The organism is Caballeronia udeis, from assembly GCF_044909315.1.
GTDB lineage: Bacteria > Pseudomonadota > Gammaproteobacteria > Burkholderiales > Burkholderiaceae > Caballeronia > Caballeronia udeis_A.
The window spans coordinates 1-115,343 of the sequence record NZ_JBIYEB010000005.1; the positions used below are offsets into that span (position 1 = coordinate 1).

General features: G+C 58.8%; 108 protein-coding genes and 2 pseudogenes (1 of these 110 running past the window's edge). 38 read left to right on the forward strand and 72 right to left on the reverse strand.

Annotation, left to right across the window (positions count from 1 at the left end):
• Positions 1–547 precede the first annotated feature (547 nt).
• Positions 548–2,122 (forward strand): ATP-binding response regulator, encoded by a 1,575-nt coding sequence (locus ABH944_RS09540; RefSeq protein ID WP_404606493.1) that lies wholly within the window; start codon positions 548–550, stop codon positions 2,120–2,122.
• Between the two features lie 54 nt (positions 2,123–2,176).
• Here the strand turns inward: ABH944_RS09540 and ABH944_RS09545 are convergent, their stop codons facing one another.
• On the reverse strand, positions 2,177–2,866 hold the full coding sequence (locus tag ABH944_RS09545) for a LuxR C-terminal-related transcriptional regulator (protein WP_404606494.1): 690 nt from the start codon (positions 2,864–2,866) through the stop codon (positions 2,177–2,179).
• A 1,114-nt stretch (positions 2,867–3,980) separates the two neighbouring features.
• On the opposite strand from ABH944_RS09545, the gene ABH944_RS09550 reads away from it, so the two are divergent.
• From ABH944_RS09550 to ABH944_RS09565, 4 genes are all read left to right on the forward strand, one after another.
• Entirely contained in the window at positions 3,981–5,915 is a 1,935-nt protein-coding gene (locus tag ABH944_RS09550; RefSeq protein WP_404606495.1) for an SMP-30/gluconolactonase/LRE family protein, read from the forward strand.
• A gap of 511 nt (positions 5,916–6,426) precedes the next feature.
• A complete protein-coding gene (katG, locus tag ABH944_RS09555) occupies positions 6,427–8,682 on the forward strand; it encodes a catalase/peroxidase HPI (protein WP_404606496.1) in 2,256 nt (751 codons plus the stop codon).
• Positions 8,683–8,981: 299 nt separating this feature from the next.
• Positions 8,982–9,788: a DeoR/GlpR family DNA-binding transcription regulator gene (locus ABH944_RS09560; protein WP_404606498.1), complete on the forward strand. Its 807-nt coding sequence runs from the start codon at positions 8,982–8,984 to the stop codon at positions 9,786–9,788.
• Positions 9,785–10,936 carry an MFS transporter gene (locus ABH944_RS09565; protein WP_404606499.1) on the forward strand — a complete coding sequence of 384 codons (1,152 nt, stop codon included), beginning with the start codon at positions 9,785–9,787 and terminating at the stop codon, positions 10,934–10,936. Before ABH944_RS09560 ends, ABH944_RS09565 begins: the two co-directional genes overlap by 4 nt.
• 54 nt (positions 10,937–10,990) lie before the next feature.
• On the opposite strand, the gene ABH944_RS09570 is transcribed toward ABH944_RS09565, so the two are convergent.
• Both ABH944_RS09570 and ABH944_RS09575 read right to left on the reverse strand, forming a co-directional pair.
• Complete coding sequence (locus tag ABH944_RS09570) at positions 10,991–11,716, reverse strand: DUF2968 domain-containing protein (protein ID WP_404606501.1); 726 nt, start codon at positions 11,714–11,716, stop codon at positions 10,991–10,993.
• A gap of 181 nt (positions 11,717–11,897) precedes the next feature.
• On the reverse strand, positions 11,898–12,770 hold the full coding sequence (locus tag ABH944_RS09575; RefSeq protein ID WP_062091362.1) for a LysR family transcriptional regulator: 873 nt from the start codon (positions 12,768–12,770) through the stop codon (positions 11,898–11,900).
• A gap of 290 nt (positions 12,771–13,060) precedes the next feature.
• On the opposite strand from ABH944_RS09575, the gene ABH944_RS09580 reads away from it, so the two are divergent.
• From ABH944_RS09580 to rbsK, 4 genes are all read left to right on the forward strand, one after another.
• Positions 13,061–14,026 (forward strand): sugar ABC transporter substrate-binding protein, encoded by a 966-nt coding sequence (locus tag ABH944_RS09580; RefSeq protein ID WP_404606503.1) that lies wholly within the window; start codon positions 13,061–13,063, stop codon positions 14,024–14,026.
• Positions 14,027–14,228: 202 nt separating this feature from the next.
• Positions 14,229–15,842 carry a sugar ABC transporter ATP-binding protein gene (locus ABH944_RS09585; protein ID WP_404606505.1) on the forward strand — a complete coding sequence of 538 codons (1,614 nt, stop codon included), beginning with the start codon at positions 14,229–14,231 and terminating at the stop codon, positions 15,840–15,842.
• Positions 15,839–16,840 (forward strand): ABC transporter permease, encoded by a 1,002-nt coding sequence (locus ABH944_RS09590; protein ID WP_404606507.1) that lies wholly within the window; start codon positions 15,839–15,841, stop codon positions 16,838–16,840. The genes ABH944_RS09585 and ABH944_RS09590 overlap by 4 nt, the downstream gene beginning before the upstream one ends.
• A 212-nt stretch (positions 16,841–17,052) precedes the next feature.
• Entirely contained in the window at positions 17,053–17,988 is a 936-nt protein-coding gene (rbsK, locus tag ABH944_RS09595; protein ID WP_097274094.1) for a ribokinase, read from the forward strand.
• A gap of 40 nt (positions 17,989–18,028) precedes the next feature.
• On the opposite strand, the gene ABH944_RS09600 is transcribed toward rbsK, so the two are convergent.
• From ABH944_RS09600 to ABH944_RS09665, 14 genes and pseudogenes are all read right to left on the reverse strand, one after another.
• Positions 18,029–18,607: a DUF4865 family protein gene (locus ABH944_RS09600; RefSeq protein WP_404606508.1), complete on the reverse strand. Its 579-nt coding sequence runs from the start codon at positions 18,605–18,607 to the stop codon at positions 18,029–18,031.
• A gap of 152 nt (positions 18,608–18,759) precedes the next feature.
• Positions 18,760–19,206 (reverse strand): GNAT family N-acetyltransferase, encoded by a 447-nt coding sequence (locus ABH944_RS09605; RefSeq protein WP_404606510.1) that lies wholly within the window; start codon positions 19,204–19,206, stop codon positions 18,760–18,762.
• Between the two features lie 57 nt (positions 19,207–19,263).
• Complete coding sequence (locus ABH944_RS09610) at positions 19,264–19,719, reverse strand: bleomycin resistance protein (RefSeq protein WP_404606511.1); 456 nt, start codon at positions 19,717–19,719, stop codon at positions 19,264–19,266.
• A gap of 10 nt (positions 19,720–19,729) precedes the next feature.
• Positions 19,730–20,605, reverse strand: coding sequence for an ornithine carbamoyltransferase (locus tag ABH944_RS09615; protein ID WP_404606512.1), 876 nt, complete (start codon positions 20,603–20,605; stop codon positions 19,730–19,732).
• A gap of 109 nt (positions 20,606–20,714) precedes the next feature.
• A complete protein-coding gene (locus ABH944_RS09620; protein ID WP_404606514.1) occupies positions 20,715–21,056 on the reverse strand; it encodes a hypothetical protein in 342 nt (113 codons plus the stop codon).
• A gap of 139 nt (positions 21,057–21,195) precedes the next feature.
• The gene (locus tag ABH944_RS09625) at positions 21,196–21,852 is read right to left on the reverse strand and encodes a methionine ABC transporter permease (protein ID WP_404606516.1); all 657 of its coding nucleotides are present in this window, start codon (positions 21,850–21,852) and stop codon (positions 21,196–21,198) included.
• Positions 21,833–23,008 (reverse strand): methionine ABC transporter ATP-binding protein, encoded by a 1,176-nt coding sequence (locus ABH944_RS09630; protein WP_404606518.1) that lies wholly within the window; start codon positions 23,006–23,008, stop codon positions 21,833–21,835. The genes ABH944_RS09625 and ABH944_RS09630 overlap by 20 nt, the downstream gene beginning before the upstream one ends.
• A 64-nt stretch (positions 23,009–23,072) precedes the next feature.
• A complete protein-coding gene (locus ABH944_RS09635) occupies positions 23,073–23,885 on the reverse strand; it encodes a MetQ/NlpA family ABC transporter substrate-binding protein (protein WP_404606520.1) in 813 nt (270 codons plus the stop codon).
• Positions 23,886–24,477: 592 nt separating this feature from the next.
• Positions 24,478–25,053 carry a phasin family protein gene (locus ABH944_RS09640; RefSeq protein WP_404606521.1) on the reverse strand — a complete coding sequence of 192 codons (576 nt, stop codon included), beginning with the start codon at positions 25,051–25,053 and terminating at the stop codon, positions 24,478–24,480.
• A 251-nt stretch (positions 25,054–25,304) separates the two neighbouring features.
• Entirely contained in the window at positions 25,305–25,862 is a 558-nt protein-coding gene (locus ABH944_RS09645; RefSeq protein WP_404606942.1) for an STAS domain-containing protein, read from the reverse strand.
• 114 nt (positions 25,863–25,976) lie between these two features.
• Positions 25,977–27,115 (reverse strand): annotated as a pseudogene (locus ABH944_RS09650) (SulP family inorganic anion transporter); the annotation flags it as partial.
• The gene (locus ABH944_RS09655) at positions 27,105–28,178 is read right to left on the reverse strand and encodes a sulfate ABC transporter substrate-binding protein (RefSeq protein WP_404606523.1); all 1,074 of its coding nucleotides are present in this window, start codon (positions 28,176–28,178) and stop codon (positions 27,105–27,107) included. The pseudogene ABH944_RS09650 and the gene ABH944_RS09655, both read right to left, overlap by 11 nt.
• Positions 28,179–28,329: 151 nt before the next feature.
• Positions 28,330–28,722 carry a hypothetical protein gene (locus ABH944_RS09660; protein WP_404606525.1) on the reverse strand — a complete coding sequence of 131 codons (393 nt, stop codon included), beginning with the start codon at positions 28,720–28,722 and terminating at the stop codon, positions 28,330–28,332.
• A gap of 440 nt (positions 28,723–29,162) precedes the next feature.
• Positions 29,163–30,227 (reverse strand): LLM class flavin-dependent oxidoreductase, encoded by a 1,065-nt coding sequence (locus ABH944_RS09665; protein WP_404606526.1) that lies wholly within the window; start codon positions 30,225–30,227, stop codon positions 29,163–29,165.
• A gap of 386 nt (positions 30,228–30,613) precedes the next feature.
• Here ABH944_RS09665 and ABH944_RS09670 point away from each other — a divergent pair, with 386 nt between their 5' ends.
• From ABH944_RS09670 to ABH944_RS09680, 3 genes are all read left to right on the forward strand, one after another.
• Positions 30,614–31,210: a nitroreductase family protein gene (locus ABH944_RS09670; RefSeq protein WP_404606527.1), complete on the forward strand. Its 597-nt coding sequence runs from the start codon at positions 30,614–30,616 to the stop codon at positions 31,208–31,210.
• Positions 31,211–31,231: 21 nt separating this feature from the next.
• Positions 31,232–31,441, forward strand: a complete 210-nt coding sequence (locus ABH944_RS09675; RefSeq protein WP_404606528.1) for a dodecin — start codon at positions 31,232–31,234, stop codon at positions 31,439–31,441.
• Positions 31,442–31,613: 172 nt separating this feature from the next.
• Positions 31,614–32,402, forward strand: coding sequence for a MetQ/NlpA family ABC transporter substrate-binding protein (locus tag ABH944_RS09680; RefSeq protein WP_404606943.1), 789 nt, complete (start codon positions 31,614–31,616; stop codon positions 32,400–32,402).
• 50 nt (positions 32,403–32,452) lie between these two features.
• On the opposite strand, the gene ABH944_RS09685 is transcribed toward ABH944_RS09680, so the two are convergent.
• Both ABH944_RS09685 and ABH944_RS09690 read right to left on the reverse strand, forming a co-directional pair.
• Positions 32,453–32,779 carry a 4Fe-4S binding protein gene (locus tag ABH944_RS09685; RefSeq protein ID WP_404606530.1) on the reverse strand — a complete coding sequence of 109 codons (327 nt, stop codon included), beginning with the start codon at positions 32,777–32,779 and terminating at the stop codon, positions 32,453–32,455.
• The gene (locus ABH944_RS09690) at positions 32,776–34,422 is read right to left on the reverse strand and encodes an FAD-dependent oxidoreductase (RefSeq protein WP_404606532.1); all 1,647 of its coding nucleotides are present in this window, start codon (positions 34,420–34,422) and stop codon (positions 32,776–32,778) included. The genes ABH944_RS09685 and ABH944_RS09690 overlap by 4 nt, the downstream gene beginning before the upstream one ends.
• 362 nt (positions 34,423–34,784) lie before the next feature.
• Between ABH944_RS09690 and ABH944_RS09695 the strand changes: the two genes are divergently transcribed.
• Positions 34,785–36,143, forward strand: coding sequence for an LLM class flavin-dependent oxidoreductase (locus ABH944_RS09695; RefSeq protein WP_404606534.1), 1,359 nt, complete (start codon positions 34,785–34,787; stop codon positions 36,141–36,143).
• Between the two features lie 50 nt (positions 36,144–36,193).
• On the opposite strand, the gene ABH944_RS09700 is transcribed toward ABH944_RS09695, so the two are convergent.
• From ABH944_RS09700 to ABH944_RS09820, 25 genes are all read right to left on the reverse strand, one after another.
• The gene (locus ABH944_RS09700) at positions 36,194–36,475 is read right to left on the reverse strand and encodes a gamma-butyrobetaine hydroxylase-like domain-containing protein (RefSeq protein ID WP_404606535.1); all 282 of its coding nucleotides are present in this window, start codon (positions 36,473–36,475) and stop codon (positions 36,194–36,196) included.
• On the reverse strand, positions 36,472–37,467 hold the full coding sequence (locus ABH944_RS09705; RefSeq protein ID WP_404606536.1) for a HEAT repeat domain-containing protein: 996 nt from the start codon (positions 37,465–37,467) through the stop codon (positions 36,472–36,474). Before ABH944_RS09705 ends, ABH944_RS09700 begins: the two co-directional genes overlap by 4 nt.
• A 56-nt stretch (positions 37,468–37,523) precedes the next feature.
• Positions 37,524–38,321, reverse strand: a complete 798-nt coding sequence (locus ABH944_RS09710; protein WP_404606537.1) for an ABC transporter ATP-binding protein — start codon at positions 38,319–38,321, stop codon at positions 37,524–37,526.
• The gene (locus ABH944_RS09715) at positions 38,318–39,178 is read right to left on the reverse strand and encodes an ABC transporter permease (RefSeq protein WP_404606539.1); all 861 of its coding nucleotides are present in this window, start codon (positions 39,176–39,178) and stop codon (positions 38,318–38,320) included. The genes ABH944_RS09710 and ABH944_RS09715 overlap by 4 nt, the downstream gene beginning before the upstream one ends.
• A 38-nt stretch (positions 39,179–39,216) precedes the next feature.
• Complete coding sequence (locus ABH944_RS09720) at positions 39,217–40,644, reverse strand: ABC transporter substrate-binding protein (RefSeq protein ID WP_404606540.1); 1,428 nt, start codon at positions 40,642–40,644, stop codon at positions 39,217–39,219.
• A 49-nt stretch (positions 40,645–40,693) separates the two neighbouring features.
• The gene (locus ABH944_RS09725; protein WP_404606542.1) at positions 40,694–40,939 is read right to left on the reverse strand and encodes a 4Fe-4S dicluster domain-containing protein; all 246 of its coding nucleotides are present in this window, start codon (positions 40,937–40,939) and stop codon (positions 40,694–40,696) included.
• A 10-nt stretch (positions 40,940–40,949) separates the two neighbouring features.
• Positions 40,950–42,701 (reverse strand): fumarate reductase/succinate dehydrogenase flavoprotein subunit, encoded by a 1,752-nt coding sequence (locus ABH944_RS09730; RefSeq protein ID WP_404606543.1) that lies wholly within the window; start codon positions 42,699–42,701, stop codon positions 40,950–40,952.
• Complete coding sequence (locus tag ABH944_RS09735; RefSeq protein WP_404606545.1) at positions 42,698–43,474, reverse strand: GntR family transcriptional regulator; 777 nt, start codon at positions 43,472–43,474, stop codon at positions 42,698–42,700. Before ABH944_RS09735 ends, ABH944_RS09730 begins: the two co-directional genes overlap by 4 nt.
• A 528-nt stretch (positions 43,475–44,002) precedes the next feature.
• Positions 44,003–45,139 carry an acyltransferase family protein gene (locus ABH944_RS09740; protein WP_404606547.1) on the reverse strand — a complete coding sequence of 379 codons (1,137 nt, stop codon included), beginning with the start codon at positions 45,137–45,139 and terminating at the stop codon, positions 44,003–44,005.
• Between the two features lie 223 nt (positions 45,140–45,362).
• Complete coding sequence (locus tag ABH944_RS09745) at positions 45,363–46,502, reverse strand: porin (RefSeq protein WP_404606548.1); 1,140 nt, start codon at positions 46,500–46,502, stop codon at positions 45,363–45,365.
• 261 nt (positions 46,503–46,763) lie between these two features.
• On the reverse strand, positions 46,764–48,104 hold the full coding sequence (locus ABH944_RS09750; protein ID WP_404606945.1) for an MFS transporter: 1,341 nt from the start codon (positions 48,102–48,104) through the stop codon (positions 46,764–46,766).
• 282 nt (positions 48,105–48,386) lie between these two features.
• Positions 48,387–49,838 (reverse strand): aldehyde dehydrogenase, encoded by a 1,452-nt coding sequence (locus ABH944_RS09755; protein ID WP_404606549.1) that lies wholly within the window; start codon positions 49,836–49,838, stop codon positions 48,387–48,389.
• A gap of 51 nt (positions 49,839–49,889) precedes the next feature.
• Positions 49,890–51,509, reverse strand: coding sequence for a benzoylformate decarboxylase (gene mdlC / locus ABH944_RS09760; RefSeq protein ID WP_404606551.1), 1,620 nt, complete (start codon positions 51,507–51,509; stop codon positions 49,890–49,892).
• A 499-nt stretch (positions 51,510–52,008) separates the two neighbouring features.
• The gene (locus tag ABH944_RS09765) at positions 52,009–52,278 is read right to left on the reverse strand and encodes a hypothetical protein (protein ID WP_404606552.1); all 270 of its coding nucleotides are present in this window, start codon (positions 52,276–52,278) and stop codon (positions 52,009–52,011) included.
• Between the two features lie 194 nt (positions 52,279–52,472).
• Entirely contained in the window at positions 52,473–53,393 is a 921-nt protein-coding gene (rfbD, locus tag ABH944_RS09770; RefSeq protein ID WP_404606554.1) for a dTDP-4-dehydrorhamnose reductase, read from the reverse strand.
• 10 nt (positions 53,394–53,403) lie between these two features.
• Entirely contained in the window at positions 53,404–53,955 is a 552-nt protein-coding gene (gene rfbC, locus ABH944_RS09775) for a dTDP-4-dehydrorhamnose 3,5-epimerase (RefSeq protein WP_404606556.1), read from the reverse strand.
• The gene (rfbA, locus tag ABH944_RS09780) at positions 53,940–54,833 is read right to left on the reverse strand and encodes a glucose-1-phosphate thymidylyltransferase RfbA (RefSeq protein ID WP_404606558.1); all 894 of its coding nucleotides are present in this window, start codon (positions 54,831–54,833) and stop codon (positions 53,940–53,942) included. The genes rfbC and rfbA overlap by 16 nt, the downstream gene beginning before the upstream one ends.
• Positions 54,834–54,851: 18 nt before the next feature.
• The gene (rfbB, locus tag ABH944_RS09785) at positions 54,852–55,913 is read right to left on the reverse strand and encodes a dTDP-glucose 4,6-dehydratase (protein ID WP_404606559.1); all 1,062 of its coding nucleotides are present in this window, start codon (positions 55,911–55,913) and stop codon (positions 54,852–54,854) included.
• 98 nt (positions 55,914–56,011) lie between these two features.
• Positions 56,012–57,040 (reverse strand): glycosyltransferase, encoded by a 1,029-nt coding sequence (locus tag ABH944_RS09790; RefSeq protein WP_404606560.1) that lies wholly within the window; start codon positions 57,038–57,040, stop codon positions 56,012–56,014.
• Between the two features lie 37 nt (positions 57,041–57,077).
• Entirely contained in the window at positions 57,078–59,987 is a 2,910-nt protein-coding gene (locus ABH944_RS09795; RefSeq protein WP_404606562.1) for a DUF4838 domain-containing protein, read from the reverse strand.
• A gap of 4 nt (positions 59,988–59,991) precedes the next feature.
• Positions 59,992–60,819 carry a glycosyltransferase family 2 protein gene (locus ABH944_RS09800; protein ID WP_404606564.1) on the reverse strand — a complete coding sequence of 276 codons (828 nt, stop codon included), beginning with the start codon at positions 60,817–60,819 and terminating at the stop codon, positions 59,992–59,994.
• A gap of 41 nt (positions 60,820–60,860) precedes the next feature.
• Positions 60,861–61,907, reverse strand: coding sequence for a glycosyltransferase family 4 protein (locus ABH944_RS09805; protein WP_404606566.1), 1,047 nt, complete (start codon positions 61,905–61,907; stop codon positions 60,861–60,863).
• A 2-nt stretch (positions 61,908–61,909) separates the two neighbouring features.
• The gene (locus ABH944_RS09810) at positions 61,910–62,752 is read right to left on the reverse strand and encodes a glycosyltransferase family 2 protein (protein WP_404606568.1); all 843 of its coding nucleotides are present in this window, start codon (positions 62,750–62,752) and stop codon (positions 61,910–61,912) included.
• A complete protein-coding gene (locus ABH944_RS09815; protein WP_404606570.1) occupies positions 62,749–64,026 on the reverse strand; it encodes a hypothetical protein in 1,278 nt (425 codons plus the stop codon). The genes ABH944_RS09810 and ABH944_RS09815 overlap by 4 nt, the downstream gene beginning before the upstream one ends.
• A gap of 5 nt (positions 64,027–64,031) precedes the next feature.
• Complete coding sequence (locus ABH944_RS09820; protein ID WP_404606571.1) at positions 64,032–66,227, reverse strand: polysaccharide biosynthesis tyrosine autokinase; 2,196 nt, start codon at positions 66,225–66,227, stop codon at positions 64,032–64,034.
• A 1,298-nt stretch (positions 66,228–67,525) separates the two neighbouring features.
• Between ABH944_RS09820 and ABH944_RS09825 the strand changes: the two genes are divergently transcribed.
• Complete coding sequence (locus tag ABH944_RS09825) at positions 67,526–68,128, forward strand: serine O-acetyltransferase (protein WP_404606572.1); 603 nt, start codon at positions 67,526–67,528, stop codon at positions 68,126–68,128.
• A gap of 32 nt (positions 68,129–68,160) precedes the next feature.
• On the opposite strand, the gene ABH944_RS09830 is transcribed toward ABH944_RS09825, so the two are convergent.
• On the reverse strand, positions 68,161–69,417 hold the full coding sequence (locus ABH944_RS09830) for a flippase (RefSeq protein ID WP_404606574.1): 1,257 nt from the start codon (positions 69,415–69,417) through the stop codon (positions 68,161–68,163).
• A 64-nt stretch (positions 69,418–69,481) separates the two neighbouring features.
• Positions 69,482–70,321: a hypothetical protein gene (locus tag ABH944_RS09835; protein WP_404606576.1), complete on the reverse strand. Its 840-nt coding sequence runs from the start codon at positions 70,319–70,321 to the stop codon at positions 69,482–69,484.
• A gap of 1,477 nt (positions 70,322–71,798) precedes the next feature.
• Here ABH944_RS09835 and ABH944_RS09840 point away from each other — a divergent pair.
• The gene (locus tag ABH944_RS09840; RefSeq protein ID WP_404606577.1) at positions 71,799–72,062 is read left to right on the forward strand and encodes a hypothetical protein; all 264 of its coding nucleotides are present in this window, start codon (positions 71,799–71,801) and stop codon (positions 72,060–72,062) included.
• Between the two features lie 87 nt (positions 72,063–72,149).
• Here ABH944_RS09840 and ABH944_RS09845 read toward each other — a convergent pair whose 3' ends face one another.
• Positions 72,150–72,740 carry a hypothetical protein gene (locus tag ABH944_RS09845; protein WP_404606579.1) on the reverse strand — a complete coding sequence of 197 codons (591 nt, stop codon included), beginning with the start codon at positions 72,738–72,740 and terminating at the stop codon, positions 72,150–72,152.
• Positions 72,741–72,890: 150 nt separating this feature from the next.
• Between ABH944_RS09845 and ABH944_RS09850 the strand changes: the two genes are divergently transcribed.
• Both ABH944_RS09850 and ABH944_RS09855 read left to right on the forward strand, forming a co-directional pair.
• Positions 72,891–73,544: a TetR/AcrR family transcriptional regulator gene (locus tag ABH944_RS09850; RefSeq protein ID WP_404606580.1), complete on the forward strand. Its 654-nt coding sequence runs from the start codon at positions 72,891–72,893 to the stop codon at positions 73,542–73,544.
• A gap of 304 nt (positions 73,545–73,848) precedes the next feature.
• Positions 73,849–74,262, forward strand: a complete 414-nt coding sequence (locus tag ABH944_RS09855; RefSeq protein ID WP_404606582.1) for a VOC family protein — start codon at positions 73,849–73,851, stop codon at positions 74,260–74,262.
• 89 nt (positions 74,263–74,351) lie between these two features.
• Here the strand turns inward: ABH944_RS09855 and ABH944_RS09860 are convergent, their stop codons facing one another.
• Positions 74,352–75,032 carry a TetR/AcrR family transcriptional regulator gene (locus ABH944_RS09860; protein ID WP_404606583.1) on the reverse strand — a complete coding sequence of 227 codons (681 nt, stop codon included), beginning with the start codon at positions 75,030–75,032 and terminating at the stop codon, positions 74,352–74,354.
• A 109-nt stretch (positions 75,033–75,141) separates the two neighbouring features.
• Between ABH944_RS09860 and ABH944_RS09865 the strand changes: the two genes are divergently transcribed.
• On the forward strand, positions 75,142–76,275 hold the full coding sequence (locus ABH944_RS09865) for an FAD-dependent oxidoreductase (RefSeq protein WP_404606584.1): 1,134 nt from the start codon (positions 75,142–75,144) through the stop codon (positions 76,273–76,275).
• A gap of 218 nt (positions 76,276–76,493) precedes the next feature.
• On the opposite strand, the gene ABH944_RS09870 is transcribed toward ABH944_RS09865, so the two are convergent.
• Positions 76,494–77,513: a MerR family transcriptional regulator gene (locus tag ABH944_RS09870; RefSeq protein WP_404606585.1), complete on the reverse strand. Its 1,020-nt coding sequence runs from the start codon at positions 77,511–77,513 to the stop codon at positions 76,494–76,496.
• A 109-nt stretch (positions 77,514–77,622) separates the two neighbouring features.
• On the opposite strand from ABH944_RS09870, the gene ABH944_RS09875 reads away from it, so the two are divergent.
• Positions 77,623–78,231, forward strand: coding sequence for a TetR/AcrR family transcriptional regulator (locus tag ABH944_RS09875; RefSeq protein WP_404606587.1), 609 nt, complete (start codon positions 77,623–77,625; stop codon positions 78,229–78,231).
• A 279-nt stretch (positions 78,232–78,510) separates the two neighbouring features.
• Complete coding sequence (locus tag ABH944_RS09880) at positions 78,511–79,512, forward strand: NADP-dependent oxidoreductase (RefSeq protein ID WP_404606589.1); 1,002 nt, start codon at positions 78,511–78,513, stop codon at positions 79,510–79,512.
• Between the two features lie 77 nt (positions 79,513–79,589).
• Here the strand turns inward: ABH944_RS09880 and ABH944_RS09885 are convergent, their stop codons facing one another.
• On the reverse strand, positions 79,590–80,549 hold the full coding sequence (locus ABH944_RS09885; protein ID WP_404606590.1) for a GlxA family transcriptional regulator: 960 nt from the start codon (positions 80,547–80,549) through the stop codon (positions 79,590–79,592).
• Between the two features lie 109 nt (positions 80,550–80,658).
• Here ABH944_RS09885 and ABH944_RS09890 point away from each other — a divergent pair, with 109 nt between their 5' ends.
• Both ABH944_RS09890 and ABH944_RS09895 read left to right on the forward strand, forming a co-directional pair.
• Entirely contained in the window at positions 80,659–80,964 is a 306-nt protein-coding gene (locus ABH944_RS09890) for a putative quinol monooxygenase (RefSeq protein WP_404606591.1), read from the forward strand.
• Between the two features lie 137 nt (positions 80,965–81,101).
• Positions 81,102–81,716: a hypothetical protein gene (locus ABH944_RS09895; protein WP_404606592.1), complete on the forward strand. Its 615-nt coding sequence runs from the start codon at positions 81,102–81,104 to the stop codon at positions 81,714–81,716.
• A 243-nt stretch (positions 81,717–81,959) separates the two neighbouring features.
• On the opposite strand, the gene ABH944_RS09900 is transcribed toward ABH944_RS09895, so the two are convergent.
• Positions 81,960–82,688 carry a TSUP family transporter gene (locus ABH944_RS09900; protein WP_404606947.1) on the reverse strand — a complete coding sequence of 243 codons (729 nt, stop codon included), beginning with the start codon at positions 82,686–82,688 and terminating at the stop codon, positions 81,960–81,962.
• Here ABH944_RS09900 and ABH944_RS09905 point away from each other — a divergent pair.
• Entirely contained in the window at positions 82,593–82,793 is a 201-nt protein-coding gene (locus tag ABH944_RS09905) for a hypothetical protein (protein WP_404606594.1), read from the forward strand. The genes ABH944_RS09900 and ABH944_RS09905 overlap by 96 nt on opposite strands.
• 124 nt (positions 82,794–82,917) lie before the next feature.
• Here ABH944_RS09905 and ABH944_RS09910 read toward each other — a convergent pair whose 3' ends face one another.
• Complete coding sequence (locus tag ABH944_RS09910) at positions 82,918–83,427, reverse strand: hypothetical protein (protein ID WP_404606596.1); 510 nt, start codon at positions 83,425–83,427, stop codon at positions 82,918–82,920.
• Between the two features lie 315 nt (positions 83,428–83,742).
• On the opposite strand from ABH944_RS09910, the gene ABH944_RS09915 reads away from it, so the two are divergent.
• The 4 genes and pseudogenes from ABH944_RS09915 (at position 83,743) to ABH944_RS09930 (ending at position 88,302) form a co-directional block, all read left to right on the forward strand.
• Complete coding sequence (locus ABH944_RS09915) at positions 83,743–84,651, forward strand: LysR family transcriptional regulator (RefSeq protein ID WP_097273984.1); 909 nt, start codon at positions 83,743–83,745, stop codon at positions 84,649–84,651.
• Between the two features lie 126 nt (positions 84,652–84,777).
• On the forward strand, positions 84,778–85,143 hold the full coding sequence (locus ABH944_RS09920) for a VOC family protein (protein ID WP_404606598.1): 366 nt from the start codon (positions 84,778–84,780) through the stop codon (positions 85,141–85,143).
• A 294-nt stretch (positions 85,144–85,437) separates the two neighbouring features.
• Positions 85,438–87,496: pseudogene (locus ABH944_RS09925) on the forward strand (bifunctional 2',3'-cyclic-nucleotide 2'-phosphodiesterase/3'-nucleotidase).
• Between the two features lie 5 nt (positions 87,497–87,501).
• Positions 87,502–88,302, forward strand: a complete 801-nt coding sequence (locus tag ABH944_RS09930; RefSeq protein ID WP_404606600.1) for a tetratricopeptide repeat protein — start codon at positions 87,502–87,504, stop codon at positions 88,300–88,302.
• On the opposite strand, the gene ABH944_RS09935 is transcribed toward ABH944_RS09930, so the two are convergent.
• From ABH944_RS09935 to ABH944_RS09955, 5 genes are all read right to left on the reverse strand, one after another.
• Positions 88,299–89,063, reverse strand: a complete 765-nt coding sequence (locus ABH944_RS09935; protein ID WP_404606601.1) for a DUF4410 domain-containing protein — start codon at positions 89,061–89,063, stop codon at positions 88,299–88,301. The two genes, ABH944_RS09930 and ABH944_RS09935, sit on opposite strands and share 4 nt — an antisense overlap.
• A gap of 312 nt (positions 89,064–89,375) precedes the next feature.
• Complete coding sequence (locus ABH944_RS09940; protein WP_404606602.1) at positions 89,376–89,687, reverse strand: non-heme iron oxygenase ferredoxin subunit; 312 nt, start codon at positions 89,685–89,687, stop codon at positions 89,376–89,378.
• 8 nt (positions 89,688–89,695) lie between these two features.
• Positions 89,696–90,169 carry an aromatic-ring-hydroxylating dioxygenase subunit beta gene (locus ABH944_RS09945; RefSeq protein WP_404606604.1) on the reverse strand — a complete coding sequence of 158 codons (474 nt, stop codon included), beginning with the start codon at positions 90,167–90,169 and terminating at the stop codon, positions 89,696–89,698.
• Between the two features lies 1 nt (position 90,170).
• The gene (locus ABH944_RS09950) at positions 90,171–91,427 is read right to left on the reverse strand and encodes an aromatic ring-hydroxylating dioxygenase subunit alpha (RefSeq protein ID WP_404606606.1); all 1,257 of its coding nucleotides are present in this window, start codon (positions 91,425–91,427) and stop codon (positions 90,171–90,173) included.
• A 43-nt stretch (positions 91,428–91,470) separates the two neighbouring features.
• Complete coding sequence (locus ABH944_RS09955) at positions 91,471–92,457, reverse strand: 2Fe-2S iron-sulfur cluster-binding protein (RefSeq protein ID WP_404606607.1); 987 nt, start codon at positions 92,455–92,457, stop codon at positions 91,471–91,473.
• A gap of 134 nt (positions 92,458–92,591) precedes the next feature.
• Here ABH944_RS09955 and ABH944_RS09960 point away from each other — a divergent pair, with 134 nt between their 5' ends.
• A complete protein-coding gene (locus ABH944_RS09960) occupies positions 92,592–93,494 on the forward strand; it encodes a LysR family transcriptional regulator (RefSeq protein ID WP_404606609.1) in 903 nt (300 codons plus the stop codon).
• 94 nt (positions 93,495–93,588) lie between these two features.
• Here the strand turns inward: ABH944_RS09960 and ABH944_RS09965 are convergent, their stop codons facing one another.
• Complete coding sequence (locus tag ABH944_RS09965; RefSeq protein WP_404606611.1) at positions 93,589–94,053, reverse strand: MarR family winged helix-turn-helix transcriptional regulator; 465 nt, start codon at positions 94,051–94,053, stop codon at positions 93,589–93,591.
• 154 nt (positions 94,054–94,207) lie between these two features.
• Between ABH944_RS09965 and ABH944_RS09970 the strand changes: the two genes are divergently transcribed.
• The 4 genes from ABH944_RS09970 (at position 94,208) to ABH944_RS09985 (ending at position 98,518) form a co-directional block, all read left to right on the forward strand.
• Entirely contained in the window at positions 94,208–94,699 is a 492-nt protein-coding gene (locus ABH944_RS09970) for a flavin reductase family protein (protein WP_404606613.1), read from the forward strand.
• 84 nt (positions 94,700–94,783) lie between these two features.
• On the forward strand, positions 94,784–96,019 hold the full coding sequence (locus tag ABH944_RS09975; RefSeq protein ID WP_404606614.1) for an acyl-CoA dehydrogenase family protein: 1,236 nt from the start codon (positions 94,784–94,786) through the stop codon (positions 96,017–96,019).
• 17 nt (positions 96,020–96,036) lie between these two features.
• A complete protein-coding gene (locus tag ABH944_RS09980; RefSeq protein ID WP_404606616.1) occupies positions 96,037–97,029 on the forward strand; it encodes an amidohydrolase family protein in 993 nt (330 codons plus the stop codon).
• A 115-nt stretch (positions 97,030–97,144) separates the two neighbouring features.
• Positions 97,145–98,518 (forward strand): MFS transporter, encoded by a 1,374-nt coding sequence (locus tag ABH944_RS09985; RefSeq protein WP_404606618.1) that lies wholly within the window; start codon positions 97,145–97,147, stop codon positions 98,516–98,518.
• Positions 98,519–98,707: 189 nt separating this feature from the next.
• Here ABH944_RS09985 and ABH944_RS09990 read toward each other — a convergent pair whose 3' ends face one another.
• The 6 genes from ABH944_RS09990 to ABH944_RS10015 form a co-directional block, all read right to left on the reverse strand.
• A complete protein-coding gene (locus ABH944_RS09990; RefSeq protein WP_404606619.1) occupies positions 98,708–100,294 on the reverse strand; it encodes a carboxylesterase/lipase family protein in 1,587 nt (528 codons plus the stop codon).
• Positions 100,295–100,532: 238 nt separating this feature from the next.
• Positions 100,533–101,657: a hypothetical protein gene (locus tag ABH944_RS09995; RefSeq protein WP_404606620.1), complete on the reverse strand. Its 1,125-nt coding sequence runs from the start codon at positions 101,655–101,657 to the stop codon at positions 100,533–100,535.
• A complete protein-coding gene (locus tag ABH944_RS10000; protein ID WP_404606621.1) occupies positions 101,644–102,966 on the reverse strand; it encodes an MFS transporter in 1,323 nt (440 codons plus the stop codon). Before ABH944_RS10000 ends, ABH944_RS09995 begins: the two co-directional genes overlap by 14 nt.
• Before the next feature lie 94 nt (positions 102,967–103,060).
• On the reverse strand, positions 103,061–104,212 hold the full coding sequence (locus ABH944_RS10005) for a DUF5624 domain-containing protein (RefSeq protein WP_404606623.1): 1,152 nt from the start codon (positions 104,210–104,212) through the stop codon (positions 103,061–103,063).
• 24 nt (positions 104,213–104,236) lie between these two features.
• Positions 104,237–105,115: an amidohydrolase family protein gene (locus ABH944_RS10010; RefSeq protein ID WP_404606625.1), complete on the reverse strand. Its 879-nt coding sequence runs from the start codon at positions 105,113–105,115 to the stop codon at positions 104,237–104,239.
• Positions 105,116–105,150: 35 nt separating this feature from the next.
• A complete protein-coding gene (locus ABH944_RS10015) occupies positions 105,151–105,933 on the reverse strand; it encodes an HpcH/HpaI aldolase family protein (RefSeq protein WP_404606627.1) in 783 nt (260 codons plus the stop codon).
• Between the two features lie 97 nt (positions 105,934–106,030).
• Here ABH944_RS10015 and ABH944_RS10020 point away from each other — a divergent pair, with 97 nt between their 5' ends.
• From ABH944_RS10020 to ABH944_RS10035, 4 genes are all read left to right on the forward strand, one after another.
• Entirely contained in the window at positions 106,031–106,918 is an 888-nt protein-coding gene (locus ABH944_RS10020; RefSeq protein WP_404606629.1) for a LysR substrate-binding domain-containing protein, read from the forward strand.
• A gap of 46 nt (positions 106,919–106,964) precedes the next feature.
• Positions 106,965–107,477 carry a nuclear transport factor 2 family protein gene (locus ABH944_RS10025; RefSeq protein ID WP_404606631.1) on the forward strand — a complete coding sequence of 171 codons (513 nt, stop codon included), beginning with the start codon at positions 106,965–106,967 and terminating at the stop codon, positions 107,475–107,477.
• Between the two features lie 422 nt (positions 107,478–107,899).
• Positions 107,900–108,622 (forward strand): hypothetical protein, encoded by a 723-nt coding sequence (locus ABH944_RS10030; protein WP_404606633.1) that lies wholly within the window; start codon positions 107,900–107,902, stop codon positions 108,620–108,622.
• A gap of 391 nt (positions 108,623–109,013) precedes the next feature.
• Positions 109,014–109,592: a hypothetical protein gene (locus ABH944_RS10035; RefSeq protein ID WP_404606634.1), complete on the forward strand. Its 579-nt coding sequence runs from the start codon at positions 109,014–109,016 to the stop codon at positions 109,590–109,592.
• Between the two features lie 91 nt (positions 109,593–109,683).
• On the opposite strand, the gene flhC is transcribed toward ABH944_RS10035, so the two are convergent.
• Both flhC and ABH944_RS10045 read right to left on the reverse strand, forming a co-directional pair.
• A complete protein-coding gene (gene flhC / locus ABH944_RS10040; RefSeq protein ID WP_404606636.1) occupies positions 109,684–110,340 on the reverse strand; it encodes a flagellar transcriptional regulator FlhC in 657 nt (218 codons plus the stop codon).
• 72 nt (positions 110,341–110,412) lie between these two features.
• On the reverse strand, positions 110,413–110,598 hold the full coding sequence (locus ABH944_RS10045) for a hypothetical protein (protein ID WP_404606637.1): 186 nt from the start codon (positions 110,596–110,598) through the stop codon (positions 110,413–110,415).
• Positions 110,599–111,147: 549 nt separating this feature from the next.
• Here ABH944_RS10045 and ABH944_RS10050 point away from each other — a divergent pair.
• The gene (locus ABH944_RS10050; protein WP_404606639.1) at positions 111,148–111,528 is read left to right on the forward strand and encodes a hypothetical protein; all 381 of its coding nucleotides are present in this window, start codon (positions 111,148–111,150) and stop codon (positions 111,526–111,528) included.
• A 181-nt stretch (positions 111,529–111,709) separates the two neighbouring features.
• Here ABH944_RS10050 and ABH944_RS10055 read toward each other — a convergent pair whose 3' ends face one another.
• The 4 genes from ABH944_RS10055 to ABH944_RS10070 all read right to left on the reverse strand — a co-directional run bounded on the left by ABH944_RS10055 (position 111,710) and on the right by ABH944_RS10070 (position 113,851).
• Positions 111,710–112,345: a flagellar basal body L-ring protein FlgH gene (locus tag ABH944_RS10055; protein WP_404606641.1), complete on the reverse strand. Its 636-nt coding sequence runs from the start codon at positions 112,343–112,345 to the stop codon at positions 111,710–111,712.
• Positions 112,346–112,537: 192 nt separating this feature from the next.
• Positions 112,538–112,735 carry a DUF6726 family protein gene (locus ABH944_RS10060; protein WP_404606643.1) on the reverse strand — a complete coding sequence of 66 codons (198 nt, stop codon included), beginning with the start codon at positions 112,733–112,735 and terminating at the stop codon, positions 112,538–112,540.
• A gap of 18 nt (positions 112,736–112,753) precedes the next feature.
• Positions 112,754–112,945 carry a hypothetical protein gene (locus ABH944_RS10065; RefSeq protein ID WP_404606644.1) on the reverse strand — a complete coding sequence of 64 codons (192 nt, stop codon included), beginning with the start codon at positions 112,943–112,945 and terminating at the stop codon, positions 112,754–112,756.
• Positions 112,946–113,149: 204 nt separating this feature from the next.
• Positions 113,150–113,851 (reverse strand): hypothetical protein, encoded by a 702-nt coding sequence (locus tag ABH944_RS10070; RefSeq protein ID WP_404659363.1) that lies wholly within the window; start codon positions 113,849–113,851, stop codon positions 113,150–113,152.
• Between the two features lie 475 nt (positions 113,852–114,326).
• Between ABH944_RS10070 and ABH944_RS10075 the strand changes: the two genes are divergently transcribed.
• The gene (locus ABH944_RS10075) at positions 114,327–114,587 is read left to right on the forward strand and encodes a hypothetical protein (RefSeq protein ID WP_404606647.1); all 261 of its coding nucleotides are present in this window, start codon (positions 114,327–114,329) and stop codon (positions 114,585–114,587) included.
• A 47-nt stretch (positions 114,588–114,634) separates the two neighbouring features.
• Here the strand turns inward: ABH944_RS10075 and ABH944_RS10080 are convergent, their stop codons facing one another.
• Both ABH944_RS10080 and ABH944_RS10085 read right to left on the reverse strand, forming a co-directional pair.
• Entirely contained in the window at positions 114,635–114,862 is a 228-nt protein-coding gene (locus tag ABH944_RS10080) for a hypothetical protein (RefSeq protein ID WP_404606648.1), read from the reverse strand.
• Between the two features lie 288 nt (positions 114,863–115,150).
• On the reverse strand, positions 115,151–115,343 hold the 3' portion of the coding sequence (locus tag ABH944_RS10085) for a hypothetical protein (RefSeq protein ID WP_404606651.1). The gene runs 47 nt beyond the window's last position; only the last 193 of its 240 coding nucleotides appear in the window; the start codon falls outside the window, past its right edge — the gene reads right to left on this strand; its stop codon occupies positions 115,151–115,153.

The following is a 115,343-nucleotide window of genomic DNA, read 5'->3' on the forward strand; positions in this document are numbered from 1 at the left end:
CGGAAGCAAACTACTACCGGCAACTCTCTAATCAAACTGTCCCAATGACAGCGTAACTTAAACCCAACAGCCTCCACGGAACCCGGGGCGGTTCAAAGGCGGGTGAAAGTGATGGCAGGAGAACACAAAGCTAGTACAACGGAGCGTAGCTGCACTTGATTCCCGGAGGCCTGCTATGGCATCCCGTATTCAAACACGACGTGATTCTGACGCGGGCGAAAAGCCCGGGACCGGCTCATCACTGTGCGCGGGTGAAACGGCTCACAAAATTGGGCGCCGCAGATTCGCTGAATGTGTGAATCCTTTTCTGGGACCGGTTGCAGCACTCAGTGCTGAGCAGAATCTCTTTGTCAAACGTGAGTTATTGCAATCGCTGTCCCGTCGAGCGGTATGTTGGACCGCGCTAGTGTCGGTCGGAGCCTCGCTGTTGTGCGTATATGGATCGTGGATCAAAACGTCAGATAGCTATCTTTGGTTCCGTGTCGTCTGGATCCTGGGACTGTGGGGGATAGCCACTCCCATGGCGGCATACTTACTGAAAAGGACCATGGCGCTCCCGAAGCACGCCGGCGCCAACGCAGTCGAGCAGATGCACTGGGCATGGGCTGCAGCCGTCACACTGACATCGTTCTGGTGGGCGGCGGGTAGCTTTGGGCTAATCCCACCCGATTTCTCGGACCATGCTCCCTACATCAAATTGGCCAGTTCCGGCTTCCTTGAGTACACGCTAATCAGCCACACATTTACCTTGCTGCTGCTCGCACCCAGTCTTCGTGCGAATTTAGGTTCATTCGTACTCGGCGCTATCCCGTTCGGATTTAGCTTGGGACCACCCCTATATATTTACCGGCCGGCAATGCTAGGCTTTTACACGGCTCAACTAATTGGTTATTGTTTCCTCGCGTGGTTTATTTTTTACAGTCAGAAACGCGCCTATGTTAAAGAAATCATTCTCGATGAGGCGCGAGGGCGGGCTGAAGCGGCAAAGGCGGAGAAAAACCTGCTTATCGCTGCAATAAGCCATGACTTGCGCCAACCGCTCACGACGCTCGGTTTGAAGTTAAATTTCATCGAACGGAGCATTAAATCGGCCAATCTGGCCGAAGACGTCTCGATTGCGCAAAGGCAAGTGGATGCAATGGAAGGCATGATCAACGGGGCGCTGGATATCTGCCGCCTCGAGTCCGGCACCTGGAATGTAGAAATTCAGGAGGTGGCGCTGCCTTCCCTTTTACGCGGCATAGTCGTGGATATGCAGCCGCTGGCCGCAGCGAAGGGGCTGAAGTTAAGACTCCATAGCCGACCCTATCTGGTCCGTACGGATCGATATGCGTTGGACAGGATCGTCCGGAATATGGTGATCAATGCGGTCCGTTACACGCCTTCCGAACAGGGAGGAAAGAGCGGACATATTCTGGTGAGTTGCCAGAGGCGTAGCGACCGCGTAAAGATAAGCGTCTGGGACAACGGGATCGGTATTCCTGAAGGGAGACAGGCGGATATCTTCAAAAGCTATGTACAGGTCAATAATCCCGAGAGGAATCGCGAAAAAGGGTTCGGCCTGGGTCTGTCCATTGTCCAGGGTCTCGCGAACCTTCTTGGTCACACACTGGACGTGGACTCCACACCAGGACGGGGATCGCATTTTTCGCTGACGGTCCCCTTCATAGGACTCATACCGCCAGAGTTGCTCGGGGTTCAAACGGTTGAAAACGGCGACCCGGACTTGACCAATATGGTCGTGGCGATCATCGAGGACAATAGCGACCTGAGAATCGAAATATCGATGCGCCTGATCGAGCATGGATGCTACGTCGTGGCGGGAGAATCATCATCCGACGTCATCGAGCAGTTGCGCATTGAGGCTTTGGCAGATGGTCCACACTTCATCCTCTCTGACTACCGGCTGGAAAACGAGGACGGTGTGGCTGCGATTGCGGCGGTCCGCGCTGCTACCGGCACTTCGATCCCTGCGATCCTGTGGTCGGGGGACACCTCGTCAGCTGTGCTCAAAAAAGTCGCCGTCAGTGGCATGAAGCTTTTGTCGAAACCCGTTTCGGAACAGACCTTATTGACCGTACTTGCAAAACATAAGCCAACAGCAGTGATCAAAGGCGGGTGAAAGTGATGGCAGCGGACATAAAGAGTGGGTAGCAGAGATCTTCATGACACGCCCCTATCTGCCCCCCCTTCCAAGGGCCAGTTCGGCATTGACTCTAAGTGCAGCTTCAACGCGGTTTCTGACTTGAAGTTTGTCGTAAATAACACATGAAACCTGTCTGACATGTCCCTCGGAGACGTTAAGCTCTCTTGCGATCTGTTTCCCTGAGAGGCCACGTGCAATGCAACGCGCCAAGTCCCACTCCCGCGGAGAAAGTCCAAGATGATGCTGATTCCGGCTAGCTGAAGGCGTTTGTGTCGAGCAGGCAAAGCGCAGCAAGACTTCTTCCGGAATCCAGAGTTCACCTCCTAAAATCCTGCTCAATCCAATGAACATTTTTTTGTGCGCGCCGCCTTTCAAAAGGATTCCTCGAGCGGAGTAGTCACGCATGCACATTCGCAAAATTTCAACTTCATGATCGTTTCCCGGAGCGAGTCCCGTGCAGATGACCACCGGAACATTGGATGGATTGCCTGCCTGGAAATGTTCAAGCGTAGTGGCGCCACGGTTCTCACCATCCAGATTAAGATCCAGAAATACCAGGTCCGGGGGAGGTGTCTTGTTTACTTCTTCAAGCGCGCTGGCAAGCGTAAATACGGGCGTGATGTCGATTGGGGTTGCGCTCAACTCCGACGCGTGTGTTTGGACATATTCGGAAAGCGCAACGCAAAGAATTTCGTGGTCATCGACCCATAGGATTTTCATGGTCGCTTCCCCTCTTTAATCTTCCGAGAAAAGAAATCGATCGCGCGTTACGTTTGTGCGCAGCACTGCTTAACAGCTTAGCATATCGGGCGAGCCGCAGAACCTTGAAAGATGGACAGGGCGCTTTCCGCTTGGGGGCAGTCTGAGCTACCCCACCGCCTTCGTTATCGCCCAACGGAGGCATGTTATTCGTCGAATCGAAGGAGATCCATATGAACTCTGTGTGTTAAGTGCCCCGGCGCATTTCTCACGCTACCTGGTCGGGATAAGCATGTCGTTACTACGCGATTGTCTGGTGGAATTTATATAAACGAACCGGAAAGATTGTGGGTGATCCAGGAATATGCGTCGAGTCCGTCAGCGAGTGAACGAGCGCTTTGGAGCGGGTCGAACGTCCTACCTTGGACCCAATTCAGGCAACTTCGACCGTTCTCCCACGCGGTCACTCCCCCTTCGTCCAGGCAGCGGTTATCGAAGGCGCCCTGCTTCGACGGGTCCTCGGCCCAAACATTCATACATCGATCCAATGCCTGGCCCAACCGCACCGGGTTCATGAACAGATTGTCGACGTGAAATTGACCCCGGTCGATTCGCCGCGTTTGCGCAAACTGCGATATTGGGGTTCCCGGCGACCACGACTCATTCATTCACGCCGATGACATCGGATTAAGGCCAGCCATTTATTTTCATTTTTTGTTGACAACTTTTCGACTATTTTAGATTTGCAATCAGTTATCGCGGTATGTCCTTAGCGGGAGGCTATAAAGTTGTTACCGGACGGTTTTTTCGAGAATTTAGCCCTTTGTAAAATACAAAGGGCACATGGCCTATGCGCTTCAGAACTGCGTTGACGCTAAGCAATAAAAACGGTCGCTGGACGCTAGCGCCAAGTTCATTTTCTTTATCCGGCCGCCGTTCTGATTAATCCGCATGCGCTCGCCGCTGGGGCTTCAGCGATTGGCATCATTGCAATCACTGCTCGCGGCAGCCCGCATAACGCTTGCATAACGCTTGCGTCCCCGGTATCCGCGCGGCCTCGAACCACACGCTGCTTAGTGCCCGCGTCAAAGGCAATCAAGCGCCCACACCTTCGATCATCAGGCGAACATTCCTCATGTTAAAAAAATGCATCCGTGCCGTATTGACTGCCGCTGTGCTGATCGCGGCAATTACATCGGAATCTCAGGCGCAGTACACCACGGACTGGGTAGCGAACACATATGGAACGAGTTCCACCTATGTTGGTAATGGTGCCCGTTCAATGTGGGTAGCGCCTGAAGGAATCATTTATACGGCATCCCTGTGGGACGAAAACGAAGGCGGGGTCGCCATATACGGCAATCGCCAAAACATGGGTTCCATCGGTTTGCACAACGAGTTCCAGGGCAGCGCCATTACGGGCAATGCAACCTCAATCTTTGCTGCCTTGCAATATGACAGGACGAATGGCAGCGGCTGGGTTGGGCGATATAACCGGACCACTAAAACACGCGACCTCGCCATCTCCGTCAGCGCAACCACGACGCAGACGCGTGGTGATGTCATCACCGGGCTCGCGACATCAGGTTCCCTCCTCTATGCAAGCGACTTTCCTGGAAATCGCGTGCGGGTGTACAGCACCGACGGTGTCTGGCAAACCGATATCAACGTTGCAGGTCCTGGGGCGCTCGCCCTGGACAGCGCCGGCAACGTCTGGGTCGCGCAAGAGAATGCCGGCACGATCGTCGAATTCAGTCCTTCGGGCGCCGCATTGAATACGATCCAGATGCCCGCCACATCCCGCCCGTCCGCGCTGTATTTCGACTCAACGGCCGGACAGCTTCTGGTCGGCGACGAAGGGCCCGACATGAACATCAAGATCTACCAGATCGCCGGTGTATCAACTCAGCCAACCCAGGTCGGCACATTCGGCATTCAAGGCGGATATCTCGACACAACGACTGGAATCAAAGGCCAGGTCGGGGACAAGCGTTTCACCCGCGTTGCGGGCATTGGCAAGGACTTCGCCGGCAACCTCTATGTACTCAACAATCCGTGGGGCGGAACCTGGGACCTCGGCCGCAACGGCAATACCGACATCCATGCCTACGACAGCTTGGGCATCCTGCGATGGAAACTTCAGGCGCTGAACTTTGAAGGCAACGGCGCACCTGACCCCGCCACAGACGGCGCGTACTTCTATGGCGGCTTCAACGTCTACACCGGCACCGCCGGCGGAACGTTCGTGGCAAACACCGTTGACCCGATCGACTATCCGTCCGACCCGCGAATCGACATGAACGACACGCAGCGCGGTCAGCACTTCGCGCAAATTGCCACCGTCGGCGCCAACCGGATCCTTGTGGCAGCCGGCCAGAATCCGGGCATCTTCTACTTCTTCCACTTCAACGCGGCCAATGGCTACATCGCCATACCGGACGGATCCCTGCCGGGCACGGCATTCAATTCGACTACATTGATCACGGGTGGATTCTGCCTCGACAGCAACGGCAACGTCTGGGCCGGCCCGGACAGGACGAACATGATCTACTACTACCCGTTGACCGGCTTTGACGCCAATGGCAAGCCAAGCTGGGGAGCAGGCATTGCATACGCCACGCCAAGGTCCATCCTGCCGTTGACCGGGATCATCTACCTCCCGGAAAGCGACACCATGATCCTCGCGCAAGGCATAGTCGGCAGCACGGACTGGACGTCGATAGGAACAAGGGTCGAGGTGTATCACGGCTGGCTCGCAGGAAACCAGAGCTCGCCGAATCCGGTGATCAACCTCACCAGCGCCAATCCGAAATCGATCACGGCAGCCGGCAACTATCTGTTCGTCGGATATGTGCATACCGTGCCCAACATCGACGCTTTCAATCTCTCTACGGGCAACCTCGACACCACCTTGATCAATGCCAATCCGACGACGGTGGATGTAGGCAGTGACGTCGATTCCATGTATGGCCTGAGGTCATATCTGCGATCGACCGGTGAGTACGTGGTCACGAAGGACAACTACAACGAGTCCAGCATTATTGTTCATCGCTGGACTCCCGGGTCATAGGCGGACTCGTTGTGAGCAGTTGAGGCGTCGGACCAGATCTTGTGTATTTGAAGCGTTGCCTGATGCTGCATCGAAAGTTGCTGCACCGTGTCAGACAGCCGGATGCAATCCGTCACCGTAAATGTGTGAGACGCCTGGCTTCACGAAGCTGTTGCAGAAGCCGCCCTTGTTGCGCCTATAGTTATCAAGAATCGATACAAAAAAGCGCTCGCGACGAGTCACGATATAGCGGCGACCTATCAACGGCATTGCACGAATCTAATTCTGTTGATGGTCACACAAGCTTATATTTAACTGGAGTAGGCTCGCCAGCGCGAGCAGTGCTCTTTAAATGTACGCTACAACATCACTTGCGGGAATTTTGGATTGCGCCTCGGGTGATCAACAGCAAGAGCCCACCACGGGATTTCCCGGCAGACCCGCGGGCGCGGGGTTATCGATGCAATGCACCATGAAAGCCTGACACCCCTAAAAAATAAGTAGTGGGTATGTCCTCTCAAGGAGATAACGCATGTCAAATGAAGCAAAGTGCCCGTTCAATCACGCCGCCGGCGGCGGCACGACGAACCGCGACTGGTGGCCGAAACAACTGCGGGTGGACCTGCTCAGCCAGCACTCCAGCAAGTCGAACCCCCTGGACAACAGCTTCAACTACGCCGAGGCTTTCAAGAGCCTCGACCTAGCCGCGGTGAAGAAGGATCTTGCGGCACTCATGACCGACTCTCAGGATTGGTGGCCGGCGGACTTCGGTCACTACGGTCCGCTATTCATCCGCATGGCCTGGCACAGTGCCGGCACGTACCGCATCGGCGACGGCCGCGGTGGTGCCGGGCGCGGCCAGCAGCGTTTTGCTCCGCTCAACAGCTGGCCGGACAATGTCAGCCTGGACAAGGCCCGGCGCCTGCTCTGGCCGATCAAGCAGAAGTACGGCCAGAAACTCTCGTGGGCGGACCTGCTGATCCTCACCGGCAATGTCGCGCTCGAGACCATGGGCTTCAAGACCTTTGGTTTCGGCGGCGGTCGTGAGGACACGTGGGAGCCGGATCAGGACGTTTACTGGGGCAATGAAAAGACCTGGCTGGGCGGCGACGTCCGCTATGGCAAGGGCGCCGCAGGCAGCGACGACGAAGGCGTGATCGTGGCCGACTCAGAGCTGCACGGCAGCGAAACCAGCCGCACCGACAGCGGACGCAACCTCGAGAATCCGTTGGGCGCCGTGCAGATGGGCCTGATCTATGTCAACCCGGAAGGTCCCGACGGCAATCCTGATCCGCTCGCCGCGGCGCACGATATCCGCGAAACCTTCGCGCGCATGGCCATGAACGACGAGGAAACCGTCGCGCTGATTGCCGGTGGCCACACATTCGGCAAAACGCACGGTGCGGGTCCTGCGGACAACGTGGGTCCCGAACCCGAGTCCGCCGATCTTGAGAACCAGGGGCTGGGCTGGAAAAGCAGCTTCGGCAGCGGCAAGGGTGGCGATGCGATCACCAGCGGTCTGGAGGTCACCTGGACCAGCACGCCGACGCAGTGGAGCAACGGCTTCTTCCAGAACCTGTTCGGCCACGAATGGGAACTGACCAAGAGCCCCGCCGGCGCCAATCAGTGGGTCGCGAAGGATGGCGGCGCAACCATCCCGCATGCTCACGATCCGTCGAAGAAACAACTGCCGACGATGCTCACCACCGACCTCTCGCTACGCTTCGACCCCATCTACGAGAAGATCTCGCGGCGCTTCCTGGAGCATCCTGAACAGTTGGCGGACGCCTTCGCCCGCGCCTGGTTCAAGCTGACCCATCGCGACATGGGACCGCGCGTGCGCTACCTTGGACCGGAAGTGCCGGCCGAAGAGCTGTTGTGGCAGGACCCCATTCCGGCGGTCAACCATCCGCTGGCCGGAGAGCATGACATCGCGTCGCTCAAGCAGAAGATCCTGGCGTCGGGGCTGTCTGTGCCGGAGCTGGTGTCGACCGCCTGGGCGTCGGCATCCACCTTCCGTGGTTCCGACAAGCGTGGCGGCGCCAATGGCGCGCGTATTCGCCTCGCACCGCAGAAGGACTGGCAGGTCAACGAGCCCGAGCAGTTGTCGAAGGTGCTGAAGGTCCTCGAAGGCATCCAGGGCGAGTTCAACGGCGCACAGTCCGGCGGCAAGAAGGTCTCGCTGGCCGACCTGATTGTGCTGGCTGGGAACGCAGGCATCGAGCAGGCAGCGAAAAACGCCGGGCATCAGGTAACCGTGCCTTTCTCGCCGGGCCGCATGGACGCCTCGCAGGAACAGACCGACGTGGAATCCGCCGCGGCGCTCGAGCCGGCCGCCGATGGTTTCCGCAATTACCTTGGGGGCAAATACAAGGTACCGGCCGAGGCTTTGCTGATCGACAAGGCGCAATTGCTGACGCTGAGCGCGCCTGAGATGACGGTGCTCATCGGCGGCTTGCGCGCGCTGAACGTCGGCGGGAAGAACTCGCATGGCGTATTCACGGACCGGCCGGGAACGCTGACCAACGACTTCTTCCGCAACCTGCTCGACATGGGTACGGAATGGCTGCCGGTCTCGTCGGCGCGAGACGTGTTCGAGGGGCGTGACCGCAAGACCGGCGCGAAAAAGTGGACCGGCAGCCGTGTCGATCTGATCTTCGGATCGCACTCTCAGCTCCGGGCCCTGAGTGAAGTCTATGCAACCGAGGACGCGCAGGAAAAATTCGTCCACGACTTCGTCGCCGCCTGGGTCAAGGTCATGAACCTCGACCGGTTTGACCTCGCCTGAAGGTGGCGTCGCCCCGTCAGGATTCTCGTCCTGACGGGGCTGCCCAGCCACCACACAAACGCATTTATCCATGCCCGGTGCGGTTCCTTTACATGGGACCCGCACCGTTTCTTTGCGCCCTGAATAATCGATGACGGCTCCCTGGACTGCCAGTTCTGCTGAGCGCAGTGGGGTCGAGCACGTCCACCACGAAATACGCCCGTCAAAATAGTTGCCTCCATTCGCTCGTTTACGTTAAATTATGCTCGATTGTGCTCGATTCAACGATGAACGGATATTTCCCGGCGGAGACCGACAGCATGCAAAGAACCCGGCGTGACGCCGTAGACGGGTTGCTTCCCGACGAACGCGCAAACCTGATTCTCGAGAGGCTGCGAACGCACGGCCGCGTGCTGGCGGCCGAACTTGCGCTTGAATTCAACACGTCCGAACACACGGTTCGCCGCCATCTGCGTGACCTGGTGGACGCGGGTCATTGCAAACGGGTGTACGGCGGGGCGCTGCTGATCTCGCCTTCCGCACCGGCCGGGTCTACCCGCCTGCGCGAAGCCGCCGACCGGAAGGCCCAACTGGCCGCTGCGGCGGCGTCCATTGTCCGGCCGCGGCAGATCATCCTGCTCGATGCAGGGTCGACCAACGTCGCTATCGCGGCGGCGCTCCCGGATAACGCGGGCTTGACAGTCGTGACGAATTCGCCCGATGCCTGCTCGCGTTTGCTCGATCGCCCCGGTTTCGATGTCATTCTGATCGGCGGCCGGATGAGTGCGCGTGGCGCGGGGTCGATCGGTTCCACCGCGCTTTTGCAGGTTCAGCAGATCAAGGCCGACCTGTGTTTCCTCGGCGCGTGCGCCATCGACCCGGACGAGGGTGTGGGTGCGTTCGAGGCGGAGGAAGCCGAGCTTAAACGTGCGATGGTCAAGTCAAGCGGCCAGGTCGCCATCGCAATGACCTCCGAGAAGTTGATGACCGCGGCGCCCTTCTTCGTGGTGGGGGCGTCCGGCGTTGAGCATCTGATCGTGGAGCCGGATGTCCCCGCGCAGCGGCTAAGCGAGTTCGAAAAAATCTGCGGCAGCGTGATCGTGGCTCACGCGGGGGCTCGACCATGAAACCGGTTGCCGAACGTATTGCCACCACGGCTGTGTTTCTCGCTAACGGGCTGGGCATAGGCGCGTGGGCCGTCGAAGTCCCGCGGATCAAGGAGTCGCTGTCGCTTAGCGATGCATCGCTGGGGATTGCACTGTTCTGTTTTGCGTTGGGCGCGATTGTCGCCATGCCGCTTGCCGGCCGGCTCGCGTCGCGCTCTGGAAGCGGCCGCGTCACCGCACTCCTCGGCATTGCATTTGTTGTTGCCCTGCCCTTGCCTGCGCTGGTACCTGACTTCGCTTTGTTATGCGTCGTGCTGTTCACGTTAGGCGCCGCGAACGGGGCGCTGGATGTATCGATGAACGGACACGCCAGCGCAATCGAAGGGGAATGGCGGGCACCGATCATGTCGTCTTTTCATGCGGCCTGGAGCATGGGTGGTTTGTTGGGGGCGGCGGGAGGCGCGGCGCTTCAGGCTAACGGCATCGGCATGATGGGCGGATTGCTGCTCCCCGACCTCGTGATCGGCGCGCTCATCGTGACAAGCGCTTTAGTGGCGCTGCGGGATATCGGCCCGCGAGTATTGGCTTCTGCCAGCGGTTTTGTATTGCCTAGCGCGGGCGTGATGAAACTCGCTGCCCTTGCCTTTCTCTGCATGCTGATGGAAGGCGCGGTGGCGGACTGGAGCGCGGTGTTCCTGCGCTCGGCACTCGACACGCAGGCAAGTGCGGCGGCGCTCGGTTATTCGTCGTTTGCCTTTGCGATGGCGGCATGCCGCGTGGTTGGCGATGTATCGGTTCGACGCCTGGGCTCCAGCGTCGTGGTTGCGTCGGGAGGGCTGATTGCGGCCCTTGGTCTGGCGCTGGTGCTCGGTTATCCAAACGTAGTGACGGCTTGCGTGGGGTTTGCGCTCGTGGGCATTGGCCTTTCCAACATCGTGCCGGTGATCTTCAGTGCGGCGGGCCGTTCGACGAAAACGCCGGCGGTGGGCGTTTCGATGGCTGCCACGGCGGGTTATGCCGGCTTTCTGATAGGACCGCCGCTGATCGGGCTGGGCGCGGGTTTCCTGGGTCTTCGGCTGGCGTTGTGTGCGCTCTTGCTAGCCGCCCTGATTGTGTGTCTGGTGGGCGGCAAGGCGGTGAGCCGGGCGAATGTCGAACAGGCGATTTAAACGCCGGCTAGCGGACGGGGTTGCTGTGCATCAACTCCGACCGCTCCCCCAAAATCACTGCGATGCGGGCATCAAATCCGCATCCGCCTGACGCTGAAGATCCTGCACCCTGGTCTGCAACACGCGCAATTCAGCTTGCGCCGCGTCCTGCTGCGCCCGCAACGTCCGAATAGCTTCCTGCTGCTGTGCCTGACGATCAACAACCTGGCTTTGCTGCGCGCGCGCCACATCGACATCGGCTTGCAAGCGGTTCGCGCGGTTCTGCTGCAATGCAATCAGCCGGTCCGAGAAGGCGTTCTCAGCCTGCAACTTCTCGCGGCGGATTTCCGAATCGGCGAGCTGGGCCGTGGTCTTCGCGAAGTCCGCATACACCGCTTCTGCGCGGGTATCGGTCTGCGTCTTGATCACGCGCCAGAATTTCTTTTGCTGGAACAGCGCGACGTAATATGTCATCTGGTCGGGATAGAACAACATGCTCGCACCATAGCTGCCGTTATAAGTGGTGCGCATTTCTATTACCTTGCCGTCGCGAATCATCTGCTGCAGCTCTGTAATACTTCCATTCCCGGGAGCTTGCGGTTCGTCAGCCGCGCCATTACTAAGCAAGCTGCGCCGCGCACTTGCGTCGCCAAGCGCATTCCCCGATACCGACGACGAATCCTGCCCGGCAGGCCCTGCCGCTATCGCATTGGTTGCAGTGGTGACCGCACAAGCCGCCGTGCAGACCACCGCGCCTGCCAATAGAACTACCCCGTACCGCCATTTATTATTGGGTTTCATGGAATTTCCGAGTTCTTTGAACAAAGCGAAACCGACCGGATTATGGCAGATGGAATGCCCCGATATTTATCAGCCGCGTTCAAAAACCGTGTCCTTTAAATGGACACATCGAAGCAACCGATAATCTCCATGCCCACTGACCGGTCGCGGCAACTGCCGAACCGCCGGGCCACGCCCTGAGTCACCTGAAAATATCGGCGACAAGGTTGGACACCGCCCGGATGCGCTCGCTCCCGCGCAGCGCCGGGTGCAAGACCATCCAGACATCCTGGTCCAGTTCCCTGATATGCGGTTCGATGCAGACAAGATCGCTGGTCGTGTCACCCGCCAGTTGCGCGAGCACACCCAGCCCCGAGCCGCCCAGCACGCCGTCGAACACGCCCAGCACATAGCTGCTCCGAAGGCTCGGCGCAGGCGCACCCGGCAATGTCCTGAGCCAGCGCGCCGCGGGATGATCGCCCCGGCGCTCGTCATAACCGACGAAGGACAGCTTGCTCCATTCCTTCTTCTTGATGGCCACCTTGTGGCGAAGGTAATAGTCTCGCGACGCATATAAACCAAAGCGGACCTTGCCGATCCGGCGTACATACAGGTCGCCCTCGTCCGGGCATTCCGACCAGATGGCAATGTCCGCTTCGCGCCGGGCGAGGTTATACGGTTGCTGCGAGGTCAGCACTTCAATGGCCAGTCCCGGAAACCTTTCCTGGAAGGAACCCAGCAGCTTCATCAGGATGTAGGACATCCACTCGACCGCATTGATCCTGACCGTGCCTTCAAGACCATGAGAACCCGTGACATCCCCTGCCCGCTCAATCTGGTGCGCCAGCGCCTCCATCTGCTCGGCCCATGCAAGCACACGCTGCCCGAACGCCGTGACTGCGCAGCCGGAAGGCACGCGGTCAATCAGGGGTTCACCTAATCTTCGTTCAAGCTCGGTCAAGCGGCGCGACAGCGTGGCCGCGCTAAGATCGCACGCGGCAGCGGCGGATCTCATGGTTCCCTCGCGGGCGATGGCGAGTAAAAGCCGCAGGTCGTCCCAGTCAACGTGTTCCATTTTTGAAACGCTCGCTTTCGATTTTAGAGGTAGATTATCGCGAATCGCGAGGATAGCATTAGACCCCGATGGGCCGGTTTGCCGCTCGTGGTCGCCGTTCGCAGATTGCGGCTCGCAGTTTGCGGCCGATACACGCCACGGCTCATGCATCGGGTTTTCGCGTTTCAGCGTTAAAGCAAGGCGGCAACAAGAAGGTCCTTTCAAATTGATTACCCGGCTAACTGCCTGACCGACCAAACGACTCGCCGGCTACTCCTCAGTAGACCGAAGAGCAAACTCATGGAGACTTTATGACCCGCAAGGCCAACCCAGCACGGCGCCGTGTACTCGCTGCAACCGCGGTATTTGCCGCATTCTCGTTGTTGCCGGTGTCGTCGGCATTCGCTCAGGCGGCGAAAAAGCCCGTCGTCGCCCTTGTGATGAAGTCACTCGCCAATGAGTTCTTCCTCACCATGGAAACCGGCGCGAAGGACTATCAGGCACATAACGCGAGCAAGTTCACGCTCATTTCCAACGGCATCAAGGACGAAACCGATACCGCGAACCAGATTCGCATTGTCGAGCAGATGATCGTCTCGAAGGTCGACGCGCTCGTGATCGCCCCCGCTGACTCCAAGGCGCTCGTCCCGGTCATCAAGAAGGCCGTGGATGCCGGGATCATCGTGGTGAACATCGATAACCAGCTTGATCCGGACGTGCTCAAGTCGAAGGACCTGAACGTGCCCTTCGTTGGCCCGGACAACCGCAAGGGTGCGCGGCTCGTCGGCGATTACCTGGCCAAGCGGCTGAAGTCCGGCGATGAAGTCGGCATTATCGAAGGCGTGTCGACCACGACCAACGCGCAACAACGCACCGCAGGCTTCAAGGACGCAATGCAAGCAGGCGGCATGAAGGTTGTTGCACTGCAATCCGGCGACTGGGAAATCGACAAGGGCAATGCGGTGGCATCGCAGATCCTGAACGCGAACCCGAACGTCAAAGCGCTGCTGTGCGGCAACGACAACATGGCGATCGGCGCGGTTGCTGCAGTGCGGGCAGCCGGCAAGGCGGGCAAGGTGCAGGTCGTCGGTTACGACAACATCAACGCCATCAAGCCCATGCTCGCTGACGGCCGGGTTCTTGCCACCGCCGATCAATACGCTGCAAAGCAGGCGGTATTTGGTATCGACACGGCTTTGAAGGCGCTCTCCGGGCACCAGAAGCAGTCGGAACTGTCGAGCGTGGTGGAAACGCCGGTCAACCTGGTCACCAAGTAAGCGCATCAAGTCATCGGGTAGGCGCTATCGGGTGTGCGTCGTCGCGCTTGGCTGCGGCGGCGCATACCTGAACGCCGCATGAGCGTAGAGTGTTCCGGCGCGCCCGGCTTTGGTTTTACCTGTTCAAACGTGTAGTACGCCCCGGCTCTTTGCGGCCGGGGCGGTACTCGCATTCAAGTACCCGTCCCAGCCCCTCATATTGATGCCAAGTCATAAAGCCCCTCCCGCCGACATAGCGCCGGTGCTGACCATTCACGGGATCGGCAAGACCTACGTCGAACCGGTGCTCGCGGACGTCTCGCTCCATTTGCGTCCCGGTGAAGTGCTCGCGCTGACAGGTGAAAACGGCGCCGGCAAGAGCACGCTCTCGAAGATCGTGGGCGGTCTCGTTACGCCCACGACCGGCTCCATGCAGCTTGGCGGTATGCCGTATGCACCGGCAAGCCGCAGTGACGCCGAAGCACTCGGCGTGCGCATGGTGATGCAGGAACTGAACCTGCTGCCTACGTTGTCCGTTGCTGAAAACCTCTTCCTGAATCGTCTGCCCAAACGTGGTTTCGGCTGGATCGACCGCACGGTGCTGCGCGAAGATGCGCGTCAGGCGATGGCCCAGGTCGGGCTCGACGGCATCGACCCGGATACGCTCGTGGGTGAACTCGGCATTGGTCATCAGCAGATGGTCGAGATTGCGCGCAACCTGATTGGCGATTGCCACGTGCTGATCCTCGATGAACCCACCGCCATGCTCACGACGCGTGAAGTCGACCTGCTGTTCGAGCAAGTCGAGCGCCTGAAAGCGCGCGGCGTGGCGCTGGTCTATATCTCGCATCGGCTGGAAGAACTGGCGCGGATTGCCGAACGCGCGGCCGTGCTGCGCGACGGCCGGCTCGTCCACGTCGACGCCATGCGCAACCTCACCAGCGACAAGCTCGTGACGCTGATGGTCGGACGCGATATTGGCGAGCGCATCGATCTCGGCGAACGCCGGATTGGCGCGACCGCATTCAAGGTGCGAGGCATGACGCGCGGCAACGCCGTGCGCGACGTATCGTTTGAAGTAAAGGCCGGCGAGATCTTCGGCATCAGCGGGCTGATCGGCGCGGGCCGGACCGAACTCATGCGGCTGATCTACGGCGCGGACCGGGCGGATAGCGGCAGCATTGAAGTCGCGCATCGCGGTGCGGCGCTCAAGACGGTCAGCATCAAGTCTCCCTCCGACGCGGTGAGCCAGGGTATCGCGCTCATCACCGAAGACCGCAAGGGCGAAGGTTTGCTGCTGCCCCAGCCGATTGCCGCGAATATTTCGCTGGGCAATATCGGTGCGGTATCGAAGCACGGTTTTATCGATACCCGCCGCGAGACCGCTCTCGCGCAGAGGCAGATCGACGCCATGCGGATCCGCACGTCGAGCGCCGCGCAACCGGTGTCCGAACTCTCGGGCGGCAATCAGCAGAAGGTGGTGATCGGCCGCTGGCTCGCCCGCGATTGCACGGTGCTGCTCTTCGATGAACCCACGCGCGGCATCGACGTCGGCGCGAAGTTCGACATCTATGCGCTGATGGGCGCCCAGGCGCGCGAAGGCCGTGCGCTGGTGGTCGTGTCCAGCGACCTGCGCGAGCTGATGCTGATCTGCGACCGGATCGGCGTGATGTCGGCGGGACGGTTGACCGGCATCTTCGAACGCGATAACTGGTCGCAGGACGCGCTGCTGGCCGCGGCGTTCGCGGGTTACGCAGGCCGCGATAAAATCCTCGGCGAATCCATTGAACCGGGCGCCGAGACGCCGGACACCCCTATCACGGAGCACCAGTCATGACTGTACAAACAACGACGCCGAAATTGCAGACGGAGCCGCCCAAAAGCGCGAAACCGATCGGCACACGGCTGGGTTTCTCGAACTACCTGGGCCTGATGGGTGCGCTGATCGCGATGATCGCGCTGTTCTCCGTGCTGAGTTCGCACTTCCTGACCTACGACACCTTCAGCACGATCGCGAACCAGATTCCCGATCTGGTAGTGATGTCAGTGGGCATGACGTTCGTGCTGATCATTGCGGGTATCGACCTCTCGGTGGGGTCGGTGCTGGCGCTGGGGGCTGCGGTGACCAGCGTGGCTGCTTTGCAATGGCACTGGGGGGCACTGCCGGCCGCGTTGCTCGGCATGGCCGGTGCGACGCTCACCGGCTGCGTGACGGGCGCTGTGACGGTGGGTTGGCGCATCCCTTCGTTCATCGTCTCGCTGGGTGTGCTGGAAGCGGCACGCGGCCTTGCATACCAGATGACGAACTCGCGCACGGCGTACATAGGCGACGCCTTCGACTTTCTCTCGAATCCCATCGCGTTCGGCATTTCCCCTTCGTTCCTGATTGCCATCGCCGTGATGGTTGTGGCGCAGCTCGTGCTCACCCGAACGGTGTTTGGCCGCTATCTGGTCGGCATTGGCACCAACGAGGAAGCCGTGCGGCTGGCCGGCGTGAATCCGCGGCCGTACAAGGTCATCGTGTTTGCGCTGATGGGCCTGCTCTCCGGTCTTGCCGCCCTGTTCCAGATCTCGCGGCTTGAGGCGGCCGACCCGAACGCCGGATCGGGGATCGAACTGCAGGTCATTGCGGCGGTCGTGATCGGTGGTACCAGCCTGATGGGTGGACGTGGTTCTGTCATCAGCACCTTCTTTGGGGTCCTGATCATTTCGGTGCTGGCAGCGGGCCTTGCGCAAATCGGCGCGAACGAGCCGACCAAGCGGATCATCACCGGTGCGGTAATTGTGGTGGCGGTCGTGCTGGATACGTACCGCAGCAAACGGCGCATCATGTAAGCGTTGGCATCGCCCGGTTCCAAGCGCTCGTGCAGCCGCGCTCTGGATAGTTGATTCGCCCCTGGCAGGGGTGAATCGCGGGTGGTCGATGCAACACATCCCTATTTTCGGCGATGCCGGTAGTGTCTCAGCTTGGCTTGGCGCGCTTGTTGGCGCCCTTAACAAAAGCCCAAGCCCAACGACCTACCGGCTCGCCAGCAGGAGAAGTTAAAATGTCCAAAGAAACAAAGCAAGGCTCCGTCCTCATCATGGGGAGTATCAATACCGACCTGGTCGCGCGATCACCCCACCTGCCCCGTCCGGGCGAAACGATCAGCGGCCATGAGTTCTCGCAGATCTCCGGCGGCAAGGGCGCCAACCAGGCGGTTGCGGCTGCACGTATCGGCGGCCGCGTGGCCATGGCGGGATGCGTGGGCGGCGACGCCAACGGCGCATTGCGGCTGGCAGGGCTCGAAGCGGAAGGGATCGATTGCAGCGCGGTCGAAACCGACCCGTCGGTGCCGACCGGCGTAGCGATCGTCACCGTAGCGGACGACGGCCAGAACACGATCGTGGTAGTGCCTGGCAGCAACGGCCAGGTCACCCCCGAGATGGTCAAGCGCCATGAGGCCGTGATCAAGGCCGCTGACGTGGTGGTGTGCCAGCTCGAAACCCCCTGGGATTCGGTGTATGCCACGCTCGTCACCGCCCGGCGGTTCGGCAAGCTGACCGTATTGAATCCTGCGCCGGCTACCGGTCCGCTGCCGCCTGAATGGCTTCCGTTGATCGACTATCTGGTTCCGAACGAGGTCGAGGCCGCGATCCTTGCGGGGTTGCCGGTTGAATCGCAAAGCGGTGCGCGCCGGGCAGCGAAAGAACTTCAGAGAGAGGGCGCGCGCAACGTGATCGTGACGCTCGGATCGCAAGGCGCGTATCTGTTGCCCGAAGCGGGCGGAGAAGGCACACACTACCCTGCGCCGAAGGTAAGCGCGGTCGACACCACCGCGGCGGGCGATACATTCATTGGCGTCTTTGCCGCGCAGCTGGCGTCACGGCAACCCATTGAGGCTGCAATCAGCCTCGCCCAGCGAGCGGCCGCCATTTCCGTCACGCGCGCAGGCGCACAACCCTCGATCCCGACTCGCCAGGAAGTCGATAGCGCACCCTAGCCGCGCTGCTCCGGGACGCTTGGGTTCCGCCCTCCTGGCTCTATGCAGCGTTCCGTGGGAGCGTATCCAGAAGCGGCGCGGCGAGGTGCAGGATCTCGTAGCTTGTGCCAGAGTCGCTTGCCGCCGGTTCACGCTCGGACAGCACGATGCGCGTGAATTTCCAGCTCTGAGCGTCCACACCCACGGCGGCTGCGACCGTTGTGGATCGCTCGGCGACTTCCCGGTTCCGTTCTATCTCGCTCGCGAACACAGCCGTCAGGTCGGCGTCCAGAGGAATGTCCAGGTCCTCCTTGACGACGAATCGAGCCTGGTGCGCAGGGCCCCTGCGCGCGTCGAGCGCAAACCGAGTCTTGATCTCCGCCCGCCCGAAGGCGTCCGTCACAACCTTGTAGCGACCGCTCACCAGGAAATCACGAAATGCCTCGTCCTGACGCCACAAATACAGCGAGGAATAATCATTCGCGATGGCGCCGTAGCGCCCGCTTTCCCGCAGCAGAAAACCTTTAAAGTAAAGCTCCGGAACGTCATCCCAAAGCGGACCACGTTCCTTCGCCCGGGACCTGATCAGTCCCACATCGTAATTGGCCGGCAGGCGATGTGAATAGTGCGCAATGATCATGGCTAAACCTCGTTGTGGTGGGTCGGACTTAGGTTCTTCATCAATTGCCGCGCATCGATCTTGCTGATGCTCAGACCCTGACGCGTATTCAGTCTGCGATCGCCAGGTTTATCAAGTTTGCCAAGTCTGTTAATACAGCCGGTCGCCAGGCGTCAGCGGCCTGGCTTCGCGATGAATGCGAGTTTTTCCTGCCCGTCAAAACCCGCTGACTCGTAAAACTGCACGGTCGCTTTATCCTTTCTTCCCGTAAGCAGCATCACCTTATAACAACCGGCCGACCAGCTCGATGCCAGAGCCTCCTTGAGCACTGCCTTGCCATAGCCATTCCCGCGATGAGCGCTATGAGTCACGACGTTCTCCAGCAGCCCATAAGGCCTGCAACCACGTGTGAGATTCGGTATGACAGTCAGAGTACAGCTCGAAACCAGCTCGCCATCCCTGTATCCGCCGAACACGGTATGGCGAGGGTCCGCCATGAGCTCGTTCCAGACCGAGCGGATGACCGATGCATCCGGAAGCGGCTCATCTGATGTGTGCAAGTGACCATAGAGAAGCGACAGTTGATTGAGCTCGGCCGGGGAAATGGGGCGTACCTGCAATTGAATACTCTCCTGTTCTTGCGTAGCGACTTTCCGTAGTAGTAGAAGTAGAACGCGTTACCGAAGGTCCCGAACCCGCCCCTGGCCCAGGCTGGCCGAGAATCGCACAAGATAGCCGTCCGGGTCTTGAACCAGGAACTGGTGCACCCCCACTTCTATTTCCCCCGTGCGATACCACTTTTGCTCGGGCGCCAGGAACAAAGGCCAGTCGACGCTTCCCAACGCTTCGAGTATGGGCGCAAGCGTCTTTACGCTGACCTGGAAGTTCGTCCCGCGCCCGAGTGGCGCCTCAAGCACAGCCGTTATCCAGTTACGCCCGCGGCCCCTTTCCTCCAGCATGACTTGCGCGCCATCGCAATCCAGATAGACAAAGCCCTCATCCAGACGGTGATAAACGACCGTAAAACCGCAGAGATCACGCCAGAACCGCAAGCTTGCGTTTATATCCGTAACCAGCAATTCGGGCACTAGCTTCGCCGGTATGAAGGATGCTTGCAAAGTGCTCTGTTCCATTTCCGTTCCTTCAAACCGCTGCAAACATCTGCTCCAGAACAGCATTCTGGGCATGGAGCAAAAACGCTTTGGCCTCGACCACACGACAGCTAACGTGCTTCATCGCGCCCGCCGAAACCTCCTTGCCACGAGAGACTGGCGGGCACGGCAAGAACTCGGCACCGGGTCTTCGTTGCTCCAATAGATCAGTCGTTATCTGATAGCGCGACAGTTCCTCCGGGTTAGCTTCCTCAGGCCAGCAGTCCGTCACCAGAATATCCGCATCCGAGATTTCATTGAGGTCCGTGCTTGTGTAAAAACGAGGCGTGTCAGCCGGCGATGCCGGCGCGTGCCACCTCTCCGGATATACCTGAACCACCGTGATCGGAAGCGCCGCGGCGGCCTCGATCCAGGAGCCCAGGATATTCGATTCGGGGGATACCACGGCCACTTTTATTCCATCGATCGTGCCATGCCGATGGAAGTAAAAGGCGAGATCACCAAGCGTTTCGCACGGATGGTTGTGTCGAGTGCGTGCATTGATTACCGGTCCTCGCGACAAGTCGGCAAGCCTGCGCAGCACAGCCAGGTCGGGAGCACGCGTGACAATACCGTCAAACCAGTTGTCGAGGTAGGCGGCAAGGTCCTCCAGATCTTCACGCGTATCCCAGCGCAGCGGCGCATGCACGCATAGGCCACCCATTGACTGGATGCCAAGATCGAACGCCGTTGTATTTCGCCAGCCGGTATCGTTGACTACGAGTCCGATGCATTTGCCCGTCAAGCTTTGCGGCATGCGGCGCTCTTTCCAGAAACCCGCTAACTCCTGAGACCGCTCGAGCAATCTCCTAAGCGTTGGCCGATCGACATCATTCAGCGCAAGAAAATCACGTTTGGTTCGAACCATGGCGTTGTATAGAGCGATGACCCGACGCCCGCACCACGCGAGAGTTGCTCCGGCCGATCAATGTCTCCGAGGTAAATACTTTACTACGGGATCGAGCCTATTTGAACAACTAAGCCCTTCGCGTTAATAGCGCGAGGTCCCGAACGCTTGCCAATGAGGCGCCATAGCCGCTGAGCATACCCGTCACGTGACGTGTAACTGGAAAAGTTGCGGTACTCAACATTTGTTCAATGCGATCATCAGCTCGTCCGGGAAGTTCGTTTTTTACACGGCGAAATGCTATTTTTCCATCCGCCCTATTGATCATTTTTACGAACCCCTCCTGGGCAAGTGCACATAGCGTGTCGCGCAAGATCGCGGTGGTAACGTCAAATTGTTGCGCCAGATACGTTGGATTGTAGTCGCGGCCAATCCGCATGCGTCCAAGAAGGGTAACCCGCGTGAGCCTCATTGATTATCCTGTAATTAAGCCGGAATCCTAAGAATATTAGTTGCTCGTCAAACCCCTTCCAAACGACTTATCGACCTATCGATTCCCAGATTTATTCAATGCAAGCTCGCCTGCGGTCGTATCTCGCGCACCAAGCCCCTCAGCGCTTGTGGTCAGTGCGCCGGGCAAGCCATTCGCCTGCAAACTGCACGATAGACACCAGGGCGATAAGAATCACGATAACCATGAACATCACTTGCGTCTCGTATCGTTCATAGCCGTATCGAATTGCCATGTCGCCCAGGCCTCCTCCACCCACGGCTCCGGCCATTGCGGAAGTATCGATCATGGCGATGGCAGTCACGGTCATCCCACCCAGAATGCTGGGAAGCGCTTCCGGCAGCAACACATGCCGCACGATATGCCAACGCCGGCATCCCATTGCCCGTGCGGCTTCAATCAAACCCGGCTCGACGCTGTTGAGGCTGACTTGCGCGATTCGCGCGAAAAACGGTATGAGATTCGCACTAAGCGGCACGATAGCCGCCCAGGTGCCAAGCGTCGTTCCCACGATGAAACGTGTCACAGGCAACAGCGCGACCAGCAAGATGATAAAGGGGATCGCACGAAACATATTAATGATGATCGACAACGTCTTGTTCAGACGGGGCTTCGGATACAGGCCATCAACAGCGGTTGCATTCAGGACAACGGCAATGATCAGACCCGTCACTATCGCGATCGCCATCGACACACTCACCATGAGCAGCGTCTGGAGGAGCGCATGAATGTATCGGTCAAGTATCGGCGTGGACATAACCTAACACCTCTATGTGAGCAGCCGGCAGCGTCTTGCGTGCCTGTTCTTCATTCCACCCTTGCGCAGGCAGCGAAATCAGGAGATTTCCCTGCGCATGCCCGCGAAGACGATCCAATCCACCGTGCAACAGGTTCGCGCCCTGACCCAGCGCAGCCAAGGCGGCAAATGGGACACCACCGGGAAGCCCGTTCCCCGGGAACCTGACTTTGAGAATGGCATCCCCGTGACGTCCGTTCAGGTCCGCTACGAGCCTGTCCGCCAGATCCAGTGGAATATCGTGAAGCAGGGGCCGCAACAGGGCCCGGGTTGCATCAGCTTGTGGATTGCCGAAGACTTCCCAGACCTCTCCCCGCTCCACGACTTGCCCGTGGTCCAGGACCAGCACCTTATGGCAAATCTCGCGAATGACCGACATATCATGCGTGATCAGCACAATGGTCAGGCCAAGCTTGCGATTGATGTTCCGTAGAAGATCGAGAATGGACTGCGTTGTTTCCGGGTCGAGCGCCGACGTGGCCTCGTCGCACAGCAGGATTTCCGGGTTGTGGACAAGCGCCCTGGCAATGCCCACTCGCTGTTTCTGGCCGCCCGATAACCTGGCCGGGTAAATGTCCGCCTTGTCACGCAGTCCGACAAGTTCGAGCAAAGCGTCGACTCGCTCATGCACGAGTTTCGGCTTTACCCCGGCAACCCGTAACGGCAAGCCCACGTTCTCCCTGACCGTCTTCGCGGAGAGCAGGTTGAAATGCTGGAAGATCATGCCAATGCGCCGGCGCAGCGCAACGAGTGAATCCTCATCGAGCGTACCGACGTCGATATCGTCCACGCGAACCCGCCCCGCGCTCGGTGACTCGAGCATATTGATCGCACGCAGCAGGGTCGACTTACCTGCCCCGCTGCGCCCGATAATCCCGAAGATCTCGCCGCGTTCTACGTTGAACGAGACGTCCCTGAGCGCAACGACCGTCCCTTTGCGTCCTGAATATTGTTTCTGCAAACCCTCGAACGCAATATGAACATCCGGCGGTTTCGTGCTTGGCAGCGGGCCACGAACCACGCGAAGAACAGAGTCATGAACATCGTTGATAGACAGACCTCGAACAGGAATTTTTTTAAAGCCGGGCGCATACGGCGCTGCGGGTTCTAAAGACATGCACGATGCTCAGGCGGAGTGGAAAACGTACAGCGTCAGTCGATAGACGAAAGGCATGGCTCTATCAGAATGCGGGGATGACAGAGCCGTTGAAATGCGTCTCGATGAATGTCCGTACTTCCGGCGACTGATAGGCCTTGACGAGGTTCTTGACCCACGGAGCGTTCTTGTCCTGTTCGCGGACCGCGATAACGTTGACGTACGGATTGTGTTCCTTCCTCTCGACCGCAATGCCATCGCGTGTCGCGAAGAGACCGGCTTCAGAGGCGAAGTTGTTCACGATCGCTGCGGCGTCGACGTCCGGGAGCGAACGCACTTGCACAATATCCGCGGCCTCGACAAACTTCAGGTTCCTGGGGTTCGAGGTTACATCCTGCAGCGTCGCCGTTCCGGTGAATGGATCGAATCCGTCGCGCAACGTAATCAGTTTGTGATCGCGCAGAATGACCAGTGCACGCGTTTGATTGCTGGGGTCGCTTGGAATGCTGACCGTCGCGCCAGGGGGCAGTGCCTCCAGTGATTTGTACTTCTTCGAGTAAAAGGCGATTGGCGAGATGTAGGTGTTACCGACGGCCACGATCTTGTAGCCTCGCTGCTTTACCTGATCCCGCAAGAATGGAATGTGCTGGAACGAATTCGCGTTCAGGTCGCCGTTGTTAAGTGCTTCGTTAGGGCTGGCCGTTCCTGTAATCACGATGGACTCCACAGGCAGGTTATTCTTCCTGGCCACCTGCGTCACGATTTCCCATATCTGTTCATCGACACCGCCACGCACGCCCACTTTCAAAGGTGCGGAATCGGCTGCGAATGCCCCGCCATGCAACATAGTGAAGGTAGCAGCAACAACAGCCATAAAGCGTAGGGCACGGCGAACCATAGCGACTCTCTCTTTTAACAGTGAATTAGTGTTGGCCGATTATAGGGACGCGGTTTTCAAAGGTCCAAGAATTGTTCGTTGGATGCTAATCACCGTTTAGCGTGTGCTTTTTAGACCCAGCAAGCAGCACTTGAAGCATTCGATACCTTCGGTCCCAGTGCAGATCGAGCGCATTCTCACGCGCATCAGTTGACAACTTCCAATCTTGGTCGCCCGATCAGTAATAGATTTGTATACCTAAATAATTATCTCGATAAAACCGTGAATCAACCCTAGCAGGTCAGCGTACATGCACAGTTAGTCGCATCTGACCTTTAATCCTGACAACCAGGAGCGCGAGAACGAACCGATCAATGCTGATATGCAATACACGACAGCGCTGACAACGGGTGGCGCTACGCATATGCATCGTGCGATGGCTTGGTTGTGGCTGAGAACGTGGTGGGATTTCTTGCGGATTTCGGCTGTCCTGCTTTCGTCAGGAAGCTGGCGATGCAGGGCATGACAATCATTCAAGCCCTTCCCGACCGGAACGAACGTCCGGCCGGTGCAGCACGGCGCGGGGTATGCCCCCTCACCCTGCGTTGCTGCGTCAGGCGGTCGTCGTCTTGGAGGCTCGCGACGCTTGTGCGGTGGTTTCCTTCGCGGCCTTCGACGCGGCAGTGGTCGCGGCGTCGAAACTGCTTTCAGCAAGTTCGACGGCCTGCTTCGTTGCCTTGTGGACCGTGTCGTACGTGGTATTGGCGGCGGTGATCGTCGACTTCAGCAGTGCCACCGCAGTTTCCGCGCCGGCCGGCGCGTTCTTCGTCAGATTGTCGATGAAGGACTGCGTGCTCTGGCTGTATTCGGCAAACTGCGCTTCAGCGACCTTGAGGAATTCCGCCTGGGTGCCCGTCAGGATCTCATACACATGACGGCTGTAGGCCTGCGCCTTTTCGGCGGCCGGCTGCGCCAGGGCATTTTGAAGCTTGGCGAGATCCTGCGGATCTTTCCCGGACAGCGCCTTCTGCGTGGTTTCCTGCGTTTCGGCAAATATCGACTTCGTGGCCTGCAGGTTCAGGTTGGTCAGCTTTTCGACGCCCTCAAACACCTTGTTTGTCAGGTTGAAGAATGTTTCGACATGGCTTTTTTGTGTTGCGGCGAACTGTTCCGGAGAAAACTGGGTCATCTCTATGCTCCTGGGTAGACGAACACTGGCGGGCACTGGCGGTTACTTCAAAAAAACATGATGCGAACGTGATGCGTCGCAACATGAAGCCCATTCTTTGTGCCACGGGCAAGGATGTCAAATGACATATTCGTGATAGCAAATAAGGCGGGCGTCCCTGACTCAATCGGTACCGCGGGTGGGACCGGCGACCGTGTGGCGCCAGCTCGTGCCGCTGTCAGATGGAATCGATTTCATCGCCGGCATACGAGTCAGACGAGGTAATACAAGCGGTCATCCTCGCGCACGGGAATCGGCTCAACGCTGTGCTGCGCGCAGTGGGCACACGTATTCGCATTCGCAATCAGGCTGTATGCATAACGTACGGCACGAAGCGTCGCCGAATAGCGCTCGTCCTCTTCAGGGAAGAAACGCTCCGGTGGGTACCAGTCGGAGAACTGGAGTTTGACGAGCGCTGCAAGCAACTCAGGGCGCAGCCCCGCGAGCAGAATAATCCGGCCATTGCTTTGACTTTCGCGCAGGAAATGCTCGAGCTTTTCTATACACACCACGTCTGGATTGCGCACGCGTTTAAGCCGCAAGACGACATGGCGGATCCCGCGAGCTTCGACCTGCGCGTTGATCGTTTCAAAGTGACGATCCAACTCCAGTGCAGCGCCGAAGAACAATTCGCCCTCCAGGTCATACACCGCGACAGACGTACATTCCGGGTCGCTCGGCAAGCGTTCGCGTACTACCCGCTCCGGGCTCACGAACAATTCGGTCGCTTTCAATTTCGCCGCACGCGGCACGAACAGCACGATCGACACGGCTACGCCGACGAGAATGGCGAACTCGACCCCAATGACAAGCGCCGACAATGCCGTAATCAATACAAGCCCCGCGTCGTAACGAGACGCCCGAAGCGCGTAGCGGATCCGTTCGAAGTCGATCAGGCGAAAGGCTGTAACGAGCAACAGGCCGGCAAGCGACGCCTTGGGAATATAGCGTGTCAACGGAGCGAGAAGCAGCACTGCCACAGCGACGATCACTGCCGTGACCACGCCTGAGAACCGTGTGACCGCGCCCGCCTGGTAATTGATGGCTGAACGCGAAAGAGAACCGGAGCCCGGCAAACACCGGAAAAACCGCCTGCCAGGTTGGCGAGTCCTTCAGCCATGCACTGACGGTTATAGTCCAGCGGCTGGCCGGTCCTGTGTGCGATCGATTTGGCGATCGAGAGCGCTTCGAGCAAACCGAGGAACGCGATTGCAACCGCCGACGACGAGAGCTGCCCAAGCCAGGACCACTTGATCTCAGGGATATGCGGTTCGGGCAGGCTGGCCTTCAACGCGCCGATCACCGAAACCGCCGTCTTGCCTCCTGCCCCTGGCGTGGACCATCCCAGGGCAAAAGCCGCGAGGCTCATCACAAGCAGCACCAGGAACATCTCGAACTGCGGCAACTTGTAGCGGCGCACGGCTTTTCGCAACGAGATAGCCAGTGCGACTGTGACAGCACTGATCGCGAGGGCTTTAAGGTTCACCGGATCACCATGAACAACAGTCAGCCACAACCGGTAGAGCACATGCTGGTGGCCCGAGCCTTTCTCACGCACGCCAAGCACATTGCCGATCTGCCCGACTACCAGAAGCACAGCCGCGCCAGCCATGAAACCCAGGATCACGGATTCCGAAATGTACCGTGTGAGGTCGCCCAGACGGAACACCGCTATGGCAATTTGAATGATGCCGACCATCACGCCGAGCAGGAACATGGCTTCGTAGATGTCGGCGCTTGCGTTCGGATCCAGAAAGGCGAGCGCGCTGAATACCACGAGCGAAATGGCGCTGGTCGGTCCATTGATCAGGTGCGACGACGATCCGAAGATTGACGCTACCAGTGTCACTATTACTGCGGAGTACAAACCAAAGCGCGGATCGACACCGGCAATCAATGCGTAAGCCATGCCTTGCGGCAAGGATATGGCGGCGACTGTCAGCCCAGCCACCAGGTCACGTCGACCCTTTTTCGCAGTGTAGTTGAGTCGATTTATAAGTTTCATGCTGGTCTCATGCCCCATCTTTCTGGATTGCGACGGCGGCGTGTTCGGCAGCAGCCGCGCCGGCAGGACCGAGAACCGTATCGAGGACCCCGTTCTCGTCGAAGAACTTGTGATTGGCGTCGTCCCAACTTTTAGCGATGTCGGTCACATTGAAAAGCTTGATAGGTCTTAACCGGTCGGCGTATTTTCTGGCGATCGCAGCGTTGACCGGACGATACCCCGCTTGCGCCGCGATCTCCTGTGCGGAATCCGTGAAGAGGTAGTCGAGATAGGCCCGTGCGTAGCGCTCGCTATGGTGCCGGGCGACATTGCGGTCGACCCACGCAACGTAGGGCTCGGCAAGAATGCTGACCGGTGGATACACGATCTCGAGTTCACCGGGCGTGTCGGCAAGCTCGCGTATTGCTTCGTTTTCCCAGGTCAGTTGAACGTCTCCCAGCTTCTCGACAACGAAGGTTGCCGCTGCGCCGCGAGCACCGCTATCGAGGCGCGTGGTATGCCGGTACAGGGCCTCCAGATAAGCGTGTGCGGCAGCGTCGGTGCCACCGCGCGTTGTCGTGGCGCCCCACGCAGCCAGTGCGCTGAGCTTGCCGTTGCCTGACGTTCGCGGGTCCGGGGTGATGATCTCCACGCCAGGTTTCACCAGGTCAGGCCAATCATGAATGCCTTTGGGATTGCCTCTGCGAACCACGAAGACAATGGTCGAGTAGTAAGGCTGGGAATGATGCGGCAATCGGTCCTGCCAGCCATCGGCAATCAGGCCGCGCTTGCGCAGCGCATCGATATCCGTGAACAATCCCAGCGTCACCACGTCCGCATCTTGTTCGCCGTCAATCACCGAGCGTGCTTGCCGCGAAGAGCCTCCGTGTGATTGTTTCACCTGCAGGCGAACGCCATTGTCACGCTGATAGTTGGCGACGAACTGCTGATCGAGTCGAAGATATAGCTCGCGAGTTGGATCGTACGAAACATTCAGTATCTGACGATTGACGTCGCCCTGAACATTTTTCACACCGATCAGCGTGACCGCAACCGCGACGGCCGCTACCGCGCCAACGCTCAACCAGGGGATGGGCTTCATGCGTAGTTCTCAAAGCGGTGAAAGGACGTCGCCACGCAAAACGCAAAATCGTGGGAGCCCGGGGCGCATTCGGTAACAGCAAAGAACGATTGATACAGAGAATATGGATAGGCGTGATCCGCGTTCGGGAAAGATAGACGCAAGCGCCGCATCAACGCGCCTGTCCGGTTGCACCAGGAGGTTCACTACGCGTCAGGAGGTTCAGCGATGTCCATCCAGCCCCGCGAGCAGGACAGAACACCGGGACGAGCGCTGTGCCGGCGTTGCCGGCCCGACTTACGCTGTCCGCATTGTCTATGTAGACGCAATCGTCTCCGGCCTTCAGGCTGAAGGAGACGGTGCGATCATCGACCGCGCGGTACACCACGTAATCGGGCGCCCTCGCGTTATTCGGAATAGCGACATGGCGCGCAGCGGCTGCAACGCTCTCTTTTGTCGATTGGGTCTTCCAGCTTGCCTCGACGCAAACCAGAAGAATGGCGATGCCAACCACCCAAAGTGATTTCTGCGACAGGCTCTCGGGGGACGACGATACGTGGGACATCGGACAGCGCTCCAGACCAGATTCACTTCAAAGCAGCGCCCGGTAACCAGGGAATCCCGATCGAAAGACCGAAAGCCGCCGGGATTGGCTGTTCAATGCCGGCGCGGTAGCGCAGGTTATTCGCATGATGATTTCGGCGGAACGCAGTGCCTGATCGAGACTATGAGAGCGGGGCCTCAAAAGCAGAAATAATTTAATTTCATTTGAAATTCACAAAGTGACGCGAATCGATAACCGGCCGCGCCACTGCCGGGGTTGCCGCCAAGCACCCGTTCTTTTTAAGTCCACGCAAAAGCGCAAGGACGTGAGTGCAATCACTTTGGAAGCAACGAGCAAGGATGGACCGTACTAAGCGCTCGCTAGCAGGATTTCGGAAGCGGGCCTTATTCCGCTCCTCATAATCTCACCGTAAGTCTTGGCCCGATCGAGCTTTGTAACCCCTACTCATCGTCGCGAGCTGTCAGTTCACGGACGAGCGGTATGACCTCTTGCGCGAAGCGTTTCATGTCCGCTTCGAACGGCTGAAACTGCAGCATGAACAATTCGATTCCCGCCCGATGAAACTCGACAATACGCCGCGCCACCGTTTCGTAGCTGCCGACCAACCCCGCCGCGGTTCCGCCATTGCTCCCCACCCGCGCTGACTTGGCGAAGGTCTGGTGCATGACCGCTTTCGGGTCGGTGTTCTCCTTCTGCGACGCACGCAACGCAGCATCTTTCGCGGCAAGCGCGAACAGATGATCGAGATGCTCCTGCGCCTGCCCTTCCGCTGACCGTGCAATCACGAAGGCGGAAAGCCCGAAGCGCAATGGCGGGCCGGTACGCGCACGCCCTCCCACGTCGTCGATCAATCGGCGCACATCGGGCAACGGTTGCCCGTTGATGAACCAGAAATCCCCGCGGTCAGCCACCAGCGCTCTCGCCGGCTCCGACTCGCCGCCGACATAGATGCGAGGTCTCTCCCGGAAGCGGTCGGCTGGACGCAAGACGTAGTCTTCCACGTCGAAGAAGCGCCCCTTGAAATTGGTGCGTTTTCCAAGCATCAGGTCATTCACAACCGTGATCCATTCACGGCCGTACGCGTATCGTTCGTCATGCTCGGCAAAACCTATACCGGCCTTGGCCAGCTCAGGGCGATTCCATGCGTTGACCAGATTGATGGCGAATCTCCCGCCGCTGATGTCTTCAATCTGCATGGCCATCTTGGCCAGGGTGACGGGATGATAGAGATAGGGCTTGATCGCCGTGATGATCTCGATGCGCGTGGTGAGCGCAGCCAACGCTGCCGAAGCAGTCCAGGCCTCCAGTTGATCAAGCGTTTCGTCATGAGGATTGATCGTGTGCTGCGCAACCAGCGTTGAGTCGAAACCGAGCCGCTCGGCTTCCAGGACGAGGTCGCGGTTGCGGGACCATGACGCATCGTAGGGTTCATCAGGATCCTGAAGCGCGGCACGGCTACCGTGCACGAGTGCCCAAATGCCAAAGCGGGGAGTTGACGAAGGCATCAGTCGACCTAACGTGGATTGAGAAAGACAGGAATCAGAACCTGCAAGCATGCGTCGGCCATGCTGCACCGGTCAATGCCGTCCTTCCAGTTTGTTCGCATATCGATAGAAGGAAAACCGGAATGACAATCCGCTTTCCTACGCTTTGCATGCGGCCATTGCGGGTGAAAGTCTCCCTTCTTCCCCCTTACATCCGAACACGGAAAACGCGTTGCCGCGCTATCGCGATAAGGTTCAGCCAATTTCTTGTTAGATCAAATCGTTCCCCGTTCTTATACTGGCTCAGGCGCGTGCTTGATTCGAACCAAGCCACTCGACCCCTTCACCGTGACGTTTCCTTCGCAGCTCCTTTGTGAGCGCGAGCAACCAGTGAGTGACTACCCATCATGACAACGCCGAACCCTCGCAGCCCGGACCACCCTATCGATCCGCAATTCGTCAATCGCTGGTCGCCCCGCGCCTTCAGCCCGGAAACTATCGACAATGCGACGCTGCTGACGTTTTTCGAGGCCGCCCGCTGGGCGCCGTCTTCGTACAACTCACAGCCGTGGCGGTTCGTGTATGCAACGCGCGACAGCGAGCACTGGAAGCAGTTCCTGGGTTTCCTGAACGACTTCAACCGGAGCTGGGCACGTGAGGCAGCGGCCTTGGTCATCGTCCTTTCAAAGAGTACGTTTGTCCCGCAGGGCGCAACGGACGAAGTGACATCAATCAGTCATTCGTTCGACAGCGGCGCCGCGTGGGGCTATTTTTCGCTGCAGGCCAGTCTGGCCGGATGGCATACGCACGGGCTGGCCGGAATCGAGCGGGACAAAATCCGCACGGAGTTGAAGATCCCGGACACCTACTCGATTGAAGCGGGAATCGCGATAGGCCGCCTCGGCGACAAGGCTTCACTGCCGGAGGCGCTGCAGGCGCGGGAAACGCCCAGCCCGCGCAAACCGATTGGCGAAATCGCCACCGAAGGTCAATTCACAGCCTGACTTCTTCAAGGAAACCATCCAATGTCCGATCACGTCTACAAGCAAATTGAATTGACCGGTTCGTCAACGCAATCGAGTGACGACGCGGTGTCGGTTGCTCTGGCACGAGCCAACAAGACCTTGCATAACATTGACTGGTTTCAGGTCATTGAAACGCGTGGTCATGTGGAGGGCGGCAAGGTTGCGCACTGGCAAGTGACGCTAAAGGTCGGCATTCGTCTGGACGACTAGTTGCGGCGGTCGCGCCGGCATAAGCCATGGCGATCGCCTCACGAGGACAGTGCTTTGTATAGCCGAAATACTTGGTTTGCGTGCGTGCCGGGATGCGTTAAATTGCGCGCTCAATAATCAGGTCAAGGAATATAAAGTGTCTCCTTTGCTGAGCTTCTCCCGGCGCGCCGTCCTGTTTGCACTCGCCTGTCTCGTCCTGACAGGCGGCTCGAATGCAAACGCAGAAGAACAAGTTCTGAAGATCGGTGTGACGACGGGACCCCACGAGGAGATTTTCGAAGCCGTCAAAAAGGTGGCGCAACGAGACTATGGCCTGCATATCCGGATTGTGGCCTTCAGCGACTACATACAGCCGGACGCCGCGCTCGACGCGGGCGACATTGACGCCAACAGCTATCAGCATCGTCCGTTTCTCGCGTCCCAGATTCGCGCACGCGGCTATAAGCTGGTAGGCATCGGCCGTACGTGGATCGGCCCTATTGGCATCTACTCCAAAAAATACAAGCAATTCCCGGCGCTTCCCGACGGTGCCGGCATCGGCATTCCGAACGATCCGGCGAATGAGAGCCGGACGCTGTTGCTATTGCAGAAAGCGGGGGCGATCAAGCTGCGCTCCGGGATCGACCCGGTAACGGGTATCAACGCGACACCTCGCGATATCATCAGTAACCCGAAGCATTTCAAGTTCACCGAGATCGACGCGGCGCAACTGCCGCGCACGCTCGACGATTTCGATGCAACCACGATAAACGCCGACTATGCAATAAAGGCCGGTCTGAATCCTGGCCGGGACACCATCCTGGTAGAGGATGCGAATGGGCCGTACGCCTGCCTGATCGCAGTTCGGGAACAGGATGCCGGCAAGCCGTGGGTGCAGCAGATCGTCAAGGCATATCAATCCGACGAAGTGCGCAATTTCATTCTGACGCGCTATAAAGGCGCGATCATACCGGCGTTTTGATACCTGGCGAAACAGGCCGTGAACACACCGGCCCTGCGACGCCCGGCGTATCAGCGAGCCCTGATCAGCAACTCGTAGCTCGCGTCCTGATCCGCAGTGGACCGTTCTCCGCGTGCCCAGCCCACCGCACTGCGATAGGCGCCCATTGTCACGGGTTCGCCAAGGACACTTTCCTTCGACCGGACCCGGTCGACGAACGGCGCGACAAAGAGCGCGTCTTCGGGACAATACAGTTCGCACATGAAGCAGGTCTGGCAATCGTCCTGCCGGGCAATCACCGGAACTCCGTTCGGCACCGCGTCGAATACGTTGGTCGGGCACGCGGTCACGCAGATATTGCATCCGGTACAGCGCGCGGCACTGACGATTTCGATCATGCGGCCGCCGCGACAGAAAAGTCCCTCTGCTCCCGATACGGCACTGCAAGCCGCCGCACCCACACCTCATCCAGCCCGCCGCTCACGAGCCGATGGTGTTGACGCGGGTCAAGCGCCCCATGCTCGCGCCTGCGGTGCATGCCACGCGTCTCGGTGCGCTGCAGGGCGCTCCGATACATCCAGCGCGACGTAGCAAGCATGGCGGCCGCTTCACGGGCACGCACGGCCTCCTGAGCGGTCTGCGCCGGTGCGCACTGTCTCAGCCCCTCCCATAGGCCATCCAGGCGCTGCAACGAGTCTTCGAGCAGGTCGCCGCTTCGCGTCCAGTTACGCTCATAGGGAAAAACCTCGGCCTGCACGGCGCGAATAACATCGGCGCTATCGTACGGGGCGTTTGCGCTGCCTGTGCGCAGGCCTACTCCGCCGGCACGCCTCAGCACACGCCGGGACGCGGCGCGGGCGTCCCTCGAACGATCCGCGGCACCCGCGCCCGCCCAGAATCCCGACGACATCGCCCAGGCCGCATTGTGACTGCCTCCACCCGTGAAGCCTCCGCATATCAGTTCGCGGGTGGCTGCGTCGCCCGCGGCATAGAGTCCCTCGACCGACGTTGCACAGCTTTCATCGACGACATGCAAGCCACCCGTGCCGCGCACGGTGCCTTCAAGGCGCAAGGTCACGGGGAAGCGCTGTTCAAAAGGATCAATGCCATGACGGTCGAACGGCAGGAAGAAATTGGGCTGGGCTGTACGCATCCATTGGCGAACGTCGCTGTCGGCACGATCGAGGCGCGCGTACACCGGCCGCGTCTGCAATGTATGAGCGATGATGCCCCTGCCGCGCGCCGAACCGGCGCCTTCAATCACCGAGCCATCCTCATGGTAAAACGTTGCCCAGTTATAGAAGAGCGACTTCGTCACCGAGGAGAATGCGGGGCCCAATCCATACGCGTTCGAAAACTCCATGCCGGACAGTTCCGCGCCCGCTTCAGCAGCCATCAACTGGCCATCGCCAGTGAGCACGTTGCAGCCGAGCGCGCGGCTGAGGAACGCGCATCCGCCTGTCGCGATCACGACAGCTTGCGAACGCACGAGCCACGTGTCGCCTGTCTGCCGGTGCACGCCGGCAGCGCCGGCAACCACGCCATGTTCATCGGTCAGCAACTCCAGGGCGGGGCTGTGATCGAGGATCCGGGCGCCGGATTGCTTGACCCGCTTGCGCATGAGCCGCATGTACTCGGGGCCCTGCAGCGAGTCGCGATGCTCGGTGCCATTGGCATCGACCGGAAACGGATAACCCCATTCCGCCAGCCGCTCGGCATTGATCCAGGTCTGTTCGAGAACACGGTCCATCCACGTGTGCTCGGCCAGCTCGCCGCCGAGGGCGAACCGGCTCGACTTGGCTTTCTCGCGCGACTGGGTGTCCGGAGGAACGTGCCATAGCGCCGTGCCGGCGGGCGCCGTCGCCCCCGACGTTCCGCAAAAGCCCTTGTCCACCAGCAACACCTTCGCGCCCTTGGCCGAGGCGCTGATCGCTGCCCACGCACCCGCCGGGCCGCCGCCTATGACCAGCACGTCCACCTCATGCTGGGCGGCCCCTTCCGCACTCGATACGACTTGTCCGCCCGAATTGCCGTTACTCATTGCGTCTCCCGCTTCTGTACGGCGCTCACGATTCCTGCTCCCTCGGGCTCGTTGAAATACCCTCTATGAGAGCAACCATGCGGGTGCTGGCGCAACTATCTTGTTTTCCTATCGATACAGCGAAAATAGACATATGCATATCGCAGAACATGCACTCGTCGCGACGACGAAACTGTCGTCGCGACGGATCATCCATGCGTTGACGCACCCGCCTTCGGGCTTTTAACGCGATCCATTGCCCATTGCGCAGAATATGCAAAGCAAAAATGGTTGATTGTTGAAACTGTCTCCACGGCGAAGAATGGATATCCACCCTTCCGAACGACTCAACGACCCAACGACTCTATGAAGCGGAGCACGCAATGAGCAAGGCCAAGCGGCAAATCAAGCTGGGTGCATTCCTGATGGAGACAGGGCACCATATTGCTGCCTGGCGTCATCCCGATACGCATCTCGCCGGCGGACTCGATTTCTCGCACTATGCCCAGCTCGCGCAGATTGCCGAGCGTTCGAAATTCGACGCGGTGTTTTTCGCCGACAGTGTCGGTATTAGTGACACGAATCTCGCATCGCTTTCGCGCACGGCACGCGCCGACCACTTCGAACCGCTGACCTTGCTGGCCGCCCTGTCGGTGGTCACGAAAAACATCGGCCTGATCGCGACGGTCTCCACCACGTTCAATGAACCGTTCAACGTCGCCCGCAAGTTCGCCTCTCTCGATCACTTGAGCGGCGGCCGCTCGGGCTGGAACCTGGTTACATCGAGCAGCGAAACGGAAGCGCTCAACTTCGGCTTCGAGCAACACCCGGCTCACGCGGTTCGCTATGAACGCGCACGCGAGTTCCATGACGTCGTCACGGGCCTCTGGGACAGTTGGGAAGACGACTCTTTCATTCGCGACCGTGAAAGCGGAATCTATTTCGATCCTGACAAGCTGCATACACTGAACCATCGCGGCAAGCACTTCAAGGTGCGCGGCCCGCTCAACGTCGCCCGTTCGCCGCAGGGCTGGCCAGTGGTCGTGCAGGCCGGGGCATCGGATGCTGGCCGCGAGCTTGCCGCACAGACCGCCGAGGTGATCTTCGTCGCACACCAGACGCTCGATGAAGCGAAGGTCTTCTATCAGGACGTAAAGGGGCGGCTCGTCAAATACGGCCGGCAGCCTGATGACCTCAAGATCATGCCGGGCATCTTCCCGGTGATCGGCAGGACCCACGACGAGGCTCGCGCCAAGTTCAACGCACTGCAGGACCTCATTCATCCCGATGTCGGCCTGGCATTGCTGTCGAAAATGACCGGCGGTGTCGACTTATCGAAGTATGCCGTGGACGGGCCATTGCCCGACCTGCCCGAAACGAACGGCGGCAAAAGCCGGCAGCAATTGCTGTTTGACCTGGCGCGGCGGGAAAACCTGAGCATTCGGGACCTGTACCTGCGCATAGCCGGCGCTCGCGGACACCAGCAGGTCGTTGGTACTCCAGAGAGTATTGCAGACCAATTGCAGCAATGGTTTGAGGAAGAAGGCGCGGACGGCTTCAACATCATGTCGCCATGGTTGCCGGGCGGACTGACCGAGTTTGCCGAGCTGGTAGTGCCGGAATTGCAGCGGCGCGGACTGTTTCGCACCGGGTATGAAGGCACGACACTACGCGAGAACCTGGGACTGCCACGTCCGGGGAATCGTCACGCGCAGGCTGTACGGCAACGCGCCGCGGGCTGAGGGGGGTCTGCGAAAAGTCCTGGAAGGGCTGAGTCAGTTGATCTCGCAGGTCAATCCCCGAGCGTCTCAAGAAACGTCCAGGGGAAGATCCCCTGTGCGTGGCCGTCGCTGAAGCTGAACTGCACGCCATACGCCATCGATTGAATGTCTGTCACGGCGACTTCCTCGGCTGCCTGCACGACACCCCCGGCGAGGCGAATGCGACGGCATCCGGCGCATGGGCATGCACGGCGCAAGGCCGCGTGACTGACATGCTGCGCCCGCGCGCCCGGCCAATGCAGCGTCAGGGTATGCGCGCGCGAATCGAGGTCAATACGCTCGGGCACATTCACAGAGGAAGTCCTTCTATCTGTTGCAGCGCGATGCGAATGGCCTTGCGTACTTCCGGATCCGGGTCGCCAAGCGCTGCTTGCAGCACCGGCAGCAAACCACGGTCGCCGAGCTCGCCGAGCGCAAGCGCTGCTTCCTTGCGCAGATTGCTGATGGAATGCGACAGCAGCCCGCCAAGCGCCGCTCCCGCACCCGGGTCGCGCAACCGTCCGAGCGCGCGTGCGGACTTCAGCCTGACCTGCCAATAGGGATCGTCCAGCGACGCAATCAACGCATCGCGGGACTGCCCCGCACGCAGCTTGCCCAGCGTCGCGGCCGCTTCCTCGCGTACTTGCCAGGCGTTGTCACGCAAGCCGCTGAGCAGCGCATCGACAATAGCTTCCGCCGGCTCCGAGCCGAGCCCCAACGACCCCACTGCAGCCCGCCGAACATCGGGATCAGTGTCCCCGGCGGCCACCCGTGCGAGCTGCGCGAGCCCGCGCTCGTCCTTGAGCCAGCCCGCGACGCCGACAGCCTCCAGACGCACCGCGGCAAGCGGATGTGACAATCCCCGCATGGCGGGGTCGAAAGCATCGGTCAGGCGCAATTCACGCAATGCACGCAGTATCGCGACCTGCACGAACGGATCGGGATTGGCGACCCATTCCAGCAGTACATGGCCGGACGTCACCTCCTTGAGTTCCGAGAGGCTTTGAGCCGCTGCAACGCGCACCGCTTCATCGGGATCGAGAAGGGAACGACACAGCGCGTCAACGACCTCGGCTCCTTCCCATGCCGCCAATACGCGCGCCGCCTCCCGGCGTACATCAGCCGAATCGTCATGACGCAGTGCATGGACTATCGGCGGCAGCAGGTCCTCATCCTCCAGATCCGCGAGCTCAAGGAGCGCAATGCGGCGAACTACGGGGTCAGTATCGGACAGGCGCGGCAGCACAGCCGCTGCTTCTGGATCGAGCGCGTCCGGATCGAAAGTCAGCGGAGAGGATGCAGTCATGAATGAGCGAATGATTGAATGAGCAATGAATAGTCAGGATGACGTATAAAGCAATATCACGCCGTCTCACGCAGCAGCGCGAGGCAACGCCGCTTGATCTCGATGAACTCCGCCGCAACCGTGCTTTCGTCATTGCGTGGGCGGGCGAGCGGCACCACAAGATCCGCGACAATTCGAGCGGGCCGGCGCGACAGCACGACAATGCGATCGGCCAGGAACAACGCTTCGTCTATATCGTGAGTCACGAACATGACCGTCGTGCGCATGCGCGCCCACACATCGAGCAGCAGGCTCTGCATCATCCGCCGCGTCTGCGCGTCGAGCGCACCGAACGGTTCATCCATCAGGAGAATGTGCGGCCGGTTGATCAGCGCGCGTGCAATTTCCACCCGTTGCTGCATGCCGCCCGACAGTTGCACCGGGTAACGCGCTTCGAAGCCCTGCAAGCCGACCAGTTCGAGCAGCGCACGCGCCTCGCGATGCCTCTCCTCCAGGCCGAGCCCGTTCATCTTCAGACCGAACGCAACGTTGTCGATCACCCGCTTCCACGGAAACAACGTGTGCTGCTGAAACACAAGACCCCGGTTTCGATGCGGGCCTTCGACCCGCTCGCCATCGACCGCGATCTCGCCGCGAGTGGACGCCACATGTCCTGCGATAGCACCGAGCAAGGTCGACTTGCCGCAACCGGACGGTCCGAGCACGCAGACGAATTCGCCCGGCTCGATGGTGAAATCCAGGTGGTCGAGCGCCGTGAAGCGTTCGCCCGGCAACCCCACGTCAATGCTTAGCGAACGTACGTCCACACGGCCCACGGCCGCCTCGGTCAGCACGTCGCTCATCGGGGTATTCATCGACGCGCCTCGCTCAACCGGTACCACGGCATCAGCATCAGCCCGAGCCTTTTGACCAGTACGCTGCTGCCCATGCCAAGCGCGCCGATCAGCAGCATACCGACGACAATATCCGCATAGTTTTGCAAGGAGTACGACTCCCACGTGAAATAGCCGATCCCGTACTGCCCCGCGATCATCTCGGCGGTGATCAGGCAGAACCACGCAGTGCCCATGCCGATAGACAAACCGGTCAGGATGGCCGGCGCCGCGCCGGGCAGGATCACTTCGCTGAACAGGGACAGGCCACCCGTGCCGAGGCTGCGCGCGGTGGCGACCAGACGAGGATCGACGCCTTCCACGCCGTGGACGGTATTGAGCAGGATCGGGAACAGCGCTCCGATGAACGTGATGAACATCATGCTCATCTCCGACGATGGAAACATCAGGATCGCCAGCGGAATCCATGCAACTGCGGGAATGGGCCGCAACACTTCCAGCGACGGCAGTACTGTATCTTCGAACGCGCGATACCGCCCGATAGCCAGGCCCAGGCCGATCCCGACAATTGTTGCCGCGCTGAATCCAACCAGCACCCGCATGATGCTGGCGAACAGGTGCATTGGCAGCTTGGGCGAATGCAGCAGGCGCCAGAACGCCAGCGCGACCTCCGTCGGTGCGGGCACATTCGCCATTGTCACGAAGCCGAGCGAGACCTTGTACTGCGTTGCGATCTGCCACAGGCCAAGGGCGGCGACAAGCGATGCGCAACGCCAGATCGAACGGCTGACAGGCGTGCGTGCCGGCACCGTCGACGAACGCTGCCGGTCCAGCGCCGGCAAGTCACGGCTTTCAGTGCTTTCGAGCGACGTGGCCATTATCGAGTTCCTATAGAAGGCGTTGAACCCGCCGCACGTCAGCGTGCAGCCACAGCCTGAGCCGCATCAGCGCGAACCGATGCATAGTCCGAGACATTGCCGCTGACCTTTTTTGCGTAATCATCCGCACTGGCGCGCAGCAGGAAGGCTGCAATCTGCCCGTTGCCGGAGCGGACATACCAGGCTTGGGCCCCCAACAGCTTCAGCCCGCTCGTGTGATCCTGCACAAACACCGCGCGCACGGTCTTGCCCTGTTTCGTCAATGCGTCTTGCGCGCCGAAAGCTTCCTGCGGCTGCGCGTAAGTGCGAACGCGGTCTTCGCCTTCGACCCACACCTGGGCGACGTCGTTGAAGTTGGTGATTTGCTTGCCTGTTTGCGCGTCATTGGCCATCAACGGCTGCTTCGCGTGGTTCCTGAGCGCGGCGTCATAGTCGAGGCCGGACTGCTTGAACGCCTCGCGAATAAAGCGGTCGTCAATGATGCTGTTCGCATCGAGCTCGACGTCCGTCTTCTTCAGCAGCTTGAGTGTGTCGATCGCGCTTGCCACTGCCTGGCGATACTCCGGCTTCCAGGTCAGGTCGCGGGTCTGCAAGCCGAGCGGCCCGTGATACAGGTAATCGACCGGCGCTTCAATGCCGGTCACTTTCTCGATCAGCAGGCTGTATTTTTCCGGATCCTGTGCCATCAGCCGATTTGCTTCGATGGTTGCCCGCAAATACGCAACAACAATCTCGGGGTACTTCTTCGCGTAGTCTGCGTCTACAAGCGCGCCATGAAAGGTTGGCGCGTGGCTTTGCGAACCGTCATAGATCTTGGTCGCGAAGCCGCGATACGGAAACAGGTCGGCGAACGGCACGAAGTCGGCATGCGCATCAATCTTGTGCGCCTTGAGCGCACTGCCCGCCACTTCCGGCGCTTGCGTGATGATGTTGACGTCGGTCTCCGGGTCCCAGCCTTGCGCCTTGATCGCGCGCAGCAGCATGCTATGCGCAGTCGATGCGAACGGCACCGAGATGGTCTTGCCCTTCAGGTCGGCCAGGGAATGAATCGGTGACCCGGTCGGGACAACAATCCCATTACCGCTGCCTTCGGTACTGCCCGACAGCACCGTGATGAACTCGCTCCGCTTACCGGCTTTCTTGAATGCCGCCGCGTTGAGTGTGCCCGGGAAATCGGCCATCGCACCGAAGTCGAGCTTGCCCGCCACCATTTCGTTAGTCAGGGGTGCACCCGAGGTGAAGTCTTTCCACTGGATGTCATACTGGACGTCCTTGTATTTACCGTCGTGAGGAAGATATTTATCCAGCAGATGCAGCTCCCGGATCATGAGGCCGCCGGTTGCGCAGTTGATCGTGGTGTCCTGCGTGCCGATAGCCACGCGGATCGTTTCTGCTTGCGCGGCGCTCAACGCCCCCATCAAGAAGGCCAACGCCGTGGAAGCCCGAATCAGTTTTCGAATGTTCATTGCTCAACCCCGAGTAGATAGTTGGTGCGTCGCGAATCTGAACGTCGCGTCAGCGCAGCAAATAAGGAATCTCGACCTTGACCGCACCGGTCGGGCAATCCTGTTCGCACGGCATGCAGTACCAGCATTCGTCGAACTTCATGTAGGCCTTGCCTTTGGAGAGATCGATCGCCAGCAGGTCGAGCGGACACACATCCACACAGACGGTGCAGCCCTTGTCGGCGATGCACTTGTCTTCGTCAACGGTGACGGGCGCCGTGCTGCGCTGAAAAATTTCATGAGGCGTATAGGACATGGAGGCTCGCTCAGGCAGATTCCGGCACGGCTGCAGGCGCGGATTCACGCTCGCCAATGCGCAGCTTTTGATAGGCGTGGCTTTCGTCGTTATCGAGCGGAAGCACGTAGGGTTCGACCGGACGTTTCGCGCTCGTCATCCCGCCGAACTGATCCTTGAAGAGGTGCGTATGGCAGAACCATTCGTTGTCGTTACGCTGCGGATAATCCACCCGATGGTGGTAAAGCCCCCACCGGCTTTCAGTCCTGAATAGAGACGCACGTGCGGCCATCTCCGCGCAGTCCCGGATGGCCCGGACCTCCGCCGCGCGCATGAGTTCGTGCGGATTGTCGGCTTTCATCCCGTCAATATCCGCGCCGATTTCTTCAAACCGCTGCAGGCCGATCTCCATCTTTCGTGTGACCTTGGGCGGCTGCAGATAGTCGTTCACCATGCGCCGCAACTTGTATTCGACCTGCGCCGGGGCAAGCCCGGATTCGCGTTCGAGCGGTGCGTAGATGCGTTGGCGCTCTGCCGCTATCTGTTCATCGTCGAGCGGCGAAAACTCGCGGCCCGCGACTTCGCCGGCTGCGTTCCATCCCGCGAACCAGCCGTAAGTGAACGCGCCCAGCATGTAGTTGTGCGGCACCGCAGCCATGTCACCCGCCGCATATAAACCCGCCACCGTGGTTTCCGCACGCTCGTTGACATAGACACCGGAGGCGCTATGACCACTGCAAAAGCCAATCTCCGAAATGTGCATCTCAATCATCTGCTGCCGGTAATCGGTGCCTCGCCCCGCATGGAAACGCCCACGGCTGGGACGCTCGTTGGTATGCAGGATGTCTTCGATCGTCTTGATCGTCTCCTCCGCCAGATGATCGAGCTTCAGGAACACCGGCCCATTGCCGCTTTGCAGTTCCTGGTAAAACTCCCACATCATCTGACCGCTCCAGTAGTCGCATTCAATGAAGCGCTCGCCCTTGCCGTTCGCCGTGAAGCCGCCAAGCGGTCCGGTCACATAAGCGCACGCCGGACCGTTGTAGTCCTTGATCAGAGGGTTGACCTGGAAACATTCGAGGTTGGAAAGCGCGGCGCCGGCGTGATACGCCATGGCGTAGCCGTCACCGGCATTGGTCGGGTTTTCATACGTGCCCATCAGGTAGCCCGATGCCGGCAGGCCCAGCCGGCCCGCGGCGCCGCAACTCAGGATCACGGCCTTGGCGCGCACAACATAAAAGTCGGCGGTGCGGCAGTCGAAACCCATTACGCCGCAGACGCGTCCGGTTGCATCGGTCAGAAGCCGGGTTGCGACAATCCGGTTGGTGATGGCGACACGGGAGCGCTTGAGCTGGCGATAAAGCACCTTCTTGATGCTGTGCCCTTCCGGCATGGGCAGCACGTAGGAACCCATGTGATGCACCTTCTTTACAGCGTAGTCACCGGTGCTGTCCTTCTCGAATTTCACCCCCCAGCGATCCAGCTCCTCGATCGTCTTGAAGCTATGCCGTGCGTAGGCGTACACCGCCGACTGATCGACAATGCCGTCGTTTGCTATGGTGATCTCCCGCGTGTATTGCTCGGGCGTGGCGTGCCCGGGAACAATCGCGTTGTTGAGTCCATCCATGCCCATGGAGATTGCGCCGCTGCGCTTGACGTTTGCTTTCTCCAGCAGCAACACCCTGAGCGAGGGATCGCGTTCCTTTGCTTTCACCGCGGCCATGGGCCCGGCCGTGCCGCCCCCTACGACCACGACGTCGTATTCGAGAACATGTGTATTCATGGCGCTTTCCTCGCATTCCTGCGTTTCTTTTCCCGGTCGATACGCATCCGGTACTGGAACGCATCGCCGCGAAAATAAAGGTATTCATAGTCGATCGGCGTGCCGTCGGCGCAGTGGGTGAGGCGTTCGATCCGCAGCACCGGACTGCCCTCCTCCACTTGCAGCGCGGCGGCGATTTCGTCGTCGGCAAGGATTGCGTCGATCGATACGTCGGCGTGACCGAGCGAGAGTCCGCAGTCGTTCTCAAGGATCAGAAAGATGTCGCGGGTCACGAGGTCGGCATTCGCGAGGCGCTTTTCGAGCAGCTCGGGTACGTAAGTGATTTCCAGCGAGACGGGTGCACGGTTGAGCATCCGCACCCGATGGATTTCAACTACCCCCGTGCCCTCGGCAATATTCAGACGAGTTGCCACGTGGCGGTCGGCCTTGACCACCTTGAAGGTGCGCAACTGGTTGACGATTTCATATCCCATCGACGACATCGCCTCCGCAAAGCCTTGCAGCGACGTCACATTCTGAAAGGCTTTCGGCTTGGAAACGAACGTTCCCTTGCCGTGAATCTTGAACAGCAAGCCCTCTTTCTGCAGGTCGCCGAGTGCCTGGCGAACAGTGATGCGGCTGACCTCGAACATTGCGCAGAGCTCGTGCTCGGATGGCATCTGCCCATGCGGAGGGTACGTCCCGTCAAGAATGCGGGCGCGTAGCACTTCCTTTAGCCGGGCATAGAGCGGGGCTGCTGACAGCGGCAGCAAAGTGGCAGTGGGTGCAGTCATTTCAACTTGTTATGACAAGATGAAATGGAGTCTAAACAAGCCGATAAATCCGACCAACGAAGATTTTCTGATATCGATCAAAGCAGAACCGCTGATTTCCAGCGGGACGCCCGGTGCACAATCGCGTCGGGATCGGGTCGGCAAAGCGCTTTTGTAACCGGGGCGCTATCACGTGGGCCAATGAACGTTGTCAGCTGCTTCGTCCGCGGTGACCGCTGCGAGACCCAGCGACGGCACGCGAGCTGCAGCGATCTCCAATGCCAGTGGAATTCCGTTGAACGCTCTGCATAACGTCGTGACCTGCACGGCGTACTTTTCCGTCAGCGCGAATGATGGTTCGCGGAAGTGACACGACGGACGAACAGTTCAACCGCACTATAGCTTCTTGCGTTTACTACGTCCTCGTAGCGCCCAGGTAACGCGTCGATGACGGCTTGGCAAGTGGTGACGTAAGCGCCAAGAATGGGGCCGGCCAGCCTTGAGCCGCGCGGCGTTAGCGGGCAAGCCAAGGCAACGGAGATCCGACACCTAGTGCGCGGGCTCAGGCTGCCGGATTGGATGCGATGAGCGCTTGGTCTTATAGGCTTTGCGAAGGTACGCGCACAGAGGCTTCTCAATCCACAGGAAACTGAAAATCGATACGGCCGTTAGCACGAGCAAGAACCCCAGGAATGGCGCGGGAGCCGTGGCGACGCTCGGAAAGAGCATCTTTGCGTATCTGAAGAGCGGCACATGCAGTACGTAGAACGCGAAGCTCGCCTCCCCGAGCAGCACCATGGGCTTGCTCCCAAGCCAGCCGCTAAGCAGCCCTTTCGCGCGTGCCAGAAAGTAGAGGAGCAAGATAAAGGCGGGGAACAGCAACGCCTTGGCCAACACGTGATTCGCCAGCACGATGACTGCAACCGCTGCAACCAAAGCCGCGAAAGCGGCCACATCGAAGATAAAGAATTTGGCCGTGCCCTGGCTGAGGTAAAGACGCGCCATGCATATGCCGGCGATAAACTCGCCTATCCGAAGCACCGGTGTGAAGTTGACCAGCTCTCGCAACCAGTACGCCTGTCCCAATGACGGTGGCAGGAACGAAAGCGTCAACGTGGGGATGACCGAAAACAACCAGCATGCCCCGATCAGGCTCAACAACACGCCTACGCTGCGATTTTTCAGGAACGCAAACAGGAAGGGAAACGACGCGTAGAAAACCGCTTCCGCGGAGAGCGACCATCCCGGTGTGTTCCACGCGTTAGCGGTGGCAGGCGTCCACGCTTGCAACAGCGCGAGGGAAATCACGCCGTAAAATGCCAGCCGCGCGTACAGACCCGCCGAGTGTCCGTGCAAGGCCGCAAGATTCGAATACACCAGCGGTGCAAATGCGAGCCAGCCTAATAAATAGATTGGGTATATTTTTGCGAACCGGGAGAAATAGAACTGTCGTACGGCAGGCGCCTCTGCCCCGCTCATTTCCGGATGGGTGTAGGTGAGAATAAATCCCGAAAGAATGAAGAATAGTTCGACGGGATCGCCCGAATTATCGTAGAAATAAAATGGCGAAATCCCTAGCGACACTGCAATATCAGGCGACAAGTGATAGAGCGCTACGCTCAACGCCGCCAGGAAGCGAACGCCGGTTAGCGCGGGAATGACTGGCCTTCTTGCAACTGTTGTCATCGTTCATTCGGTTCGCCGCGTGCCCCAGCGCGCCTGGCAACTTTATGGTGCACGTTAAAAAAATGGAAAATTAATGGAGATTCACGGATTTTCCGGAAAATAAAACGCTTAAGACGCAGTGCACGTTATGTCCTGGGGAAACGGAGGCGCGTTTATGTGAAAAGGGCCAGTGATTATTGAACTGGCCCTTAGGAACCACGTCTTTATCGTTGGATTCGGGCACCTAGAAACTGTGCCGCAATCCCGCCATGACACCGAGTTGCCCCGCGCCCGCGGCAGGCGTCGTGCCGCCGCCACCCTGACTCACCGTATAGGCGGCTTTCGCGCTGTTCGCCAGATAGGCGCCCTGCAGATACACAGCCGTGCTCTTCGACAAGAAATAGGTCGTACGCAGCACCTCGATCGTGCCGCGCGTGTCGTCCTGCCGATTGACGATCCGGTAGATCCCGCCATCCACCAGGAACGCCGGTGTAACCGGATATGCAGCCGTCAGGTAAAACTGGTCCGACCTCACGTTGGGCGTCGCGGACGAAACGGTCTCCACTCTTCGCCCCAGCCAGCCGCCCCCAATCTTCAGTTTCCCGATCGCTCCGTAGCCGTTCAACTGCATGCGGATATCCTTGTCGCCCGGGTTGGTCAGCGCGAACGTGGGCGTACCGTCGAACAGGTTCGCCGATGCCCCCGGGCCGCCGCGCTGTTCGTCGTAGGCTGCGGCAGCGCCGAAACCGCTCCAGTCATACCGCAGCATGGCGGACCACTCGCGGCAGGTTTGAGGGCTGCCCGGAACCGAGCCCACACACGTACCCTGCCCCGGTGAATTGCCCGTACCGGCCGAATCACGTCCGAAGGAATAGGTCGCGCCTGCCGTCAGGCCCCCGAAGGTTCCCTTGTAGACCACAGTGTTGTCGCTGCGGGCGCTGGGCAGATACTGGTCGAAGGAACCCGTGCCGCCATAGATATCCGGGCCGAGCAGATCGGCGTCAAGGATGGCCCAGTAAGTCATCGTGTACTGACGCCCGAACGTCAGGCTGCCATACGGTCCTGTGAAACCGACCAACGCTTGTCTGCCGAACAGGCGGCCGCCCTGGTTCAGCGTTCCGGCTTTCGTATTGAAGCCGCTCTCCAATGTAAAGACGGCCGACCATCCGCCGCCAAGGTCCTCGTTGCCGCGTATGCCCCATCGTGACGGCAGTTCTCCTGTCACGCCGGGCATCCGTACCACGCTGTCGCCCGATGCATCGGCATGGGTGACAAACTCGACACCCGTATCGATAATCCCGTACAACGTCACGTTGCTTTGCGCGAAAGACGCGGTCGCGCTGATGCCGAGAAGTGCTCCTACTAATGCCGTTTTGTATTTCATGATCTCCGAGTCCCCTGACCTGCCCCTTGGAATGCAGGTTGAATAGTCTTGTTCCGACGACAGTCAAGCGCATTGCGCACTCGACCTCCTGGTTTAAATCGTCTTGTTCCCAATTTCATTTAATAACTTAATAGGTATGCTAATTACTTTAAATTTTTATAGACCCGAATCCCACCGCTCGACCTGTTAAATCAGGGGCGTGCGGGAATGAGAATCACTCAACCCCGTACTGGACCGTTTGATGAAAGTATCTCCAGCGTCCTACCGGATTGCACTGGGTATGTGTCGCCGAACGAGCGCAAGCGCAATCAACACCACCGCCATTGCCGCTCCCAGCATCACGAGGTACGACGACGCGCCGCCGGCGGTAATGACCGCGGCGCCGGCGAACGCGCTGACAATCGCGCCTATCCGCCCGAATGCCAGCGCCGAAGCCGTTCCGGTCGCACGCACCCCTGTCGGGTACACATAGGCGCACAGCGCATACATGGTGGACTGCACCGCGTTGACAAACAGGCCGTGGGTAAAGAGTCCGAACATCAGCACGCTAACGTGCCGGGAGACGTCCACCGTCAGCAGCAGCCACGCGCTGGCGGCGGCGCCGAAGCAGCAGATGATCAGCGGCCAGCGCGAACCGAATCGTGCGATGGTGACCGCGCACGCCAACGCCCCGATCGCACCGCCGAGGTTGTAGGCCGTCAACCCGTAGCCGGCGAACTGCACTGACAAACCCTCGTTGGTCAGCATGGTCGGCAGCCAGCTAAACGCGGCATAGACGGCCAGCAAACACATGAAGAACGCAGACCAGATAGCCACGGTGTCCAGCGCGCGGCCGTCCTTGAACAGCGCGGTGAATCCCACGTGCTTTTCTGAATCACGCTCGCGTATGTCGGTGAAGCGTGCATCCTTCGCGACCGGGCGCGACATGCGGCCCAGGAGCGTCACCAGTTCGGCCCAGCGATGCGGGCGACGCGACAGGAAGCGAGGCGACTCAGGCAGCGCGAACAGCAGCAGCACGGCAAGCACCAGCGGCAGCACCCCACCCGTCAGAAACAACGCACGCCAGCCGTAAGCCGGCAGGATCACGCTGGCGAACAGCCCTGCGACCATTCCACCGAGAGGAACACAAAGGATCGTGACGGTGACCGCGACGGTGCGCAAGCGCGCCGGCGTATATTCCGCCGTCAACGTGGTGGACGTCGGCAACGCTCCGCCTATTCCCAGTCCGGCGATGAAACGCAGCGCACCAATCACCGCAAGGTTCGGGGCGAGGCTGATCGCGCAAGTCGCCACGCCAAAGACCAGCACGCTGCCGATCACCGCCCAGCGCCGGCCAAAACGATCCGCGAACAAACCGGCGCAGGCACTGCCTATTCCCATGCCGATCAGTCCTGCGGCAACCACCGGCGCAAACGCATTACGCGCTATACCCCACTCCTTGATCAACACGGGAATGGCAAAACCGATCAACTGGCTGTCGAAACCATCGACAATGATCGACAGCGCCGCCAACAGCACAATGAGTTTCTGGAACGTAGTGAACGGACCGTCGTCGAGCACGCTCCCAATGTCCACGGTCTCGCTCGTGTCCTGCAACTCCATCGCCTGATCGAGCTCCGTCTGCGCGGACCCCGTGAACACAGCGGGAGGGACGTAGCTGGGCATATGACTGTCTCCTGTTCATGCGCGGGTTGTCCCTGCGCATCTTTATTTTCTTCAGCGAATTATGTAAGTGCGGCTCGCTCTTTTGATATTGCCGATTAGCGTAAAAGTCATGACCTTCCTGCATGACCTTCTGGACGTGCTACGGGTTTTTATCAATATGCCAAGGACTCTTTATCATTTAGGCAATCGCGCGCACTCACCAAAGCCCTGACCACAAGATCAGAACGGGTAATGGCGCGGCGTCGTCTGCACGGTGATCCAGCGCAGATCGGTGAACTCCGCAATACCCGCCCTGCCGCCAAAGTGACCGAATCCGCTTCCCTTGACGCCGCCAAAAGGCATCTGCGCTTCGTCATGTACCGTCGGACCGTTGATGTGACAGATACCCGACTCAATGCGTCTGGCGACATTCATCGCGCGGGCGACATCACGGCTGAACACCGCTGAAGACAAACCGAATTCATTGTCGTTGGCGCAGGCAATAGCCTCTTCGTCGCCATCCACGCGCACGATCCCTTTGACCGGTCCGAACGATTCGTCGTGATAGATCCGCATGTCAGCGCTTACGTGATCCAGCAACGTGGCCGGCATCAGCGTGCTGTCGGCCTTGCCTCCGCATAGCAGCGTTGCGCCTTTCGCGAGCGCATCGTCAATCAATGCATTGCATCGCGCAACCGTGCTCATGTCGACAACCGAGCCGAGCACGACCGGTCCGTTGCGCGGATCACCCAGCGGCAGTTCGACCGCCCGGGCGGCGAGCCGCTTGACGAACGCGTCGGCCACCTTGCGATCCACGACAATACGTTCCGTCGACATGCAAATTTGCCCCGAATTGGCGAACGCACCGAACACGGCAGCGTCGACAGCGGCATCGAGATCGGCATCGTCCAGCACGAGCAACGGCGCCTTGCCGCCCAGTTCCAGGACCACTGGCTTGAGGTACTTTGCGCAGCTTGCAGCAATCACCTTGCCAACCCGGGTCGAACCCGTGAAGTTGACGCGCCGCACTTTCGGGTGAGCAATCATGGCCTCAACGATCGGGCCGGCGTCCGCGGGAGCGTTCGTCACGAAGTTCACCACGCCTGCGGGCAGCCCCGCCTCCTGCAGGGCCTCGACGATCAGGCCGTGGGTTGCCGGACATATCTCCGACCCTTTGAGAACCACCGTGTTGCCGCACGCGAGCGGCAGCGCGATAGCGCGAACCGCAAGGATTACCGGCGCATTCCACGGCGCGATGCCGAGCACCACGCCCGCGGGTTGCCGCACGCCCATTGCGAGGCTGCCGGGTATGTCGGAGGGAATCACTTCGCCGGCTATCTGCGTGGTGAGCGCTGCGGCCTCCATGAGTCCGGAAGCGGCCAGATGCACGTTAAACCCGGCCCAGATAGCCGACGACCCGGTTTCCACCGCCATGGCCGCCACGAAGGCGTCGTGCTTTCCTTCGAGGGCCTGTACGGCACGCATCAACAACGTGCGCCGCTCACTCGGCCCAAGCGCAGACCACGCTGGGAATGCCCTGCCTGCGGCGTCTACCGCGGCCAGCGCGTCAGCCACTGAAGCCGCCGGAGCACACGTGGCGACTTCGCCGTCCAGCGGATTCCTGCGCTCGAAGGTCGCGCCGTTGCTCGCGTGTACCGCCTCGCCGTTGATCAGCATGGCAATGGTTTTCATCGTCTGTCTCCTGGTGATTTTATGTAAGCAGGGGGCACTGCGTCACAGGCGCTAAGCCACGATGACTTCAACAAGCATCGGCCTGCGAGTGTGCAACGCTTCGTTCAATACGTCCTTCAGCCGGGCGGCCTCCCTGACCGCAACGCCGCGGCATCCCATGCCGGCCGCCAGCGTGACGAAATCGAGACCAGGGAGATCGGTTCCCTGTACCGGATCGGTCGGCGCGAAACCAAACACCGGAGCGAAGTCCTGCAACGCCGCATACCGGGAATTGTTAAGGATGACGAAGGTGACAGGCAGGCCAAGCTGTACCGCGCTCCATATCGCCTGGATCGAGTACATGCTGGAGCCGTCGCCGATCAGCGCGATTACGCGGGTACCCGGCTTGGCGAGCGCGACGCCCACTGCTGCAGGCATGCCGTATCCCAGCCCGCCGCTCTCCATGGTCAGGAACGTGCCGCTGCGGGTAAACGGCAGGTATTCCTGCATCACCGGCCGCGCACTCGGCGCTTCTTCAACCACGACATCCGCCGGGTCGCGTATTTCGGCAAGCGTCTGAAGTACGAATGCCACCGACATCAGCGGAGAAGCCTCAGCGCGTGGAGGCGCACGGCGAGGCCCCGGCAGCGGACGCGTCCGGGGTGCAGGCCGCGCCAGCAAGTCCTTGACGCCGAGCCTGATATTGCCAACCGTAGCGGTACCCGTCGGAGTCCAGGCAGCCACGCCAGGGTCATCGACAAGCTGGAATAGTTGCGCGCCCGGCGGAACGTGAGGACCGCTGCCTTCAACGTGATAGGTGAATGCCGGAGCTCCGAGCACGCAGATGAGATCGTGGCCGCCGAGTATCTCGACGATCTTCTCGCGCATGGCGGGAAGGAAGCCGGCGAATAGCCGATGGTCTTCGGGAAAGCTGCAGCGTCCGGACATGGGCGCCACAAAAACGCGTGCCTGATGACGTTCCGCGAGGCGCACCACTTCGTCCACCGCGCCTGCGCGGTCCACGCCGCCACCTACAACCAACGCCGGCCGCGCGCATAGGTCGAGTGCGTCACCCATGCGCGCCAGCATGACCGGATCGGGGCGCACCACCGTGCTGACGTCGCTTGGCGGCACATGGTCCGCCGGTTGATCCCAGTCGTCGGCAGGAATGGAGACGAACACGGGGCCGCGCGGCTCCTGCATCGCGATGTGATAAGCCCGCGCGATTGCCAGCGGCACATCAGCGGCGCGCGCCGGTTCAATGCTCCATTTCACATAAGGTTTGGGCAACTCGGTTGCGTGCGTTGACGCGAGGAACGGATCGAATGGAAGAATGGAACGGGCCTGTTGCCCGGCGGTCACGACGATCGGCGTGCGGTTGCGAAACGCCGTGAAGATATTGCCCATTGCGTTGCCGACACCCGCTGCCGAATGCAAATTCACGAGCGTTGCGTTCCCGGTTGCCTGCGCATAACCGTCGGCCATGCCGACTACAACGGCTTCCTGAAGTCCGAGCACGTAGCGGAGATCAGCGGGGAAATCGCGGAACATCGGTAACTCTGTCGACCCCGGATTCGCAAATACCGAGGTCATTCCCACGCGCCGCATGAAATCGATCACGGCGTCGCGAACCGTGATGCTGGCCGGTTGAGTACGGCCTGAAACAGACTGCTGCGGGGTACTGCCTGTCATGCAATTGCCTCCTGAAAATCCAGCGAGTGAGCGCTTTATCCGTCGCTGGATTATCCAGGCCTGCGCACATCATGAATATTGCCTTTTTAGGTCAAAGGCATTACGTCCGTGCATGACTTTTAGCCATGGCGACCATGGTGTGTGCGGTTGCCGTGCGCTGTAGGTTTTTGCCCGCCGTGCTCCGGAAAACGTACACGCGAGCGCCCTGGCGGCCGAAAAGCATCAAGCCGATGCTTCAGCTATTCCACCGGTGAGTCGATAAAAGCGCTTATATCCCGCCAAGCTCACGCCCGGGTCAAATTGGACAATGTTTTGAAGACATCCAGGACCGTGAGGATGATCAAGCAACTACATGAATACGATCGAAGGCGTTTGTTTCCCGCCCGTTGCGTGGATCTGGCGAAATTCGGAGCGCCTTTGATCGTCCGGGCGTGGGCGTGGTGCTGAGATTTTCTATAAAACGAGCGAATAAAAATGCCGAGCAACGGACAGCGGAATTTTACCCGGGAGACGCTTTGCCTGGCTGAAGCGCGTCCAGCACTCTCTGCGGCGTGTTGCGACATACCTGCAATGCAGCGGCACACGCCTGCCATAGAACATCCCGATGTCTTGCCTTTAGGGAAATGGCTTCATCACTGTCAAGTGCCGGTCCATCATTAAGATCGCAAGCCGCCGTTAGTATTAACGAAATGGCTTCCAACGCGTCCTGTTGCAAATTCAACGCAACAAAAAGCGATTCCGGATCGCGGGAAAGTTTATCGATATTCATGGCAAGATCCCGTTAGCCGACATTAGCCGATAGTACAACGCAGGAGACGTGAGACGTCCCTGGTTGTGTGATGGTCAACTGGTCAACTCGAATGACCCCGGTGCAATTGAAGATTCAACGCGCTGCACCAAGTCGACCGAGCACGTGCCTCTCTAGCAACTTCGGGCCGCTGCCATGCGCTCAATGGCAGCGTGTCAAGTGACAGGATGCACTTCCCTTCTGTAGATGCGCGACTCCATGCAGAGATCCAGCGCCTCATCCCAGTTTGGCGCCCTTACACCGAACGTCTTGAATAATTTCTGATTCGATAGCCGCGAATTGGCAGGCCGCGCTGCAGGGGTCGGATAAGATTCCGTCGTGGTCGGCTTAAGCTTGGGCTTTCGCCGCAGCGTTGATCGCTCGAAGATTGCCTCGGCAAAGCCATACCATGAAGTTGAACCGGAAGCCGTCAGGTGATAGATGCCGGAGTCCTGCCCCCACCAGTCCATGTCCCCGGCGAGCACCTCCGACAACACGTTCGACGTCAGCGCCGAAATCGTGTTCGACCAGGTGGGCGCGCCAATCTGATCGGACACAATACTTAGCTCATCCCGCTCGGCACCCAACCGCAACATGGTCTGGAGGAAGTTCTTTCCTCGCGCCCCGTACACCCAGCTGGTTCGAAAGATGAGATGCGCGCATCCTGACGCCACAATCGCCTGTTCGCCTGCCAGTTTGCTCCTGCCGTAAGCGTTCTGCGGATTAACAGGATCGTCCTCTACGTAAGCGCCGTCCTTTGTCCCATCGAAGACATAGTCAGTAGAGTAATGAACCAGTAGCGCCCCAAGACGTTTTGCCTCATTCGCCAACACCTCCGGCGCGTACGCGTTCAATTGCATGGCTGCATCCGGCTCGCTCTCGGCTCGGTCGACCGCTGTATGCGCCGCCGGGTTCACGATCAAAGCGGGCCTCACGTCGCGCACGACCTGTCGCACCTGGTCGAGGTCCGCAAGATCGAGGCTGCCCCGATCAAACGCCACAACGCGGCCGAGGCCCTGGAGACTGCGCTCCAGCTCAAACCCGACCTGACCGTTTACACCAGTCAGTAAAATCGTGTGCTGCCCGCGATTATTCATTGAATGGTTCTCATGCGAAGTGCTCGGCCTCGACAAGTCGCTTTCCCGCGACGTCCTTTGCCGCAAGCAACGGCTCAATTTCCAGCGGCCACTCGATACCGATCTCGGGATCGTTCCATAAGATGCTGCGCTCGTAATCCGAATACCAATAATCAGTAGTCTTGTATAAAAACTGGGCCGACTCCGACAGCACCAGGAAGCCGTGCGCAAACCCCGGTGGAACCCAGAGTTGCCTGCGGTTCTCTGCCGACAGCTTCACTCCGACCCATTTGCCAAAATTGGCCGACCGCTTTCGAATGTCGACGGCGACGTCGAAGACCTCGCCCTCCACCACCCGAACCAGTTTTCCCTGCGCATGCTCGATCTGATAATGCAGGCCACGCAACACGCCGCGCGCCGAGCGCGAATGGTTGTCCTGCACGAACTCGACGTCCGGCGCCACTTTCTCCGCAAACTCGCGGCCATTGAAGCTTTCATAGAAGTAGCCCCGCGCGTCGCCGAAAACCTTCGGCTCAATGAGCTTGACCTCGGGCAGCGCGGTAGCAGTTACGTGGATTGCCATGCGACCTGATCCTTGGAAAGGTTGAGCAGATATTGGCCGTACGCATTCTTCGACAGCGTGCTGGCCAGCCTGAGCAGTTGCTCCTCATCGATCCAGTTGCGGCGGTACGCAATCTCTTCCGGGCATGCGACCACCAGGCCCTGACGCCGCTGCAACGTCGCAATGAAAGTGGCCGCTTCGATCAGGGAGTCGTGCGTGCCTGTATCGAGCCATGCATAACCCCGGCCCATGATCTCGACATCAAGCTTGCGCTGTTCCAGGTAGTGCAAGTTCACATCGGTTATTTCAAGTTCGCCGCGCGGCGAAGGTTTGACATCGGCCGCGACTGCGCACACGTTGTTGTCGTAGAAATAGAGTCCCGTCACCGCGTAGTTCGACCGCGGCTTGAGTGGTTTTTCTTCGATCGACAAGGCGCGGAACTCACTGTCGAACTCGACCACGCCATAACGTTCCGGATCCTGCACGTGGTACGCGAACACGGTAGCGCGATCACTGCGCAGATTGGCGCTGGCAAGCTGCGCGCCGAGATCATGACCGTAGAAGATATTGTCGCCGAGGATGAGCGCGGACGGATCGTTCCCAATGAATTGCCTGCCAATGATGAATGCCTGCGCCAAGCCGTCAGGTGATGGTTGCACCGCGTACTGGATATTCATTCCCCAATTACTGCCGTCGCCGAGCATTGATTCGAAACGCGGCGTGTCTTGCGGCGTGGATACGATCAGCACGTCGCGAATGCCCGCTATCATCAGCGTTGTTAGCGGATAGTAGATCATGGGCTTGTCGTACACGGGCAATAGCTGCTTCGATACGACCGTCGTGATCGGGTAAAGTCGCGTTCCCGAACCGCCGGCGAGAATGATGCCTTTTCGTGCCATCGTCAGTCCTTTTGGTTATCACACGCGCACTGCATAGTTGTCCTCTACCCACTTCTGGTATTCGCCAGAAGCGACCTCGTCTACCCACGCCTGGTTGTGGAGATACCATCGAACCGTCCTGGCCAGGCCGGTCTCGAAGGTTTCCGCGGGCTTCCAGCCGAGTTCGCGCTCAATCTTGCGAGCATCGATTGCGTAACGCCGGTCGTGACCCAGACGATCCTTTACGTAGGTAATCTGTTCGCGATACAGACCCTGTCCCTTCGGCCTCAAGGTATCAAGCAGATCGCACAGGGCGTTCACGACGTCGAGATTCTTCTTCTCGTTCCAGCCGCCGATGTTGTACGTTTCGCCCGGCTTGCCATCTGCCAGTACGCGGCGAATCGCGGCGCAATGATCACCAACATAAAGCCAGTCGCGCACGTTGTTGCCGTCGCCATACACAGGCAGCGGCTTGCCGGCGAGTGCGTTGGCGATCATCAGCGGAATCAGTTTTTCGGGAAACTGATACGGTCCGTAGTTATTCGAACAGTTGGTCGTGAGGACCGGCAGGCCATAGGTGTGGTGATACGCGCGCACGAGATGATCGGACCCGGCCTTCGTCGCGGAATAGGGACTATTCGGCGCGTAGGCCGTTGTTTCGGAGAACGGTGGATCGTCGGCCGAAAGCGATCCGAACACTTCGTCGGTCGACACGTGCAGGAATCGGAACGCCGACTTTTGAGCGGCGGGTAACGTGTTCCAGTAGGCGCGTGCGGTTTCAAGCAGCGTGAAGGTACCCACTACATTGGTTTGCACGAAGTCGGTCGGACCATGAATCGATCGATCCACATGACTTTCAGCGGCGAAGTGCAGTATGGCGCGCGGTTTGTGTTCGACCAGCAACGCTTCCATCGCGGCGCGCTCGCAAATGTCCGCACGCACAAAGACGTGCCTGGCGTTATCGCTCAATGATTCAAGCGTGCCGAGATTGCCGGCGTACGTCAGCTTGTCGACGTTGAGTACGGCCTCGCTTGAGCCTCGCAGCCAGTCGAGCACAAAGTTGGAGCCGATAAACCCCGCACCGCCTGTCACTAATATCATCTCATTCCTTTTGGGTCGTCCCGGTTCGTTCAGGGAAGGCTATAAACCTGCAAACATGGGCCAAGCATTGCTTTTCGAGTCCACTCGAGTCGACTCGCCTACACCAGGCAATAGTCGATCACCTTGTTACGAATCACATCCCACGAATAGTTTTCCTTCACAAACGATGAGAGCCTGTCGCCTTCCGCGGTCCGCTCGGTTTGTGTCATCTCGCTCCTGTGCTGCACCTTCAGGGCCAGGTCCTCGATCGAATCGAACACGTAGTCCCCCGGGGGCAGATATTCGCGGACGCCGTGCGTATTGCTGCAGATAACCGGGACCCCGGCGACCAGTCCCTCAAGCAAGGCATTGTTCGCGGTGGCGAACTTCAGCGGCAACAGCAGAAATAGCGAATTCTCGATAATCTCCTGGTACTGCCGGCTGTTCAGGCGGCCATGACAAACAACATTGGCCGCTCGTTGGCTCTCGCCAAGCTTCTCGTATTTCATCCCCACCAGATCAAACACCACCCTCGGGTTGTGATGGAGAAAAAACTCGATGATCCGCGCCAGCAGCGCGTAGTCGCGATAGGTGTCGCCCACCACAGTCAGATGCAGTTTTCCGTCGCTGGCGGACGGCCCGGTATTGTTACGAACCCGGCACCAGGTGCCATGCGGAATCCGCACTACCTTGCCCGGGAAATGATCGTCAAAAACAGCCTTCTGCTGCTGGGTCAACGTAATGAATTTGCTCACAAAGCGGAGATTGAAGCGCTTGAGTTTGAGGAACAGGGAATCGTCCCGCTCAAGCCAATAGTCCTCGCCCAGATGCACCACGTAGATCACTTGCTTGCCGAGCATTCGCAAGATCGGCGCCGAGAAATAACCCGTCTGTTCCGGATAGAACAAAAGCACGGATCGGTAACGCAACGAACGCACGATCGTCAGCACGTCGATCAGCAGGAAATTGACTCTGCGCGAACGCGATCCTATTGGGCTGTGGCCGCCCCATAAAGCACCACCGTCAACGTAGTCCGTGCTCGACGCCACCACGTGGTGATACCCCGAGACCTCGTCATGATGGTCCCAGCGGAAACCGGAATAGAGCACTCGATGTTCGTTCGTTGCTACAGCCGAATGAGTCTTCATGCTTCACCTGTCGGAGTCGTTTCTGAGAACCGGTCCGTCACTTGTGACGTACCGCGACGATGCGGTCCACAAACACCGCGTCGCCCGCCTTCATGTCGACTGCCTGCACATACACACCCTTCTCATGATCCGATTCAAAAACGAACGGGCCGCCGGGCACCGGGATCGACTGGTAGGTTCCCTGGTTCAACGTGCTCGCGGACACCTGCTTGAAGCGGTCCATAGGCGGATACGAGCCGACCCGCACGCTACCCCCTCCCGCGGCTCCCGCGACACGTACGTCCACGAACAGATCCCACTTGCCCTCACGGGGCAGCTTGTCGAATTTAAGCTGGACCGCCCACACCGAGGAGTCGCCGGGCATGCGTATCGCCGCCCCGTCAGAGGCTGCCGCGTCCGCGACAATCCGCGCTGAACTATAGATATTCAGGTTGAGGTCCTGGATATCGCTCCAGTCCGCAGCCGGCAGTCCCGCACTCTGTGCAGGCGGAGTAGCAGCACGACGCTCGATGGCGAGTAGTTGATTGAGGCCATCGAGATCACCTTCCTGGCGATACGCCGACACATGTGTGCGCTGCACGGTCTCGTTGAAGCGCGCAATTCGCTTCGCATAATCCAGCTGCCATCCAGGAACCGCGTGTGCATCCTGGTACTCGCGTCGACGCACAAGGATCACGAAATCGAGCGGCATGCGAGCCTGTCGCACGCGTGCCAACAACGATGGGGCATCCGCTACCGCCTGCTCTGCGTTGTCGAACAGCTTGTCCGCCTGTGCGACGAATTGCGGGGAATACATCTTCATGTCCACGGGTGTCTGTTCGGAGAGGACATCCCCGCTCGCAGCCAATGCCGCATGCATCAAGTCGATATACGCCAGCAGTTGCGGCGCTGCCGCTCCGAAATAGTCGCGGCAATATTCGCTCACGAGCTCGTGCACGTCCTGCCGCGGATCCCATAGCAGACGTCCTATCATCCAGACCCTCAGGCTGGCGAACTCTGCACCGGGCGTCGTCCAGCTCCCTTCCGCGAAGTATCCGGAAACGCTCGGGAGTGTCGCCAGCCACTTGATGCTCGCGCCGATCGGATAGATGTTCGGCGTGGGCTGCAGGAAGCCGGCGAAATTCGTCACGTGGTCCCACACGAGCATGTGTTTCGCCATCGCGCTCCAACCAGCGAGGCCTCGGCCCAGCTGCACGTTGCGGCCAAGATTCAGCGGCGTGCTGTAGTCCACCTGGATGGTCATCGGATACACGAGGATGTAGTCCGGCAACACCATGCCGGCCGGTGGCGCAAATCCCCAGTGATAAGCATTGAAGGCAAACCGGGCGCCCGGCATCACCGCTCTTACCTGCCTGGCCACGTCCTCGACCATGTCGACCAAAGGTGCTGACGGATTGCCGCCGTGCCGGTCAGCGAACTTGCGGCTGTCCGCGTCCATGTCCCAGCCCCAGTCCATGTCGTGGATCCCGAACCAGACCTTTCTATAGTCGGGCAAGGCCTTGAGCCGCTCGACGATCTGTTCCGCCATGACCCGGCGAACATCGGCATTCATCATTGCGACCTGGCCACCCGCGTACCATTCCGGGTGACTCTTCAAGTACTTGTCTCGCGGCAGCAAGTCCCAGAACGACGCATCGCCGCCCTTCGTCAGCCAGCTGTGATCCCAATCATCAAGCTCGGGCGGCGTAGGTGCAAACGACGGCCCATGAGACTCGCCGTTCAGCAAGTTGTGCGCACGGAACGCCTTGTCCTGCCCCTCCCAACTGAGCACCTCGCGATAAGCGAAGCGTGGAACCTGCCGGTCATGAGGCGCATCTATTTGCAACGTCGGCCGCGAGGGCACATAGGTCGCATCGGGAGCAAGCCATTTCACGCCAAGCACCCGATCGAGAAACCAGTTCACGCCGTACAGGGTGCCGCGCGGTGTTGCGCCCGCGATCACGAGGTTCTCACCCGAGGTACACAGCACAAATCCGTCCGGCCCTAGCGTGTCAAAGACGGCCGAGGGACACAGCGCACGAGCGAGCCGGTTGTCGAGGCCAATGACAATAGACGGTCCCGCCTGCGGCGCGTTGTCGTCAGCAAGCCTTCCAACATTGCTGCCGGTCATACGTTTCAGGTAATCGGCAAGATCGCTGGCAGCTTGCAGGGTCATGGCGTCCGCAAGCGCGCCGACCTGCACGTGGTAGCGGGTGGCGCCGTGATCCGCTAGCGTCAGCGTCCGTGCGGGCGGACCGCCTGACTTGATGATCCCGGCGAGCAACGCCTCTCGTTTTCCGGCTTCAATGGGAGCGGGCAAGAGTTTCATCCGCATCTGCGCGCCTTGCAATGCGTCCGCGGTCGTCACGGCGTCATCGGTCGTGGAAACACTCACCCTGCTGAATCGTGCGGCACCGGATTGTCCCTTCGCCTTGCGCAGATACAGGATCATCTGGTTCGCGCCTTCGGGCGCCTGCACGACAACGCTGGAACTGTTCCATCCATCGCTAACGCCGCTGTTCACGGCCAGCGCCGGTTCGGTTCCCCAAGGCTGCTGGACTGAGTCGACTCCTCTCCAGCCCGGATCGACCCCAGGGCCGCGGAAGCTCACCTGAACGAACGCTGCCTTTGGCGGTGTATCGACCGTACGCATGTTCAAGCTGATTCGATAACGCCGGCCCGCCTGCACGGCGATCTTGTCCTGGGCGGCGTAACCCGACTGCACCTCTAGTGCGTTGCCGTACTTTGCATCGGAGACAATGGAGAACTGCTCGCCCCACCAGCCCGTCTTGCCTTGCGCGAAATCCCCGTTGACGATCAGCGTCGCGGCAAACGCCTGGCCGCTCAGGCAAGTCATGGCCAGGACCGACATCACGAGCAACGCCCGAAGCAATAGAGGTCCGCCGGCGCGCGGCGGATGCGCGCGCTCCAGCATTGCCCCGGGAGATAGCAGTATGACAACGCCCATCGGGTTACCTCTTGACGCCCTCGATGCTCGGCGGCATCGAGAGTGGCAAGTGGAACTTGTTACGGAAGCGCAGCAGGCTCTGCAAGTGATAGCGGCCCGCACGCGACAGCGGCCCGCCGGCTGATTGCCGCTGATGGTCGTGCATCAGCCGTGCCCCTGGCACACAGGCGATCCGGTACCCGGAATTCCACACGCGCGCACACAGATCGACGTCTTCCATGTAGAGGAAATAGCGCTCGTCCATGCCGCCCAGTTCCTCATAAACATAGCGCTTTACGATGAACCCCGTACCCATCACCCAGTCCGCGTCGAAAGGCACACCGGGGATCCAGGCTTCGATCATCATGTGGCGTTTGACACGGCGTTCAAGCGACCTCAGCTTACCGAGCGGCGTGCGCCGCCCGATGATATCCAGGAGGCTATAGAAGCGGCGTCCCGAGTACTGCCGCACGCCGTCCGGATAGGTCAGGTCCAGACCGACCATGGCGACGTCCGGTGCTGCATCCAGAACGGCCAGCGCCTTCTCTATGCTGTTGTCGACAAAGTAGGTATCAGGGTTGAGGACAAGGATTCTTTCCCGCATCCCGGCCACTGCACCAAGATTGACCCCAGCGCCAAATCCACGGTTCATGGACGCGCGCACAAGCCGCACGCCATCGGGCAGGTTCGTGCGCAAATTGTGATAAGAGTCATCAGGTGAAGCGTTCTCGACAACGACCATATCGGACGCACGCGCAATACGAAGAGCGAGCAGTGATTTCACGCACCTTACAGTCAATTCAGGTGTACGAAAGTTTACGATTACAACATTCAAATATCCTTCAGTGTTCATGGCTTCCTCGCAACGGACAAACAGCAGGCCGAAAAATGAAGCTATTGTTTTCTTACCAACGACGCTTGTTCAACAATGGTCCAAAGCGCATCGGCTGAACGATCCCAACTGAATCGCATGGCTCGTTCCCGACCGCACTCGATCAGTTCTTCACGCAGAACACGATCTTCGGCAAGCCGGTTCATCGCCTTGGTGATGTCCGCAACCGATCGTGGATCGACGGTCAGGGCCGCATTACCGGCCACCTCGGGCATTGCCGACACGTTCGACGTAAGCACCGGTACGCGCGACATCATGGCTTCCAGAATCGGCAAACCGAACCCCTCATAAAGCGATACAAAAGCAACGAAGAGCGCTCCCCGGTAGAGCTTCGGCATCATCGCGTCCGGGACGTCTCCCGCAAAGCGCAGCCGCCACGAGATCCCGAGTGCATGCGCCAATTCCTTGAGGGCTGCGTCCGGCTTGCCCGTCAGCATCAGGTGGATTCCTTTCGCGGGAAGTGACGAGCGCGCATAGGCGGTAAACAATCGTTCGAGATTCTTGTAGTTCCGACGGTTGCCCGGGTAGAGCACATAAGGATCTTCGGACTCAAGTGCCTCTTCATTTCTTGCGTACGCCGGGTCCACCCCGTTGTGCACAACATGCACCTTTGTGTGAGGCATGCCCGACCACGCGAGGAACTCGTTGCGCGTGTAGTCGGAAACACAAATTACCGCAGTGCAACGCCGGTACATTCGCCTGAACAGGACATCGTAATAAGCGCGATGCAGCCGCGAATAAAAATGCAGATGCGTCAAATCATGCACGGTCACCACCGTCGGCCGCTTGCTGAACGCCGGGGGAACAAACCCGGGGCTCCAGAACACACCATCGTCCTCCTCATCATCAAGCGCTCGCTTAATCACGAAGGGTGACCAGGGACTGCCCAGGCCACTATTGATTGTCAGCGGGACAATGTTGATTTCATCCGGCGCACGCTCCATGCATGCCGTCATCACGTTACCAATGCCGGTCCTCGCGGGCCAGCGCAGATCGGCGTAAACAGTGAGCGCTGGCATTGCAACAGCGAGGCGAGAATGATTATTCATGTCTATCCCTGATCAACCCATCCGAGCACACGATTCGTCGCGGCGATCCAGTAATATCGCGCGCGTCCCAGGTCTCCTTGCAAAATCGACATCACGCAGCCAGCAGCCGGCCTGGCAGCAACATAGAGAACGAAATGCATCGGATACCGATTCAATGACAGTACCCGGCCGAACCCGCGGTTATAGAGCCTTCCGCGCGCGTAAGCCTTTTCGTCATAGGTCGTGATCGGCTCCGGATGGCAAACGCGTAGCGCCGGCTCATAACGAACCTTGTATCCGGCATTGAGCACGCCCAGAAGAAAGTTCACTTCCTCCCCCGCTCCCCAGCGCGAACCCGACCCCACGCCAAGTTGTTCATCGAACCCGCCCACGGCACGCACGGATTCCGTACGCAGGAAGATCGTGTAGGACGTCGCACAGGTCCAGATGTTGTAACGGTTGACGATGAGCGGGTTCGTCGACCAGCGGCCCTGTGAAGGCTTGTTGCCGCCGTCTACGCTGCACCCCGTTACACCTGCGAGTTCGGCTTCGTTGCCGAACTTGTCCGCGACGAATTCAAGTACCTGTGGCGGGTACCAGCAGTCATCGTCCGGGAACGCGACAATGTCTCCGCTTACCGCTTGCAGGCCGACATTGCGGGCACGCGACAACCCTTTCTCCGAACGACAATAGACAATCTGAAACTCATCCTTGAAGCGTTCGATGACCTGAGTCACGCGGTCATCGTTATTCTGGTCCACCACGATCAGTTCAAAATCCCGATGGGTCTGCTCCGCAAGAGAACGGAACAAACGCTCGACTTCACTGCTGCGACCCAGGGTCGCCATGATCAGCGAGAATTTCATGTCGGCTCACCATGAACCCGCACCGGCCGAGCCCGCGGCCGAACCCGCACCGGCGACACGAATCGTCCAGCCTGGCTGCGTACGCTCCTGACCGCGCGAGCAGCGATGAAAGTCCCGTCACGTCCCCACGATACGAGATAACCGAGAAGAAAATAGGCCGTCTCGTTCTGATGCAATGGATTCGATATTGACCACGCTGCTATTGGCGCGAGGCAAATCACCGTTGCCCACCCAAGACCCAGTCCGCAGAAAAACACCATCCACATGATCAGCCCTGGAATGCCCGCGATCAGCATCAAGTCGAGCGGCGATGAAAAGACGGAGTTGGTACCCGCACCCAGTCCCTTGACGCTGATCACGGACGTAGAGAAAAAACTTTCGACAAAACCAAAACCGTGACCCAGCCAGTCCTGCGCAATCAGGGCCGTACTCATGGTGAACGCCAGGCCGCGTTCTTCCTCAAGGCGAACATTCAACATGTCTCCCGAGAGCTCGCCTCCAAATCGCCAGTAATAAAGCCCGCCTCCCAATGCCAGCAATAACAGCTTGATACTGTTATAGCCTTTCAACTGCGTGAGCAGGACAATCCCGCAAGGAATCAGCACAGTCTTCGATTCGCTTATCAACGCATTCGCCACCCCGAATGCAAGGAGTATCGATACATCGAAAGGCTTGCGCTCCGACTGCAGAAACAGCATGTAACTCGCGCCGAAAAAGAATAGTGCAAACCAGTTCCGCTCCAGAAACGAGCCGTGTATAGCGTCCTGCATGAATTCCACTTGCTTGTAGACGTAGGGGACATCAAACTTTTGCAAGGCGATCTGGAACAGAAAAAATCCGATCAAGATAACGTACCCATAGGGCAGCGGGTTCTCCAGGTAATGACGGCCAAGCTGCCGGCCAACCAGATAGAACACCGGATACACGAGTGCAAACTTGATGATCTGCTCTACTTCCTTGATATGCGGATAACCCGCGAACAGTGTCAGCCATACGGCAACGCCGAGAAATAAAAAGTAAGCAAGCACCTCGCGTCCCATCACATGGACACGTCGTCCCGCCAGCAACAGCGCGAACACGGCCAATGCCCAGAACTGGTTCAACTGAGCCCCACCGACCTGCGTGCACTCCAGGGACAGAAGCAACAACCCGCTGAGCAAGGACAGATCGAACAGAGCGTTTCGTGTGTTGTCCGAATGCAGGATGGACTTCGCAGCGGCCGGGTAGAGTTCAGATCCTCGCTCTCCCGCCGGCGCTGCACGAACTGGTTTCATAGGCATTACCCTGCGTAATACGAGCCGTACTTCATGCTTCGCTCCGGCACATCGTTGACCAGCACGCCGCTTACTTCGACGTTTGCGTTCAACAGGCGCCGCTCCGCTTCAGCGATTTCGGCCGAGGTGTGCCATCCATGCCGGACTGCGAACAGCGTCGTACCGGCGTAGCGGGCGACTACCGCCGCGTCCGCTACAGCCAGCAGCGGTGGCGCATCGATCACCACGACGTCGTAGCGCATGGACAACTCGTCGAGCAAACTCCTGAACCGGTTGCTCATCAGCAGTTCAGTCGGGTTGTTCGGCTTCGAGCCCTTTGGAAGAAAGTCGAGTTCGGTCCCCGCCACCGCGCGGCGAATCAAACGTTCAGCGGACTGGCCTCCCACAGCTTCCGACAGGCCCGGGCTGGCGGGAACATCGAAGTACGTGTTTATGTCGCCGCCGCGCATGTCTGCGTCGATGAGCAGTACCTTCTTGCCGCCCGTTGCCAGCACGGTAGCAAGGTTCGCTGAGAGAAACGACTTCCCGACGTCCGGCCGCGGACCGGTCAACAGGATGATGTTGTTGCGCGGCTGGAAAGCGCCGAAGTGAAGCGCGGTCTGAAGACTACGGATTGCTTCAACCGCAATGTCGTCGGGCGCTTGCGCAGCCAGTAAATGATGGCCCTTTGCGCCACGGCGCAACCGGCTCTCAAGCTTGGCCTGCATCTCGCTGTGAGGCACGATCGAATAGACCGGCGCGCCGAGAACATGCTCGAAATGCTCGGAGCGCTCAATGCCCGGACGAAACCGGCGGCGCAAGAACGGTGCCCCCAGACCCAGGACCAGACCGACCATCAGCGAGATACCGATAATGATCATCTTTCTCGGCTTGACCGGTTTCGCTGACGTCATCGCCCAGTCGACCACCCGGACGTTGCCCATCTGCCCCGCCCTCACAATGTTCAACTGCTGTGCGCTGTTGAGCATGTTCGTGTACAGCTCGGTATTGACGCGTACGTCGCGCAACAGTCTGAGAGCGTTCTGCTCGGTGTTCGGCAGCGCCGCGACGCGACCTGCGAAAGCGCGTTGCTGCTCCTTCAACTGATCGATGCTTTGCGTTAGCGAAGCAACCGCCGGATACTGGTCCGAGAATCGATGTGAAAGCTCGTTGCGCCGTTGCTCGAGGTCCAGCTGCCTGGACTGCGCATCTACCATCTGGCCAAGCAGCAACCGGCTCTCCTCGCTCAGGTCGACGGTGCCGTGCTCGTTGCGAAACGCGTTATAGGCGTTTTCGGACTGCTCGAGCGCCGTCTTGAGCATGGGCAACTGCTGGTCGAGGAACGCAAGGGTTGTCTGAGCTTCCTGCCTCTTATGTTCCACATTCTGCGCGACATACTTGCGTGCAATCTCGTTGACAATCTGTGTTATTTTTACGTTGTCCTTACCTTCCAGGGTAACTGAAAGAATTCCGGCTTGTTTACCCAGTTCTTCTACCTTCAATTCCTTCTGCAAACGATCGATCGCGTCGAACTCACGCAGACGCCGGACCGAAAATTTTGTACCGGGATTGGCCACAAGACGGCTGACCTTGATCGCAACGTTCTCGCCTTGATCATTGCCAACGGCGTCCTCGCCAACCACCCCGCGGGCAACAATGATGTCATCACTGTTTTGCAGAATGTAAGTGCCGCCCGTCCCCGCCGTCAGCGTGTACGACTCGTCCGGCTTCGCGTCGAAAGTGGGCACGTCGATTGCCTCGCCACCCCACGCGTAACTACTCAAGCCCAGAAACGGCTTGGCCAGATCGCTGCCCTTTGCCTGCCGCGCGATCCATTGACCGATTATCGGGAAATATTTTGGTGTGGCATCGACACTCAGATTCAACGCCTTTACGGTTGGTTGAATCACGGCGCGGGAAAGGATCAGTTCAGACTCAGCAGCGGTCGCTGCAGCGGGGTCGAACGGGGTACTGGAGTCCTTGTTTTGCCATGGTGTTGGACTGCTGGTGCTGCTGCTATTCGGGTCTTCGACCTGAATCATGGCGTCTGCGCGAAAGACCGGCGGCGCAAGTAACGCGTAGGCAAGACCGAGCAGGAAGATGGTTAATACTACCCAGAAAACCGTCTTTCGGTTTTCCATTACAACATCGACGTTCTCAGCCAGTGAGACGTCTTCCCTCACTGGCGGGTCGATAAAACGCGGCGCAATGCTTCTCGTCATAGAACTCTCGTCTCGTCACAGAACTCGAAACATAGAACTCGAAAATATGAGTGCAAGTTCGTTGCATGGGGCCAGTCTCCGGTGGCAGGAAGCAACTCTTTGGTTGCTGTGCAGCAGTAAATCACATGAATCAGCCAGAAACGAGACTTGGCGATTGAGTCCGCCTTGTTGTCTTCTATTAACTATCTTTTAACCAAAAGATTACGGCGGACGTGCGCTTTAGCACTGACTGTGCCGGACCGTTAAAATACATAATTTTTTACATCTTGTTTCATTTAGTAGAACTTATGTGTCAAAAAACTGTAAAGAGACAGCGTGATTAGCAATGGTCATGCCCCGGTTTGCGACAGGGATGCACTCTTTTGTGTCAGGTATGCATTCGTTGGATGCACGACAATATACTTTCGCTGTCAAAGATTCTTGCAAAACCTAACATCTTCAAAAAGAATTTTGGAAGGCCCCAATAATTGTATCGCATTCCTGATTTAATGGAATGGACCGGCATGACCATAAAGGCTCCCGGGCTCGATGCAATAACCATCTTTGTGACGTCCTGAAGGCGTTTGATAAAAAATCCCACCTGTCATGTGCAGCGGCGAGGTTGACGATACTTTTCTACATCGCTACGCTTTGTCCCAAACTTATCGGCTAAGTGAGGCACACTCGTGTATACATACAGTCCGGATGGTGACGGCGAGTATTTGATCGAAGTCCGAAGGCTCGGTCCAAAATACACGTATTACTTGCGATCCCGTAGTGAGGCTCGTCCATTCACCCCTTCTACAGGGTTCTTCGACAGCGCGGAAGAAGCGTTGCAGGCGGCACTCACCAAGGCCGCTCAGCTTCATTGCGAGGACGCGTAATAGGAAGACTTCGCTTGACCGGGCAGGAGATGGCGATACGATCCGTTGCGCCCGTCGGGGGTAATCGGAAGTGCGTTCGTATTGAGGATCCCGGGCTGACTTTCGATACGGCCCGTCTTTGTCGTTACGCCACACAGAAGAATAGGGCAACCGGCTGGCCCGGGTCGCTTCTGTTTTTCGCTCTATATGGATCAAGTACCTTGTTGGTAATTTTCATCTATTATATGGAATCCGAAATAATATCAGATGGAAATTTGTACTTGATCGTAGCGTTGTTACTGTTGGTGTTCACGCGGTGCATGGGCATATGTGCCGCCCCAACGATCACGGGCGTGCAGGCCTTTTGAAGGCGCCAATCTGCCATATTGCGCCAACACGATACTGTCGATTACTGTACCCTCGTTCCAATCCCCGCTTCGTCGAATATAACTAAATATGAAGAATTTAGTTAAAACAATTGGCATGATACTCAGCGCTGTTCGCCTCACCCCTCATTTGATCCTTCTGGTGACCCGGGACAAAGATGGATTAATTCGATCTGATATCGAGCGATGGAATGAAATATATCTTAAAAACAAAAATTTCCGCCCTGCTCTCGCGTTCGTCCAGTTGATGACTATCTATCCCGAATACCGGAGTCTCTTTTATCATCGCGCTGGTTGGCTCGGGAAGATGGTCAGCCCGCTGTGCCGTCCAATGAATACCCTTTTTATTTCAACCGACATCATTGGACCCGGCTTGTTCATTCAACACGGTTTTGCGACGATAATTGCCGCAAAATCCATTGGAACAAACTGCTGGATAAACCAGCAGGTGACAATTGGATATTCCAATGCGAATGACTGCCCCACCATTGGCGACAACGTGACGATCAATGCGGGCGCCAAGGTCATTGGTGGCGTGACCATTGGAAACAACTCGAAGGTCGGAGCGAACGCGGTCGTGGTTAAAAACGTGCCCGCGAACGCGACCGTTGTTGGTGTTCCCGCCCGGATCGTGAAGCGTGATGGCAAGCGCGTGGACGAGCCGCTTTGCTGATCAGCTTCACGGGTTTTCCACGCTTCCAGGCGTCACGCAAAACCATACTTTTCGCTGACTTCCTTCGAAGCGTAAACTATCATGGCCGTCATTAATACTTCAGTTGCTACTACAGAATAAGCAGCGCCAAGCGCCCCCCAGTGATATATGACAAGCGGCGCCTGCAGAATGTGAAATATGGCCCCCACAAAATAAATCTTCTTTAACACAGCCTGATTTCCAGATGCGATAAGGCGAAGTTGAACAAGCGTTGCCGCAACACCAATTATAACCGGCACAATAATCATTACCCTCAGGATTGGAAAGGTGTCGTGGAATTTGCTCCCGAAAAAATGCTGGACGAACCATTCGCCAAAGAGCTCGAATCCCACAAACATCAACGCGCCTGCCGCCAAGAATACGAGAATTAATCGCCTTATAATTTTCTGAACCCCGAGATGATCACCCTCGGCATACATACCGCATATCTTTGGAAAAAACGCTTGTATGGGAGGCGTTGAAAGCTGACGAAGAGGCGTAGTGATTTTATCAGCGGCAACGTAATATCCCACGCCAACGCTGCCACTGATCAAACGCAGCAGCAACACGTTGGCGTACATATATATTGAGGTCAAAGCAGAACTGAGAAAGAGATGGTACGAATCCTTCGCTTCTTCAAGAATGGATTCTATAGACGTCTCGACCTTGAAACATATCTCACCTTTGGAAAACGCGATTGCCGTCAGGATCAGCCCGGAAAATAATGAGGGCGCGAACTGCAAGCCCGACGCCAGGCCGACGTCCCCACTTCCCTTGACCAATAAGAAAAGCGGTGCAAGCAGAAGGATTCTTATCACCACGACCCAGATCGCGAGCAACGACATACGTTGCAGCCCTTGGTAGAGCCAGGTGGGCGTGAGCACGTTTCCCCATAAAACCAGGTTCGCGAGCAATAGCGAGGTTCGATCCCCAGGACTTTTATAAACGACTAGTGCGAGAAAAATCAGGACCGCGGAACCCACCAAAGCCAATATGGCTTTCGCGGTCATCGTTGTCCAATATATTCGATTTATGATCCCTGGTTCGTCCCTATGGATGGCAATTTTCCGGGTACTGGTAAGATCAAATCCGAAATCGACGAAGATCAGCAAGATCTGTGCGACTGTTTGCGCATAGCCGATCGTCCCTATGCCGGCTGGACCCAGAACGTACGAAAGATACGGTATCGTGATCAGTGGCAGAACGTAAGTTATCAGCTGAACCCCGTAGAGAGCGACGATACTTTTTCGCGTCGATACCATGGCACTCATTCGCTAAGTTGATTGATTGGAAGCATACGGAGGCGAATCTTGTTCGGTAACAGACGTCGCACTGCTACGAAAATTTCTTGAACCCTGCCCGGACTGCAATTTTTTCCGTGACAGTCAACGGTTTCGGCTGGACGAATCCGGTGTCGAAATGTGCAAGCCGCATACTAAAAAATAACTCCTGGAGTACGCATCTAGCTTTATTGGCCATGCTGGCGCAGTTTTTAACCGACAGTGGTTCCGCTTTGTACCAGGCTTCTGGATTGGTCGAAAAGAGCCAGCCAGAAATGTGCAGCCTGAGGGAGTGAGCCACGGCCGGTCCAAAAAAGGTGTCTTCCTCCGGACTGTCATTGATATAAGCATTCAGTTCCGGCACGTAGATCATGTGATTGATGCTCTTGAGTGCGGCGTCATCCATGACGAAAAGGTTGGATCGCACCCAGCGTGTTCCAAGCAGGTGGTTGACCTCTACTTGTCGTACCGCTGAATCGATTCGGCCCGAAATAAATTTCGTCCCCATATAGGTACGAACTGCGCCATGCAAGTTTCGTAAGAAGAACCTGTCAATTGGCTGATGTGTGCCGACTGTGTCGTTGGCGAACAGGCAAGTGAAACGGTCGGGAATACTGGCCCTGAGATCATTCAAGCCTCGCTGATAGGCGCCAAACTCGAGCCCTTCATTGTCGTGCCGAATGATCTTTACGGTGGGAGCGGCATTTAGGAAGACACTTTCTGCGTGCTTTTCGCTGATCGCCGGGTTGTTCACTACTACGCGTAAAGACTTCATTTCCTGCCAACCGCCCAGCACCTCGATTATCTGCGCAATTTTTCGAAGGTAAGCAGGGTAGTAGACTACAACGATCATGTGCAAATCTTCTTTAACGCTACGGTCGCCCTTGCTATCCATCTGAAATCTATCCCTCATATCAGTCCCACCCGACATCCAGGTTCGAGACAAGTTAGATTCATGACCCTGCCGGGGCCGCGATGCTGGATTTGGTGTCCGGTCAAATAACGTGCGGCTTCGACCATCTCTCTCGGCGTACAACTCAAGGTGTGCCGCAGTTCAGCCGCTACATTAGCTCAGTAGAACATCTCAAAACGGTGAAAATTCCGTATGTCGGGCTGTATCTGTGCTTTGTCTGAATTTAGCTAATCCACGGCGCTTGTTTGCAAAATGCTTTGTCGCAATAAGCGAATCTGCTATAGCGAACGCGCCCAATGACAAACGATGTCACCGACAATCAAGACCGCCAACGCGGCCGCGAGCGAAATCTTGAACGACTCCATCATCCTCTGGACGTTATGCGGACTTACGTGCGTTGCTACGTGGCCTACTCCATTGTGCCTGCGCCACCTGCAGGGAATGATGGTTGGACGAGCCGAGATCCCGGATACGGTGGTGCTTGACAAGAGCGGAACGAATCTCACCCCGGAAAGGCAGTGCCCCGGGAAGTTCAGGAATTCAAGGCCTTCCACTGCGTGCGTGTCATTCTGCGTGGCATCGGGTTGATACGTATGCTCGGGAAAGAACAGGTTAGAAATCAAAGCGAGACTCCCTTGCCTGCCGTGCAGAATCTTCATTTTTTATAAGTAGTCCTTTTATTATTCGTTGCACGTGGCCTATTCCGGTTATCGCGGCAAAGCCCAACCTCCCTGATAACACAGCCGTGTCGGGCCCAGCGCGCCGCGACAGCGAAAGACCGAGGCGCGGTCAGAACGGGGAGCACTGGCTCCCCTCGCCTTACCGCACCTTGTCTATCCTCAAGTTCATCGTGCACCAGTCGATATCACTATTGCAGCGCCTACGCGGTGAATATCGAAAAACCCAGACGAAAGGCGTAAAATCCCATGGAGAAATTTTTGGCAAGGATTTTTGACCGCGCCCCACGCACGAAGCGCTGAGACGGATTCCAGGAGCGAAAGCTCAGGACGCCCGCCCATGTCAACCGAAGCAGTGCGGCACGGCGATCAATGAAATCTGGGGTATGGAATTCGTTGGCAATCTGAAATGACGAACACGACCGCAGCGCAACGCCTGAGGCCGGCGATATCCAGAGCGCATGTTGACCGTTCATGGTGGAGCGAATTTTCAGTGTATCAAGGGCGTTGGCCCAAGTTTGCTTTGCGCCGTGCTAGCCGCTCACCGATATTGAATGGCTGCAAGCCTCACGTCAGCGACCGCTGCGTGCCGTGCACGCTCGCTGAGAGATTAGATCAGGTATCCGAATCATTCTGCCCTCGACAGGTATACTACTGGCGCGCACTCTCTTGGCCGTAGCGCTTCCCGGAGCCCAGGCACGAGAGTAGACCTTGAACACACAACCAATGACCAGATCGGGACCTTGATGAGCACTCCAACCCCGCCTGCCGGACGGCCGCCGTTGACCGGTAACGTAGCAGTCGCGCCGCGCGGCGTCATCCGCGCAACGCTTTCTATCGCACTGCTTCTGACAACAATGGTGTTCGTGATCTTACTCGGCGCCACGTTGGAAGCGCTGGCGGAAAAATACCTGATGGGAACTGGTACAAACAAGCACGAGCAATTTCTTGCGCTCTTTATTCCGGCTACCGGCTACATCGGTGTCGCGGTTGTGATCTTGCTGTCGATACGCATGGTACTCGTTCGGCGTAAACGCACGCTATAAGAGGCTAGTTCTGAAATATCCCAGGGGACTGTCGACTTTCCCGGCGAGCGGTCAAGCTTGACGCGGAGCCAGGTGTCCGATTCAAACTCAGCGCTTGTCGCGAACTGCCTGTTGCCGCCGGCCTTGCGCCGCGATGTGCGTCTGAATCACTTTGGAACGTGAGCCGGCGAGCTGCGAACGTCGCGCTGCTGCGCTCGCTTTCTCACTGGTCAAACCCACTTTCGCCTTGGGACTTCTCGTCGCCGCTGCAACCGCCCCGCGCTTGCCGGAGGGCTCTTTTGCGGCGACCACCTTACCTTTCCCGACGAGCGCCTTACGTGTCACGGCTAGCGCGAGTGCACGTTCCGCCTGGCTTGCCAGACGGGTTTCCGCTGCCGCAAGCTTGGCCTGTCGGCCTTCGAGACGCTGCTGCACTTCTTCGAACAGCTTGACCTTTTGTTCAGTGCGCGCGTTGTCGTTACCCAGCACGCCCGACTTGGTACCCGTGCGCTCGCGGGTCGCCAGCTTCTGACGGCGCAGAAGATCACGATACTTGTCGCGCAGGGTGCAAGCGCGCTTTATCTTCTGACGCAATTGCGCGGCGTTCCACCCGGACAGGGCCTCGCCGACACTGCATTCAAACAACGGCAACTCGGATGCGCTAAGCAATCCCCGGGCGTGGCGACGGTTGTATGCCATGTGACGGCCTCCTGTGTCTATGCCGAATGTATAGAACACGCCGCTCACCAAGGCAAGGCTGCGTTCGCGGAAAGCAAGTAGTAGAGTGTCGGCCTCATATCGCGAAGCTTGTAGAATAAGAGTGATTACTCGCTTTTAAACAGAAAAATCGTGATAACGAAAAGACGCCCTTCACTAAAACCGCGCAAGGTTCCTCAGCAATCCCGCGCCGAACACACTGTCGCCGCGATCCGGGAGGCGGCGGCCGGCATTCTCGAAACCCGGGGCATGGAGGGGCTGAATACGAATCTCGTTGCCAAGCGCGCGGGTGTCAGCGTGGGCACGCTGTACCAGTACTTCCCTAATAAAGATGCGCTAATCGTCGCGCTGAGTCTGCGGCAACAAGCGGCGTTCTACGCCGAAGCGGAAGGCGCGCTGGACCAGCCGACTGGTCAGACTGCGTTGAAATACCTGATTACGGTTTCGGTACACCAGCAGCTGCGACGCCCGGCGCTGGCGCGTGCACTCGATTTTGAGGAAGGCCGCCCTGCCATTGCCAAAGAGCTCGGAACTTCCAAGGCTGCTTTTCAAGCGTTGACGCACCGGATCCTGGCTCGCGACGATATCCCTCCGCAGGACAACATCGAGATTGCGACGGACGACGCCCTCGCTATAGTGCGCGCCGTGGTCGATGCGGCGGGAGAACGCGGCGAGGTGGACCGGGGCGCGCTGGAACGCCGCGTTGGACGTGCTCTGTTCGGCTACCTCGGCATCTCCGCTCTCGACCCCGCCAAGTCCCGCGCACGACGTAAGCCGTCCCTCTAATCGTCGGCCGACGCATACCTCGCATCATTTGATTGCCGGTTCACAGCGCGGTATCCCAGCGCCGCGCCAGATCCTGGTCGCTCCAAAAAGCGAGTAATCGTTCCCTTCCATGTTGGACTCGGCGCGAAAACCCGCGTCGCTGCTGGATCTGAGGCCGGATAAACCCGCATGGCTAAAGCGAGTTTTAAAATCGAGCAATTACTCGCAAAATTCACCTCAAGGCGCAATACCCGGAAGATACTGCCCAACAAAGTCGTATCCGGGAGCCAGCCTGTATGTGATCAACATTTTGCGAGATCTATCAATGAAACTTCATCAGCAAGCCAAGCTCAATCACCTGAGCTTTCCCACCGCCAACGTTGCAGACACCGCTGCGTTCTTCGAAAAATATCTCGGTTGCGAGGTCATCGCGACCGGACAGCACTGCCTGCTCAAGCGTAACGGCTTCGACATTGTCCTCGAGCAGGTCGACAAGGAGGTACCCGTCTGGCCGAAAAACTTCCACTTCGGACTCGAAGTCAACACGCTGGAAGACGTTCAGACGCTCTATCGGGAATTTCTCGAAGGCGGTGTTCAGATGGAAACGGAGGTGTTCAATAACACGCGCGGATCGCGATTTTTCTGCCGTGCGCCGGGTGGCGTCCTGATCGAGATCAACACACGTGCGGACATGGATCAGGATCAGTGGCGAGCGCTCTTTCAACAAAAGACGCAATAACACTCAGCATGCAGCGTTATTGATCATGGCGGCCAGACAGCCTGCGAGATCGCTGTTAACCGGTGAACCGCTCGCCTCGTCATACCAGATCAGCGACCACGCGATGACTCGATCCCGCTAAGCATGAGATCGATTCCGACGAGAAAATCGACACGGTCGTCGTGAACGCGCAACTGTCCGGCTACGCCGCGGGTGAACGGGTACTCATCCGGATCGAGCTGGGACCACGCGGTCGACACCTCGCCCAGAAAGTTGGATCTATCGAGGTCTTGCTCCTGTGCGATATGCGTGTTCGCCGCGTTCTGCCCACCCACGCCAAGGATGTAGTTCAGCAGCGCGGACACCGTTGCCCACTGTTCTTCGTCCGGCACACCAAGAGAGCATAACTGCTGGCCTATGCGTTCGAGAACACGCACCGTCGGCAACTGGCCGGGGGCACGTGTCAGCGCTGAGCCAACCCACGGATGCGCGTCGATCGCGTCGAACATGGCCAACGCAACCGCGCGAATGATTGCTTTCGGCGTCGCGCCATCCACGGGCGCGTTCATCGTGCGAGCGACGATGGTGTCGCACGCGGCGGTCATCAGATCGCTCTTGTTGGCGACGTGCCAGTAAATGGCGCCAGGGCCGGTGGCGAGCCGCTCGGACAGGGCGCGGAACGTCAGGCCGCTCTCTCCGCTGCTGTCGAGAAGCGCGATCGACGCCTCAATGATTCGATCCCGCGAGAGCGACTCCTCCCGCCGTTGGGTGCCGCGTGCTTTTTTTACCATGCCTCTTCTTGACACAAATGGAACGTTGTTCCAATATTACTCTGGAATGACGTTCCAGAGAACGCCTGCAACAGATCCTATGGCGATCTCCGACCAACAAGGAATCAGGATGAATACTTCAATTGCGATCATCGGTGCAGGGCTCGGCGGGCTGACGCTTGCCCGGGTCCTGCACGTCCATGGCATCGCTGCGACGATCTACGAAGCGGAAGCGTCGGCAAACACGCGATCGCAGGGAGGCATGCTCGATATCCACGAATACAACGGGCAGCTTGCGCTCAAGGCAGCGCGGCTCTTCGATCAATTCCTCGCGATCATCCACGCTGGCGGTCAGGCATCGAGGGTACTCGACAAGGACGGCAAGGTCCTGCTTGATGAGCCCGACGACGGCACAGGCGGTCGACCTGAAGTACCCCGAGGAGAGCTTCGCCGGATCCTGCTTGACTCACTTCCCGCCGGCACGGTCCGCTGGGGACATAAAGTCACAGCGGTGTCTCCGCTTGGTGGCGGACGGCACGTGTTGACCTTTGCTGATGGCTCAACGGCGACTACCGACCTCCTCGTGGGTGCCGACGGTGCCTGGTCGAGAGTTCGTCCACTTCTTTCCGATGCGAAGCCGGCGTATGTCGGCACCTCCTTCATCGAGACATACCTGTTTGACGTCGACACCCGTCACAAGGCGAGCGCGGAAGCGGTTGGCGGTGGCGCGCTGTTTGCGCTGGCGCCAGGAAAAGGCATTTTCGCGCACCGCGAGCCCAATGGCGTGCTGCACACGTACGTGGAATTGCACAAGCCAAAGGACTGGATTGACAGCATCGACTTCTCTGACCCGGTAGCTGCCAGGACCCACGTCGCCAGGGAGTTCGGCGGCTGGGCGCCGGAGCTGACAGCGCTCATCACCCACGGTGAGACGGACCCTGTGCCTCGCCCTATTCATGCGCTGCCCGTCGAGCACAGATGGGACCGCGTACCCGGGGCGACACTGCTCGGCGATGCAGCGCACCTGATGATCCCGTCTGGTGAAGGAGCCAACCTCGCCATGTTCGACGGCGCTGAACTCGGGAAGGCCATCGCCGCTAACCCCGATGACATTGAAGCTGCGCTCACTGCGTATGAAAAGGACCTCTTCCCCCGCAGCGCGTCCGAGGCTGTGGAGGCGCAAGGCGTACTCGAGGTATGTCTCGGCCCCAACGCGCCCCAGAGCCTGGTTGATTTCTTCACTAATAACCAGCCCGCAAAGTAATTGCCCTGCACGACCGAACCTTGAATGACCCCGAACAAAAATGCCCAGACGCCATCATCGCGTGACAACTGTGAACGCGTTGCCTCGGTCCGCATTAATGGGAATCGGCTGCGAGAGATAGCCGTTCGCCGGATTGCGGACATAGGCCAGGTACTCGTTGTCGTGATCGAAGGCGTTTTCCGCCAGCGTCCAGCTTCTGACTTACGTTTTCGCAGCGTCTATTTGGGCCGCCCTATTGCCTCCCGCATAAATCCAAGCAATTCCTCATTCGCCCACGACCCTTTCGTCAACTCCGGCTCGTTCTGCAACGAGTGGCGGATCTTTGCATGCGTCGCCGGATCATCGCCTGCATAGCTGCGAAACAGATCCATCCACCGCCGCGCCAGTTCACGTGCTTGCGGCGAATCCGGCCTCGCGCCTTCGTCGATTGCATCGCGCGCATCGGCCATCAACTGCGGCCATTCCATTGCACGCTTGCCGTAGTTCGCGCGCAGAAAGAGAAACTCCCCGGGCGACAAATACCGCTCAAAGATCGCAATCTTGGTCTCGGCGAAAGCGCGAATCACGTAATCGCGCAACTCGGGAGAAATGCCCATGCTCGCCTGCATCGACGGCTCGTTGTCGTGCATGCGGTTCAGTTTTGCAAACATGCGCGGGTCATTGTTGGTGTCGCGCGCGAGCAGCGTCATCCAGCGGTCCGCAAGCGCGCGTGGGCGTTCATCGGCGGGAGAAACACCCGCGTCCATCGGGGCGCGCACCTCTGCGAGGAGTTCCGTCCATTCGGCGGACTGCGTCTGGGTCTTCCGGTACATCGGCAAGCGGTCCAGTTCTTCTTGGGAAAAGTAGCGGTTGAACATGGTCATCAACTCCAGGGTTCTGAGCCAGTCGACCAGCTCGGGCTCCTTGCCGTCCATCAGCGTGCCGCGCAGTTCCAGAAGGCGGTCCCGCAAGCGCACAGCCTTGTCGATCTGCGCGTCGAGCATCGCGATCTGACGTGCGACGATGTCAGCAAGAGGCGTGTCGGGCTGGGCTAGATAAGCGCCGATGTCGGCCAGCGTGAGACCGAAGCCGCGCAACGCCTGGATCCGGTGAAGCCGGGCGATGTCGTCACGGTTGTACAGCCGGTAGCCGTTATCGGCGCGCGCCGAAAGCGTGAGCAGGCCGATGGCGTCGTAGTGATGCAACGTGCGGACGGTCAGTCGGCTCTTCTTCGCCAATTCCCCTACTTTCAAAAGCATGCAACCTCCGTTCAGTGCGCACGATGAAGGCTGGAACCTTACGCTACGTGAGGGTCAAGCGGATCTTCAACAAGATCGCTCCGCACAGCACATTGCGCCGAAACGTTATATGATGACCATCATGAAGAAAGTGTCAATCAATCGGAAAACCGTCAGCCGCAAGGAAATCACGCACGAGCGCATCGTGGAGGTTGCGGCGCGCGCGATTCGTCGGAGCGGCTACGACGGCACGGGCGTGGCGGACATCATGAAGGAGGCCGGCCTGACGCATGGCGGCTTCTATGCGCACTTCCCATCGCGCGAGGTACTGCTTGCCGAAGCGGCTGACCGCGCCGGCGCTGAAGCCGTGGCCCTGTCGGAGCAAATCGCCGCGTCCGGGCCGCCAGAGCAGGCATTACCGTCATTGGTGCGCGCCTATCTGTCGAAGCAGCATTGTGAAGATATCGAGAATGGCTGCCCCGTGTCTGCCCTCGGCTCGGAGATGCCCCGCCAGGCGCCAGTTGTGCGGCGCGCGGCCACTCGCCGTATCAAGGAGATGATCGATGTCGTTGCGCGCCAATCGCCGGATTGGGGCCAACCTGGCGCGCACGAACAGGCGCTTACGACAGTGGCCACCATGGTTGGAACCATGGTGCTGGCGCGCGCCGTTGACGACCCCAAGTTGTCGGAAAGTTTTCTTGAAGCCGCGTTGAAAAAACTCGCGCCGACGGATGCGTGAGTCCGCCAGCCCGACGTCGATTTTCGTTGAATCATCAATATGATACCTATCATATTATAGCGTGGTGAATATTCGACAGACCACGTAAAAGCGCCCCTCATATTCGGAAGGGCAGTATGGAAACCGGAAGAGTGAAACAGTTAGTCGAAGGCGCGGATGGTCCCGGGGTTGCGGCCGAAACGGTACTGCAGGCCGACATTGCGGCTTGCCCAACACTCCGCTATACGGCCGGTGGCCTCGTGGCCGTCTGATGCAACAAGACACTGACAAGGAACCGTGATGAAGGCATTCGTCGTCGATCAATATGGACGCAAGAATGGCATACGAGCTGCCGATATGCCGCCCCCGGAGGCGCGCGAGGACGACGTATTGATCCAGATCCACGCCGCTAGCGTGAACCCTCTCGATTCGAAGATCAGGGATGGAGAGTTCAAGCTCATCTTGCCGTATCGTTTGCCGCTGATTCTGGGCAACGACCTGGCCGGCGTGGTTGTTCGCGTCGGATCGCGCGTACGACAATTCAAACCGGGCGATGAGGTCTATGCGCGGCCGCATAAGGATCGCATTGGCACTTTCGCAGAATTCATTGCGGTCAAAGAGGATGGCGTAGCCCTCAAGCCCACCGCTCTCACAATGGAGGAAGCGGCTTCAATCCCGCTGGTGGGATTGACTGCCTGGCAGACGCTGATCGAAAAAGGGCAACTCCGGAAAGGGCAAAAAGTACTCATCCATGCGGGCTCGGGCGGCGTTGGTACGTTTGCCATTCAACTGGCCAAGCATGTGGGAGCGACTGTCGCAACGACCACGAGCGCTCGGAATATCGACTTGGTGAAAAGCCTCGGAGCGGATATTGTCATCGATTACAAGCAAGACGATTTTTCGACCATTCTAAAGGAGTACGATCTAGTTCTGGATACGCAGGGTGGAAATACCCTGGAGAAGTCGCTGCGAGTGCTCAAGCCGGGTGGCAAACTCATCGGGATCGCCGGTCCGCCTGATCCTGATTTTGCCAAAGAGACAGGCGCGTCATGGTTCCTGAAAACGGCGATGCGCTTCCTGAGCTATCGCATCCGAAAAGCGGCGAAACGTCATCACGTCAGCTATTCATTTGTTTTCATGCGACCTGATGGCGGCCAACTGAGCGAGATCGCCAAGCTCATCGACGCGGGCGCCATAAGGCCCGTGATAGATCGCGTTTTCCCGTTCGAGTCAACCCAAGAGGCTTTGGCTTACGTCGAAACCGGACGCGTAAAGGGTAAGGTTGTCATCAAGATCAGATAGTCATGCACGCTCGTGAAGATGTGGCTGGAATTGCAGCCATCAAGTTCGACTTGTGCAGATACGCCGCAAGGACGCTCTCACGACGCACGCAATTCACGCACACCCTTCCCTATCCGCCGCCGCAGCAATGTTCGCAACGTGTGGCCGTCCGCATACCCGACCTGCTCGGCAATGCGATCAACGGTGAGCTTGCTCGTCTTGAGAAGATGAACGGCACGCTCCACCCGCAGATCCTGAATGTACTCGACGGGTGTTTTACCGAGCACCGCGTCCAGACGTCGCGTCAAGGTCCGCTTGCTGGTCGCCAATGCATCGGCGACCACGTCGAGCGAGATTGCCGTTTCCAGGTGTTCACGCACCCAACGGTCGAAACGCTCGACGAGCGGGTCCGAATGGGCAAGGTGATCGGAGATCGCATACGCAGACTGCGACAGCCGCACATCGAATACGAGGTACTTGGCCACGAGCGCCGCAAGCTCGGGGCTCTTATTGCGGATCAACCAGAGCGCAAGGTCGACGTGGCTCAGGGCCGCCCCTGCCGTCAGCGCGCCGCCGCTGGGAACGACAATACGATGCGCGTCCAGGCGCACGTGCGGGTAACGCTGCCGGAACAGCGGCGAGAGCCACCAGGTGGTCGTGGCTTCGCCACCGTCGAGCAAGCCGCTTTCAGCCAGCACGAACGTACCCGTGCAGGCGGCTGCAACGCGGGCGCCGCCGCTGCGCCACGAACGCAAAGCACCTAACGCGTCGACCACATCGTCCCGGCCTAGCACAGGCACAAGCGTCTCGGCCGTCATGCGGTTGAGCGCCGGCAGGACGACCCAATCCGGCGCAGGGGCGTGGCTCATATCGCACACGGACACCTGCATCCCAAGCGCGGTACGCACCTCGGACCGCACCCCCACCACCGTGATCTCGAAGCCCGCCGTGGTCACCCCCGTCGCGTGCGCGAGGCTGTTGGCCATCGTCAAGCTATCGAGCACGGTGGTAAGACCCGTATCGAATACTCCATCAAGCGCGAGGACAAAAATTCGCATGGCAGGATTGGTACCGAGATTGTCGATTGAGACAGTATTCCCCGGCGCACTCTGTTTGTACAGTGTCGATCACTGCATGAACCTCTCATGCGGACACTGGAGAGCAAAGATGATCAGGCATGCCTTGTTTGTCCGACTTGAAGCCAAACCGGGAAAGGAGCAGGCGGTAGCAGACTTCCTTACTGCCGGCCTTGAAATGACCAATCGTGAGGCGACCACGCCGGTCTGGTTCGCCCTCAGGTTCTCGCCAACGACGTTCGGTGTATTCGACGCCTTTGCGACTGAAGACGATCGCCAGGCACACCTGGTCGGCGACATGGCCAATGCCTTGATGGCAAGCGCTGACGAGATGCTGGCAAGCCCTCCGGCGATCGAGTCGATCGACGTCCTGGCCATGAAGAATCGCCTGGCCTGATCGGTTTGTGTCGACCAGAGTAAGCGCTTTAGCGCTTACTCTGGTCCCATGCAGAGCACAAATCCAACCGCGCAAGATGCTTGCCGCGATCGTGGCGGCGTCCCGATTCAACCGCATTCATGTAGATGGAGTAACTCGTGTCGATTCATTACAAACTAGGTTTTTTGCTCGCTGCCCTCGCGTTTTCAAGCGTGTCATTTGCACAAGCGCCTGACGTCAAACCGGAACGAATTCGCGGCGATATCGTGTCGTTCAAAGGCGAGATACTGACCGTGCACCGCAACAGCGGCGACACCGTGTCGATCGATGTCAAGCCGGACGTTGGTGTGTCGGCGCTCAAGCCCGCCAAGCTTTCCGATGCCAAGGTCGGTTCGTACGTAGGGACGCCGGCGCTCGCGGGCGGCGATGGAAAATTGACGGCCACTTCGATGATCGTTTTTCCCGAGGCGGCACGCGGGACGGCCGAAGGGCATTTCGCTTATGACTTCGGCCCTCAAAGCACAATGACTAATGCAAACGTGGTGTCGGTTGTCACCGGCACCAGCGGCCGTGAACTGAACCTGTCGTACAAGGGCGGCAGCAGCACGGTGACGGTGCCAGAAAGTGTCCCGGTCGTGACGCCGGTTCCGGCGGCCAGAACGGATCTGACTGCGGGGAAGAAAGTGTTCGTCGTAGTGACGCCGGGTGCGGGCGGAGTTTATGACGCGCACGTGCTGTTCGTCGAAAAGGACGGCGTGGCGCCGCAGTTCTAATGCATGACGCCGGTCCGCTGTGAGCGCTCGTGGCGATGATTTGACCCATGCGCAGCAAGCGCGGCCGGCCACGGTACCGGACTGATATCGTGCCCGGGATCATGGATGACTACAGCAGCGACTACAAGCGGCTGGATGCCGTCAACACTGCGATCTCCCTCCCCATTCATTTAATCATCCTGATCGATTTTTACGTTTTCTTATTCAAGTCTGGCCGCGGCATGCCAGTTTGCAACCCGAACCCTACAAGACGTGTGATTTCCAGATCATTTGAAACGCAGCGGCAAGCACAAAAAGCAGCACCAGGATTCGAAACGCACCGGGCGGGAGTTTGTCGCGAAGCGGGCGTACGAGCATGATGCCGGCAATAACGGGGATGCTTGCCGAGGTTGAAATAGCGATGTCGGTCACGCTCGTATGAGCGCCGCCGCTGAAGGTAAGGATCAGGGTAAGGACTGATACAACGAGAATGATCGCGATCTGTTTGGTAAATGCCTTGCCTGTTGCCCCCGTCGCAATCAGATACATCGCAAGCAAGGGGCCGGGCACCGACGCGATGCTTTCCATCACCGCCGCGCCAAATCCAAACACAAAACCCGCAGGCCTGGCCAATGCAGGAGAAAGCGTGAGCTTCGGCACGGCGAGCAACAAAAGCGCGGCAAGCATCAGCAGACCACCGGCAGCAGCTTGTGCGCGATGCGGTGCGAGTGAGATCAAGACCGTCACGCCCACGATATTTCCCAGGACGGTGCCAATAAGGACCGTCGCAATACGGCGGACCGTGGGTAGCATCTCGCCGCCTTCCAGCGCTTGCGGGATATTGCCGAGAATGATCGGCATTGACAGAAGAAGCACTGCCTGCTTGATCGGCAGGAATTGACTCAATATTGGCATGGCGATAAGTGGCACGCCAATGCTGACGACCCCCTTGACCATGCCGCCAAGCACGAGCGCGACAACGACCCCGAGTATTTCGGGCAGATTGAGCGCCTGAAGGCTGGCGCCGAGAACGCCGTCAGTGAGATTGATTTGAGCCGCCGTAAAAATGAAGGATATCTTGGCCGCTATGCAACATGAACGGCCGGATCGCAGGGTTTAGTGTTGGAGAGGCCAAGCATTTCGAATGCAGTCATTCCAGCCCTGGCTGCACGGCTTCATTGCCTGGGCGACACGTGCCCGTGCTCGCTCATTTACTTGCTCTCTACTCGGTAGATCCGGCCGGCGGCCGCGGTCGAAAGCCCACGATCAGAGCATTGGCCTCCTCGAAGAACGCATCAGGGAAGGTCATCGAGATGTGGGTAAGCGCGATGCGGGCGGCCGTGAGCATCATTGAAAGTTGCTGGTCTGAGGCCGACTCACCGAACAGCACCCGCTGTCCGAGCGCCACGCCGCCATCCCTCGCAAAAAGACGCAAAACGTAACCAAGGGAGGAGTTGGTCAGCATTTCAGCGCCGTATGTGTCGGCAAGCGCGGTGAGCATGGCGAGTTCCACCTTGTTCGGCCGATGGGGCACACGACGCTCTGTCCGGCGTATCCCACTTGCTGGCACGCTGCCGCTCAAAGGCGAAACGCGGGTGACAATCTGGGCCGCCGCATCGAGCGCTTGCACCCCCGACCTGAGCCCTGCCCTGAATGCCGAAATGGCTGCGTCCATCTGGAGCACGAGACGAGCGGTTTCCTGGCTGGCTGGATCGGGCATGGTTTTGGACATTGGCAAAACTCGGGGCGGGGGTGCCCAACTTTACACCTGAAATGCATGTCCCATGAAGCGCTCTACCTATCGCGAGGACACGCTTGCCCAATGATCGAACCGATCACGTCAGGAACGGATAGTGCCTCGACCCCGACAGGTGGCCATGGATGCCGGACGCATGTTGCAGGCGTCTGCTGCAATCCCGGACGCAGCTGCATTCGGGCAATCATGCCCAGGCACACTGGCATGCATGGCCGTCGCTATGATTTTCCACTATTGTTAAGGGAAGCGTGCTGATCCGCTCTCCCTTTTGTCTTCCGCTCCCGGGCAATAATGACCTTTAGTCTTCAGCAACTTCATGCGTTCACAACGATTGTCGAAAGCAGCAGCCTCGGTCGCGCAGCGGAGGTTCTCCATGTGACGCAACCGGCTCTGAGCCGCACGATCAAGAGACTGGAGGAAGAGCTCGGCGCGCCTCTGTTCGAACGCCATTCGAAAGGCATGCAACTGACCGCGATCGGCGAAGCCCTGCTCCCGCACGCCACCCTGCTGCTGCATGAAGCGGACAATGCGCGTGAAGAGATCGATGCAATCCGCGGCCTCGCGAAAGGCACGATCCGGGTAGGCGCCGTGGCAAGCATTGCAACGCTCGTGCTGCCCCTGGCGGTCAGCGGCGTGCTGGCCCGCTGGCCGAACTTGCGCGTGCAGATTATTGAGGGTGTGTGGGACCGGCTCGCCGACAGCTTGCTCAAGCAGGAAATCGATCTCGCGCTCAGCATGGCAGTGCCCGATACGGCCGAGATTGCAGCCATAACCGATTGTTGCTGGGAAGACACGAGCTACGTGGTGGCCGCGCTCGATCACCCGCTGCGTGCCAAAACCGATCTATGCCTCGCCGACACCCTCGGTCAGCAGTGGTGCGTGCCGCCTCGTGGCACAGGCCCGTTCGAGCACATGCAGCGCGTGTTCGCCGAGCATGGACTCCCCATGCCGGAGATCGCGGTCGAGACCCGCTCCATCACCGTCCTGAAGAGTCTTGTCACGCGAGCGCGGTTTTTAAGCTGGATGGCCGCACCCATGTACGACACCGAAAGCGCGGCCGGCGTGTTCGATACCCTGCCCATTCCAGGACTCGTCGCACGCCGCACGCTAATGGCCTTCCGGCGCCGCCAGGGCATCCTGCCTCGCCCGGCGGTCATGCTGCTGGAACAGCTGCGGCAGTTGACCGCGACCGCTGCATGAGTTCTCCGATCGCTCCGGATGCGGCCGGTTGCTGCGTGTTTCCGGTGCGCCTTGCAGCTTGATAAAATTCCCGTGCTGTTTCGCCCACAATGGAAGCAACCTCATCTTGCGGAGTGACGAACCATCATGGACCAGATCCTCGCTATCCGACCTTTCGTGCCCGCGAAAGACTTCGATGCTTCAAAGCGTTTCTATCGCGCATTGGGGTTCACGCTGACCCACGAGGACGAGAGCATTGCGGTATTGAAGCTGGGCAGTTTCAGCTTCATTCTTCAGAATTTTTACGTAAAGGAATTTGCCGAAAACTGCATGATTCAGCTTCTCGTCCGGGATGTGGATTCGTGGTGGCAGAAAACGAAACCCGGCGAGCTTGTCGAACAGTTTTCGGTCGGTGCCCCTCGCGAGCCGGCGCTGCAAAGCTGGGGCATGAAGGTCGGGTTCATCTTCGATCCTTCCGGCGTGCTTTGGCACGTGGCTGAAGTCCCTTTCTGAACCCACCGGTTTCGATCCTTGACCTTTGATGCCTGACGCCTGACTACACGCAAGGGCGCGAGCCCTTGGTGCGAGCAGGCGTCATCCAACTCTCTCCGCGCCAATCTCCGCTGTTTCCACCACGCCTCGCGCTATGCGGCTGTCCGCCTTCATGGCCAACGCGCCGTCGAATTGCGGTGAAAATCTCACCGGAACCATACAGATAACTGTCATATTCATTACATAAGCTCGCGGCTTCATTGGACGGATGCACATTCGTGCTCGTCAAAAAAGGCGAATGGCCGAGGAGATTCCATGTTGCGCGCGAGATCGAAACGAATTGACAAAGCATTGCCCGTGTTCCTGAAAATAAGCGTTGCCGCATTGATCGGAGCCTTGGCCGGATGCGGCAGCAGCGACGACGCTGCCGCGCCGCAAGTAGCCGATGGCACAAAGGCGACGCTTGCCTTGCTGGAAACCACCGACATCCACACCAACGTCTGAGCTACGACTATTTCAAACTGGCGGAAGACAAGTCGATCGGTCTGGAACGTACCGCAACCCTGATTGCCGCTGCGCGCAAGGAGTTCCCCAACACGGTGCTGCTGGACGATGGCGACACTATCCAGGGCGCCGCGCTCGCCGACTATCAAGCCCAGGTCTCACCGGTTGATTGCAAGACCACACTAGCGATCTACAAGGTGATGAATTCGTTGAAGTACGACGCGGGCACCATCGGAAATCATGAGTTCAACTACGGCCTGCCCTTTCTCGGACAAGTCACCGGCACGAAACTGGACGTCCCGAACATGCCGCCGGTCGCCCAGCAATCGACTTGCTCGGGACCGGGCTTCCCGCTTGTCCTGGCAAACGTCCTTGGTGCAAAGAGTTCGCAGCCCATCTTCAAGCCTTATACGATCGTTACGCGTAACCTCACAGCAACCACGACTGACGGCAAGCAAGTGACTGCACCCGTGAAATCGGCGGTATCGGTTTTACGCCCCCGGCCATCATGGCGTGGGACAAGCGGTATCTGGACGGAAACGTCTTTACACAGGGACTCAAGGAGACGGCGGAAAAGTATGTCCCGCAAATGCGCGCTGAAGGTGCGCAGATTGTTGTCGCGTTGTCTCACGGGGGACTCGACGCGTCGCCGTATTCTCCATCGATGGAAAACGGCAGCTACTATTTGTCCACGATACCGGGCATTGACGCATTGATGATCGGCCATTCGCACCAGATCTTCCCGGATGCAGCGAGCACCTACACGCCGTTCAATCTTCCCGGCGTCGACAAGGTGAAGGGAACCGTGAATGGCGTTCCGACCGTGATGGCCAATTTTTGGGGCAAGCATCTTGGCGTGGTGTCGTTGTCCATGACCTATTCGAAGGGTGCATGGGTGATCGACAAGAGCGCGACGAAGGTCGAAGCCCGTCCCATTCAGAACGCCGACAAGACCTATGTCGCCGCTGATCCGGCGATCTCGGCCGCGATTGCAGCCGAGCACGCGGCAACGATCGCTTACGTCAAGACGCCGGTAGGAACCACTGACTTTCGCATGACCACCTACTTCGCCGACGTGGGTGACGTCTCCGCCATCGAGATCGTCAACCAGGCGCAAGCGCAGTACGTCGCAGACTACGTCGCGGCGAATCTTCCCCAGTACGCAGGCATTCCGGTTCTGTCAGTGAGCGCGCCGTTCAAGAGCGGCTTCGGCGGCGGTAACGACTTCACCGACGTCACCGCAGGCAACGTCGCCATCAACAATGCCGCCGACCTGTATCTGTATCCGAACACGGTGTATGCCGTCAAAGTCGCTGGTGCGGACCTGAAAGCATGGCTTGAAACGGCTGCCCAACGATTCAATCGGATCGATCCGGCCAAGACCACCGCGCAAGCTCTTGTCAGCAACTATCCCGGATACAACTTCGACATGATTACGTCGAAGGATTTCACGTATCAGATCGATGTCACCCAACCGGTCGGCAGCAGGATCCAGAATCTTTCCTATAAGGGAGTGACGGTTGCGGCTGATCAGGCATTCATCGTGGCGACGAACAACTACCGTGCAAGTGGCGCCGGCAACTTCCCGGGGCTTGACGGCAGCAAGACGATCTATGCCTCTCCCGATGCGAATCGCGATGTGCTGATCTCGTACATCAAGAAAATCAAGTCGATGACCAGCGCGACAAATGGCGTGGATCGAAGCTGGCGATTCGCCAAGGTCGCAACCCAGGGTCCGGTCACGTTCGCCTCTGCCCCCAACCTTGCGTCCCTCGCACAGACCCAGGGCATCACGAATATCGCGCAGATCCAGGCAGACGATGGCACGGGCAAGGGACTGGCGGTTTATCGCATCGATCTGAGCCAATGAGCGTCATGAAAAAACGAATGATGATTGCCGCAGCGCTGGCGTGTGCCGCCATGCTCGGCGCTGCCGGCATCACCGGTATCGCTGCGCGCCATGTCAGCACGGAACGCGTCGACGACTGGCGAATGCAAGCCATGTCCACGCATCAACCGCTTGCGGTGTGGTGCCTGCGAGTCGCTGAAGCGGCGGGCAATCCTGCCGCGCGCTTGGCGCTTGCTCATGTGCTGATCGCGAGCGCAGACACCGGAGACGTACGTCATGGTGTGGATCTGCTTCGGCAGGCAGCCCGCCTCGGCAACGCCCGAGCGCAACTTCAGTTGGGCAAGCTTCTGCTCAAAGGCCAGCCGGGCATTGATGTGGATTATGTGGAGAGCCGGCACTGGTTGATGAAGGCCGCGCCAAAGGGCCCGGTGAATCTGCCGGCAGTCGTCAGGGAAGCGCCTGACCTCGACGATAATCCGGCCGGTTTTGCAGCGCTCTATCTTGCCTCGATTTACAGGAACGGATACGGCGTGGCACGCAACCGCCAGCTTGCGTTCTACTGGCTCAATCGCGCTGCACTGGCAGGCGTGCCGCAAGCGCAATTCCAGTTGGCGAATGTATATCGCGAGGACGGGATCGTGCCCCGGGACGACGCCCGCGCCCTCCACTGGTTGACGCTCGCCAGCGAAGCCGAGCTGGCCGAGGCAAACCTTGCACTGGCGATAGCCTACAAAAACGGGGAACTGGGTTTGACCGCAGACAATGACCGGTACTGGTCATATGTGAAGGAGACGGCACACGACTACAAGCATACGGTCGTGCATTAACCCTTGATGCGATCAGGCGTCATCCAGCCCTCGGCTACGCCGATCTGCGCGAGCTGCTTCGCGATGGAATCGGCGAGCCGCTTCGCGTCCGCCGACACGCCGGCGTGTTTCGTCTCGGACACCGCATGCAGACCCACGCCTGCGGCAGCCGATGTCGCGACATGTCCGGCCGCGGCGCCAATCCCGGCCGTTTCCGCCACGCCAGGCGCCTTGCCGCTGTCCGCCTTCGCATCGAAACTCTGCACCAGCCTCGGCATTTGGCCCGCCGGTTGATACACGACCTGAACGGACGTACCGACCTGGCTTTTCCCCGCGCCCAGACCAACCAGCATCCGGCGGCGGCGATTCCCGGCATCGATCGTGTCGAAGCTTCCCTGCACGATCAGGACATTCCGGTCCGCAGGCGCCGGCGAATCCGCACGCACGGCGTGCAAGCCCATTGACTGCAATTGCTTCACGATTTCATCGGCCACCTGCTCGCGCACTTCAACGGCGCTGTCAGCTTGCTTCTGCATGGTCGACACGCTGTCGAATTGCGACTTCACCTTCTGAAGCAAACCACCGTCGAGTTTCACCTGGTCCGGCGTGCTCGCAAATGTATAGACATAAATGGTCTCCGGCCGCACTTGCGACGCCGCTGGAAAAGCACTCACGTTGGTTACACCACCAGCACAGCCGGTCAGCAGGACAGCGCAGAAAGCCAACGCGGACAGTGCACGAAGAGAGCTTCGCCCGGCTAACATCTTAAGAATATTCAGCATGTTCATTCCTGTCATCGACACCATCGTGTCTCGATTATTCAAACACGTCGTCCGATGAGATAAACAAGTATGGATAGCTGATCATCGGCGCTCTATATGCACAGGAAAATGCCGGGTCGGAACTGCGTTGAATCTGCGTCTTTCTGGCGTTCCTGCAACGAAGTGGAGTATGAATGAACCGCCCTGCAATCTCCATTCAACAATTATGTCGCGGCATGTCACGGGCAACGTGACGCCCATTTCATCAGAGGATTTCTGGTGGTGCCGATCGGCCTTACGCCTGACCTGCAGCCCCTTTGTCTCTCCTGCGACCTAAATGTCCACGTAGACGCTGCCGTCTTCGATCTTGACCGGATACGTCCGGATATCCGCCGCCAGGGGTTCGCACATCGCTTTTCCGCTCCGGATATCGAACCTTCCCTGATGCAACGGGCACTCGATCTCGTGCCCTTCCACAAAACCGTCGCAGAGACGGGCGTGGCCATGCGTGCAGATATTGTCGGTGGCAAAAACCTCGCCATCCACACCGTAGATGGCCAGCTCCCTGTCTCCCGCCTGCACTGCGACGACGTCGTCGGCGGGAACTTCAATCAACTCGATAACCTTCATCCATTGCCGTGTCATCTCAAACCTCAGATCGGGTAGATCAGCGAGTTAGAGATCATCTCGCTATCAAAAACGCATATACGCGACTCAAACTTCAATCCTTCGTCTGTCCGGCGGATTGTGTCGAGATAGCGGCCGACATTGAACACCGTGGACATTTCGTCAGGCTTGGTTCGGAATACTGCATAGTTCGCTTCCGACCGGATCGTTTCGGCTTCGACCTTCAGGATGCGCGGGACGCTCACAACGTGCCGCTGGTAGTACGGATCATGAAAGATGGTCTCGGTCGCCCCGTAGATCCGGTCCTTCAACATCCCCCGGCTCTCGAACGACAGTGTGGCGAGCGGATAACCGCGCTCGAAGTTTTCACGAGGCTGGACTTTGTACACGCACACCTCCGTGAAGAAGTCCGGCCATTTGTCCCATTCGTTGTTGTCGATTGCTGCGGCATAGTCCGAGTACAGTGCAAGCAGTTGCTGATATGTATTGAAATCGAGCATCTCAAACCTCCATCACACGACGCCAGTAGTCGTACATTCCGCGAATGAGCGTTTCGGTAACCATGTGACCGGAATCCGCCACTTCGCGCCCGCCAAGCTCGACCACCGTTCTATGGAACGGCTTTTGTTCGAAGCCTTCCTGGGAAAATTCGATAACCTCGCCGTCGTCGGCGGAAACGAAACCTGCCGGGCCAAACAGATTGGCCTGGCGAAGCCGCCGCCACGTCATCTCCTCGCCGTCCTGCTCGAATCCGAAATGCGTCCAGACAAAATCGAATGAACCATGCCCGGTTGGCTGGATGTGCCTTGTCGACACGGAGTTAACCTGCTGCTGGATGATCACGCTTGGGAACAGCGTCATCATCACGGCTGTCGGTTCGCCCCACCACGCCTCCTTGACGACATCCAGGAAGCGATCATCGTGCAGGCTCATCTGGTCCTTGAAGCTGGATACACCGCTCGTCACATCGCCCTTGCCACCGGCGCCACGTGTGGAAATCATGGCTGCGTGCCGGAAGTGTTCATCCATCTTCAGTTCGGATTTGTTGTCTGCCCGCCAGAGTCCGAACGTGACGAACCATGTATGCAGCAACCCGGGGTGATACGGATCCTTGATGTTCTCCTGCATCAGCTTCCAGTTCCCGGGAATACGCTGCCGGCTATATCCGAGAATGGTCAGCTTGCGGCCATCGAAGACACGGTCGAAGTAGCCCAGGATGGTGGGCCCCAGGTACTCCTCGAGCGATGGAACGCCGTGGTCGAACGACGCAAACACAACACCGTTGCGGATTGCGACTTTCAGCTTCGTGAGACCGTGATCCTTCGGATCGAAATCGGATGGCATTCCGCCGTTCACTCGACCGTCAAGCTTCACCCCGCGACGGAAGGGAACGCCGACAAGATTTCCCTTGAGGTCGTAGTTCCACTGGTGGTACGGACAGGTGAAGTCCTTTCGATTGCCGAACTTCTCCCGGCAAAAGCGAACACCGCGATGCGCGCAGACATTCTCCACCACATGGATTTCGCCGTCGGCCGCCCGGGTGACAATCACGGACCGCTCGCCAATGACTGTGCGCTTGAAATCGCCGGGATTCGGAATCTCGGCCTCAAGCGCCACATAGCACCAGTGTCGCGAGTAGAAAAACCGCTCAAGCTCGCGACGGTAGATATCGTCGTCTGTGTATGCCCAGAATGGAATCCGGCTGGAACCCTCGCCTTTCCATTCCGACCGCTTAAAAACAAGGGGAGTCTCGTTCATGCTGTGTCTCCTGTGATTTGATTTACAAGGCGCCGTTCAGTCGTCAAACACCGGTCGAATAGAAGGCGTCGGCGTAAATTCGTTCGGGCGCCATGCCCCTCTGGCGAAGCAGCATGGACGCCGCCTCGACCATGACCGGCGCGCCGGCCACATAGGCGGTCCAACCCTGCATATGGCTCCAGTCGTCGCTCACTGCCTGCGTCACCACACCACCGCGGTAATCCGCCGAGTCCATCCCGGACGCAACGACAATGTGAAAGCTCATGTGTGGAAGCCGGCTTCGCAATTCGCTCAGCCAGGGTTCACCATAGATATCAATGCTGGAACGCACGCCGAAATAGACATGCACGGGGTTATTCATTCCGATATCCGCCATGCCTCTCAGGATCGAGAGGATGGGCGCGAGACCCGTGCCACCCGCAATACACACGATCGGGCCGTCGGTTTTACGGCGTAAATAGGCCGTGCCGAGCGGACCGCTCAGGCGCACCGAGTCACCAACCTTCAGATCGTTGGCCACATACGAGGTGACTCGCCCGTCGGGTACAAGTCGAATATGAAACTCGATCTCGTCCGGGTTTTGCGTGACCGCCATGGAGTACGGCCGGGCATGGTGCGGCGCAAATTGCAGATTCGCGTATTGCCCGGGCGAGAATTCGAAAGGCTTCGGCAGACCGAGTCGCACACGCTTTATGTCATGCGTGAGGTCTTCAATCGCGAGAACTGTAGTCTTCAGAATCTTCGCGGGATGAACGACGACTTCATCGACATCCGGTATCTCGATCGCGCAATCCTCAACCAGCGTCGTCTGGCACGCGAGGACCGACTCACCCATGCCGGATGGCGCACTGGAATCTTCACTGCCGGTCACCAGCACACGGCCCGAGGCAAGCTTGCAGCGACAGGTGCCGCAACGTCCTGACATGCAACTGTAAGAAATGGGGATCTGGTTTGCGCGCAGTACGTCAAGCAGGTTTTCCCCGGCGCGCACATCGAGGGTCCGCCGAAGCGGCAGAATTGATACGTCCATGACGCCAGTGTCTCCGGTCTGGTCTATCGATGGGATGATCATGCCGCCGGAAGCGTTATTGATAAATAGAAGATGGTTGATATATAAAATCACTGGCAGTGATAATGCGAGAACCAGAAAAGAGGAGACGCAACATGGAGCTTCAGGACATTGACCTGAACCTGCTGGTGGTATTCAACGAACTGCTGCGTCAGCGCCGGGTATCGGCCGTGGCCGGGACACTCGGTATTTCTCAACCGGCCATCAGCAACGCGCTCAACCGGCTGCGCAAGATTCTCGGCAACGAACTTTTCATTCGGACATCGAAGGGAATGATACCGACACCCTTCGCCGAGACTCTTGCCGAACCCATAGGCTACGCGCTGGGGACGATCCACAACACGCTCAACGCGCCATCAACCTTCGACCCTGCATCGAGTACGCGTGCATTCACCGTTGCCATGACAGATATTGGAGAAATCTATTTTCTTCCTGCCCTCATGGAGAAGCTGGCGAAGGTGGCCCCCGGCGTGACAACCAGCACGGTACGCAACCAGGCCGATACGCTTCGCGACGAGATGGAAAAAGGACAGGTGGACCTCGGGGTCGGTTTTTTACCGGACCTGAAGACCGGATTTTTTCAACGCCGCCTGTTTCGACAACGCTATGTCTGCATTTTCCGCAAAGGTCACCCGGTTGCCAAAACGGGAATGTCGCTCAAGGCGTTCAGTGAAGCCGAGCACGTTTCAATCATCGCCGAAGGCACTGGCCATGGCATGGTTGATTCAGCCATCCAGCGGGCCGGCGTCGGCCGGCATATCCGCTTGCGAGTACCGCATTTCGTCGCGGTTGGACACATTCTCCAGACGACCGATCTGATTGCCGTGGTACCGGAAGCCTATGCAATGAAAACGCTTGCGCCGTTCGGCCTTGAAGCCGTGGCTTGTCCCGTGAAAATTCCGGACATCGTGATCAATGTCCTGTGGCACGCCAGAAATCACCGCGAACCGAGCAATCAGTGGCTCAGGCAACTCATCTTTGAGGCGTTCTCGCGTTAGGTTTGGACGTTGCCCGACTCATCGTGATTCCAGACGCCGCGAAGCGCGCCCGGTACAAAACGCGGGCGCGGAAGTTCCTGGCCCTTGAGCGATCTTATTTTTCTTCAGAGGCAGGAAGTTCGATCTCGCTCTCGAGCGTGTCGAGTTGCGAGTAGACATCGGCAAGCGTCTTCTTCAAGATCGCGAGCATCGTCTTCGATAGTCCGCTGACCGCAACTTCCTCGAAGTGCTGCGCGATCGGCATCAATTCCGCCACAAGCGCCTCGCCCCCCTTCGTCAGAGCAATCGCCACCGTTCTCGCGTTGTTTTCGAGCCTGCTGCGAGAGACCAGCCGCATCTTCTCCATCGTGCCGATCAGCCGTGACAGGGTCGAGATCTCGATCGTCGTCATCAACGCGAGGTCGTTAAGCCTTTGATCAGGAACCTCCAGGAGCGCGGCCATCACCCGATACATCGGCAAGGTCACACCGTACGAGGCGATCCTGCGCGAAAAGAGATCCCCCATCCGCACACCCACACGGTTCAGAAGGTAGGGAACGGAGTCAGTCAGTTTGTACACGGGTCGCTTCCTCGAGCTTATTGGCCAACTCATTGAGCAATTCTATCAAACCAACAATTCCATCCGCATTAATTTCATTGAAAACATTTGCAAATGCAAATATAGTAAATGCAACACGGTGCCTCAGAGCCCGCGCCCCCTGTCAGGAGACGTCATGGAAACCCCGTCCATCCCCCAGCCCGAAGTGGGGGCTTCGTTCCGTGCGGCCATGCGCCGTATCGCATCCACGGTCACGATCGTTACCGCCTCCGATGAGAGCCGCCGTCACGGCATGACCATGACGGCGGTGAGCTCGCTGTCCATGGAGCCTCCTTCCATGATTGTCTGCGTGAACCAGTCCACGTTCCTGCACGACATCCTTCAATCCGCGCGGGGCTTCTGCGTCAACGTGCTAAGACACGATCACGCCGCGGTTTCAACCGCGTTCAGTGGCAAGGCGACGCCCGAAGAGCGGTTCCTCACGGGCGACTGGGAAAGAAATGCCCACGGCATCGATTTCCTGAGCGATGCCCAGGCAAACATCTTCTGCCGGAAGGTCGCGGCCGTTCCCTTTGGCACCCACACCATCTTCATCGGCACGGCGGTCCATGTGCGACTCAATGAGGCCGCCAGTCCGCTGCTGTATCGCAACGCCGCTTATTGCTGAATTGCTGAATTGCTGAATCCAGTCGTCGCCGCACGCGATGCGGGCGGCCCCTGCCGCAACGAATTCCATGGAGGTGAAGTCATCATGGCTGTCGCAGAAAAAGCTTTTGAAACCCTGTTTTCGCCCGAGGCCTGCCTTCCGGGTGTGGACAAATTGCGTGAAAGAATTGTCGGTTTAAGTGCAACGCTCCGTGCCGGGGCCGCCCAGGTTGAAAAAGATCGCCGGGTGCCAATGGAAAGCATCGAGGCACTGCGCGCGGCCGGCTACTTCGCCATCGTCAAGCCGCGCGCGTTGGGCGGATACGGATATGACTTCTCCGTTCTTGTCGACTTGAACATTGATCTCGCCAAGTGGTGTGCCTCCACGGCGTGGGTGGCCGGACTGCTCTCCGCGCATCAATGGCTGGTATCGAGCTTTCCGGGCCAGGCCCAACGCGACGTCTGGCAGGACACACCCGACGCGCTCGTCTGCGGTTCCTATGCCCCCGCCTGTCAGGCCGAGGCCGTGGACGGCGGCTTCCTGATCAGCGGGCGCTGGAGCTTCGCAAGCGGTTGCGAATGTGCCCAATGGTCGCTCTGTTCAGCGTTTCTCCCTGCCGGCGACGGCCGCGCCGCGGCTGCCCCCGCCTTCCTCCTTGTGCCCGCGACAGACTATTCAATCGACGACACGTGGCATGTCGTCGGCCTCGCCGGAACCGGAAGCAAGACGCTGGTTCTGGACAAGGTATTTGTCCCGGCTCATCGCGCCCTGATGTTTTCGGAGACAACGACCGGCCAGACGCCGGGCGCCCGCCTCTATCCAGACCAGCCAGGCCTCGCCATTCCGATGCTGAGCACCATCCCGTCCTGTCTCGCATCGGTCGCTGTCGGCGCCGCGCAGGGCGCGCTTGAAGACTACCTGGACCGTACCAGCCGCCGTGTAACGCGGGGAGCGGTCGCGGGAGGGCAAAACAAAATGGCCGACTTCCCGACTATCCAGCTGCGTGTCGCCGAGGCCGCCGCCAGTTGCGACGCAGCGAAAAGAATCCTCCTGGCAGATCTGGCCGAACGCGAGGCGACCGTCAGAAGCGGGCAGCGGATTTCAGTGGAGGACCGGATCACGAGCCGCCGTGGGCAAGCCTTCTCCGTGTCACTTGCCATTCGTGCAACCGAAGCGTTGAATGCGTCAACGGGCGGCCAAGGCCTGGACCTTTCTCATCCGGTACAGCGCGCATGGCGGGACGCGAACGCTGTCGGCCGCCACATCAGCATGAATTGGGACACCGTGGGAACGATGTACGGGCAGATGGCGCTCGGCCTCGAACCCAAAGGTCAATACTGAGACTATTGGAGCGTCATATGTCATTCAAAGCCACCCGCAAGATCGCCCTGGAAGAGCACTTCGCCCTTGATGAAACTGTTCAGGACTCCGCAGGCTTCGTGCCTCCCTCATACTGGGTCGAGCTGAAAAGCCGCTTGCTCGATATTCAGGAACGCCGGATCCAGGAAATGGATAACAACGGAATCGAGCTGATGATTCTTTCGCTCAATGCGCCGACGGTGCAGGCGATTCCGGACACGCAGGCGGCGTACGACCTGTCACGCCGCGCGAACGACTTCCTCGCCGAACAGATCGCGAAACGCCCGGACCGCTTCAAAGGCTTCGCTGCGCTGCCCATGCAATCACCGGAACTGGCCGCGCGCGAACTCGAGCGCTGTGTGAAGGAGCTCGGCTTCGTTGGTGCACTGGTCAACGGGTTCTCGCAGTCGGATGAGAAAGGTGGCGTGCTGTATTACGACCTGCCGCAATTTCGCGCGTTCTGGGCTACCGTCCAGACGCTTGACGTGCCCTTCTACCTGCATCCACGCAATCCGCTGCCCGCGCATGCTCCCATCTACGACGGTCATCCGTGGCTGCTCGGTCCGACCTGGGCCTTCGGTCAGGAAACGGCCGTGCACGCGTTGCGTTTGATGGGCTCCGGACTCTTCGACGAATACCCTCGCCTGAAGATCATTCTCGGGCATATGGGCGAAGGCCTGCCGTATAGCATGTGGCGCGTCGACAACCGCAACGCATGGGTCAAGACTGAACCTGCCTATCCCGCGAAAAGGCGGATAGCAGATTACTTCCATGAGAACTTCTGGCTGACGACATCGGGCAACTTCCGGACACAGACCTTGGTCGATGCAATGCTTGAAATTGGGTCTGACCGCATCCTGTTCTCCGCTGACTGGCCGTTTGAAAACGTAGACCACGCGGCCGAGTGGTTCGATACGGCGTCGATCAGCGACAACGACCGGATCAAGATCGGCCGGACCAACGCCGCGCGCCTGTTCAAGTTCGAGGACTGACCGCATGCCATAGGGCATCAAGGCAAACCGGCATCAGGGGCAGGCAATGTCATGACACGACGGTCCAACGATGACAAGGCCGTGTCACAAAATCAATATCGTGGAGCGAGACACCATGCAAGCAGACGTCATCAACGTGCATGAGGAACTGGCTGAAGCCAGGGTCGGCAAAATGCATGCGCGGCTGGGTGTGATACTGGCCCTGCTCACGCTCTTTGACGGATACGACACGTTCAATCCGGCGTATGTGATTCACTACGTCAGGGGCCCATGGGCTTTGACACTTCAGCAGGCCGGAATGCTGGTATCAAGCGGACTGATCGGCTTCCTGTTTGGCGCGGCGTTTCACGGCGTCGTCGCCGACCGCTTCGGCCGGCGTGTAACGTTGATCGCCGGCCTCTGGATCACCACGGTGTTCTCCATACTGACGGCGGTGCTTGCCGACTCGTTTGCGTCGTTTTGTGTGCTCCGGATATTGACGGGCCTGGGACTCGGGGTGCTGCTGCCGCTTTCCACGACCTATATCAATGAACTGGCGCCGCGCCGCGTAGCAAATACGTTTTCCCTTTGGGGCGTCGCGCTCGGTTGGGCGATGGGCGGTGCAATCGCCGGACTGGTCGGGGTTTTCCTCACGCCTTTGACGGGTTGGCGCGGTCTCTATTGGGTCGGATCATCTTCCGTACTTCTTATCCCTCTTCTTTACCTGTATCTGCCGGAATCGCCCAAGTTCGCCCTCTTGCGAGGACGCAAGGCTGAAGTAAAGGCGATCCTCATGAAACTCCGCCCCGAGCGCGCTGACTTCTACGAGCGATGTGACATTGCACCGGCGCCCGCCATGCCGAAAGCACCTGTGCTTGCACTTCTGAGCAAGGAATATCGCAGGTTGACCATCGCCATATGGCTGACAAGCTTCCTGAGTCTCTTCTGCATATTCGGCCTGTCGGGATGGATTCCGACATTGATGCAGACACGTGGCGAAAGCTTCTCTGCCAGCTTCGGCTTCGGTGCCCTGATGCAGATGATGTCGTTTGCAGGTGGACTCGTGTGCGGCTGCGTCGTCGATCGCCGCGGGTCGCCGCGCGTGTGGCTTTGTGCGTGGTGGGCGGGCGGCGCAGTGTCCGTCCTGGCGCTCATTTTCCTGCACAATCACCTTGCCAACATGATCTGCGCTGCAGCAGCCGGGTTCTGCATCATCGGCGCGCAGTTTGTTCTCAACAACTTCACGGCCGCATCCTACGCTACGAGCATACGCGCCACGGCGGTAGGAATGGAGCTGGGTGTTGGCCGGCTTGGCGCCATTCTCGGCCCGTTCATCGGAGGCGCGATACAACAGTTCTTCGGCGGCACCAACACACTGCTCCTCGCAATAGGGATCGCGTCCTCAGGCGCCGCGCTGAGCGTTCTGTTTGCCCGGAAGACGGCTGTATGCCGCTTTGAAAGGCTGGACCTGCCTGAGTCCGAGAGCGCAACCGGCACAGCTCATGGATAGTACTAAGGAATCCTGATGACAGTTTCGATTCAATTGCGACGTGCCAGTCATGAACGCTATCCTCTGGATCAGCATGAATGCCGGAAGATAGCATTGTCGCATCCGCGCGGGACCCTGCTTTCAAGGCAGGATCACCCGCGGGTCAGATGCACGCGGATCCTGGCGCCCTGCCAGCCGCGCGGCTTCGCGTCACAAGTGCTGCGAGGGTGGTTGCCCATACCAGTAACTGCAATTGTGGGCGCTATACGCGTCATACGTGTTCGAGACGGGATAACCAAAGTCGAGAATCTGTCGCGTCGCGGACGTATAAGCCGGCCAGTTCGCAACCGTGCTCCCCGTATTCGGATTGCCGGAGTGAGCGAATGCCGAGAGCGCTGCCGTCATTGCGTCCGACAGCGTTGCCTGATTGGCGGTGGGTGTCGGAATCAGTTGCCACCAGTAGTCGAGATCGGACGAATGAAAGGTGCCGTAGTCAAGCGTGGTCGGCGGAAGAATGGAAGTCAGTCCGCCCACGTTGTATGGCGCCGGATCAGAAAAGCGGTACATGTACACCGCTGGCGAGAACCTGGCGAGATTGTCGCCGTCCTGAAGGGCGGTGCAAACGAACCTGTAGTCGGCAAGTGCCGCTGCCAGTGCCTGACTGGGCGACGAATACTGGGCAAGCGGATAAAGTGCGGCCGTGCTGGCACCGGGAACGCCGAGGTACCCCGCAATGGTATTCGTGTAGTTCGCTGCCTGGACCGGATTGCCTTGGGCATCGAAAGCCGCCGCGACGAAAAACGTGCCTTCGTTCTGCGTAAACCCCGATATCAGGGGCACACGATTGAACGTGCCGGCGGCAAATGCCTGGGACGTCGAGGTGGGCAGCACCTTGCCGTCGACGATCGCGTACCAGGCGTTGGGATTGCCTTGCAAGGTGGCCGCAGCAGGAAGCTGCCGCAGGCAATCTGCGCTCGCGGCCGAGCCGCAGCCCCACCCGTTCGCAAGCGTGGTGCCGCTGGTTTCAGCTTGGGCCAGTGTCGCTTGAACCCGGCTGAAGTCACCGCTTTGCGCGACCGCCTTCGCAAACAATCCCGCTGATCCGGGCGACGCAAGTTGAACATAAACGGAATGTCCGCCAGCTGAATCGCCGAAGATAGTCACGTTCTTCGGGTCACCGCCGAATGCGCCAATGTTCTTCTGCACCCAAGTCAGTGCAGCGACCTGGTCCATGACTCCATAATTGCCCGCAGCTCCGTTCGGATCCTCGGCGGCAAGCGCCGGATGGGCGAGAAAGCCCAGTGCATTGAGCCGGTAGTTGAACGTCACCACAATCGCATTCGATTTGACAGCCAGGGCTGAGCCATCAGTGGCAATACCGGAGCCGTTGATAAACCCGCCGCCGTGAATCCAGAACAGCACGGGCAAAGGAGTGGTTACCGTAGTCGGTCCAGGCACATAGATGTTCATGTACAGACAGTCTTCGCTGCCTGCCATGGCAGGCGCCGTACCCTGCACGCACTCCGACCCGGCATGCGATGCGTCATAAACGCCCGAGTACTGTGCTGCCGCAACAGGCGCTTTCCAGCGAAGCGCGCCGACGGGCGGCGCCGCATACGGCAAGCCCAGATACTCATGCACCCCGTTGACGGTTATGCCTCTTGCCTGGCCCTGAGCGGTCTGAACCAGATTCGGGTCACCCACAGTACTACTGTCACTGCCGCCGCAACCCGCGGCCATCAACGGCACGGTTACTGCGATAGTCCATCCAATGGCTTTTCGACGGTATTTTTTCATGCTTGTCTCCTGATTTGCGAGTCAAAGCGCATGCGCCCTGACTCTTCACAGCCATGGCCGCGAGCGGCATTGTCCAAGGCCGCCCTTGTCGTGTCGCCTTATGGCGTTTATTTTTTTAGGCAAAAGAACACCCCGCCCCTGCATGAGGGCACTCCTAACCGAAGGTCATTGACCTCGGTTAGCAGGAAAGGCGTCGGGTCATGCGGTAGCCCGCCCGCGTTGCGCGTCGGGTATGCGTTCAGCCATCGAATCGATAAAGCACGCTATCTACACGAAAGCGAACGTCCTCTGCCAGGCTGTTGCTGACCAGCAGATAGCGTTGGCCTTCCGCCATGAAGACCGCGGCGTCAGTGCCGCCGGAGGTGGGAAACTCATCGACGAGTTCGAAGCGGTCCTGTCTCCACAGGAATATCTGCGATTGCTGCTGCGTATGCGGTGCGTGCGGCGTGCCGGTGATGAAACACACACGCACGAGATAACGGCCGCGCGCACCTTCCACAAGGCAGAGCTCGCGACCGCCCGCCCCGCCGAGCGACTGGACCGAGTCGAACTGAATCCGAGTCTCATCGAACTGGAACAAGCGTGTCTCGCCCATCAGGTTCGCGTGCACCATCCACAGCCTGTCCTGCTCGATAAAGAAACTGAATGCGCGTCCACCCGGTTCGTCAAAGCGTTGAATGACCTCGAAACGCTCGCCCCGCCAGCGATAAATGCAAGAGCCGCTGACATGATCCGCATAGGCCAGATAGTGCTGGCCTCCAAACGTAATGAATTCCCAGTTGTAGCCCCAATGTCCTTCGAGTATCTGCAGCAGGCCGAACTGTTTTCCGTCCCATTCGAAGATGCGGGATTCACGCGGGTTTTTGGGTGTTACGCCTTCGACGGTAACGCCCTGCGCCAGCGCCAGGAAATGCCTGCCGCCAATGGAGAAAAAGCGCCACTGTTTGCCCGCGAACGTCGGGAAACGCTGGAACGGGGTCCACTGATTGTCGTCGCGTTCGTACAGGACCGATTCGACATCCAGCGTATAAGGGCCGCTTCCGGAGCGCACGCCCACGGTCGCGAGGAAGCGCCGGTCACCCATCTCGAAGTACTCCGCGTCCTCGCCACCGGGCATCGAAAGTGCATCGTGCTCGACGAGCCGCCCCGCTTCCCAGATATAGATCAACGCGTCGATGTCGCTGTCGCCCACGTTCATTCCGGGTGCCTGGCCAGGAATGTCGAGCGCCAGTTGAGGAACGACAGCAAAAAGCTGGCGGTCGATGCCGAAGACTTCGACTGCTCGCGCACCGCTGGTCGCCAGCTTCTGCACTGGCGTAAGAAGGGGTGCAAAAGGCGCTGTAAGCGTCTCAGTGCTTGCCATCGCTAACCTCCGGTCCGGTCATCATCAACTTCGAAAAAGGCTTGTGGCGCAGCGTGCCGTCGCCGCGTGGACGCCATAGATTGGCCAGCGTAATGCCAAGCGCCGCTAACAATGCCAGCATGGCCGCCGCCAGGAACAGGCGGCCGAGCGACCAGTTCTGCGCGAGCAGGATGCCGCCGGCCACCGGTCCGATGATCGACCCGGTACGCCCGATGGCCAGCGTCCAGCCCACGCCTGCAGCACGAACGCCAGTGGGAAAGAGGCAACTGGCAATGGCCGGAAAGGTCAACTGGCCGCCGACAATGCACGCGCCCACCACGAACAGCAAGCCAAACGCCGCGTTGCCCGCGCCGATCACCCGGCCAAGCGTGAAGACCATCACGGCGCCAGCAACAAACGCCACGGCCACCGCGACAAACGGCGCGCCTCGCCTCACGATCAGCGAGATCAGCAACGCTCCGACGATCGCACCCACGTTGAGCACGACTGCACCCAACGCGGCCCGGTCCGGGGCTACGCCGTTCAGGTTGAGGATGGTTGGCATAAAGCTCACCAGGAAGCCCGACAGGATCATGCTGGCAAGCACGCCGAACCAGAGCGCGAAGGTCGCGGCGAAGCGCCCCTCGGCAAACAGGTTGCCAACGAACCGGGCCAGCAGATCGCCCATGAAACCATCGCTTGCCTGCATGGCCGGTTTGCTCGTTGCCTCGGCCGGCGTCGCGGCCGGAAGGATCAGCAGCACCGGGATGATTGCCGCGAGTGCGCATGATCCGCCCATCAGGAACACGAACGGCCAGCCGAATTTCATCATCAGCGCGGCCGTGATCGCGCCGCCGACGACCGCACCAAGCGGGAAGCCGATGAACATCAGGATGACCAGCGACGAGCGGCGTTCCGACGAAGCGCTTTCGGCCGTGATTGCTGCGATAGGCGGAATCGCGCCGCCCATGCCGAGGCCGCCTAGAAACCGCAATGCTGCGAGCGTACCGGCCGAATTCGCGAATGCGCAGGCCAGCGTGAAGCCCCCTGTCACGACCAATGCCAGCACCAGCATCTTCCTGCGGCCGAAACGATCGGCAAGCGGCCCGATGATCAGCGAGCCCAGCACCGTGCCGACAAATCCCGCTCCGAACACGCGCCCGAGCGACGCATGGTCGATCTGCAGCGACTTCGCCAGCAGCGGCGCAACGAACGACAGCATGAGTGTGTCGAATCCATCGATCATGGACACGGCGAAACAGACAAGCGTAATGCTGACGACCGGGCGGACAGCGCGGCCTCCAGGGGGTGCGGCTTCAAGATGGTTCATGGTGTAACGTCTCCAGTATGCGGGCTTTCTATATAGATCGGCATGACCGCCCTGCCATGCCAATGTCTTGTTGCTTGCTACCGCTTGAGAGCTTCTAACACGTCGACGGCCCGGGATAGATGACGTTCGTGAAGCCCGGAATCTCCACTTGCTCCGGGCGATTCCCGTTGGTCTGCAACTGATCGATGATGTAGTCGGCCACACAGTTCGACAGCAGTTGCGACGGGTCTTCCATGATGCGTCTGAGCCGCGCGGTAGTGGCATCCCGGTCGTTCACTGAAGTGATGGGTGGCATACGCTCGGCGGCTGCCGGTTCAAAGCGATACCCTGGATGATCCGGAAACAATTCACGCGCCACATCTATGCTGGCACGCGTGTTCTGCCACAGCATCCGGTAGGTGTCTTCCAGCGCGGCCAGACCCGTGGCATCGGGCAACTCCGCCACCGAGAACGACGGCGCATGCGGTGCAACAAACACGCGTTCAAGCGGCAACGCACCGTCAGAGACGCGCCAGATCAGATGACACATGTTGTTGGTCGCCCAGGTTGCACCCGCCGTCGGGCGGCCCGATCTTCCGCTGACCAGCACCATCAGGCGCGACCAGTCGAGCTCCTGAGCACGCAGCCAGTTGCCGATCCGGTAGACGATATCCAGGAACGCGAGACCGAAGGTCGCGAACATCACGTCGTTCATGGGCACCGGGAGCGTGTCCGAACCCAGCGGGGCAAAATAGTGATCACGCAAGAAATCGAAGCTCATCAACGCAGGTTCGTCTGCTACGCGTTCAAGTAGATCGACTGTGGTGCCGCACGTATAGTCGACAAGATTAGCCAGCTTGACGTCGAAGCCCGCCAGGCTCCGGACCGCGATCTCGTCGCGCCATAGCGCTGGTGAATTGGCCTCACGGGTAGTGCGTGCATGAACCAGCAGCTTCGCGGCAGCTTGCTGCCAGCCGTTGTCGCCGGCGCCGAGTTCGCGCATTCGTGCGAGATAGGCTATTGCAAGCGGCAGATGGGACACGGCGGTCAGTTCGATGAAACCTCGCGTCGATTTGCGAAAGCTCTCTATGGACGCGGGCCGTCCGCCGCCCGGAAACAGCACGATGTCCGAACCGGTCGACACCAGCAGCGGCGCGTCCGCCTCACGCTGAGTCATCTGTTGCGTCAACTGGTTGCCAATGCTGGCCGGGTCCGATGTAAACGCACGGAATAGCTCGGCAAAAGCGGGATGCGGTTGATAATTCATCGCCTGAAGACTCCGTGATACAGGTCAGTAATCAAATAGCCGCGCGGGGTTGTCGGAGAGAATCATCTGGCGAACCACAGGGTCTTCCGTCCACGCGCCAAGCAGATTGAGCAGCTCTCCGGTGTCGCGAGTCGAGTCGGGAATGTGCGGCCAGTCAGATCCCCAGATCACCCTGTGCGGTGCTGCGTCAATAATCTTCTGCGCCATCGGCGCAACGGCGTCGTACCCGCGATGTTTGGCGATCCGGTACGGCGCACTCAGCTTGAGCCAGCAATTGCCGTCCTTGAGCAGGCTCAGCAAGCGCTCGAAATCCGCCGCTGTGAGACCGTCCTCTTCAAGCATGTAGCCCATGTGATCGATCACGAAGTCCGACTGCACGTCCGCCAGGAACGGAATCAGGTTACGCACCACCCAACCGGGCGCGTAGAACTGCACATGCCAGCCGAGGCTCGTGCACAGCCGTGCCATGCGGGTGATGTACTGCTGAATCTCTTCGGTCGGCAGCGCCGAACGCGCGAACAGGTCCAAGCGCACGGCACGAACGCCTGCCCGATGGTAACGGTCAAGCGTGGCGGCATCGGTATTTTCCTCGATCATTACAACGCCTCGTGCGATGGGTCCGGCGGCGTTCAAGGTGTCGATCAGGCAACGGTTATCCGTGCCGTAGAAACTCGGTTGCACGATCACGAAACGCTCAAGTTGAAGCGCGTTCATCAATTGCAGGTAGGGTCCCAGCTTACCGTCCGGCAACGTGTAATGCGGGTGCTCCACATGGGGATACAGTGCCTCGGGGCCGAACGCGTGCATGTGCGCGTCGCAAGCATGAGCGGGCATCTCGAAGGCGGGGCGTGACAGCGTGTCGAACGCACGCATCGGGGTGGAAATCAGCGGAGTCTCGGCCATGACAATGGGTCTTGAATAGTTGAAATAAACGGGGCTTAGAGGAACGCCGCGCGACTGCTTTCCATCCGCTGACGCAGTGCGTTCAGGAATAGATCCGTATCGATACCCGCAAAAATGAAGGGCGCGGCGCCTTCCTTTCTAAGGCTCGTCAATGCATCGCTATCCGGCATGCCCCCCACGATCGCGACCTTGCCGCAACGGTGAGCGGCGGCAATGACCTGGCGGCAGGCCTCCACCACCTCGGGGTGCGTCGACTCGCCGGTGTATCCCAGGTCCGCACTCAGGTCGTTGCAGCCGACTGCCAGGATGTCCACACCATCGACTGCCGCAATCGCATCCGCCGCTTGCACGCCTGCGCGGCTCTCGATCAGCACCTTGATCGCGGTAGCGTCGTTGAGCGTTTGATTGAGTTCGCGGGCGTGCAGCTTTTCGAAGTTCACGTAGGGCAGCGTCGCGAGTTGCGAGCGCTGTCCGAGCGGCGGGAAGCGCGTTGCCGTGACTACGTCCCTGGCTTGTGCTGCCGTTTCCACCCGCGCCACGATGATGCCGAGCGCGCCGCCGTCGAGCACGCGGTTGATCGTGCCGTAGTCCCGCTCAGGGACCCGCACCCACGGCGTCAGGCCCAGATCGACTGCGCATGAGCACAACTGCGCGACCGTATCCACGGGCAGCGTGCTGTGTTCCATGTCGATCCATATGGTGTCGTAGCCGGTTGCTTTGGCCCAGCGCACCACGTCCGTGGTTCGCGATGCGCGGATACCCAGCGCGTAGACAGGAACACCGGCCCGCAAGCGCTCGGTCAGTTCGATACCGTTCATCTTGTCTCCCTCTGTTATTAGCTTCGGAACAAGTATCGCCTTAGAATCCATTCTGATTTATTCTCCAGAAAATCTAATTGATTTACAGAGACAATCAATGCACGTCAGGCACTTGGAGTATTTCGTCGTGCTCGCCGAGGAGTTGCACTTCCGGCGCAGCGCTGAGCGGCTGGGCATTACGCAAGCGCCTTTGAGCCTTGCGATCCAGGCCCTCGAAACAGAACTTGGCGCGCGCCTCTTTCATCGGACGAGCCGCTCGGTGGTGTTGACCGAAGCCGGGTTTTCCCTGATGAACGATGCCAAGCACATCCTGGCGCGGATCGACCTCGCCAAGGAAAATGTCTGGCAGACTGTTAGCGGGCAGGTCGGCCGCTTGCGGCTGGGTTTTACCAATGCGTCATCGTTGTCGCCGCTTTTTCCCCGCTTGATCCATGCCTACCGCACGCAACGGCCGAACGTGCAGATCGGGCTGCATGAGCTGTCTTCGTCGCAGCAGATTGAACAGCTGGACGCCCGCGACCTCGATGTCGGGCTGCTGCGCCTGCCGCTCTCCACGCCGCCGTCGAATCTGGTATTCACACCGCTGCTGGAAGAGCCGCTGCTGCTCGCCATGCATGCAGGGCATCCGCTTGCCAAGGCCGCGTCCGTCAAGATCGCGGACCTGCGCAATGAGCCGTTCATAGCGTATCCAAGGCAAGCGGGAGTGGCGGTGCATGAGCAGACCGTCGCCTTATGCGCGAAGCGCGGCTTCGAACCTTATGTAGTCCAGGAAGCGCAGCAGGCGTCTACCCTGATCGGCCTGACGGCGACGGGATTGGGGATCGCACTGGTGCCGGCCACGCTAAAGGCCATCGCCATACCGGGCGTTGTGTTCAGGGAGCTTGACGATGACGATACCAAGACGACGCTATACATCGCCCATCGTCATGGCGACGTGAACTCGCGCGTCCAGCAGTTCGTGGAGCTGGCACTTGCCCTGCGATAAAGCGGGTAAGCGCCTGGTGAAAGAAAACGCCCCAAAAGGATTTCCCATGACCATCACACCCCTCAAACCATCCCTCCTTCGTCGTGCGTTCGCCGCTACCGCACTGCTTGCCCTGGTCGCGAGTCATGCCGCCTTCGCGCAAGATAGCGCCACGCCGGGCCATAGCGCCACGCGAGATCTCGCCCAGGAAGAAAGCAACCGTGCGCTGGTCGTGCGTTTCTACAACACCGTATTCAACCAGCACGACCTGAGCATTGCCAGCACCGTGCTTGCTCCCGATTACATTCAGCACAACCCGCACGTGCCAAGCGGGTCTGCGCCGTTTATCAGCTTCTTTACCGAGCGCTTCAAGACAAACCCCGAGGCGCGCTCGACGATCGTGCGCAGCGCCGCCGACGGCGATCTCGTCTTCCTTCACGTTCATTCGACAAGCAACCCGCAGGACCGGGGCAATGCCATTGTCGATATCTTCCGCGTCGATCACGGCAAGATTGCCGAGCATTGGGACGTGGTCCAACCGGTGCCCGAGCACGCGGCTAACGACAACACAATGTTCTAGCTCAGGCTCGTGACGTTCACGATTGGCCGAGCCCCGCGAGCCTCGCAATCCCCACGATAAAAATTGGTAAGCAGCGGAAAGACGTCGTAAGCACTGCGGGAAACCGCGCACTCCTTCTCACATCGCATGCCCAAAGCCGGTGCGATGATTCGACACGTAAAACGCTTCGCCACGCATCGGTTACCCGCAAGCAGGGGTTTCCATGCGCGGTGTCGAATAGAGGCTCGGAATCAATGCGCTACGCGAGGCTTACCATGACTCATCACGGCAATCCAGAACCTGCCTGCTTTTCAACCCGGCTGCATGCGCCCACAACGGCTCAATGCAATCGACCGCCTTCAGTAATACCAGGCAAGGTTGTGCCCGCCGGACAAACGGCGGGCATGTCATTCGACCGGCGTGCGTCGGCGGTCAACTAAGCCATGAAACCCCAACTGCTTGTCTGCGCGCTTGCGCTAGCTGCCGGAGTGCTGTCGCTCACTCCCTTTGTCACCGCGCATGCGGACCCGATCCTCCACGAAACGGGTGGCTCCACGAGCAAGGCCGCCGATCAGAAAAGGCGTCTTCGGGATTTGCCGTTCGAGTTTCGCGGGATCCCTCTCGGCATAACGCTCAATGAATTCCAGGCAGGCGCGACAGTCAGGGCGACCCCGGTCGACAGCGTGCCGGTCTGCGAAACGGATGTAATCGCCGGCTCCCTTGGCATGAGTCTCAAGACGCGTGAAAGCCTGACGGTCGCTTGTCGCTGGGCGCATCAAAGAGCCAATGGCTGGGCGCTCTCGCAGGCAGTCGTGGACGGGACGCCGGCGCAGGATCACATGCTGCGTTTCGCGCGAGTCAACGGACAGACGGACTTCCGGTTGTACGAGATGTCGTTCGTCATAGACGAAGGCACCGCGTCCGACCTGCGCCATGCGCTAGCCGACCGCTATGGTGCGCCCCGGGCCGGAGCCCATGCGACCGCATCCACATCGGCAGGCAATGCGCTGCCGGTCTATGAATGGGAAAACGCGGTGAGTTCGATCACCTTGCGGTTCTTGCCGGCTACGCGCAACGCCACGCTCGTCTATCTGCTGAAAGCCCCCGACGCCTGGGTGAAATCCGTCGTACAGCAATGGAAGACCAGTAGCGTTGATGCCAGCTGATGCAGGATGAGCTAAGCAAGCTGCACGACTTTCGCAATCCTTGAGGAAAGGTTTAGCAAGGACTCGCGGGAGCCGTCTGTTGCTTGACGTTTCAGCGTTTGCCAAAGTACGCGACCATGGCGTTGCGACCAGACGAGGCCCTGTCTTCTGCTAATGGAATCGCAACCAGCACCCTGTTTATTCCCGGAAATCAATCATGCAAGTCGGCAGAACTATTACTCGTCTTCATCGCGGGCATCACGCAAGGCATGTACTTTTCTCCGTCGTTGCAATGGTCGTCAAGAGCGCGGCTGGCCGAGTCAGCGTTACCGCAAGCGTGCAAGGTCCTCACGAATTGCGCCTGCTCGCCACGCGTTGAACAGCTCAAACCAGGAGTAGCAGCCTCATGGGCATGACAGACATCGTTAGACCAATGGGGCTCCTCGTCTGCCGGGTTAAAAGGTCTCTGCCCATTGCCTCGCTCGTCTGCGCCACGGTCAGCACGGGCTTGTTATCCGGCTGCGCATTGACGGTCATATCCGCTGTCGATGCAGCGGGGTCGGTCGTACAAGCCGGGATGAGCATTGCATCGAATCACTCATCGCCAACCTTCGTCAATGGCGATCAGGCATCGCTTCACGCTGTCTGCATCGAGTGGAATTCCCTGGTCCCCGTTGGCGATTTTGTTCCGGCATTGCAATACGCGCTGCATAAACGCGGGGTGGAATCGACCGTCTATGGACCGGGGAACTCACCGCCCAATTGCGAAGCGACGCTCGTGTACAGCGCGGCTACCGATTGGGGGCATCGTACATTCACCGACGGCTACACCGAGTACCTTTCCGCCATCAATCTCACCTTGATGAAACACGGAAAGATCGTGGTGGCCGCCAGCTACGAGACAAGCGGCGCCAAGCTCGACCGCTTCGCAAGCACGACGACCAAGGTCACGGCGCTTATCAACAAGATGGTGGTTGCAACGTCGGATTGACTGGAAGAAAGAAGCGTTGACGCGGCCGGGGAAGCCGCAGACTTGTCACGAGTCCGGCAAGACACGCCTGGACCCGCATATCGATGATAGTTCAGGCAGCTTGTCCGTAAGACGCTTCCTGCTGCTCCGGCTTTACGTCGCCGCCGGGTAGCGTTGAATTCATCTCGTCCATGACTTCGGGCTGTACGGTGGTGCACTCGCCTGCGCCTTCGTCTTCCGTGATGCGCGAGCCTGCCTTGGCACTCTTGCCTGCCCGCGATGGCGGCTGACAACTGCCACATATCGCATTGTGTGCCGTGTCTTGCCTGCGCGTAACGAATTTGCCCGTGCAGGAACAGCACCGGGTCAACTGCAGGATACCTGCATTGAAGAAACGCACGAGCGTCCAGGCGCGCGTGAAGCTCAACAGAACGTAGCTGTCGTGACGCTCGCAATGTTCGAGATAGAGCGTATAGCCCTTCGTCAATGCATCGAAATGCGAACAACCCGCGAGATCCGTCAGGAACCTGTAGATGTTGTAGAAGAGCGATGCGTGGATATTCGGCGCCCACGTCAGGAACCAGTCGACCGAAAACGGCAGCATGCCCTTCGGCGGAGACACGCCCTTCACCTCCTGATAGAGGCGGATCATGCGGTCCCGGGAAAGGTTGACCTCGCTTTCCAGCACTTGAATTCGTGCACCGAGCTCGATCAGGGCGGCTGCCCGCATCACGTCCTGAGCGTCTTCAGCAATGCTTCTTTTCGTCATTGGCGTAATCCTCTTCTTATATGAACTGCTTGACTGCCGCATCGGCCAGCGCCACGCGGCTAAGCCAGGGATTCAGGCCCGGGAACCGCGCACATCCAGGAACGCCTCGGCGCTCACTGTCCGCGCTTTGGCCGGATTGCGCTTCATCAGGGTGCTGGCGACATCGGCTACCCGATCTTCAGGCACCCGAAGTCCAAGGAGGAAAAACATCACCAGAACCCCGGACATAAAACCAACTGCACCACTGATCAGCAACATGCTCCCTCCGCAAATTTTACAGAGATCAAAAAAATATCGTCGATGAATTGATCCATTGATCGCTTGACGAAGACGTTAGGGAGAAGCGACGCATTGTATTGCTAACGAGCTTCCCTGGATTGAATGATCCTCTTTTCCACTCAAGTAAATTGCATGGAAAAGACAAGGCTTTGCCCTAACGCTTACCGAATATTTCCTTAAGCTCCTTTCTGCTCAGGTCAGGTATGCGTTTACTTGCCCTGATCGAATAAATGCGGCGAAATTATTTATAAGATTTCGAAAGGACTTGGCGAACGCGCATGTTGCTCGGTGCTTCAGCATTAGCGAAAGTGCGCAATCATAAGCTTGCAAATGGGCAATGCGTGGGGCGATGGATCGCAACCGGGTATGGGCACTGATGTGCCCAAGGCTACAGAAGGTTAGTCATGCTTGTCTACCGGCGCTCGGGAGACGATCAGTACTGTTGCCCAGTTTGTCACCTGCCGAAGACGAGGTTGCGTTGTCATTTTTTACTCGACTTCCGCTTTTTCGAAGTCCTACTCGATGATCATGAAACAACTTACCCAAACTCTCTTTCTCGCAAGCATCCTGGCCACCGGCGCCTGCAGCGCGTTCGCCCAAAGTACTTTACCCTCCGATCTGGACGACGGACACGCAGGCCGGGAAAGTTTCGCACAGGGCTTTGCCGTGATTAATGATCTCCAGCATTTGCAACGGCTATATGACCTGAACGGCCGGGAAAGCGAGATGAGGGAGATCTACCACGACGTGCTGCTAAAGACGCAGGTCCCTGCGATCCGGCAATACGTCTACGAAGCACTGGCGCGCAATCTTCTGCGCCCGGCCAACGTGGACGAGGCGATTACAACGATCCGCACGAGCCTGAATGAAGACTTGAGCACGCTGGCAAAATATCGGTCCGCCCCGTGAAGCGCGCGCCCTGAAAACGGGCGCTGGACCGCGTGAGCCACCCGGCCGGACCGACCAGCGTCCCGTCCGTCTGATGTAGGTCAAGAAGTCGTTAGCGACTGCGCTTATGCCGCTGTCAGCGGCTAGGCCAGGAAGAAGAACCGCCAGTCGCGAGAAGTGCCAGGCCGCTATCCTTGCCGGATCAGAACGTCAGCACGCTAAGAAACATTCGCTGGAGCCAGCCTACTGTGGTTGAATCGGCAAGCAAACCCACACCCGCCTGTTCAATGCGCGCGTTGGCAACCTTGCTGGACGACACGTAATTGCCAACTTCAATGTCCTTGGGATTCACGATACCCGATAACCGCAGGCGATCGTGGTTCTGGTTCATCGCAATGATCTTGTCACCCGCAACCACGAGATTGCCGGTAGGCAGCGTCGCGATAACGGACACCGCCAGCGTGCCGGTCATCCCCGTGGTGTTGGTCAAAGCCCCCTGCCCACTGAATGTCGTGCTCGCGGACCCGATGTTGAATAGTTTGGCCAGCCGCGCCGCGGCGCCGCTCGACTTGTCCGCCGCTTCCGCGGTGATGTCGCTGGAACGGCTGGCTGACGCATTGCCGCTGTTGTTAGCCGAATAGGACTCGGCCAGCCGGATCGTCAATACGTCGCCCACATGTTGCGCGTGAGGCGTTTCGTATAAGGCCAGCGCGCTGCCGCCCTGGAAGATCGCGCCACCGGTTTCAATATTCAGCGGACTCGAGACCACGACGGGTGCGAACGTCGGCATGTCCACAATGGAATTCGAGCCGCCTGAGCATCCGGCTAACGAAGCCATACCACTAGCCAGGATCACAAACTTTAGCGAGTTCATGGTTTTAATGATTCACCAGATAAAGGTTCTTGCCCGCGCGCGGCTCGATGCACGATGCTTCGTGCTCGATGCAAATAACAGTCCGCTTCTGGATTGCGGACCTGCCATTAAGCCGCACTCGTCCGCTCGTCGTGCCGAGCGGCGAGCCGGTCATGGTCAATCGATCGCATCGGCGCATGTGTCAAACGGCGCGGCGGCCGCATGGCCCACGCCCGGCACGATCTTGAGCGTGGCCGACGCCAGGCGGCACGGCAGCGCAGCCACCGCGCAACCTTCCATTGGCAATATGACCACGCTCGCCACGAGGCATGCCACCAGCCGCGCGTGGCTTTTGTAAGACTGCAAGTTGAACATAGATGAGGCCGCTACCCTTTAGGCGCTGGTGTTGATGCGGGTGCCAATCAGGCCGTTCGAAGGCAACGCCGGGGGAGTTGCCTGCTCGGCAGGTGATAACGGCAAATCGGTCTTGGCGCTATTGCCACCCGCTCCGCCTGAGCTCCCGCCGGTCGGACGCATGGATGTCGGCGCAATACGTTCTGCGGGCATAGAGTTGTTAACATTCATGATCAAGCTCGCTTTCAATAAAGATAAAGGGATCGAGGCAGCCTCAAGGCAGACTTGACGCATGCCAGGTCGCTAGAACTCTCTTTCGACATTGAATGATCACGCGTAACGGCAAGTGTTGATTAATGAAAGATCACCCGTTTTTCTCGACTCCTTACGAGCACTTACCGCAGAGCGATCAATGGACAATCGACACCACGAGGCTTAGATCTTTACGTCGACTACCAGTCCGATCGGACTCCATCTAATGCCTTTAGTCTCCTCGCTCAAACCGTCCAGCACATCCGCTAACGACACTTCTCCTTCATCGCCGTCAGGTGCCACGTAGGATTGCAATGCATTGTCGAGCGTGCTGACAGCGCCGGCAATTGTGGTGCTGTCGGTTGAACTCTCACCACTGCCGGAAGTAGAGCCAAGCGGGTCATCGAGCTGCCAGTCCCACGTGTCGTCTGGGCTATTGCGCTGTACCGCGGTGGATCGAACGGTCTTTGCAAGCTCTTCTATGGATGAGCCAAGATCGATATAAGCCGATGTCACCGGGTCCGCTGACGTGGCATCACCGTTTTTTTGAGCAGGTGCATCGAGCCCGTGCTGCAAGACCAGTGCCTGATACAGCGCCACCAGGAATTGCTTGCCAGCGCTTTTGTTCGCTTCACCCCGCGCCTGGGACCCGGCCGTGCCGGAGTTGTCCGGAAAGGAGTCAGTGTCGGCAGAACTGGTAGTGGCCGAAGCAAACCCGCTCGGGTCGATCCCCATGCGCTGCAACGTGAGTTTGAGGGCCTCCATCAACGCATCTCCGCTTCCTGCTGGTGTTGTCGCGGCCGGCCGCTCAGGAAGCGTGCTGCTCTGCGTATTGGTCGACGGTTTTGCCGTGCTATTGGGCAAATCCGAGTATGAAATTGACATGCTGGAATCGAGTGCCATGGTGCCTCTTGATTGGTTGTTCCGTGATGCCGAATCGGCTGCGTCGATCAGGTTCGCAATGCTGCCTATACTGAATGGCGAGTGCACGGATTCGTTCGCCCAGACGTCATATCGACCCGTCAGGTACTAATCTGTAGCGTTGGAAAGGCGGCGTAAGAGGCTGCAATGACTAGCAAGCCAAGGGGCTTATGGACTAAGCCGCACCGGCGTGGCGATGAAAGACTGGGTAATGCACACTTTGCTTAGCGCCTGGTCACCCGCTTGTAGACGGAGAAATTTTTATGGCTTTTTCAGACATTAATAATGTCTTATGCGAGTGAGCGATCCAGCCGTTGATGAACTATCCACCCGGCGCGAAGACTTCCTCCAGCCCACTCTCTTACCGGGTCTTTCGTAGCCTAAGGTTGTTCGCACCGCTGACGTTATCACCGGGTAATCAACGTACTTGGAGAATGAAATGGATTTTTCTACGACAGGCGAGATTGCTTGCAAAGTGCGCATCAACCCCATCATGCTGGTTAGCGGCCATGGCGTATCAAGCCGTGCGATCCGGTATCGCGGCAAACACACGCTGCGTGCAGTATTGGGATTCCTGGACAGTCAGCGCGAGGTACGTGCGCTGGTCTTCAGCCACACGTCCGACGGGGAAATGTTATGGGTCGACGTCCAGAGCGGGGAGTTAAGGAGCTTTGAGGAATGGCGATTCGAAGCGGCATGACTGCTGTCGCATGAAGCCGGGTTCCCGCGATCAGCGGGGCACCGCACTCATGTAATGAACACGATCCGGTCTTCCGACTTCGAACCGCATTCCACGAAATAGGCGGTACGGGCGGCCCTTACGTCAAGCAGGACACGTTCAACGCCTTCAACACCAGGGCTTTCATGCAAGTGGGTTTTGACAATGACATCCGAACTTGGCTTGGCTAACGCGTCACGCCGGATTTGCACGAGATGCCTGATAGCCTCTCGCTGGTTCATGAAATACAAAATCATTAACAACGTGTCCTTGCCGCAGTTGAAGCAGCGCTAATCGACGCTACTTCCCGTCGCACCCGCAAGCAGTGCAAGAGACGGGAAACGCAGGCAGATTCAGGCGCCGTGTTAGCGGGCGGAGATTTCACCCGACATGACGTCGATCCAGACAGGACCTTCTTCGGCCTGGTGGCTATAGACAAGTGCGCGTACGCGAGGCCCCGCTACTCTCAGGAAGCGCAGCACGTCGCTACGACGCTGCTTGCCGCGATAAGGAACACGACGGATCCTTTGATCGCACTCCATCAGCTATACAACGTCGTTGCGTTTGAGAAGCCGATCGATCAGCGTGTCGCTCACTTCTTGCGAGCGCCCGCCCAATGCCGTTCGCTGCGCGACAGGTAAAACGCCGTCAGCCGGTTCAGGCAACGAGAGGAAGAGCGTGACATCCTTCAACTCCCGGCTGCCATGCAGAACGGCGTAGCGCGCGCTGGCCGCATTC

Coding starts and splice junctions, on each gene's coding strand:
- ABH944_RS09640 (WP_404606521.1), bottom strand. CDS start 25,053: ATGACCCAGTTTTCTCCGGAACAGTTCGCCGCAACACAAAAAAGCCAT.
- ABH944_RS09980 (WP_404606616.1), top strand. CDS start 96,037: ATGTCATTCAAAGCCACCCGCAAGATCGCCCTGGAAGAGCACTTCGCC.
- ABH944_RS10000 (WP_404606621.1), bottom strand. CDS start 102,966: ATGAACCATCTTGAAGCCGCACCCCCTGGAGGCCGCGCTGTCCGCCCG.
- ABH944_RS09560 (WP_404606498.1), top strand. CDS start 8,982: ATGCAAAGAACCCGGCGTGACGCCGTAGACGGGTTGCTTCCCGACGAA.
- ABH944_RS09540 (WP_404606493.1), top strand. CDS start 548: ATGGCGCTCCCGAAGCACGCCGGCGCCAACGCAGTCGAGCAGATGCAC.
- ABH944_RS09935 (WP_404606601.1), bottom strand. CDS start 89,063: ATGCTGAATATTCTTAAGATGTTAGCCGGGCGAAGCTCTCTTCGTGCA.
- rfbB (WP_404606559.1), bottom strand. CDS start 55,913: ATGATATTAGTGACAGGCGGTGCGGGGTTTATCGGCTCCAACTTTGTG.
- ABH944_RS09950 (WP_404606606.1), bottom strand. CDS start 91,427: ATGAACGAGACTCCCCTTGTTTTTAAGCGGTCGGAATGGAAAGGCGAG.
- ABH944_RS09755 (WP_404606549.1), bottom strand. CDS start 49,838: ATGAAAACCATTGCCATGCTGATCAACGGCGAGGCGGTACACGCGAGC.
- ABH944_RS09695 (WP_404606534.1), top strand. CDS start 34,785: ATGAGCAAGGCCAAGCGGCAAATCAAGCTGGGTGCATTCCTGATGGAG.
- ABH944_RS09750 (WP_404606945.1), bottom strand. CDS start 48,104: ATGGAGTTGCAGGACACGAGCGAGACCGTGGACATTGGGAGCGTGCTC.
- ABH944_RS10070 (WP_404659363.1), bottom strand. CDS start 113,851: ATGTCAATTTCATACTCGGATTTGCCCAATAGCACGGCAAAACCGTCG.
- ABH944_RS09920 (WP_404606598.1), top strand. CDS start 84,778: ATGGACCAGATCCTCGCTATCCGACCTTTCGTGCCCGCGAAAGACTTC.
- ABH944_RS10020 (WP_404606629.1), top strand. CDS start 106,031: ATGCACGTCAGGCACTTGGAGTATTTCGTCGTGCTCGCCGAGGAGTTG.
- ABH944_RS10060 (WP_404606643.1), bottom strand. CDS start 112,735: ATGTTCAACTTGCAGTCTTACAAAAGCCACGCGCGGCTGGTGGCATGC.
- ABH944_RS10080 (WP_404606648.1), bottom strand. CDS start 114,862: ATGATTTTGTATTTCATGAACCAGCGAGAGGCTATCAGGCATCTCGTG.
- ABH944_RS09940 (WP_404606602.1), bottom strand. CDS start 89,687: ATGACACGGCAATGGATGAAGGTTATCGAGTTGATTGAAGTTCCCGCC.
- ABH944_RS10065 (WP_404606644.1), bottom strand. CDS start 112,945: ATGAATGTTAACAACTCTATGCCCGCAGAACGTATTGCGCCGACATCC.
- ABH944_RS09875 (WP_404606587.1), top strand. CDS start 77,623: ATGATGACCATCATGAAGAAAGTGTCAATCAATCGGAAAACCGTCAGC.
- katG (WP_404606496.1), top strand. CDS start 6,427: ATGTCAAATGAAGCAAAGTGCCCGTTCAATCACGCCGCCGGCGGCGGC.
- ABH944_RS09565 (WP_404606499.1), top strand. CDS start 9,785: ATGAAACCGGTTGCCGAACGTATTGCCACCACGGCTGTGTTTCTCGCT.
- ABH944_RS09865 (WP_404606584.1), top strand. CDS start 75,142: ATGAATACTTCAATTGCGATCATCGGTGCAGGGCTCGGCGGGCTGACG.
- ABH944_RS09915 (WP_097273984.1), top strand. CDS start 83,743: ATGACCTTTAGTCTTCAGCAACTTCATGCGTTCACAACGATTGTCGAA.
- rfbA (WP_404606558.1), bottom strand. CDS start 54,833: ATGGCACGAAAAGGCATCATTCTCGCCGGCGGTTCGGGAACGCGACTT.
- ABH944_RS09855 (WP_404606582.1), top strand. CDS start 73,849: ATGAAACTTCATCAGCAAGCCAAGCTCAATCACCTGAGCTTTCCCACC.
- ABH944_RS09890 (WP_404606591.1), top strand. CDS start 80,659: ATGATCAGGCATGCCTTGTTTGTCCGACTTGAAGCCAAACCGGGAAAG.
- ABH944_RS09880 (WP_404606589.1), top strand. CDS start 78,511: ATGAAGGCATTCGTCGTCGATCAATATGGACGCAAGAATGGCATACGA.
- ABH944_RS09710 (WP_404606537.1), bottom strand. CDS start 38,321: ATGAATACCCCGATGAGCGACGTGCTGACCGAGGCGGCCGTGGGCCGT.
- ABH944_RS09630 (WP_404606518.1), bottom strand. CDS start 23,008: ATGTCTTTAGAACCCGCAGCGCCGTATGCGCCCGGCTTTAAAAAAATT.
- ABH944_RS09620 (WP_404606514.1), bottom strand. CDS start 21,056: ATGAGGCTCACGCGGGTTACCCTTCTTGGACGCATGCGGATTGGCCGC.
- mdlC (WP_404606551.1), bottom strand. CDS start 51,509: ATGACAGGCAGTACCCCGCAGCAGTCTGTTTCAGGCCGTACTCAACCG.
- ABH944_RS09745 (WP_404606548.1), bottom strand. CDS start 46,502: ATGAAATACAAAACGGCATTAGTAGGAGCACTTCTCGGCATCAGCGCG.
- ABH944_RS09815 (WP_404606570.1), bottom strand. CDS start 64,026: ATGAAACCAGTTCGTGCAGCGCCGGCGGGAGAGCGAGGATCTGAACTC.
- ABH944_RS09570 (WP_404606501.1), bottom strand. CDS start 11,716: ATGAAACCCAATAATAAATGGCGGTACGGGGTAGTTCTATTGGCAGGC.
- ABH944_RS09590 (WP_404606507.1), top strand. CDS start 15,839: ATGACTGTACAAACAACGACGCCGAAATTGCAGACGGAGCCGCCCAAA.
- ABH944_RS09975 (WP_404606614.1), top strand. CDS start 94,784: ATGGCTGTCGCAGAAAAAGCTTTTGAAACCCTGTTTTCGCCCGAGGCC.
- ABH944_RS09685 (WP_404606530.1), bottom strand. CDS start 32,779: ATGATCGAAATCGTCAGTGCCGCGCGCTGTACCGGATGCAATATCTGC.
- ABH944_RS09660 (WP_404606525.1), bottom strand. CDS start 28,722: ATGTCCCACGTATCGTCGTCCCCCGAGAGCCTGTCGCAGAAATCACTT.
- ABH944_RS09995 (WP_404606620.1), bottom strand. CDS start 101,657: ATGGCAAGCACTGAGACGCTTACAGCGCCTTTTGCACCCCTTCTTACG.
- rfbD (WP_404606554.1), bottom strand. CDS start 53,393: ATGAATAATCGCGGGCAGCACACGATTTTACTGACTGGTGTAAACGGT.
- ABH944_RS10075 (WP_404606647.1), top strand. CDS start 114,327: ATGGATTTTTCTACGACAGGCGAGATTGCTTGCAAAGTGCGCATCAAC.
- ABH944_RS09580 (WP_404606503.1), top strand. CDS start 13,061: ATGACCCGCAAGGCCAACCCAGCACGGCGCCGTGTACTCGCTGCAACC.
- ABH944_RS09715 (WP_404606539.1), bottom strand. CDS start 39,178: ATGGCCACGTCGCTCGAAAGCACTGAAAGCCGTGACTTGCCGGCGCTG.
- ABH944_RS09930 (WP_404606600.1), top strand. CDS start 87,502: ATGAAAAAACGAATGATGATTGCCGCAGCGCTGGCGTGTGCCGCCATG.
- ABH944_RS09805 (WP_404606566.1), bottom strand. CDS start 61,907: ATGAATAATCATTCTCGCCTCGCTGTTGCAATGCCAGCGCTCACTGTT.
- ABH944_RS09670 (WP_404606527.1), top strand. CDS start 30,614: ATGACAACGCCGAACCCTCGCAGCCCGGACCACCCTATCGATCCGCAA.
- ABH944_RS09735 (WP_404606545.1), bottom strand. CDS start 43,474: ATGACTGCACCCACTGCCACTTTGCTGCCGCTGTCAGCAGCCCCGCTC.
- ABH944_RS09615 (WP_404606512.1), bottom strand. CDS start 20,605: ATGGTTCGAACCAAACGTGATTTTCTTGCGCTGAATGATGTCGATCGG.
- ABH944_RS10010 (WP_404606625.1), bottom strand. CDS start 105,115: ATGGCCGAGACTCCGCTGATTTCCACCCCGATGCGTGCGTTCGACACG.
- flhC (WP_404606636.1), bottom strand. CDS start 110,340: ATGACGAAAAGAAGCATTGCTGAAGACGCTCAGGACGTGATGCGGGCA.
- ABH944_RS10050 (WP_404606639.1), top strand. CDS start 111,148: ATGAAACAACTTACCCAAACTCTCTTTCTCGCAAGCATCCTGGCCACC.
- ABH944_RS09845 (WP_404606579.1), bottom strand. CDS start 72,740: ATGGCATACAACCGTCGCCACGCCCGGGGATTGCTTAGCGCATCCGAG.
- ABH944_RS09610 (WP_404606511.1), bottom strand. CDS start 19,719: ATGGAACAGAGCACTTTGCAAGCATCCTTCATACCGGCGAAGCTAGTG.
- ABH944_RS09835 (WP_404606576.1), bottom strand. CDS start 70,321: ATGGATAGCAAGGGCGACCGTAGCGTTAAAGAAGATTTGCACATGATC.
- ABH944_RS09885 (WP_404606590.1), bottom strand. CDS start 80,549: ATGCGAATTTTTGTCCTCGCGCTTGATGGAGTATTCGATACGGGTCTT.
- ABH944_RS10055 (WP_404606641.1), bottom strand. CDS start 112,345: ATGGCTTCGTTAGCCGGATGCTCAGGCGGCTCGAATTCCATTGTGGAC.
- ABH944_RS10025 (WP_404606631.1), top strand. CDS start 106,965: ATGACCATCACACCCCTCAAACCATCCCTCCTTCGTCGTGCGTTCGCC.
- ABH944_RS09830 (WP_404606574.1), bottom strand. CDS start 69,417: ATGAGTGCCATGGTATCGACGCGAAAAAGTATCGTCGCTCTCTACGGG.
- ABH944_RS09870 (WP_404606585.1), bottom strand. CDS start 77,513: ATGCTTTTGAAAGTAGGGGAATTGGCGAAGAAGAGCCGACTGACCGTC.
- ABH944_RS09725 (WP_404606542.1), bottom strand. CDS start 40,939: ATGTCCTATACGCCTCATGAAATTTTTCAGCGCAGCACGGCGCCCGTC.
- ABH944_RS10045 (WP_404606637.1), bottom strand. CDS start 110,598: ATGTTGCTGATCAGTGGTGCAGTTGGTTTTATGTCCGGGGTTCTGGTG.
- ABH944_RS09625 (WP_404606516.1), bottom strand. CDS start 21,852: ATGTCCACGCCGATACTTGACCGATACATTCATGCGCTCCTCCAGACG.
- ABH944_RS09600 (WP_404606508.1), bottom strand. CDS start 18,607: ATGATCATTGCGCACTATTCACATCGCCTGCCGGCCAATTACGATGTG.
- ABH944_RS09795 (WP_404606562.1), bottom strand. CDS start 59,987: ATGGGCGTTGTCATACTGCTATCTCCCGGGGCAATGCTGGAGCGCGCG.
- ABH944_RS09970 (WP_404606613.1), top strand. CDS start 94,208: ATGGAAACCCCGTCCATCCCCCAGCCCGAAGTGGGGGCTTCGTTCCGT.
- ABH944_RS09740 (WP_404606547.1), bottom strand. CDS start 45,139: ATGACAACAGTTGCAAGAAGGCCAGTCATTCCCGCGCTAACCGGCGTT.
- ABH944_RS09820 (WP_404606571.1), bottom strand. CDS start 66,227: ATGACGAGAAGCATTGCGCCGCGTTTTATCGACCCGCCAGTGAGGGAA.
- ABH944_RS09810 (WP_404606568.1), bottom strand. CDS start 62,752: ATGAAATTCTCGCTGATCATGGCGACCCTGGGTCGCAGCAGTGAAGTC.
- ABH944_RS09705 (WP_404606536.1), bottom strand. CDS start 37,467: ATGACTGCATCCTCTCCGCTGACTTTCGATCCGGACGCGCTCGATCCA.
- ABH944_RS09575 (WP_062091362.1), bottom strand. CDS start 12,770: ATGGAACACGTTGACTGGGACGACCTGCGGCTTTTACTCGCCATCGCC.
- ABH944_RS09910 (WP_404606596.1), bottom strand. CDS start 83,427: ATGTCCAAAACCATGCCCGATCCAGCCAGCCAGGAAACCGCTCGTCTC.
- rfbC (WP_404606556.1), bottom strand. CDS start 53,955: ATGGCAATCCACGTAACTGCTACCGCGCTGCCCGAGGTCAAGCTCATT.
- ABH944_RS09730 (WP_404606543.1), bottom strand. CDS start 42,701: ATGAATACACATGTTCTCGAATACGACGTCGTGGTCGTAGGGGGCGGC.
- ABH944_RS09585 (WP_404606505.1), top strand. CDS start 14,229: ATGCCAAGTCATAAAGCCCCTCCCGCCGACATAGCGCCGGTGCTGACC.
- ABH944_RS09790 (WP_404606560.1), bottom strand. CDS start 57,040: ATGAAGACTCATTCGGCTGTAGCAACGAACGAACATCGAGTGCTCTAT.
- ABH944_RS09945 (WP_404606604.1), bottom strand. CDS start 90,169: ATGCTCGATTTCAATACATATCAGCAACTGCTTGCACTGTACTCGGAC.
- ABH944_RS09720 (WP_404606540.1), bottom strand. CDS start 40,644: ATGAACATTCGAAAACTGATTCGGGCTTCCACGGCGTTGGCCTTCTTG.
- ABH944_RS09550 (WP_404606495.1), top strand. CDS start 3,981: ATGTTAAAAAAATGCATCCGTGCCGTATTGACTGCCGCTGTGCTGATC.
- ABH944_RS10005 (WP_404606623.1), bottom strand. CDS start 104,212: ATGAATTATCAACCGCATCCCGCTTTTGCCGAGCTATTCCGTGCGTTT.
- ABH944_RS09955 (WP_404606607.1), bottom strand. CDS start 92,457: ATGGACGTATCAATTCTGCCGCTTCGGCGGACCCTCGATGTGCGCGCC.
- ABH944_RS09635 (WP_404606520.1), bottom strand. CDS start 23,885: ATGGTTCGCCGTGCCCTACGCTTTATGGCTGTTGTTGCTGCTACCTTC.
- ABH944_RS09800 (WP_404606564.1), bottom strand. CDS start 60,819: ATGAACACTGAAGGATATTTGAATGTTGTAATCGTAAACTTTCGTACA.
- ABH944_RS10015 (WP_404606627.1), bottom strand. CDS start 105,933: ATGAACGGTATCGAACTGACCGAGCGCTTGCGGGCCGGTGTTCCTGTC.
- ABH944_RS09860 (WP_404606583.1), bottom strand. CDS start 75,032: ATGGTAAAAAAAGCACGCGGCACCCAACGGCGGGAGGAGTCGCTCTCG.
- ABH944_RS09690 (WP_404606532.1), bottom strand. CDS start 34,422: ATGAGTAACGGCAATTCGGGCGGACAAGTCGTATCGAGTGCGGAAGGG.
- rbsK (WP_097274094.1), top strand. CDS start 17,053: ATGTCCAAAGAAACAAAGCAAGGCTCCGTCCTCATCATGGGGAGTATC.
- ABH944_RS09675 (WP_404606528.1), top strand. CDS start 31,232: ATGTCCGATCACGTCTACAAGCAAATTGAATTGACCGGTTCGTCAACG.
- ABH944_RS09665 (WP_404606526.1), bottom strand. CDS start 30,227: ATGCCTTCGTCAACTCCCCGCTTTGGCATTTGGGCACTCGTGCACGGT.
- ABH944_RS09545 (WP_404606494.1), bottom strand. CDS start 2,866: ATGAAAATCCTATGGGTCGATGACCACGAAATTCTTTGCGTTGCGCTT.
- ABH944_RS09765 (WP_404606552.1), bottom strand. CDS start 52,278: ATGAATATCGATAAACTTTCCCGCGATCCGGAATCGCTTTTTGTTGCG.
- ABH944_RS09990 (WP_404606619.1), bottom strand. CDS start 100,294: ATGAAAAAATACCGTCGAAAAGCCATTGGATGGACTATCGCAGTAACC.
- ABH944_RS09960 (WP_404606609.1), top strand. CDS start 92,592: ATGGAGCTTCAGGACATTGACCTGAACCTGCTGGTGGTATTCAACGAA.
- ABH944_RS10035 (WP_404606634.1), top strand. CDS start 109,014: ATGACAGACATCGTTAGACCAATGGGGCTCCTCGTCTGCCGGGTTAAA.
- ABH944_RS09985 (WP_404606618.1), top strand. CDS start 97,145: ATGCAAGCAGACGTCATCAACGTGCATGAGGAACTGGCTGAAGCCAGG.
- ABH944_RS09825 (WP_404606572.1), top strand. CDS start 67,526: ATGAAGAATTTAGTTAAAACAATTGGCATGATACTCAGCGCTGTTCGC.
- ABH944_RS10030 (WP_404606633.1), top strand. CDS start 107,900: ATGAAACCCCAACTGCTTGTCTGCGCGCTTGCGCTAGCTGCCGGAGTG.
- ABH944_RS09655 (WP_404606523.1), bottom strand. CDS start 28,178: ATGAAGCCCATCCCCTGGTTGAGCGTTGGCGCGGTAGCGGCCGTCGCG.